Genomic DNA, 115,343 nt, shown 5'->3' with positions numbered 1-115,343 from the left:
AGGACCAGCGGTAAATCCAGGTCTTGGGCCTTTTCATCGATATCTTTTAGGGCATAGGGTAGGGAGGGTTGAAAGAATTGGCTAAGGTCTTGCTCGGTGGCTTTAGGGGCAGCCAAGGTAATGGGTAGTTGGACAGTAAATGTACTACCCATTCCAGCGGGACTTTCGACTTTTATTGTTCCCCCCATCAATTCCACCAGCTCTTTAGTCAGTGTAAGACCAATACCTGTTCCCTCTGAATGCCGGGTCGAAGATTGGTCTGCCTGATAAAAACGGTCAAAAACGTAAGGGATTTCCTCTTGCTGAAGTCCTTTACCATTATCGTTAACTATTAATGTAAAATAGCTTGTGCCTGACCCGAAGATCTGGTTAAGGTGAACAGTTATCTGACCATGATCAGGAGTAAATTTTATAGCGTTCGACAGGAGGTTTGAAACGATCATTGCGAGTTTAGCAGGGTCAAAATCCATGACCAATTGACCCACCTGCGCATCAACATCCAGCTTAATTTGTTTTTCCCGGGCCATGGATTCAAAACTTTCACAGATGTATTTGATAAAAGGAACCACGTCCTTTTGCAGCATTTCCAGTTCCAGATGTCCACTTTCCAACTTGGCCAAATCGAGCATTTTATTGACCAATTGCAAGAGGTTTTTGCCGTTTCTTTGAATCATTTCCAGTCGCTGATCGGTATCTTCCCACCGGTGGTTCCCTGCTTTCGATCGGAGGGTATCCGTGAGACCGAGAATAACCGTCAGTGGGGTACGGAACTCATGGGTAATATTGGTGTAAAGATTGCTTTTAAAATGATCTATTTCGGTTAGCCGCCTGCTTTCCGCTACTGCCAGTTTTCGGGAGACTTTAAATTTGTAAAACCACCTGGCAAATACCAAAAGTATACCCGCAAATAGGGTATAGGCCCACCACCGCGTCCACCAGGGAGGAGTAATGTAAAATGTAAGGGAAGTGCCAGTTTCGTTCCAAACTCCATCACTGCTGCCTGCGATTACCTGAAAAGTGTACTGCCCCGGGTCAAGGTTGGTATACCTGGCAGTTCTCTGGGTACCTGCCACTATCCATTCCGGATCATAGTTTTCCATCTTGTATTTGTACAGGTTTTTTGATGGATCGGTATAATGAAGGGCTACATAATCAAAAGTCAGGTCGTTTTGCTGATGGGATAGGGTAAGAAAGTCATCAGGAGAATTTAATTCTTCCCGAAAATCTACCGAAGTACCTGCCACCTGTAAACCACTCAGTACCAAATCCGGAGGATAAGGATTGCCTGCTATCTGTTCGGGATAGAAGGATACCAAGCCCCCGTCTCCCCCGAAAAACATTTGACCATCCGTACTCTTAAAGGCACTGGTGTGGCTAAAACTGTTAATGGAAAGTCCGTCCGACATGCCATAGGGTAAAAAATCCAGCGTTTCGGGATTAAATTTGACGATTCCATTACCGGTAGAGAGCCAGAATAATCCTTTTTCATCTTCCAAAATACCCAGAACGGTATTGCTGGACAGTCCATCTTTGGTGGTAAAGTGTGCTATGGTATCGTTATTGGCATCGTAGCAAATAAGACCACTACTGCTGGTGCCTGTCCAATATTTGCCGGAGCTTTTCTCTAAAATGCAAGTAGCACCATATGCTTCCAGGTGGGGGACGAACTCATCCTTTACTTCATCATAGCGGAAGAGGCCTCCCTGAAATATGGCTACCCAGATGGTACCTTCATTATTCTCATGGATGTCATAAACACTATTGAAATAGGATTGGTGATTGGAATCAGAGAAATCATACTTTTTGTAGGATTTCCGGTCAGCACTTAACCGAATAATTCCTCCACTCCAGGTTCCCAGCCACAATCGACCTTTGCGATCTTCATGCATGCGGATGACTGGATTGGTAATGTTGCTATAGTTTTCATTTTCAGGTAATTTGAAATCATTAAACCGACCGGTTGTTCTATCCAAAGTATCTAATCCGGCTTCGGTTCCCACCCAGAACGTTCCGTTACTGTCTTCATATGCTGTCCATACGATGTCGCTGCTGATGCTGAAGGCCCGGTCAGGTTCATGGCGGAAATGCTTAAACCTCCCGTTTGTTACATTCAGCCTGTTAAGCCCGCCCCCTCGTGTTCCGATCCATATAATATCCGGATTTTCACGGGATTCGTAAATTCCAAGAACATGGTCTGCCGAAAGGCTATTTGGAATGGCTGAATCCGGTTGATATATGTCAAATTTATTGCGGGAAGGATCAATTTTATGAAGCCCACCCGGAAGATTCCCGATCCAGTATCGATCCTGTCGGTCTTGAAAAAAGGACCATACCTGGTTGGAATTTAAACTTCCGGGATCTGAGGGATCATGTTTGTATGTGGTTAATTTCCCGGACACCGGATCGAAATGATTGATTCCACCATTGTAGTTGCCCACCCAAAAATTGCCCTGATGGTCCTGAAAGATGAATTTTACATGGGCACAGGAAGCCCACTGTCCCATTTCGCCCTGGGGAGCAAAAATCCCATCCGATTTGTGATCACCGGGTAAGAGGCGTATAAACTCTTCCCTATTTGATTCAAAATAGTGCAGACCACTTTGGCAGGTTCCAACCCATAATTTCCCCTCCAAATCTTCAAATAAAGCGCTCACACGGTTGTCAATCAGGCTGTTTTCGTTACCTGGCTCATGCAAAAAACGCCTTGAATGTCCTGTTTTTAAATCATGGCGAATGATGCCACCACCGGATCCATTAGAATTGAAGGGTTCCCCCGTACCGATCCAAAGCTGATTTTTGCTATCGACCATAAGCACCCTAACCTCATCGTTCAGCACGTTCACCTGATCATTTGGATCATTCAAGATCCGCCTAAACCGATCTGATTCGCGCTCATAGCAAAATACCCCTCCATTCTGTGTTCCAATCCAAAGGTTGTTTTCATGATCTTCGGAAAAAGCGTTTATTTGTCCAACCTCATCAGAAGAAGCCTGCGTGAGTTTAGCAGTATAGCTGATAAAACAATTGCAGACCGGATCGAAACGGTCAAGATTAGTACTTGATCTAACCCATAGATTTCCCCGTACATCGACATACAATTTCTCCACCCGGTTTTCAGACAAGGAAGAAGAATCGCCGGGTATATGGCTATAGTGGGCAAACTCGTATCCATTGTATCGTGCCAGGCCATCTTCTGTTGCTATCCAAATATAGCCCTGATGGCCCTGAACAATATCTAAAATGAAATTACTCGGCAGCCCCTGCTCAGTGGTAAATCGCTCGAAAGTGAAAGGATTGGATTGGGAATGAACAGGGTAGGAGAAGGAAAGCACCATCCCGCTCATTATAATTTGCGATAAACGCATGAATACCTTGATTTTGAAAAGAATGCTATTCATATCAATTTCATTGGTTAGCTCTTTTCCCCGCCGTAACATCCCTTAAATCAAAACCCAATTTCAATCAGGTATATGCGATGCCTGAATTCCCAGTTACTTTTTCCAAAAAAGTTTATGTTTTTCTTGTAATAGGCTTACAATATTTAAATTCAATAAAGAAAACACATAAAACTCCGGGTTTGTAGACCTGTGTATAGATTGAAATAAGAGAATTAAATTTCAAAATTTAGTTGCTCGATAAAAGTAAAATACATATAAATGTATTTATAAACAAATATTAAGTGGTAAACCTGTTCTATATGGTCAAAGGTTTGTTTTTAATTGCTATGAATTCAAGGTGCCTGCTTATCAGTTGCCTGATCCGTTTGTTCTCAAAAGCGGGGATAGGTAAGCATGTCTGAAGATTGGGCAAAAAGAAGGGTTTCTTGAAAGGAAATAATATCAAGAGTATCCATTTTTAGCCTGCGAGAAAGACCTTCGGGGATTTGGAAACCCCAAAAGTCTGATGTATAAACCTTTGAGGTCTTCGGGACCTCGAAGGTTTTCTTGAAAGGAAAGAATATCAAAAGTATCCATTTTTAGCCTGCGTGAAAGACCTTCGGTGGTTTGGAAACCCCTAAGGTCTGATGTATAAACCTTTGAGGTCTTCGAGGAAGGTTTCCTTTAAAGGAAAGAAATCCTGTTTTGTATTTTCGAAATCATAGTTGCTTTATTAATTAAATATCCACATCTTGAATGGTAAATAAAATTTATTTGTTCCATTAGCCTATTTTTATACAGATTTTAACATTTTATAATTATGAAAAAGCGTTACACCCTGGTCTTGTTTGCATGCCTGCTTTTTTCCGGATGTGCTTCCCATTCTACTAATGAAGGTATTGATGAAGCCCAGACCGAGGCGGTGCTGGACCATCATTGGCAAACATTTATTGCCAATGATCTGGAAGGAGTCATGGAGGATTATACAGAAGAATCCATTCTGATCACTCCAAATGGCACTTATAGCGGACTGGAGGAAATCAGGGGAAACTTTATCAATGCCTTTAAGGCCTTTCCTGCAGGCCAAGCCACCCTGACCCTGAAGGAAAGCCTGGCGGTCAAAGATATTGGCTATATCCTATGGGAGGCGGATACCCCTGAATTTAACCTGAGCTATGCCACGGATACCTTTATTATCCGGAATGGTAAAATCATCCGGCAGACCTATGCTGGAGTAAGAGTGGGGAAATAGGCTTCGACTTCGCTCTCCCAGAAGAACCAAAGTCAGCCTTTGAGGCAGTCAGGCAGAATAGATGAATTTTCTTATCCAAGAAAAAATACAAGAGAGAAAAAAAATAGCAATGGATAAATCCATAAAGATGGTTATTGCTATTCAGCAAAAAATAATGCCGCTAGCCATGCGTTTTAAAGCATTTGTATTGATAAAAAATATATCCTATGAACTCAGCGGCTAATTTAAAAAGGAACGAAAAGGATTCGATAGCTATATTTGAAGAACGAACCTTAGAAAAAGACTACAGGACATTAATTCCTCTCTTACGACCGGGGCTTAGGGTCCTGGATGTTGGCTGTGGATCAGGTGCCATTACCTGCGGATTACTTAAATATGTGGGGGAGCATGGATCGGTAATTGGAATTGATGCAGATCCATCTTTTATTAAAAAAGCCAAATTAAAAAGTCAAGGCTTTAAAAATTTGGAGTTTGTTCATCAAGACCTTTTCTCGTCCGAACATGTCGAAAAATTCGACTTGATCATTGCCTCCCGAACTTTGCAATGGATTTCTGATACAAACCAGGCCATTGATAAAATGAAACAACTACTTAAACCCGGGGGACAGCTATCGATCCTTGACTATGATCATTTAAAAATTGAATGGAATCCATCAATCCCTGACGCCATGAAAATGGCCTATAATGCCTTCTTGTCCTGGCGTTCAGATGGTGGGCTGAATAATCAAATTACAGTAGATTTGCCGGATTTCTTTATGGCTAACGGACTATCAAATATTCAGGTTTTTGAAGCAAATGAAACTTATGAAAAAGGAAAACCCAATTTCATGTCTAAACTCGGGATGTGGGAAAAAGTAGTGGCCATGCCCCAAATCCTGGATGAAGGCTATTTGGATGAAGAAACCATAAAACAGGCATTGTTGGCGTATGGAAATTGGAAACGGAACGAGGCCAGGGGTATGATCTTAAAGCTAAAAGAAGTTCGGGGGATAAACCTTCTATAAAAAACAAAAAAAGACATTAAAAATAAAATATGACTTAGTTATGAAAAGTTAGAATGTTTTAGTTTCCCGGGAACTAAAACATTCATTGAATAGGTACGGGGTTCCTACATTTCTTATGCCTATCTCCTTTCATTACACATAGAGCATATCAACTGGAAAACCAATTATGATTTGGACTATTTGAATGCGAAACAATCCAGGGTCAAACTACTCGAAATTGGCTCAAAAAAAATATCCTGATAAATACCTTTCACTTTGATTTTCCGAACTCGGGGCGGATTGATAAGCGTAACAGTAAATGGGAATTTTCGGAAGGTTCACAATAAGCTCCAAATATAAATTTTACTATTCAATAATCACCCACGCATTGGACTCTAAGTCTATTTGTAAATGGATTGTGTATTGTAAAATTACTTATTTGAATCACTTTCGAATGGCTCATAAGACATCCAATCCACCTCCAGCTCGTAAGGGTGCAGTGGTTTTTCAAGAGAAAGCGGATTGGTTTCCACCGACCAATTATTGGTATGCCAAAAATTCATCCGGTAGTGGGTTCGATGTTGAGGTATTCCTTTCTTGGATCCCTGATAGTCCCACAATACGATTTTTTCACCACTTGTGGGATGAAGCATCCACCAAAGAATGCGGTCCTCATACCAATCAAATCCATAGGTGTAAAATTGGGCGGAAGCATCAAAGTCCGGAATGGCTTCGATGGTTTCCGGCTGATTTTGCAAACCGGTTATAGCCATAGCCACTGCGACTTTTTTGCTTATGGAACAAATGCACCAGTTTTTGGAACATTTGGCTTAACTCATTTTCCCGCTTTTCTTTAGATTTGTTCAGGTTCAATGCCAATACACTTACCTATTTTATGCTCGGATTATATAGTAGGTAATATTGAACATTGAATCTACCAGCAGTTGAATTTATAACCCTTGGATTCACACACCTTTATTAATCTTAAACAATTAACCTTAACAACTAACACGATGGAGACACAGACACTTCCAAAAGTTGACCTTGCTGACGTATTTCAAAGTCAGCAACGCAAAGCCCTGCAATTGAAGAAATCCACTGCTCAGGAAAGGATTGTTAGGTTGCTCAAATTTAAAGAAGCAGTTATTGCCAACATTGACAATGTATATGAGGCACTTTACAAGGATTACAAGAAACCAAAGGAAGAAGCGTCTGAAACAGATTCCGTTATTGTGGAAATTGACTTTGTCACCGACCATCTGGAAACATGGATCAATCCAAAGGCTGTTCCTACGCCCGAAGATTTAGGTGGTGAAGCATCAGTATCGAGAATTATTTTAGAGCCAAAAGGGGTTTGTTTGTTTTTAACTCCCTGGAACTATCCTTTCCTACTAACTCTCAGACCGCTGGTTTCATGTTTGGCAGCAGGTAATACCGTCATCATAAAACCTTCTGAACTCACACCGCATTCATCCAAATTAATTAAAGAAATTATTGAATCGGTATTTCCTAAAGATGAAGTCTTTGTAATGGAAGGAGGGGCAGATGTGGCTTCTGAGTTATTGGACTTACCTTTTAACCATATTTTTTATACAGGCGGCACAAGGGTTGGTAAAATCGTGATGAAAGCTGCTGCCAACCATATGGCTTCGGTAACAATGGAACTTGGTGGAAAATGCCCTTCCATTATTGATGATTCAGCTGATTTTGCCGATGCGGCAGGTAAAATTGTGTGGACTAAATTTTTCAACTGCGGTCAAACCTGTATTACTACGGATTATGTTTTGGTATCGGAAGATCGCAAAGACGAATTTATTACTCATTTAAAAGGAACCATTGAACATATGTACGGTGTGGACGGACCGGGTATTGAAAGTTCAAAATATGCCCGATTGGTAAACAACAATCATTATCAGCGTGTAAAAAGGCTGCTTGATGATGCGCTTGAAAATGGCGCTTCATTAGTGACCGGAGGGAAGACAAATGATGGGGAAAACTATATTTCTCCTACTTTGCTTGATGATGTCGATCCGGATCTTGCGATTATGAAAGAGGAAATATTTGGGCCTTTACTTCCGGTGTTAACATACAAAACGCTGGAGGATGCCATTGACTTTGTCAATAAAAGAGAACAGCCGCTGGGGCTTTATGTATATAGCAAAGACAAAGTTGCAGCCGATAAAGTTATAAGTAGCACCACCGCAGGAGGAAGTGTTATCAATCATTCATCGGTGCATTATATGTCACCCTATCTTCCTTTTGGAGGAGTTGGCAATAGTGGAATAGGAAGAGGTAATGGGTATTTTGGTTTTCTGGATTTTTCGAATCAACGACCGGTGTTGGAAATGCCCTAGCAATAATTAAAGAAGGAAGGTAGCCTGATTTCACCGCCTGTAGTTCCGGACAAATGAGCTCCCTAAATGGAAGGTTAGATTTTGGATAACATTAGCGAAAGGCCAATGAAAATGGACTCATAAGGTTTTCGTTCTTTATTGCATCTAGTGGAAAGAGGGTGTAGTGGATACGATACCCAGTCCACCATACTCCACGGGTAATAGGGAGGGAAATTAAAAAAACCCACACCAAATTTGTTTTTTTGATGTGGGAGGAAAAGGCTTTTCGACGCGTTTAAGGCAGCTTACTTTTTAGCTAGCATCACTTCTGCGTGGACAGCTACTTCACTCCAGGTTTTGCTAATACCATCGGTGCCAGTATGCAATGCTTCACAGGCTTTATTAATGGAGGCCACGGCTCCCAATGCATCCCAATTCGCCAGTTCCATAACCCCATCAAAAACAAATTTGGTATCGTTGATAGTAGAATAGGTCAAAGGAATCGTCTCAGTCTGTCCGTTTAAGGTTATATCAATAGCACATTGCTTATCTGCCCCAACGTTAAATACCCCCGAAATCAGCTCGGTATTCTCCAGGGCACCAAAGAAAAATTCCAATATTTTAGGATCTCTGGTACCTGTGGGATCATTGGTAAACAGACTACTGACCGGAATACTAAATTCTGTCCCGTTCATGGCTTCCAATGCCGTATCACCGGAGCCGAAATTAGAGATGTTGATGTTGGTAAATTCCCCGCCAACAGGCACTTTATCGGTGGTTTTGTAGGCGACAAAACTTACCTTGGTCGAATCGCTGAGCAGTTCGAAGTTTTCGGCATTTGCCTGTGTTTCGGTTTCTTCTACTTTTTTGGCATTGTTGCAACTGAAAATCGCAAACAGGAGCAAGGCCATTGCAATTGGTGGTATTTTTTTCATGTAGTATGCGTTTGATTTAATTAAGGTGGATTTCTTTATAATAAAAAAACAAATAAACGATTATTTTCGATCACCTGAAAGCGGGTAAGGAAATGATCGCATTCAACCGAATCCTACAACCGGCCGTGGCATTGGTTACCGCTTTGATTTTCCCGCTCTTTTTCCGGTATACAGAAATTCCAATAGTTGAATCAATTGAGATGCCTCGGACCTGTTAACTCCCATGTCCTTTAATTCCTCCATAGCGGTTTCCTTAAGGTTGATGAGTTCGATGGATCTACCTGCTTTTTTGGCAGCATAAGCCGCTTCAACAGTGGAATAAATATTTCCATCCGTATCACAGTGAACAATGACATCTTCTGATTTCAATAAATCTGAATAGGCCTCAATGAATTCTTGTAATTCGGTCATGGTTTGTAGTTTAAATCACATCCGAAAATACGTCTTGCACTTATTAAATTCAAACAATCATATAAAAATCAACGTCTGGAACTTGAAAAAAACTAACTTTCGTACGTAACTAAATGAAATTGTTAAAGAAAATCCTATTCCGATCGAGAAATGTCACTGATCTGTAAATTCATTACTCTTACCTGTCTGGGGTTGCCGTGCTGCTTTCTTGTTCAGGCACAAGAGGACCAATTGCTAAAAGGAAGGGCTTTGTCCGAAAGCTACTGCGCTAGCTGTCATGCTTATCCCTCGCCTTCCCTTTTACCCAAATCGATATGGAAAAACCAGGTTTTGCCACAAATGGCTGCCATGATGGGAGATCAGACGGCTCAGGATAGCATGGGAGTTTGGGAAAATAAAACAGAAGAAGAGATTACCATTCAGAAAAAGCTCGGCGTATATCCTTCATCACCGCAACTTAGCAGCGATGACTTCCAGGCGATACTTGATTTTTATGTTGCCGAATCCCCCAAAACCTTACCGCCTCAAAACCTCAAAGAAACACCGGTACTGCTCCAACAGGTTACTGCAAAAAAGCTTTTTATAGAAGGCATTAAAAGTCCTAAAACCAGCCTGGTGGCTGTCAATGAAGAAAGAAGAGAGCTTTTCATTTCAGATGCTACTTCCAAACAGCTATATGTAAAGGATCAAAATGATGAACTCTTTACGCTTCCTTCGATCACAAGTCCCGCTGTGCATTACATCAGAAAAGCCCCAAACGTATTTCATTTCATTACCGTGGGATCCATAGCCCCAAGTGACCTTTCACAAGGTGCAGTATATGAGATGGATTTAGCTGCCAACACCTGGAATAAAGTAGTGGACCAACTAGGTCGGCCAGTTTATGGTAGTTGGGAAGACCTGGAAATGGATGGGAAACCCGATTTTCTGATTTGTAATTATGGCCATAATGGGGGAAACCTTTCCATCTATAGCGATGGGGATTTTACATCAAAACCGGTTCAACTAGGAGGTGCCGGTGCCAGGAAAATTGAAGTTGGTGACCTTAACCGGGATGGAAAACCCGATATCGTAGCTCTCTTTTGCCAGGGCAACGAACGGATATCCGTTTTTTATAATAAAGGCAACGGGCAATTCGAGCGTGAAAAAATATTGCTTCAGTTTCCGCCAGTGATGGGGTCCAGCTATTTTGAACTGCGAGACCTGAATGCCGACGGGCAATTGGATCTGCTAGTCAGTAATGGGGACAATTGGGATTATTCTTCTGTACCCAAACCCTATCATGGCTTCCGTATCTATGAAAACAAGGGTAATGGAGTATTTGAGGAAGCCTGGTTATATCCACAGTATGGTGCCGCAAAAGCGATGGCCGTTGATTTTGATCAAGATGGGGATTTAGACTTTGCGACGATCGCTTTTTATGATGAACTTCAACATCCCGAACAGCAGTTCCTGCTTTTTGAAAATATGGGGAACATGAATTTTAAGCCCCGATTCATTCCGGAAGCGGCCTTGGGAAAATGGTTGACCATGGATGTGGGAGATATAGACGGAGATGGAGACAAGGACATCGTATTGGGTGCCTATGCCCACAATGTTATGGAATATTCGAAACTTCTTCTTCGGGGAATTGAAGAAGTCCCGAACGTTTTGATCATAGAAAACACGAAATCTCAATGAGCGTAATTCCAAGGCTTTTCTCATGAGGAGGAAAGCTTTGATTTTCTTTCTGAGATTTGCAATTCTTTGTGTGTCTGGAAAAATTCATTAAATTCATATTTAATATTGGTGTTAGCAGCATGAACTACTGGAAAGGTTTGAACAGAAAATGTCCTCTTTGCTATGAAATTTGGTCTTAATTCATCCACCCTTCAAAAACTTCAATCGGTTTTCGAAAAGTACCGGGAAATAGAAGAGGTGCTGATCTATGGCTCAAGGGCGAAGGGAAATTACCGCGAGGGTTCTGATATTGATATTACATTAAAGGGTGAAAGATTGACCCATAACCACCTTACGTCTATCAAGCAGGACATGGATGAGCTGAATACCCCATACCTTTTTGATATTTCCATTTATCACTTGCTCAAGTCCCATTCATTGGTTGAACACATTGATCGGGTAGGGCGGGTTTTTTATCAGCACAAAGAAAAAGTCTGAAAGGGACTACCCATGCTTTTATCAATACGAAAAGCTTGTTTTTTTGTAGTTTTAAACAAAAGTAGGATTGGCTCCCGAATCAAAACCCACCCGATTTTTAATTGACATAATGATCGTAAAATACCGGATAAATTTCGATGTTTTCATTTGCGGGACAAAAGAAATATCTGCACCGATGATGGGTTTTTCTATGTCGACGGAATCTTCCAGCAGCCTTTTATTGGGATGGAGGTAAATGGAGGCCCTATCTTCACCATTCATTTTGTTTGACGCAAGTGGTGACATGATGGAATTATCTCTTCCGGATCTTTCTTTTTCGGGGATGACTGAGAAAGAAGTAAGGGCAAGCCCTATCAAGAGAGCAATACAGAATAAAGGTAGTTTGATCGGGTTCATAGCTAAATTGTTTGTAATCGAGTGTATTGAAAAAGCCATATCAGCGCATGTTCTTTTTTTGAACCGTCCATTCTTTGGATTGTGCGAGTCCGCTGGGATCTCCTGAAAACAACTTTCCTGCTTGTAGATTTCTTTTTAACTGCCATTTGTACCAGGCTGTCGCTACCCTGGCAAACTCCCCTCCATGCGGCTGGGCGTAGGTACCGCCATGACCCACATCCATATTGCCTACAAATACAGGAACATGGTCAATTCGGTTGAAGTCATCCATGCCGTTGTTATAGGCGATGTCTTTTTCACCACCCAACAAGTACAAAGTAGGGGAGTGCAATTGCTTTAGCTGTGCTTTGTCGAGGCTGGGCATGCCGGGCATCCCGTTCCCTGGGTTCGGGAGAATACCACTATTGCATACCACCACGGTGGTGATCCTTGGATCCGGTGCCACTTCCAAGGTTTGCAAGCCCCCGCAGGACATACCGCTCACCGCAATTTTTGAAGTATCCACTTTCTTATAGAGTGGACTATCCTCATTTTCATTACTGGCAATGGCCCAATCGATAGCAGCTATCATTTGAGCGGAAGTTGACTTGCCGGTCCCTTTCTCGCCTTCCTTGGGCATGGGTCCCAACGCTATGACCAAAAAACCATGGGAAGCGACTTCACTTAAAAAATTCACGTGTTCCCAGGGGGAGTTGGCGCAGGCTCCATTTCCCCAGGCGATGATGGGCAATTTCTCCTTATCGCCAAATTCACTCAGGTCCTGAGGTCTAAATACGGTGTGAGTGAGTAATGAAGGGTCTTTTTCCATGATGGCGCTGAACGGTCCAGTACCACCATCTTCTACGACCCTAAATGCGCTTTCCTGTGCCAAAGAAGGGATGGAGAAGGCATATCCAAGCAGGATGGAAACCAACAAGGCCCGATTTTGTGATTTAATGATCGTAATCTTCCTTAAGAGAGAAATTGTTGTTTTGGTCATGGGTTGTGTTGTTTTCAAAGAGGATGCCTGTTTACTTCGGCCAGGATCCGCTAATTTAACTAAATCTTTCAAATGTTTATGATGTCTTTGGTTGGTAATTACAACCAATTTCTGGATCTCAATTACCTATGAATGTATTCAGTTTTTTTTACGGTATCTTTATTGCAATAGACTGTACCCATGAAAGGACTGATAAAGATGGTATTTTAAAAATAGTCTAAATTTTCCATAGAGGATCACTTCACCCTTACCTTAAAATAACTACTTATTTTGCTTTTCTGAAGATCCATCTTGATGGCATTTAAAGAGGATTAAAATAATTTTGGCAAATAATTACTAAATTACTTTTGTAAAGTATTTGATAAAAGCTGGTTAATCAAATTCAATGTTGCCTTCCACTTTCGGGTCAAAGCGCATCAGGAAAGAGATAGCCCAAAATTTCTATCGAGAAAGCGCGCCAGTCACTCGCTATCTATTCCTATCTGCCGCTTTCTGTATTTCGAATTGGCTTTAGAGTTGGCTTCAATTTTAATTTTTGGCAGTTCTTTTTGATGGGTAAGCCCCCAGGTTTTATTTACTTTTTGTAGGATGATAGGAAAGTGCGCATCCCTGCGAACAAAATCAAGGAGGTCGGGGTATAAATGATGGATGGACAACATTTCCCAATAGTCCCAAAATTCAATTTTGAGGAATTTTTCAAGCGCCAGGTCCTTCTCCCCATGAGCCGCTTGGATAAGTCCTATTGCAAATTGATCATTTTTGATTCCTTCTGAAAGCCATTCAGCTTCTTGAAGTTCCCCGGATCTGATGCAGCTTAGAATTCTGGTTGTAAGCGGTCCATTGCCTGCCCAGGGCACCACTAGCTCTTTCAAGACCTTATTTACTTCCTTATCCCGGCCCAGGTGATAAAGTGCTAATCCTTCCTGGAATTGCGCGGATTTAAAGTCGGGCTGGATCTGCTGTAACCGTTCAGCTTCATGTAAAGATTTAGTATATTCCCCATTAATGAGCCTTGACAACGATAAATTGCTGATGGCCTCCTGTGACAGTGGGTTTACTTTTACCGCCTCCAATGCATTTTCCAGGGCTTCTACTGGGTTTCCTGTCAGTGAGTAAATCCAACTTAACCAGGCATGCGCCTCTGCATGACCCGGTTGTAATTCTATGGCCTTCTTTAGATTGTAAACAGCAGGTTTTGCATTTCTTTTGGTGGAATAGAATAGCCCGAGGGACGCATAGGCTTCTGACATCCCCGGATCCAGTTTCAGCGCCTGTTGAGCTGCTTGTTGGGCTTCTGAAAGTATATTTTTTCCATCTTTTTCATGCCCATAGTCATGAAGGAGGGTGAGGGCATCTGCCAGTCCCATCCAGGCCTGGGCATATTTGGGATCATAAGAAATAGCCTGTCTGAAATAATCTTCGGCCATTCTCATTGCTTTTTCGGTCCGCTGGTCCAGCTTCCACCGGCCATAGGCCTGAAGACGGAAAGCTTCCAGGTCTTCCGTAGGAATTTGTTTTATGGCTTTCTTTTCTTTGCTGCTCAGGCGCATTTCCAGGGCGGTAATGATATTATGGGTAATTTCTGATTGAATTTTAAAGACCTCTCCGGCAGACAATTCCCTTTGATAGATTTCTGCCCATACCTGCCTGTCATTTAATGCATTGACAAGCCTTACACTTACTTTGACCTGTTTTCCGATTTCCTGTACCTCTCCGGTAAGCACCCAGTCCACCTGCAGTTCGCGGGCGATTTCAGGAAGCAATTTAGATGTATTACCTAAATTTAGTACCGAGGTTCTTGAAATGACGAAAAGGTCGGATACCTGCGAAAGCCTGGTCAGGATATCACAATGGATAGCAGCGGTAAATGAGGAAGCTTTGTCAATTCCAATACTCTCAAAGGGCAATACCGCAATACTTGGCTGGGGGGATGATTCCTTTAGAAGATTTTCGGCAGAGGAAATTATGGGTGGGGTTGGTTTCCGCTCCTTGATCGATTGACAAAGGGATTTCAGTTCCTGCCCCGGCTCCTCCCCGAATTCCCGTTTTATATGATCGGTAAAGGCGGTATATGTTTCAAGAGCCGACTCCGGGTCTCCCACCTCATTCAATAATTTGATAAGCTGAAGGTGTACCTTTTCTGAAAAAGGATCCAGTCCTGAGGCCTTCCTGGCCCAGGAAACTGCTTCGGTATAATTTCTTTTACCAAAAGCTCTTTCTGCGAGCAAACGGCCTCCCTCCAGCGCAAGGTTATGAAATCTTTTTCTTTCCTGTTCCAGCCAGTGATCAAACTCTGAAGAAGCTTCCTGCACGTGAAATCCCTTGAGAAAATCACTTCGATACAAGTTAAAAGCGGTTTCGTAGTCTTTCTCTCTCACGGCTTTTTCAAATGCCACTGCATCGCACCAGAAAACCTCAGGATTGATCGCAATCTCCTCAGAGCCGCGGTTTTCAACTACCTTCGTTCCCAAGGTCTTCCTGATATGATAGAGCATATTGCTAAGGGAATTCCGGGCACTTTTCTGATCCTGATCGGGCCAGAATACCGGCAGGAGACTATCCCTGCGGTGGAAGCCATGGGGTTTGTGAAGGAGCAAATACACGAGAAGTGCAAGGCGTTTGGGACCGGCAAGAAAGGAGTGCTCCAGTTCTCCCCGGCTATTGCGCATTTCAGCAGGTCCAAAAATCTTTAACTCCGTCATAAAAATTTGTTTGAAAACCTCTTAGACAATAATCTAAGACTTAAAACGGACAAAACAAAGATACACCGATAGATTTACTAAAAATTAGATGATCAGCAAAATTGCTTTATCCGTGAAAAGGAAGGCAAAATCAACAAACCTTTAAAATTATAAAGATGAATACACAAAAAAGAAAATTTCGAATCCTGATCTTCCTTTGGATACCATTATTGCTTACTGGATGCTTGATTTCCTGTAATAGGGGAGAAAAGTCTGTCCTATCACAACAGGTGAATATAGAAGAAAAAGTAGTAGTGAAAAATGTCACATTACCTGTCTTTGGAAATCTTGTAGAAGTAAGAACCACCGGAATGAATTTTATCTTACCGGAAGAAATTCCCTCCGGCTGGACGACTTTCCGGTACAGTAATGAATCTCTGCTGACCCATTTTATGTTGGTGGATAAACTGCCTGTGGCGGACGGAAAACAGATCACTTATGCTGATTTTGGTAATATACCACCAATATTTCGGGATGCGATGGACCTTATTAATAAAGGAAAGGAAGCCGAAGGCTTTGCCGAATTTTCCAGGCTTCCATCCTGGTTTCCTGAAATTATTTTTACGGGTGGGGTAGGCCTGGTTTCTCCCGGGGAAACGGCTCAAACCACCATCTATTTGGATCCGGGGACTTATGTAGTAGAATGTTATGTGAAAACCGAAGGAATTTTTCATACCATGACCGAGCAGGTAATAGTGAAAGAAAGTTCTTTAAAACAAACTGCACCAACCGCTACTATGAACCTATCAATTTCCCGGGTAGGGGGCATAGAAATACTAACAGAGGCAGAGGCTGGCCTTCAAACGATAGCGGTACATTTTGAAGATCAGGAGCCACACGAGCATTTTCTCGGTCATGATGTCCATTTAGTAAAACTGGGGAAGGATACCAATCTGGACAAACTCAACTCCTGGATGACATGGACCACTCCTGAGGGATTGAATACACCGGCACCGGTGAAGTTTTTAGGAGGGGCACAGGATATGCCATCCGGAAAAACTGGATATATAACCGTCGATTTAAAGCCTGGAGATTATGCCTGGATTGCCGAGGTTCCTGATCCTGAATCAAAGAATATGCTGAAGCAATTCACTGTTTCCGGAAGGTAGAGATTCAAAAAAATGAAAAAGTAATTGATGAACAAAGGATAAAATTTCGCTACTGGCACTAAATTTCCCCCCATACATCCTCACTGCTGCCTGAAATTTTGGTTGATAAAAGTGAGGTCAGAAACGGAAAGCTGACCATGGTTCACAAGCACCAAAATAATCAATGGGAGTTTGTTTGTTCCTATAATTTTTATCCGGAAACGGTAAAATAGTTGAGTAGCTACTATAAAAATAAATAAACCATTCAGTCATATGAAAGTCTCGTCTAACTTTAATAAGAATACCCGAATTACCGTAATTGTAGGGCCCCTCATTGCCATCACTATACTATTGTTGCCCCTGGCGATTTCACCACCTGTCGCTGCCCAAAGTGGGATTCATTACGGGCTGAACAATGCCGATATTAGGTACCTGTCCTCCCATGCCGGGGAGACGCTATCCCCTAGACGTCAAGGCAAAAAGATCACCGGCCACACCTTCAAACCGGTCGCTTCCTATTCGGACTCATCTGACCACCGTTCTTCCTTTGTAACGGTGGGAGGACTGCGGGTGCACTACCTGGACTGGGGAGGACGTGGACCTGCGATGTTTTTCGTGCCTGGTGCAGGCAACACTGCGCACGTGTTCGACGACTTCGCTCCTCGCTTTGTTGACGATTACCGGGTTGTCGCCATCACACGCGTTGGCTTTGGTGAGTCGGAGATGCCTTCCGGTATGGGCTACTCGCTGGCCGAACGCGTGGCACATATTCGGGCCCTCCTCAATTCACTCGATCTGACGGAGGTGGTGCTGGTCGGCCATTCTCTCGGTGGGGATGAGATCACTGAATTTGCCGTGAAACACCCGGACAGGGTGAACGCCGTCATCTATCTCGATGCTGCCTACGACCATATCCTTACCGGGCAATGGCAAAGTACCCTTGCCACCTCATTCGATGCCAGACCGCCAGCCCCCACTGCCGGGGATAATGAAAGTGTACAAGCATTCCAGAGATATTTGGCAAGCGTGCATGGCGTTACGCTGCCCGTGGGTGAGGTGCTTGCGTCGTTTCGTTTCGACTCTGCCGGCGTCTTTAAGGAACGACGCTCACCACCCCGGGTGATGCAGGAAATTATGGCGGCAACGGAACCTCCGAACTTCGCCGGTGTTCGCGCTCCCGTGTTGGCCATCTACTCGGACTTCCAGATACCACAGGATTTTGCGCCATGGCTTCCGGATGCGTCCTCTGCTTTGTCGGAGGAACTCCTGCGTCAGGTAGCCACGGAGCGGGAGCGTGTCGAGGCATTAATTCCGAAACTTACCGTAGTGTTGCGACGCAACCATCACTATCAATTTCTCACAGAGCCCGACTGGACGGAGTCCACCATCCGCTCTTTTCTGGAAGAGTAAGGTGCTTTAATGCTTTAGTGCCGTAAATGTATCTAGTCCGGAAGTACATATAATATTTATTTCATATTTATATAATTTTACATTTTATTTACTATATTAATAATTAAATATAAAAATTTTGGTATTATAAAACCGAATTTTGAAGAACAGGAGCAAAGTTCATTGAGAATGCTATGCAACGAGGTGCCATTCTTGAGGCGGAGGGTGAGTATTGGTCACGTATCGAGAAGGAATATTCCGGGGAGGGCCCCAAATAGCTTCCGGTTTTGGAATTGCGATTCGTTGTGTTTTTGAAGATGAGTTCTGAAAATCAGGTTGAGGTAGACCGGCCAAAACCTTTGGGTTAATTTTTAAAATTATAATTGATTTATAATCTAAGGCAAAACTATTTTTCAAGAACACTAACCCAGCTGAACCTGCTTTTGGCGATTTATTATCATTGACCCGGTTTAATGGAATTTAGAAATTCCTGAGACTTAAAATTTCTTATTATTAAAATCTAAAATGATGGAAAACAAAGCTGTATTTAAAGAGTTTGCAACGGAATTTAGGGGAGAAATGATACTCCCGGAGGATGATCAATACGATGCGGCAAGACAATTGTGGAATGGTTTGTATGATCGATACCCGGCTGGGGTTGCTCGCTGCGAAAGCCCCCAGGAGGTAATCGCTGCGGTGAATTTTGCTAGAGAAAATGATGTAATGGTCGCTGTTAAAGGCGGCGGTCATGACTATGCAGGGAATTCAGTATGTAATGATGGCCTGGTAATCGATCTATCACCGATGCACAAAGTGGAGGTGGATGAGCATCAAAAGACGGCACGTGTAGAGGGAGGTGCTACGGTTGGGCAATTTGATGCAAAAGCCCAGAAATATGGACTGGCTACCACCACCGGGACCGCGTCCAACATTGGAATAGGTGGCCTGGCGTTAGGTGGAGGATCGGGATACCTTTCACGAAGGTTTGGAATGACCATTGATAATGTACTTTCCGTGGATATTGTCACTGCCGAGGGCAATTTGGTAAAGGCAAATGAAAGTGAAAATGAAGACCTTTTTTGGGCTGTTCGTGGAGGAGGCGGAAATTTTGGCATTGTTACCGCTTTCAAATTTAAGTTGCATGAGGTTGGGCCAGAAGTACTATCCTTTCAGGCCTATTTTCCTTATGAAGACAGCGGACTGGTGCTTCAATTTTACCGGGAATTTATGAGAAAAGCACCGGATGAACTCTCTTGTTATGCTTTTTTTCTGAAAGTTCCCCCCGTTGAGCCTTTCCCTCCGGAATATCACGGGAAAACAACCTGTGCTTTCATCGCCTGTCATTCCGGAAATCCTGAAAAAGGAAGGGCAGAATTACAATCCTTAAAAACGTTTGGAAATCCATTTCTCAGTTTCATTCAACCGATGGAATATACCGCCATTCAAAAATCATTTGATGCAGGAATGCCAAAAGGACTAAGGTGGTTTACAAGGGCGCACTACCTGGATAAATTAAGTGACACAGCGATTGAAACCTTGATAAAAAATACCGAATTGCTTCCAGGGCCTTTTACTGTCGCTTATCTCGAACCTATGGGTGGGGAAGTAAACCGGGTAGATCTCGCTGCCACTGCATTTCCCCATAGGGATGCTGCCTATTCATTGCATATCTTTCCCGGATGGGATGATCCCTCAAAGGATGGAGAAAACATAAAATGGGCCAAGGAATTTTCCCGAGCCATGCAAATAGAAGCGACCGGTGGCGTGTATGTCAACTTATTAAGCCAGGATGAAAAAGAGCGTGTTAAAGCTGCTTATGGAGAAAATTATGACAGGTTAGCAAGGGTTAAAAGAAAATGGGATCCCGATAATTTCTTCAGCATGAATCACAATATTGTTCCTGAAGGGTAATGATTCCGCTTTTAGTTTCTTTTAGTTGTCCCCTGGTACTGTATAATGCGGTATCCAGGCTTTAGGACTTCTGTTCAAGGAATTTTATTTCAAAGGTAGTCTTTCTCAGTAAACTCATGGTTTCAATTACAGTTGTTTCAAAATTGGATGGTGATATACCTGTTTCCTGGAAATATAAAATTAGATAAGAATGTGGTGAAGTGGTTTTCATCCTATTCAGATACCCCTCTGTCAAAGTCAATACATACTTCAATACAGTGGCAAAAAAAAACCTGGTATAAGTACAGATAAGATCTTATTATAATAGGAGCTGGAGCCATTTTTTTCTTCTCCAACACACACGTTATATAGCGCGGAAAGGCTATTTTTCTGTCTTAGCTCTCACTGATATGCCCTTAAGAGCCTCAGATAGCTCCTTTTTTTTGAACCATATAAGGCGCACGAGAGCATATAAGATATTTTATGTTAATTTCCTGTATAATTCGCAGCATTAAATCGAGGGAAGAGTGATTTTTCATTTCAAGCCCCTCTAATATACCCTTAAGAGCCTCATATAGTTCCTTTTTTTGAATCATATAAGGCATATAAGGTAATATAAGTTTTTTTGAAAATTTTCTATATAATATAGAGCTTTAAAGCGAGGGAAGGGCGATTTTCGATCTCAAAGGCCTCTAAAATGCCTTATATGGTTCCATTTTTCACCCTTACAAAAAGTTTACGGACCTATTGGTATTTATTGAAAAAATATAGTTTAAATTTATTGGTTGACATTTTAAAATAGCCCTCCGCGAACCTCCTTCTCGTGTGTTATTGGGTCCGTATGGTTCGGTCTCTGGCCAGCTCCTTGCCCTTGTTTTCCTAACACCAAGTACTCCGGTAGATATGCCAGCCGACGGCACATGATTTCATTCATTGCATCCGGCGAAACAAGTTGAATGCTGTGCTGCCTGTTATCGAGTCGATAAATCGTGCGTAGAAATTTATCCATTCTGGGTTAAAATGTTTACCTTCAAACTAGTTATGAAAATCCTGAACAAATATAACAGGCAGCCATTGGCCGCCGAAATCCATGTACTGCAGCCGGATCCACCGGGTTTCGACGAACTTGTTCTACTATTTTAGCCGGTTTTTTTCGAGTTCGCTCTCGTCAGCATTGTCGGAACTGGATACCTGATTTCCATTTCCCAGGTCCTGTACGTTGTCGTTTTTGTTATTCAGTTCCACCCGGTTGCTGTCGCCCTCAATAAAAACTGCAAAGGAATCGACCTCCTCAAAGGTGTTGCCCATAATCTCATTCTCGTTACTGCCGGGCGAGATCCAGATGGCGGAGCCGTTGGCTGACTCCCACTCAGGTGGCCAACTGTGCAGATCATTTCCGGGGAATGGATCTCGCGGGCGGATGCCGGCGATGATGTTGCCGACGATGCGGTTCCGTGAAGCCTTCTTCACCATGATCCCAAGTCCCTCTGCGCCGATGATGTGATTGTTCTCGATGATGTTATACTCGATGAGCGCCTCCTGGCCGACGTTGACCGTGTCCTCTCTGTTAGCAGGGATATTCAGCAGGACGATAGGATACCCGACAAGGGTGTGGTCATTTTCATCGCTGAACCTAATGCCAAACCACGGCTCAATGAATCTGACCCTCTCAACCATAATCGTGTTGTCACGGATCACGTTATGCAGGCAGCTCTCTCCCGGTTCGTAGACCCTGATCCCAATCGCTTCCGGATGACCGGTTATTCGATTGCCGGCAATGACGTTGCCAGCGCAGGAAGTTCGGTCCGAACCCTGCCCGAAGGGGCTCACACCGATTGCCCCTCCCGGATGTGTTGAGATCGGTACCCGCTCCGGCTCCCTCACGTAGATTTCATTATCCAGAAAGTGGACCGCGCCTCCATTGATGCCGATGGCGTGGTAGACATCCACGAAACTGTTATCGCGCACCACAACGTCCTCTTCCAGCTCTCCAATAACGCGGAGCCCATTCGGCGAGTATTTGAAAGTGTTGTTCTCGATTAGGTGTCCGCCAGGCTGCTTTCGCTGTCCGGGATTTTTAGTTTCCATTGCTTCCTCATCATCTGGAAAGCAACAGCCGATGAAGAGACCGGGCCAGGCATATTCAAAAGTTAGATTTCGCACGGTTTGCCGGGCCCCTGTGAGCTCGAAACCATGGCAGGCAAAGAGCGCTGAGGGAAACTCAGGAAAGTCGTCTGGTTCACATCCGCGAATCACGGTGCTTCCGGGATGGCCGAGCAGGGTGATCTCATCCGTGGGCACACGGATGATCGGCCCGATCAGATACGTCCCAGCCGAGAACTGTATCGTACCGCTGGGCTCAACCCCCTCCAATGCAGCCAGAATGCTCGCTCGGTCGGTTTCTTTTTCTCCGGTGGGAGGAGCCACGTATATGGTATCAGTTTCGCTCACCCCGGAAGGACGCTCACTTTCGTAATCGGAGGGTGCTGAAATTGACCCGTACAGTACCTGGATATTTATGATAATGAATAAAGCTACACAAAGAATCAAAGTAATTCGGGCAAGTTTGGGGATAAGGTTGAATCGTTTCATAATTTTCAATTTATTGATTGGGCATAATAATCAGCCCTTATTAGCAGGTAACAGGGTTATCCATCATTCTTCACAACACGGCTCAATCCCCAACGCCCGGTAGATCTGTGCTGGCTCAACGGTGTTTCTCATATGTTGCGGCCCCTTCGGTCAATGGCAGCACGTATTCCAACAGGGCGACTAGGAACCGTCAAGGTTCCTCGATGAAGGGGTTATGCGCGCTTCGCTCTTAAGTCACCAGACGTTTATAGGGGGCTTCAACCTAGTCGTGATAAGCCTGGACGTTCTCAATGGGAGGAGTTAAATCGAATCGGCCATGGAAGAACATCACGGGAATCTGGAATTTTTGGCCGAGTTCTCGAAGGTTCTCCCTTCCGGTGGTGACGAACTCGGTGTTTAGCCAAAATAATGCGTCTAGCCATGCAGCCGCTTCTTCGACCGTGTACTCTGGTGCCTGACTGAATACTAGAGTCGGGTTTAGAAGAAAGAATAGTATTCCAATAAAGAATCTGCTAAAATTAATAAGTGGTGTTTTCATGATATTTGATTTTCAGTGTTTTATTCTCAATAAGCCACGGCTCCGCTATTACCGTAATTGTTGGAGGCGGCCGTGTATTCACCAGTTGTACTATCCCGGCTAAGACCCACCCAGGTGCCTCCGCCGTGGGGCCTGACATCCCTGGAAGTAATTTCCAGGTATTTATACCCTGTTCCTTTCAGCAACTCCAGTGGAAAACTTCCTGCAGGCACTCTGATAATAAGCTCCCCGCTTTCCGGTTCCGGCAAGGGGACGAAGAAATCGGGCGCATTGATTGCCTCGTCTACACTCATCCCGAAACGGGTAAAATTGAGAAGTGCCTTGGATTTAATTGTGGAATGGTCAGCGGATCGAGTTCATTCAGCACCGTATTCCAATCAGCATTTATGGTATAGGTTTTTCCTGTAGCGGCCTCAAAATAGACCATCTCCATCACGCCAAAATAACTTGCCGGATAACCCGCCGTCAATGCCACCTGCATAAGAGACCGTCGTTAACGCTGCGTCAATAGCATTACCCCCTTGTTTCAGCGCCTCCAGACCGGCTCTTGCAGCCAGGGGATTATGGGCTACGGTTATCGCCCCGTTTTCTCCGATGGCAACTTCTGCCTCGGTCCTCGCTGAGATCTGTGCCTTCATATATCTGTTGTAATCCTCCATCCACAGCACCGGAGAGAGGTTGGAATTTGTATCATGAGAAGTGCAACCGGATATCAGATAGAATATCAGAAGCAGGTTAAAGAAAATTTTCCATTTGTCTTTCATAATTATTGAAAGTGAAATGCAAATTGTTACCAAAATCGATAGGGTCTTGAATGGGGCTGGTTTTTTGGGAGAAAGTGTCATTTTGTTCATTGTTAGGCGTTTGGTCTTTTTTATACTTTACTCCTGGTTTATCTCATGCGCTACCTTCTTAACCTCATTTCCCATGCCTTGCGATTAGCAGACCATGGACCAGGACGAGGTGAGGCAGGAATTTTATTTTTTTATCATCTGGTAGTTAATTTCTTTTCAAAAATTTTATTCCTAAAATCTGCTCGTTTGAAACTTCAATATGATTTATTCTTCCATTATCTTCCCGTTTGAACTCCAGGCGTGGTGAAGTATTTCCCTTAAAAGCAAAAACATCTTTATTCAGCGGTTCCAGGAATTGATCTTCAATACCCCATCTTTTAAGAACTAATCCATCATCATTCTGAACTATTTTCCAGTTTGCATCAAGCTCTTCGTTAAAGAAAGAGCCGGTAAATTCGGAGAGTTCATTATGGACAGGATTCCAACGAGGGCTGATCCGGTCAAGCTTTAAAGAATCCCCCTTAATTGGTCTAGGATTTGGGGACCAACTTGCTGTCATGGCGTCTCCTTCACCTGATTCTGTAAAAGACAAAACATAATGCGTAATCCCATCGCTGAACTGACGGTTTCCGATATGCGACAACGGATACTGAGTATTTCCTATGGTGGCAATCAATTGTCCATCCTTTTCGTCAAAACTTTGAACCATTATTCCATCCCTGCTTTTATAGATACCTGTAAACACCTCCAGCTCTTTATGGCTTAAAGTCACATTTTCATAATTGAGACCTGTTGCCACCTGTTCCTCATCCATCTCATTACCCAGATAAAGATCTGCTACCTTATAAGCCCGCTCCCAGGGGTTGGCTGATGTTATATTGCATAATATCGCCACAGTAAGATGCTCCTCGGGAAAGCGAAGCAGCATAGAAGTATATCCGGGATCAAATCCACCGTGCCATACGGTCTTCAGACCGCGATAAGAATCTATTAGTAAACCTGAGGCATAAGAAAGTTCCTGCCCTGAATTCAGCCGACCCGGAATTTGCATAAGCGAAATCCCTTCACTACCGCCCACCTGCATATCATAGAAATTTTTATCCCACTTTGCCAGGTCTTCAATCGTGGTATATAAACCAGTGGTACCGACCAAACTGTGTGTTGGAATACTTAGTCGATACTTATTATCTCCGTAAGGTACATAGGCCAATGCCCGGTTTTTGGAGGTGGCATGGGAAAGAAACCTGCTGCTCTCCATACCAAGCGGATCAAATATCTCCTGCTTCGTAAATTCCTTAAACGATTTTCCGCTTACGCGCTCTACAATCATTGCCAATAAGCTGTAACCCGCAGAACTATACATAAAATTTTCGCCTGGATTGAAGTTTAATCTGCTCTGCCATTCCAGCATACTTTTGATCACCTCATCGCTGTCACTTTCCACCTGGCCACGAGCCAACCGCAGGAGCGCTACATTGTCTCTTATCCCACCGGTGTGATGTATGAGGTGGCGTATAGTGACAGGGGCGGCATATTCCGGGAGCTCAGGTAAATACTTACGAATGGGATCGTCAATTGAAAGCTTGCCCTTCTGATCCAGAAGAATGACAGACAAAGCGGTGAACTGTTTGGAAACAGAACCTAAATTTATTTTACTGTTCGGCGACAGGCTTATATTGTGCTCCAGACTGGCCATGCCATATCCCTTTGAGAAAATTATCTCACCCGCCCGAAAAACGCCAACCGAACAACCGGGAGAATCATCGCAGTTAATATCATTAAAAATTGAATCAATACTGCAAACTTCGACTTCTGTTCCTGTTGATTTGTCAAGATGCTGAGGTTGTGCCGTGCCTATAGTGCCGAAAATTAAAACCAATCCGGCTAATAATATTTTTTTCATAATGTGCAGAAGTTTAGCGTACATAAATCATTACTAAATGTTAATTATCTTTATTCCAGTAAGCTTCAAGCTTTTCCAAAAATCTTTTTATATGAGGAATTTGAGGCTGATAAAATTCCTGTTCAAGATCTACTAAAATTGTTTATAGTTGATCACCAAAGACATGCTCCATCGCATGGTCAACCTCCTTTGAAAGGTCTGATTTTCTGAGTTTTTTACCTATGTATTCCATCTTTTCCTTATCAGCAGCCAGTGCTTTAAAATATTCCTGTAAAGCAACATTGCCACAATTATCGTCAGCAGCATACATATCCACTCCTTGAATCCTTCTGAGATGGAAATCTATAGTATCATTTAAAGAAAAACGAATTGCAGGTATATTGATGCGCAGATCTTTATCAAAAAGAAAGTCCGGGCGGTAAGCTGCACGGGATCCCACTATGACTAAAGCTTTTTCCTGAAGATCGCAGGCGCCCTGCCATGCAATTTTAGCAAATTCCCTAACAAGTGGATCAGTAAGGTCCTGAATTACCAATGGATTTTCTTAATAGATTAATCCGATCACACGTTCCGGATGGTGTTATGCATCTTTATTGTCACTGTCTTACCATCTCATGATGTTCCTGAATTTGTTCAGGGCTTAATTCCAAAAATCGAGCTGCATTGTTGTAGAAAACATCCCTTTTCTGTTCTTCCGTAAGCCAATCCATACTGTAGATGATCTCAATATTTTCTTTTACTGTTCCGAAGTAATCAGAGGCAAACATCAACCGATCTCCCAGTCCCTCCACATAAAGTTTCTTTACACTACTCTCCCAAATAATTTTTGGCATAAATAAACTGACCGCTGAAATTTCATAGTGAATCTGGGGATACATGTGCATTAGTTCTATGGCTTCATCAGAATAAGATCCGCCATAGTGCATCAGGTATATCTTAAGCCTGGGATATTTTTCGAGAATGGGTTTTAAAAGCTCCGGGTTGGCGTATTCAGGTGCATAATGCGGTCTTTCCTTCTCATCAACCGATGGTGGACCTGTATCAGAATGAATTCCCACTGGGATAACATATTCCTCTGCTATCTTCCAATAAGGGTCCAGGCGGGGGTCAGAAGGTGGTATTCCGTGATAGTTATACATACTTTCCCCCATGCTTTTAAAGAGGCCCGATTCATAGTATTCCCGAAGTGCTTTTTCAGAACTAAATTCAGTTTCGCATGGCTGATCCTGCTCTACCAAATTACTCCAGGGAAATATAAGTCCGGCCCAGAAAAGGTCTGATTCCGCATATAACTGCGCATATTTTTCATTGCCTCCTCCCAATGCCAGAACGACGTTATTTTGGGCATAATCATCTTTGACCCATTGAAGTTTTGCCAGGTCAATATTGCTGTTCAGCTTATTATACTGTTCATTGTCTACATATCCTTTTGTGATATGAAAATGCATATCGATAATGGGCTGGCCCTCCATAAATTTTGCCAAAACCCCCTGGTCAACCGGTTTTTCGTAGATGAAAAATGCGTAACCTAATCCAATTAGAAGAACAAGAAATCCAATGATTATCAGCGAAATTTTAAAGGCTTTTTTCATTTTTCTCAAGGTTTAGTTTCTCTAAGGTGTACTACCTGTGTATTGATCCACTTTCTTGTTTGATTGAAACACCGTACCACTTAAACCAATAAGCAACAGGGTACCGGAAGTCATTTTGAATAGGTACTATTCCGCTCATCCTTGCGGCCGAAAACAACAGTGCGCCCACAGCGATCGATGCAGCAAACCAAGTCCCAATGGTTTTCAATCCCCTTCAAACTCACCATAATTAATAGCTTCCTGTTGTGCAATAAATTTGAAACTATAATGACCTTTTGGTGCGGTAATTGGCCTTCTACCAATATTCCCAGCTTTTGATTGGACCTCGATGTAGTAATCGATTTCTATATTATTCTTTTGATTGGGTATTTTAGCAAACCAATAGTTCATATTATTATATTTAAGCATATTCTTTTTATTCCAGTCATTACTTCCTTTTACTCTCCAATAAATGTTTACCCCGCTTTCTTCTATTTCAGCATCGCTGTAATCTCTAATGGTGGCATAAACAACAGCTTCTTCATTAATCTGAACGGTTGGCAATATTTTTTTAATAGAAACAAAAATCATTTCTTGATCCCAAATAGCCCGTGTTCTACAGTGTAAAGCATCATCAGGTGCCCAGCCTGATGTTACTCCATCAGGGTAGAGATAAAATGGGTGCTTTGATTTATAGGGTTGGTCATCCATAACAAAATAGAAGCCTTTGACCGTATGACCAGGCATTACAGATTCCCATGTTTTTAATGCTGCTGAGTCTGCACTAACATTGTACAGCGGTACATAGACGGTTTGGTTAAGGATCAGTGAATTGGTGTATGCGGTCAGATAATCATCTATTATACGGGTAAGTTTTATTCTTTTGATATTATAGGGCCGTCCATAAGTTGACCTTAATTTTGTTAGTTCATTATTTACGATATCTTCGTATATGTTGTACAGTTCGTGATCTATTGGCGGCTGAGCTACTAAAAGCGTTTCTTCATCTACTAATTTCAAAAGGCAATCAATATGTTGAATGCCATATTTTTCAAAATTTGAAATTACATGGTAGTTTTCATAGCCCAGGAGAGAATCATTGAGATGAAAGAACTCCTCATCACTTAATCCATTAAACCTGTTTTCAGTTAATAGCATACATGTAGAGAAGGCCGTGCCAATACCATCTGTTAACACATTACCTCCTGTGTTTGTAAAAGGGATGTTCTCCACCTCCATACCAAGTTGTTTGGCCAATGGCAGAATAGCATTATCTGCATAAGTACTGTAGTAATCAAGACCGGTTGAATCCACTTTTTGAAGGTCAAGGGAGTCATTACATATTCTGTCGGTAAATGGAACTGAATTAATAAATTTTGCATCTGCAAGTTTGAAATCTCCATTTTTCATGAATACAGCACTTGGTCCCCAATCCCTCAGCCAAGGAATGTCGCGATCTACTTTCAAATTAATAAAAGATACTTTGGTTGAATCAATTCCCCACATTTTAAACCATCTTCGTGCTTCATCTTCTTCTTCCTTTCCATCCACAATTGGATAAATATGAGTATCACTGGCCAGTTCAATAATAAGTTCTTTTGGAATTATGGGCGGACAGGAGAACATCACTCCTTTTGCAGGCTCCCATTCTGCCGCTACCCGGGGTTTATCAAACTGGTAGAAGTTACTTTGGTGAATGTAATTTTCTGTTTCCTGCATCCTGCAGGATATAAGAAAAACAGTGAATGATAAAAGAATGGTAATTCTCATCTTTGGTTATTCTTTATTTGACTCCGGTTCTTTGGCCGCCTTTTCCACATCAGCCAGTAATTTATCCAGCCCCTGCCGGTCAAAATAGCGCCCGTTTGCTACCACCGCCCGGATTTTATGTGTATTGGAAATGTCTTCCAGTGGGTTGGCATCCCGCCATCAGGATGATTGAAAGGATTAAGTTGAAGACCTGAATCGATTTTTTCAGGGTAACGAATTAAAAATTGAAAATTTTTTTGATTGATGGCGAATCATCTCTAAGTCAGTAACCACGAACCCCATGCTCTTTGAAATATGTCGTTATCGTCTGTCTGATATCGCTTCCTCGGGTAAGGGGAGGGGGGGGTGTGCGTCGCATCGGCTGCATGCGGCGGTAGGTCAGCGAACGCCACAGCCATTCCAGGGGCCCGAATTTAAAGTAATGCAACCATATAGTACTGAAAATCATTTCGAAGATCCAAATTGAAAAGACGACATAGTACAATTCATAGCGTTGCAGGTAACCAAACAAACCAAAACCGAAACCAAGAAATATGATATTACAAAATGCCCAATAAGGCTATTCCTCTTAAAACATCCGTAAAAAGAATCTTATTAAAGCATAAAAATTCATACCTGTCTTAATTCTATAAATTTATATTACTGGTTACTCCTTTTTAAATGGAATATTCTTGATCCGGAATCCCGAGACCAACATGGCATCAATATTTCCTTCATCCGATCGGTTGAATCTTATGTTTTCAAAATACCATTGGCTTCCTGAAAAAAGGTCTTTGTCTTTTGGTGTTAAAATGATTTTTTCATGGTTTTCATTGCTGGCGATAAGTTGGTTTTCGTCCACTGTAATGGTAAACCTGGTGTTTAAATCTTCACTGTAATATTCACCTTCATAAACCTTAAGCTCAGTTTTTTCAGGTTTCCATGATGAAGAAAAGCTTATCCTTCTAAAGGAGGACGGACCATAAAGGTCAAATTCACCTTCAATATTGTTATCCTTTTTTTCCTTTGTAAAATTTATTTTATAATCAGCACACCAGGGAGTGATACCTATAAATTCTAATCCGGATACATGCTTTAGTTTATTGACAGGGCCACTTCCAAACATCTGTGCATAGAGCTCGCCATTTATATAATACACCTGGACCTGAAAATCATCTTCCGTAATATAACTTCCTTCGAAAGAAGAAAAATCTGTATTTATACGATCCTTCTGTCTATGCCCTTCTTTGTTATCCGGCACCCAGTGGTCAAGTATTTTTAATACGGCATCACAAGGTGTGGCCTTATACCAGTTGCTGAGGATAACTATTCCCAGTTCAAGATCCGGCAGGTAGCCTATATAAGTGTGATAAGAGTCATAGTTTCCCCCATGACCAATGAGTGTATTTTCCCTGAAGTTCAACACATCCAGTCCAAAGGCATATTCTTCTATAATATTTTCATTCTGAAGATATCCCAGCTCATACATCTGTTTGATAACATTTTCATTCCCTACTTTAGGATTTTTAAAATTATCAAGCCACTTTGCCAGGTCCTCTACTGTGCTGTAGAAACCTGTAGGACCATATAAGGTAGTTGGTGCTATAATTTTTCTTAATCCGCCATTCGGCAACGGCCAATAGTGATCTGCACGGTTTTTAATAATCTTTTCATGATCGACTCCAACAAAAGTATTATCCATATTTAAAGGATTAAATACCTTCTCCTCCATATAGAGATTCAATGGTTGTTCTGTAATACGCTCAATAACCATAGCCAGCAACACATAGCCGGCATTTGAATAAGCAAACTTTTCACGGGGTGGATTATTTAATAAGCTTAGACTGGTGATAATATCAACCCCCATCTGGTGGGTAAATAAAATTTTATTTTCACCATTTTTGATCTTGAATAGGGAAATGACTCCGGGAAGACCGTTGGTATGATATATAAGGTCTCTGATGGTAATTACTTCATTATATTTAAGTTCCGGGATATATTTTTTCACCGGATCATCAAGAGACAGTTTTCCTTCATTCATCAGTAGGGCCGCGGCAAAGCTGGTAAACTGCTTACTTACTGAGGCCAGGTAAAATACTGTATTGGGCGTATTAGGGATGTCATATTCAAGATTTGCCATTCCGTAGCCTTTTGAAAAAATAAATTTGCCGTTTTTTGTAACTCCCACAACCGCGCCCGGACCATCATCCGGATAGAAGTGCATGATCTGATCGATTCTTCCTTCCATATTTTCAGCGGCAGGCGCTTTTTCAATAGGCTTTAGGAGGAATTGTTGTGCGGTACTACGAAGATTTTTAATTTCAAAGATGTAGTTTCCTGTTGTGGTAGTATTAAAACTGAAATTTTCTGTACCCTCACTTGAACTGTTAAAAACAGCGATAACAGCATCTTCAGGGCTATAGATCGAAATCATAAAGTTTCCTTTATGCTCATCCAACTGCCCAAAGACAAATTCACCGGATGTAAATTTTTCGAAATACCGTTTAGAACCTGACCCAGGTATGGAATCCAATAATGATTCACCGGCGCTTAAATGAATGGGATTTTTCTGATCCTGGGCCTTACCCTGAATAACAATTATAAATAGCAGTATAATTGGCAGCATGATTCTTTTCATTTTTCTATAAGTTTATCTTGCAAATAATTAATTTCTAATCATTAGAAGGAGTTGCCATTTGTAATCTAATTTTATCCGAAAATTTCGTCCACTCCTTTATTAATTCTTTGTACTTTTTTGGCTCCTTTTCTTTTAGATCATTTTGCTCCCTATATCATAAGAAAGATCATTAAGTGCGAAATTCTCCATAGCGAATGGTCTTACATAGTTCGGAGTTTCAATTTCTCCACCATAGCAGCCTCTATCACCAAATCCCAGATTATCAGCAACTATTAGTACAATATTCGGAAGTTGGTCAATTTCTTTATTTCTGTCTGACCTCAGTCAGGGTAAGCAAAATACTGAAGTCCTATCTCCTGTGCAGGCACTGTTAAGGGAAATAATGAGGAGATCATCAAGATGGATAAATGGGCGGAATCCTGACAGTAAAGATACAGATTTTCAGATGTTTGTATTTTTTAGAAGATTCTTTTTCGGACAATTGCAAGATATATCTGTCGTGTTTAGGTTTGTATCTTGTACCATCATAGCCATATGTTTTAGAAGCTATAAGTTACTTAAAGCAAGCCGGATTTTATATAAGGAAAACCGGCCGATTTTGGTCCCAGGGGCCAATTTTTTCTTTACTTAATATTATTTCACCAGCCCCAGCTGCTCGGCCGCGAACGCCCACATGTCTGCAAACATAACGATCCTCTGCGATAGCGGCATACCGAAACCATGGCCTGCGTCGGTGTCGACTCGCAGCAGCACGGGGTTGTCACATCCCTGAGCCGCTTGAAGCGTGGCAGTGAACTTGTATGCATGCAGGGGCGGTACGCGATCCTCATGATCCGCTGTTGTAATGAGTGTGGCCGGAAAGCAGGCACCGCTATCGACGTTGTGCAGCGGTGAGTATGCGTGCAGGTACTCGAACCCTTCCGGTGAATCGGAGGAGCCATACTCGGAGAGACCGAAGTGGCCGCCGACGAAAGTGTGGTACCGGAGCATGTCGTAAAGCCCGAAGTGGGGCAGGGCGACCGCGAACAGCTCCGGACGCTGCACCATGACAGCGCCAACAAGGAGTCCGCCGTTTGAGCCGCCGTGGATCGCCAGGCGCTCGGGCCGAGTGAAGCCCTCATCGATCAGGTATTCGGCGGCGGCTATGAAGTCGTCGAAGACATTCTGCTTGTTCTCGAACATCCCCGCCTCGTGCCACGTGCGACCGTACTCGCCTCCTCCGCGCAGGTTGGGCCACGCCCAAACGCCGCCCATCTCGAGCCAGGCGGGGACGAACGGGGCGAACGCCGGCGGCCAGGAAATGCCGAATCCGCCGTACCCGTAGAGCATGACGGGATGACTCCCGTCATGCTTGAGATCCTTGCGCCGGACGATGAACATCGGCACGCGTGTCCCGTCAGCACTAGCGTAGAACACCTGCTCCGTCGTGTAGGGCTCGGCGTCAAACGACAGCTCAGAGGCGTGATGAACGGTGCTCTCCTCGGTGCGGAAGTCGTACCGAAACACGGAACCCGGGTCGATGAACGTCTGGAAGGTGTAGAAGAAGTCCGTGTCCTGCCGGCTCCCGCTGAATCCTTCGGAAGGACCGAAGCTGACCGCTCCTATTCCGGGCAGGTCGAGGAAGCCCATCGGTTCACTTTCCAAAGAGAAGAAGCGGACGACTGACTTCGCATCTTCGAGGTACTCCACCACAAACCGCTCGCCGATGATGTCGCCATGGACGAGCGCGCTCGTGGCTTCAGGGATGACGGTTTGCCAGTGCTCCTTCTCGGGCCGTTCCACGTCGACAGCGACGATCCTCTTCATCGGCGCGTCCTCGTTCGTAAGGACGTAGAGGGTCGCGTCGTTGCTGCCGATCAGGGAGTACGAGGCTTCGAATCCCGTGAAAAGCGGAACGAGCGGCGCCTCGATGGCAGGATGCATCGGTTCGCCGAGTTCCAGCACCAGCGTCTGGTTTAGTCCAGTTCTGTACTGATGCACCAGAGCATACCGACCGTCGTCGGTGACCTGGGCTCCGAGCGTCGCTTCCGGGTAGTCAACGCTCCTCAATATGAGCACATCATCCGACTGTGGCGAGCCGATGCGATGGTAGAAGAGCTGATGTTCCGTGTTCGTCGCGGTCAGTGCGTCGCCCTCGGGCTCGTCGTAGCGGCTGTAGAAGAAGCCCCCACCATCCTTCGTCCAGGTGATCTCGGAAAACTTGACCCAGCGCAGCGTGTCGGCGAGGTCAAGGCCCGTGGCCACGTCGCGCAAGTGAAACGTCTGCCAGTCCGAGCCGCTGTCACGGATGCCGTAGGCGAGGAGTGTCCCGTCAGGCGACGGCGCCCAGATGCTCATCGACCGCGAGCCACCTTCGGAAAACGAGTTCGGGTCGATCAGCACGCGGGGCTCCGCATTCTGTACATCGCGCACGTATAGTACCGCATGATCCTGGAGACCGCTGTTTTCGGTCCAGAAGGTCCGCCCACCCTCACGAACGGGACGTTGGACGCGTGGATGATTGAACAATCGCTCCATGCGCCCGGCGACCGCTTCTCGAGACGGCAAAGTTTCGATGTAGCCGAAGGTGAGCTCGTTCTGCTGCGCAACCCACTCGCTGACCTCCGGGGCATTGATGTCCTCGAGCCACCGGTAGGGATCGGCAACTTTGTTGCCGTGATAGTCGTCGACCTGGTCGACCATGCGGGTTTCGGGATAGTTGAGTTCCTGCGCCGGGGCTGAGTTCACTGAAAGCAGGAACAGTAGAATCAGATAGAAAAAAGATGTAGGTAGTTTCATATGCATGGAATTTTATGGGTTTACATTCTGCCTAAGTTTTAATAAGCTCATCATTTTCACCTTTTTTGATTTGCCTGTGCCTTCTCCACTCCAGCTACCACCGGAAGCAGCAGGTGCGACGGATGAGTGGGCGAGTGGTGGATCGTGTTCTCGGCAATCTCCCATTCAGCCTCGGTGACGTTGTCCCCGCCCGTGTTCAGGTTGCGGTCGAACTCGGGGAAGTTGCTGCTGGAGACTTCAACACGTACCCGATGACCCGGCAGGAACCGGTGGGCGGTGGCGTGCAGGTCTACCTTAATCTCGTATACCTCTCCCGGCCCCATCCAGACGGCCCGGTCGAAACCTTCACGGTACCGGGCGCGGAGGATACCCTCCTGGATATTGAAGGCCTGGCCGTCCGGGTGGACGTCCACCAATTTCACGGTGAAGTCAGTATCGGGCGAGGAGGAGGAGACATAGAGCGTGGCGTGCATCGGGCCGACGACGTCAAGCAGATCATCGAGTGGTGGTGTCGAGTAGACAAGCACATCGGCGCGCTGCTCTATATCCGATTGATCATAGGCACCGGAGAGGATACCGCCGCGCGATGGCACCGGATTGCCAGGGTTGTAGACGTAGCGGTCTGTTGGTTGGTTGGCCTCGGGTGGCTGATGCGACAGCACGCCGTCGTCCATCCGCTCGCCGGCCTCACCACCGCTGCGCAGGTAGAGCTGGGCGGGGCGCACTCCTGGAACCGGCCACTCGTCTGCGCTGCGCCACTCGTTGGCCCCGGTGACGTAATACTGCACCCGCGGTATGCCGGTGACGCCGTTGTCGACGCCCCTCAGCCAGTAGTCGAACCAGCGGAGGTACGTCTCCCAGTAAGGGAATCGGGCGTCTCCGACGTAAAGCTCACCGACCCGGGTGTGCTCTGACGCCATCTCGGAACGGCAGTGCGTCATGGGCGAGATGATGACGTACTGATGCTGACGGGTGCGCTTGTCAACCGCGTTCTGCTGCATAAGGTTGAAGAGCTGGAGTGTTTGCTCGTCGTACCATGAATTCACCATCAGCGCCGGGGTGGCGAAACTGTCGCTTTCGGTAATGTACCCATGCGTTTGCCACCACGGATCCTCGATCGGGTTCGTGACCAAGTCCTCCCAGTCCGTCGGGCCGACACCGTAGTTTTGCATGATGTCTACGGTTGGCAGGTAATGGAGCCCTTCCGGAAGCGGAATCTGGGCGTCACCGTCCGTGCGGTCCTTTGTGCCGGCCCGCGGGTGCCAGCCCGCAGCCATAGATAGTGGAAATGCGCCGCCATAAGAGTGGGGGCCCACTGCTCCGCGCCCGGACTGTGGTATCATAGCCACGTGAGCGGGGTGCCGCTCGGCCGCAAGCAGGAGCTGGTTTTCGCCCAGACGAGAGCAACCATAGGTGCCCACGCGGCCGTTCGACCAGGGCTGCGACGCGACCCACTCAACGATATCGTAGCCGTCATATCGGGACGACTGTTTACAGGGAAAGGCGAATTCGCCTTCTGAGGCCCACTTTCCGCGCTCATCCTGTACCACGACCACGTAGCCGCGCTCGGCGAAAACGCGAGCCGGGCCGTGCTGGGCCTTGTTGTACGTGGTTCGAATCAGGATGACCGGCAGGCGGTCCCCCGCACCGAGCGGGCGATAGATGTCGGTGGCGAGCCGAACCCCGTCCCGCATGGGCACCATCACGTCCCGCTCAACCTCTACCTCGTATCGGTCCTCCGAAGCCGCGGCCAAGACCTCCGCAGGCGGCCGGAGAGCGTCCGGCGGAACCTGCTCGGTCGTCACCGATTCAAGTACCCTCATGCGCTCGGGCCCGTTTGGGGGTATACGGGTCACGCGGTGTGGATACAGCACACCATCGACCGGCTGCCAGTCGTCGTAGACCGTGAGAATGCTGGTCAGCTGCCCGGTCCACAACTCGTCGCGCTCGATGGCGCGGAGCATCCCCGTTTCTTCATCGTAGAAGCGCGATTGCACCGAGCCCGCCGGACCCGTGACCTGCACCTCCCATGTCGAATGGCCTGCGATCTCACGTCTGCCGATCGTGCGCGCAGCACCAAGGTGTCCGATAAGGTCAACCTCGGGATGCAGCAAGACACGGGATGCGGCCACTTCCCTGTACTTCTCGTCTCGCACCGCATCTTCCGGTTGGCCCGGCCTGACTAGCCATGCGATGCGTCCGTCAAATCCGTGCTCCAGACGACCAAACCCGTCCACATCCCAGCGCATGCGCCAACCCTCGCCGGGCCGGACCCACTCCTTCACGATTACATGGTCCTCCTGGCTGCCAACTATCCTGGCGGTGCCCGTGGCATAGTAGCCCTTTACGGCCTCTACCGCCGCACGGCCACCAATCGCCTCCAAATGCGCTGCGGCAAGATCGAGCGGGTCCGGGAAAGTCTGCCCGTCGACACTCGCCAAGTCCCTGCCTTCGGGGGACTGTTGAGTTTGTGTGGCAGGCGCAGCGCAGGCGGTGAGTGTCGCCAGCAGAATTGTCAGGCTGATGATTGCAGTAAATCCAAGGTTAAAACCAATACTTTTGACAGGTAAATCAAAATTCCTTAATCGGCTCATAATTTTCATTTTTAGGGTTTTAGGTAATTGATTTTGCTTAACAGGTAAAACCTTCAATATGCCACTGCAGCGCTATTGCTACGGAGGTCGGAAGCGGCTTTTAACTCACCGGTTTCGGGATCCCGGCTGATTCCCACCCAAACCCCACTGCCCTTGACCTCCGCATTTGAGAGAGGAATCTCCCGATGTTGAAATCCGGTGGCTTGGAGCACTTCTTTTGGAAAGCGGCCTTCCGGTACATGTACTATAAGCTGGTTGGTTTCAGGTTCACGGCCAGAAACAAAGAAATCAGGTGCAGCAATCGCTTCATCAACGGTCATTCCAAAGTGCACGAAATTGAGCAGTGCCTGAAATGGCCTATGGTGCATCCCGCCTCCCATGGATCCAAACCCAAGCACGGCCTGACCGTTTTTTAGTAAAAGACCTACCTGTGCAGGTCCGGGAAGCCGTTTGCCGGGTCCTGCTTTTGCAATTCCCGCCTGTTGAAACGATCCTGGGTCTGATACTGAAATCCCATCAACCACGATGGCCGTTTTACCCCAATATACGGTATTGATAGAATGGCTGATCGCCACCATGTTTCCTTCCTCATCTGCGGTAATGACCACATCTGAATACTTCGGGGCCTGCACCGACCAACTGAATGGCAGAATGCCGGATTCCATCCTGCTCCATAGTTCCCGGGCAAATTCGGGACTGGTACGTGCACTGTCTGTTCGGTTTAGGCCGGGATATAGTTCTTCCACTGCCTCCTCCGGCATGAAATCGAGGATAAACATCTCTGCTATGGTCAGCGCCTTACGAAGTGATTCGCCGGATTCGCTCCAGTGAGGTGCGTTGATCAGACCGGATACCTCCGCAAGGTTTTGTGCCTCGATCAGCAAGGTTCCGCCACGCATGGGCGGTGGCATAACATGAACCTCGTACCCGCCGAGCGTTGAAACCAGGGATTCATCCCAGATTACTTCATAGGCCTCCAGGTCTTCGAGTGTCATCTTTCCTCCTTCTTCCCGGATGGCAGTGATCAGCCTTTCGGCCAGGGGGCCTCTGTACATATAGTCGGTCCCTTGTACCGCAAATTCAGATAGCGTATGCGCCAGTGCAGGTTGTCTGAATATTTCCCCTTCTGTATAGGGCTGGCCGTTCTCTTTAAGAAGTGTCTCCCGTGTCTCCGGCAGCCTTCCCAGGTCATCTGACCGCATACTAAAGATACCTGCCAATCGCCGGTCGACGGGAAATCCTTCCGCGGCAACATGTATTGCCGGTTTAAAGAGCTCACCGAAAGGGAGACTGCCAAACCGTTCGTGTGCAGCTCCAACGCCTTTCATAAAACCGCCAACGAGTGCCGTACGGCCACTGGGCTTATGGTCGGGCAGAAGGCCATCCGGGTTCATAGGTGGACCACCGGGTATTGACAGGGGATCTAGTTCGCCCATTACGGTATTCCAGTCGGCATCCATGGTGTGAACGGTTCCGGTCTCCGCCTCGAAGTAGACAAATTCCATCACCCCAAAATAGCTGACCCTCGCACCCGCGTTCAATGCTATCTGCATCAAGGCTGTCGTCATCATTTCCTACGTTGAATTCTTTTTGCTAATTCTTTTCATGGGTTATTTTGGGGACACCTGTTAACGACCTGATTCCGAGCTCCGGATAGACTTCGCCCGGATAATAGAAAGTTCCCCCACGGGCCACAAGAGCAATCGTTTTGATGGCTTCGGTGGGGTCTCCGCGGACGAGGAAAAAGTCAGCCAGCTTGCCTGGCTCGATCGAACCCAACAGTATTCGTAGTTTTTGTTGTGAGTCAGAAATACTTTGCTCTGGTATTAACCGTATGGCTGATATCTGTTGCCTCACAACCAGGTGAAATCTCGACATTTTGCATTAGGGAGTCTGAATTATTGATGATATGAACTATATGATCAAATTCGCCAAGGCCGAAGTAGCCGAGTATGATGTGAATGCAAGATGCCCTAGACCGGAAATAAAGAAAGGAATTCTCATATTTTTCTATCAAGTCATTACCTAACGAAATAGCTCAGCCGCCGGACGCGCCATCAGACGGTCGGCTGTCGATGGAATTAGGCCACTTCCATCTAGGGGATGCGATCAAATTCAAGATCTTCTGGGTCTAGGAAATCATCAGGGGAAGGCGCACCGGTCGATCTCAATACGGCCCGCCTGGGAGATCGTAAGAACGGGGACATACGGTGTAGTTGGTTGAGCATGGTCCGATTCTCCGCTTGGAGTGCGAGACGCAGATTCCGAGCGAGGACAGCCATGTGTGGGTGCGAATTCAGCTCTCTCAAGTGATCCACGTCCATCGTCACCTCACGCACTTCACCGTTGAGCGTTCTCATCCGAACAAAAGGCGCTGTGCCTCTCCCCGGTCGAAACTGGAATCCGGCGCGCTCAAGTGCTGCAGTGGCAGCCGCGTTTGCACACACCGCTGCCCAGAATCGGCGCCTATGTGCATCGAACGCCTCGCGCGCCACGATTCTTGTAACGGTTATCCGCCCTTCGTCCACGAATCGACTGAGGTTTGCCACATCCCTAGGATCTGCTACGCCTCGCCATAGGCGACCGAAAAGGTCTTCCATTTCTCCCTGATTGAGCCGTCGGCCCAGAATGCGACCCGCTGCATCGACTTGGTGTCTGTTCAATCCCGTCGACATCTCCCACAACCGGACGGGTGGTTCTCGGAGAGCAAGCGACGTCCCAGTTATGGGTGCTCTTGGAGCCGCAGGAGCTTCACCAGGAGCCAATTCCCGAGGCGGAGGCACGCGACGCGCCACCGTCGACCCGGTTTCGCGCGGTGGAGGAGACCGCCGGCTAGCAGATTCAATCCCGCGGGACTGAGAAGTGGAACTCCGCCGCGCGAGTGCAGTACCTTGCTCGCCTGCGAAGCTCCGACTAGACGCGCGCCGTGTCACATCGATTGCACCTTCAGGCACCTCGCTCGCTGAAACAACAGTCCCATAACCACGCCTGCTTAGCCAGGCTGCGTGTATGTCTCTAGACCAGCGGAGCACGCGGCCGGCCGCGCGGGCGACCGCCGGACCAAACCAGATAATAAGCTCCACAGCGAGCAACGCATTGGCCAAGAGGTCCTCTTGTAGTTGCTCCAAGGATGCCTCTCGCCGAAAACGTTCCATCGCTGCATCATGGGCTTCGATGAAACCGGGATACTCTATATCAAGCTCGGCGATGTCACGATTAAACCCCCTAAGGCTGGGCACGACAAGTGAGCCACCCGAAGTCTCCGCGATCAGTCCGGCCTCAATCGCGCGCCCCAGCGGCGTAAGCACCATCGGAATTCGCCTCCCCCCAAATCCGGCTGCAAGTGGGTTTGCATCTGGATCGGGTATCCGGCGCGGGCCGCCGCGCGTGGCCATCGCTTGTAGACGACCGTGCACTGTGCCAAGGGTCACGGCGAAGCGAATGACTGTTGCACGCTCCGTTGATATCTTCCTGGGTCGCGGAATCGTCGGGGAGCCGAAGTCGATTCCCAAAGGCTGGCGATGCTCTTGGTCAATTAGGTCAGAGGCAAACAAACGTGCACGGCGTTGCTCCGTCTCGCGACGGCGAGACGCTCGTTGCTCGGCTCGAACTGCTTGAAGGTTCCGTTCGGCTGTTTCGAGGCGCTCTCTCAAACTCGCCGACGTGGACCGCTCGGCTGGGGGGTCGACTCTTCCGCTGCGAGGCCGATGCGTGGCTCGCTCTGGTTCGTACGGTCTCTGAACAGACCTCGGCTCAGATATACCTTCCTCCTGTCGTGGAACCTGCCCTTCGATTTCGATTGGAGACAAATGCAATTCTCTGGATCCATCATTAAAGATGTAGGTCTTAGCCCCATCAGGGTGATGAATGACATCAACGACTCTTCTCATAGCTTGCCTTCTGGTCTCTTGTAGCAGGCGATAGAACCTTGGGTACTGGTTATCAGTACGCTACAATACATTTAAGTCTTCTTCAATTATGCCTCAGGCGGAACGATGATATCATCACCGCCCTCGATTACGATCTTCTTGTCGATGTCCGGATCTTCACGCTCTTCCTCGAGTAACCGCGCTGCCAGCCGTACATTTTCGAGTTCTTCGCGGCGTACCTCGGCCTGCACCTTTTTAACGTCGATTGCACGGTGTACGAGCTTGAAGTCTTCCAAAATTGGGTGCTTTCCAGGCAGCGCTTCGATGTAGAGCGAGTCTGTAGGCACAACGATCAACTCGCTCTCTTTTCGAGGTGTCGCCTTACGTTCCTTGAGAAGGTCTAAAATTCGATCTAGTCTATCATCGAACTCATCGAGGCCCGTCTTTTTCAGACAGCAGGCGTAGTCGAGCAGATCCTCTGTTGTGTAGTTGGCGTACTCATCCGGATCGCGTAATCCCCCCGTCTGCGGGTCTATGTAATCCTGCATCATGTACCAGTGCAGGTGGTTGGGTTCTTTGACGGGGAAGATCATGTAGTTACCTTTATAGCCGAGTAGGTTGTCGAGGTCGGCTACCTGAGAAAGCTTTCTCGAGACGATTCGAGTGTGTGACAGCGATATCTCTCCCTCAAGGTGGATGAGATCGTCCCGTCCGGCTAGATTGATGGCATACTTACCGTGAACTCTCGTGGACAGGCGGTTCGCATGGTCCTCAATTTCGACCCAGGGCACCTCGACGTTGTACAACCGGAAATAGCGCTGATCCCCGCACTCGTAGTCCCAGATTGCGTGCATGTAACACAGGATGTTCTCCTTGATGTGAATGCGTAATGCGGTCACGGCCGTCTGCCGGTCAAGGTGCTCGCGTAGCGCCGATGTATACTGGTCGATGGCTTTTTGCAGGGCAGTAACCTCGCGGGAGAGCCTAGCGCTGGCTTCCTGCTCGTCCTTGTCTGCGCGCTCGATGGCGATCTTGGCGACCTCTTCCCGCTTCTCAGCGGCATCATTGTCATTTCCAAGTAAGCCAACGAGTGCAAAAGGACCGAACGCCGCAGCCAAGTTAACATTGGCGAAGTGCTGGGCATGGCTCGTATCCTCTATGAGACCCGTAAGCCGCTTCAGCTCGTCGAACGCACTCTGCGCCAGCTTCGATTTGTTGTTCATATGCTCGGCCGCATCATCCACGAGCCTGGCCTGGCGCTGCAGATTGGTCCACATCACCTCGAGGGCCATCTCGTCGCCCACGAAGCTGGTCGTCACGTAATCCAGTGCCGGAAGGTAGACATCGTCAAGGATCACGCGGCGGAGAATCCAGTGGTGCGCGATAAGCCAGTCTTCATCGATCTCATGTGGTTCCGGGACCTCGTTAGCCACCATGATGACCGGAGTGAGGCGGTGGATCTGCTCCCGAACCTCGTACTGCCTCTGCAGTTCATAGAAGAGGTACGTTACCGTGATCTCGTCGTTCGGGTTCGAGATCTCGCCTGAATCGGTGAATTCATGCTCTTCACTTGTAGATGTTTCGACCTCCAGACGGTGCTGCTGCTTGTACTCCTCGGCTGCCTTGGACACGGCCTCCCGGAAGTTCTTCTTCGTACTCGATGACGCTTTTTCCGCATCAATGCCGAACTGCGTACCGAATTTGCCTTCGAAAACGCCCAAGCTAAGAGTGCCTTCGGCGGTCTGTTGAAATGAGGTCTTGTTGTTGGCACGTTTTACGATCTCCGAGTCGGCCCGCGCAGTCGATGAGGTCTCGCTCCGACGGCTGCTCTGGGAGTCCTCGAGCTCTTTCTGCGTTCGGCTCTTCTTGATGACACGCTTCTTCGAGTAGCGGCGCACCTCTTTGGGTGCTAATGGAATCGTGGACACAAGGTCGCCGACTTGGTAGTCTTTAGGAGTCCACGCCTGCCGGTAGGTGAGCATGATTCCGTAGTTAACAGAGTTCGGTGCGAAGATGTCGAATTTGAAGCGCTCTGAGAGGCGCTCATCGAGTTCGATCATCAGCTCTCGGAGGCGAGACAACCTGGTGGGTCGCCGGCGGGCTACTGGGCGGCGCGAGGATACCTCTTGGCGTATTCGACCTCGGGCCTGCCGGAGGCTGAAGACCGCGTCATTACGAAGCCGCACGTAAATGGCCGGCGCGTTGAGGGGTCGTTCATGCCCAGGTGTGGAGTCCAATTCTAGATACTCCTTTGCGAGTGCGCGGAGGTAGTCCCTCTCCGTATCGTTCATCTGTCGCCAATCATCCTCCTCGATTCGGATCCGCGTATACTGGAACAGTTTATACACGCTGTAGGGCATCGGATCCACTTCCTCGATATCGGTCTCCTCGGCATCTTCGATGAGCTCCTGCAGAAGTCTTACATCGTCGTAGAGCCGTTGCATATCGTCCACCGACGTGACCTGCTCTTCGAGGCGCTTAACCACCTCCTGCGGCAGTCCGGAGATTTGGTTTGCGTATCGAACTACCTCGGCGTAAAGATTCTTCAACGGGCCCATGATCGTGCCGTCGAAGGCCTCCTTCCAAATGTAGTCGAAAGCGATCTGAAGATCGTGAAAATCGTGGTACGCCGTCACGTCAGCCGGTCCAGGCCTCGTGATGGTGGCCGTGATCTCCCCATCACGCTCGACGCCGTAGGCCAGCTCCACCTCCGGCGCAGTGACGTGCCGTGTCTGACGCGTGACGTGTTCTCGAACAAAGGCTTCAGTGGTCAGGTCACCGGAATCGACAGAGCCGTCGCCCTCGCTGCCCGGCTCATCCGAGCCGTTGTCCTCTGATGGGGCTCCGCAACGAGCCAGCGCCTCCCTGAAGAGACGCTCGGCTTCGAGTGAGGCCCTGCAGTCTCCGAGGACGTCAGCACTGAACTCCAGCGTGGTCGATGTCAGATTGCCGGACACGTGCCTGAGAAGAGTACTCGCCTCCACCTCGCCCCGCACCGATCCGTCGTCCTCCAGCGATAGCCCCAGATCCTCCAGTTGAGCTTTCGTGAGAGTGAGCTTGATCTTTCGCTGAACACCGGCAGATTCTTCCAGTCTGGGGATGTCGATCAGTGCTTCGTTAACCAGCTGGTCCTGTTGTTTTTTGAGGTCGTCTTCTGCGTTCAGGTAGGTGGGTCCCGAACGAACGTTATCGGGTACACTGGAAAGACTGAAGTTGGTGAACGCATCGTCCACTTTCTTCTTCAGGGCGATCACCGGCTTCGCCTTCTCTCTGATCTGTTCCGTTAAAGCAGCATTGATGCCGATCCTACGAGTTGCTGACTTTTTCAGGTCCTCTTCGATGGTCTCGACATCGATTGGGGCACGATTGGAAGACGAGGAAGGGTATGGGATCCCTAGCTCATCAAGCCGCTTCCTTGACATGCGAATGACGTAGCTCTCATGCTTTCCTGAGTTAGTGATAGGCTCATAAGAGTAGTAAAGCAGCCTCTCGTTGGGGGGTGAGGGCCTCGGAAGGCTCGACTGCTCAGATACAGTGTCCTCTGGAGCCAAGACAAAAAGCAAGAGGTCAGGCCTTTCTTCTTGTGCGGGAGCCTGGAAGTCTTTGCGATCGAACTCGAAAGCAAAAGCACCACGGGAGTCGGTCCGTATTGACCCGATCCGGTCGCCTTGAAGCTGTTGCCAGAAATGAGATTGTGTGCGGCTTGATGGCGGTGAGAGGTGCGACGCAAGGTCCGGCTTTGCCTTGCGAGAGTCCAGGTCGTAGAGCACGACCTGAAGGTTTGGAATCGGAGCTTGGGTCTCCTTGACTAAAATGATCCCTTCAACTTTGTACATATCCATTTTAATTTATTTTAATTTTTAATTAATAATTTATTTAGGCTGCCTAGACTGGGTCAGGTAACTGTTGACGCCCACTTCGAAGGACCGGTTGTGCCGCTCTTCTCCTTTCCGCTCCTCCGGTTCGTCCATTCGTCCGAAAACAATGGACCGGCCATCAGGGCTCCATTCATAGAATCGCACGCCTTCCTTGCCGCTTGTAAGGCGCCGGGCCTCACCGCCGCCCTTCATGGGGAGAACGTAGACCTGCATCTGGCCTTCATCCCCGGCATCCAAGAAGGCGAGCCGGTCACCGTTAGGCGACCACTTCGGGTCATTTGCGCGAGGGCGCTCTGGTGTCAATTCATGTTGCTCTCCGGTCTCCAGGTCGATCAGCTCCAGGGAGCGCTCCCATCGATTCTGCTCAAAATTCGAGTGCTCCCGGACTAACACGACCTGGTTGCCGTCGGGGGAGATGCTTGGGGATTGACGGAGCACTACCATGTCCCCAAGGTCATCCAGATTGAGGGGTTCCTGGGGTGACTGCGCAAACGCTGCTGTTGCCGTGCTTAATGAAAGCAGGAAAATTAGATAGAAAAGGGATTTAGGTGTTTTCATAGGTATGGAATTTTATGGATTATCATTTCGGTCAAAGTGCTCCCCGATCCAATCGATCCAGCGGCGGAACACGTCGCGCAGGTGGACAGGGTCACCTGGGAAGTGCCCGCCAACGGGGTAGGCGATGAATTGCACTTCCACCTCGTTATCCTTAAGCGCATGGTAGAGTTTATACGACAGGCTGACGGGGACGCGTTCATCTACGGTGATGGTCAGGATGGGCGAAGGTGTAAGGATCAAGCACCCCAAGCGATGGATAACGATGGCCAGTAATTTTAGAAGAGCCAAAGGTTCTAAATTAATTGCGTATACTTTCCAAATGCTATAAATACAATAGGGTGAAAACCCTCATATTTTAAGATCTTTCTATTCAGACCCTCCTTGTGTCAAAGGCAATACATGCTCCAACAAAGCGGCAAAGAACCGACCAGGTTCCTCAATGAATGGAACGTGTGCGCTTCGTTCGAACGTCACCAGGCGCTTTGTCGGTGCCTCGATGAATTCGAGGTAGGCTTGTGCATTTTCGATGGGCGGGGTGAGATCAAACCGGCCATGAAATAAGAGTATGGGTACTTGGAAGGAAGGGCCTAAGGCTCGTAAATCCCGGGGGTCTAATTCATACTCGGAGCTGTTGTTCAGCCATAGGAGTGCGTCCCATGCCTCAATCGCCTCCTCGAACGTGTACTCCGGTGAGAGCACGGGCAGGTCGGCATAAAGGCCCCACCCACTCTTGCCGTACCAGGCGCCGTCAAACCTGTTGGCCCACTTCCAGATGCCCCATAGTGCGGGATCCTCACCGGGTGTCGTAGCCGTGTCCATATGCGAGGCCAAAGCCTCTAGTTCTGAAATGGCTTCCTCATTTCCCCTTTCGACTGCTATTTCCATCGTACGTTTATATAGTGCCCCTATAAGGTCATCTGAGACCTGTCCCACGCCGACGTATGCATGGAGCCACTCTGGCCTGCGATTGGCGAGATGGATGCCCAAAATTCCACCCATTGAATACGCCATAACCACTATCTTTTCCTTTCCAAGTTGCTCTCGTAGGTAACAAACGAGTTCCTCAGCATCACCTACCAGTTGTTCGATTGTGAATGTCCCTTTCAGTTCCTCCCTATCCGATGCTGCGGCGTTCTTTCCACTACCTCGCTGATCCCACTGTACCACAGTGAAATAGTCTTCCCATGGATTCTGGAAAGCCCATGATAGACCGATCATTGGGTCGCCGGGGCCTCCATGGATGAAGAGCAGGACTGGGTTGTCCCGGTTTCGACCGCGAATAGATATCCATTGTGGCACCCCGCCGAGATCTACCTGCTCAAGGACCTCAATACCCTCTGGGGTATGGATTTTTCGAAGTTCCTGAATAATCGCAACCGCATCATCCCGATTAGTTATGGTAGCAGGTGTCTGACTTAAGCCGGATATGGGGTAAAGTCCTTGAAAGAGAGAAATCAACATAAATATTGCCGTGATTCTTAAATACCCCTGGAATAATTGGAATAAATTAAAATTTTTCATCCTTTGTTTATTTTTGTGATTTGAAAGTTTACAATTAAAAGTCGGTCGTTAAATTTCGGATTCCTTTTTACCAAGTGCAGATATTCTCATAGTACCCTTTAATTTTACAATGAGTTGGTAAAATGGGGTAATTGTTGTCATTTTTAAATGGAGAAAAAATCTTATTTCTTATTCGAAATATCCTTGACTTTTGATTAGATAATAAAAAAACCTAAGGCTTCGCCCTTATGGGTCACATGAATTGTCAACTACGATTCAGTAGGCCTATTTTAAAAATAAAAAAAATTGGATTATTTAATTTATATAAAAATGGTATTACAAAAAAATAGAATTATAAAAAGTACACTAAAGTGTAAATTTCAAATGATCCTTTCCCGTACAGCCTTGGCAACAGCTTCTTTTCCGGAATTTACCTTTAATTTATTGTAGATGTTTCTAAGGTTTTTCTTCACGCCATCCTCAGAAAGAAACACTTTACCGGAAATGATCTTTGTGGGGAGTCCTTTTACTAAAAATTTCAAGATATTCCTTTCCCGGTCACAGAGCGGGTATTTAGCACTATTTCGATGCTGGTGAAAATGCTGAATGACTTTGCGGGCAATGCAGGGTGACATGGGGGAGCCCCCTTTCATAACTTCTAAAATGGCTTCCCTGAGGAAGCTTGCTGATGACCCTTTAAGCAAGTATCCACTGGCTCCGGCACGAAGTGCACCAAATAATTTGTCCTCGTCTTCATAAATGGTATAAAAAAGTACATGGATATCGGAAAATTGCTCCTTTATCCTTCGGGTACTTTCAATACCTGAATTTCCGGGTAATTCCATATCCATGATAATCACCTCAGGTTGTAGAACAGTTATCTCGGATAAAATGGCTTTACTAAGGTAAATGACCCCAACAAAATTGAAATCCTTGAAAATTTTCAACAAATCATTTAAACACTCCCCACTATCAGCATCGTCTATACATAGTAGAACTTTAATAGGTGCCATAATAAAAGCATTTGAATCCATTAAAAACGATGGGCAACAAAGGATAATCCCAAATATATAATCAGGTAGTTATTGAAATTGGCTGGTAAGTCACTGACTATCGGTTATTTAAAGTTAAAAAATAAATTAAAAAAAGCAAATAATTTGATGGTATAATGGTTTGATGATTTTGTCTGAAGCGCCGAAAGAAGGTGCTGTTTGGAATTTGTAATTCCGAATCTTTACGAACAGGGGTTGCAAACCTGGGGACGTGAACCCAATTGATTAGGTACTTTAGTTCTGTGGGACTACACATGGGTAGAAACATGGTGATATTCTCATTTCTGAGCCTTTAAGTATGACATTTTTCTACGAGAATAGCCCATTTCCCCACACATCCGATCCAATTGAAAAATTTACTGTACTAAAGGCATTTCGGTTTCTTTTTTATAGCCAATTGATCTATTATTTCCCTCAAGGTTTGGCGTTTCACCGCATATGGACACATAAGCTTTTTTAATAATATTATTTTGTTGGCTGTTTTTATACAATACCAACCTATAAAGCAACGGAAAGAGTGTTTTTCTATCTTAGCTCTCACTGATATGCCCATAAGTGCCTCATATAGTTCCTTCTTTTGAACCATATAAGGTATATAAGAGCATATAAGTTTTTTTGATAATTTTCTGCGTAATACGCACTTTTAAACCGAGGGAAGGGTGATTTTCGATCTTAAACGCCTCTAATTTTATAAACCATATAAGGGCATATAAGACTTTTTTGATATTATGGATTGCTGCCTATTTTTTTGTACAATATCCAATTGTAAATCAAGATAAAGGTTATTTTTCTGTCTTAGATCCCACTTATATGCCTGATATGATTCCTTTATTAAACCACTTATTATTTGCCCTTCAATGCCTTATATGGTTCATAATTTCGCAACCGTCTACTACCGCATCTGCTTTAGCACCTTACGGAATTTGCGAATCGCTTTTTTACCGGTGGCATCCAACGCTGCAAAATCGAGCGGTCGCGTTTCCAGCAAATCGCTCCGCAGATCATAAATTTCCCCATCGGCATAGTACTTCCAATCGGTATCGTAAACAAAGGTCCGGGGCTTGAAATTGCCCCAATTGGGGTCGTAATGGCAAAATACCCATTCCCGTACCGGTCCGGTGTACCCGGAATCCGTCAATTGGGGGTAAAAACTGATCCCATCCAGCGGTCCGGGCAAGGCATTGGGTTTCTTGCCGGATACTTCCAACAAAGTGGGTAAAAAATCCGTCAGGTCGATCAAATTTTCATTTCTGCTGCCCGAAGCGACGGTCCCCGGCCAATAGGCCAACATGGGCACATGTGTTCCCAGATCGTTGGTATAGCCCTTGTTTCCGCGCAACTCCTGTCCCTTAAACCTGGTGACCACATCCCGGTCGGTGCCGTTGTCACCTACAAACAGAATCACCGTGTTTTCGGCAATGCCCAGTTCGGCCACCTTGTCGATAATCCGTCCCACCAACTTGTCCATATAGGTCACCATCCCGGGGAAGTAGTTGGGATCGTTTACCCGCTTCTGGGGATCGTAGGATGCAAAATCAGGGGAACCGGGGTAAGGCTCAAAGGGATCGTGAGTCAGCGCCATGGGGAAATAGGCGAAAAAGGGATCACCTGCCTGCTGCTCTACAAAATCCTCCAGATAGTCGGTAAAAAGGTCCGGACCGTACTGCCCGTCAAATTTTTCCAGTCCACTGCCTTTGGTTTCCAACAAGGGGTCTTTGTACCGGGACCCAAAATCGCTCACCTGCCACAGCCGATAGGAATCGAAGCCGGCTTCCTCCGGCAGGCTGCCAATCTTTCCCCCGGCCAATTCCCGCTGTCGGGCATTGCCATACAGTTGCCACTTACCGACCACGCAGGTGGCATAGCCCTGTTCCTGAAGCCAGTGGGCCATGGTTTTCTCATTGGGATCCAGCAGGCCGAAACCGATGTAATTGCGGAAATGGTATTTCCCTGTCATGAGTTTTACCCGGGAGGGGGTACACAAGGGCATGGCATGGGCATTTTCAAATACCATTCCTCCGGCAGCCATGCGGTCCAGTGAGGGCGTTTGATGTTCTTTATTCCCATAGGCTGGCAAGACCTCATAGCCCAGGTCATCGGCAAAAATCAGGATAATATTGGGGGGCTGTTGGGCTTTAAGGGAAGGTATCGTCCCCGGTATACCCAGTAAAATGCAGAGAAGGAAGAAAAGAGAATTTGGTTTCAAAATGAGGGGAATTAATGATATAACTTTCTTTAAACGGTTATTTTTACGGGATTAAGCTAACCTAAATTCGGAGATTTTCCAATGATGACATGCATCAATCCGGGAATAATCTACTTCCGCTTTCATCTGGGTAAATTCGATGCTCGGTTGGTAGACAACCTCATTGGCGAGGCCTCAATTCTACCGTAACGGATTGCCCTGCATAAACACCATCAGGCAATTGCAGGGTGATTAGGCTGGTATTGGTGCTTCTGTTCCATGTTGCCTTTACTGCCTTGGATCTTGGTTTGTATTTGCCGGGCAAGCTTATTTTGAATTCGCTGTTGCTCCGACCAGGGTCTGCTACGGTCAGCGATTGGATGGAATTGCCATCGTTTTTAATCAGTACAATTCCCGGCTGCTCTACGGTCACTTCGGCTCCATCGGTCAGGGAAAGGGTACCTGCTTCGTAAAATACGGCTTGCGTTTGCTCCAGACCAGGGTGGTGCACCGCCTGTAACCGCTGATTATTAGCCAGAATGGTTAATCCGGACTGTGAAAGGGAAGCCAGCTCTTCCAGATTGATTCTTGGAGCGACCAGGTAGGCATATCCCGCTTCCTGAGGCCGAATACCGTGATCGAAATAAGCGGTCAGAACTTTCTTTCGGAACTCTTTGGTGGAAACATTTTTCTGATCGGTGATGTCGGCCCAGCTTCCACTCTCTTCCTGGTTTTTAACCGTCAGGGTAGGTCCGTTGGGAAACCAATAGCCGACTCCATCATGGTACAGCCATTCTAAATCTTCCAGTTTGTGTTCCCCCTCAGGTAAGACCCGGGGATCGCTGTCCTGTTGCTGTACCCGGATCGAGCCCCTGAGCAAGACCTGATCCACCGTCGTGGCTACGGAATGGGGCTTATCCGAAGCAATTCCGGCTCCCAGACAAACGTATACCCGGTCAAAGAAAAACCAACTTTTTTTAGCTCGAATACTATCATGCGGGCTGATAAAATCAAAGCCTACCGCACCAAAATACCCGTCCTCGGCAGCACCCACAAAATCCGTCAATCCATCCATTTGGATATCATCGGGACCGCGTAATTCAGGTTTTTGAAGAATGGTGGTGCCGGATATTTTCTGCCAGTCGTATACGGGCCAGATATCATGGTATTCATTCCCTTTTAATAACAGGTAATTGGTGCCATCCGCCCGGTGGTGCGTGGTGATCCCCGGACCATTATAGGGGATTTCCATGTTTCGGTTGCGGGTGGAAAACATCCGCACGGTAGTATAAAAATCCGGTCGCTGTAGCACAAAATGTTCGGTCTGCCAGAAAAATTTCGCAAAAGCGCGGGTAGGTGAGCGCTCGCCTTTTCGAAGCTGTATGATTTCCTCCAGCTCCTCTTTGCGGTAATCGGTACTGCGCAAGAGCCTTTCAATTTCGACCGTACCTTTAGGTTGGAAGGTGGATGGATTGGATATGGCCCGGTTTTTTACGCTGATGTCTTCGTAAATACCGTAGACCAGTTGCTTGTAGACGCCGTCCAGGTAATAATCCACCAGCTGATTGATCCGGTCGGTGTCAAAAGCATAGGAAGTTCCGGCTACATAGTCTGCCCATTCGCCAAAGGCATTGGCGTATTTGCCATAGCCATAAGAGGTGGTATTGTTTACCCGATCTACCCGGTGGTGGAAGCTATAGTCGTGCTGCATGCCCCGCTCTCCCGTAGAAAATTTGATTTCGTTGGCAATGATGGAAATGACCTCGTCAAAAGCTTCTCTATTTCCTGTAAAGAGCAGGTTTTTAGCCAAAATGCCAGCTATAACGATTCGATCCCCGCTGGGACGGGCACCAGAGGCCTCCATATGGGCCCTGCCAATGATGGGTTGGGCTTTTTCCACCAAATCCTCCGGTAATTCATTCCCCATCAGAAGCATCAGGTTAACCAGATTGGTGGGGGTGGTAATTTGGTTGTTGTGCCAGTTATCACCAACAAAATCATGGTCTACCCAATATTTCAGAGATAAGGTAATTTTTTCCTTCAGTTCCGGGTCCTGGAAATAGGGGGAGGAAGGAATGGAATAGGCTTTCGCCAAATAAACCAGATCAGACGTATGATGTCGATGTGGAAATCCAGCCGTTCTACTTAGATCCTCATAGTCGATCGCTGGAAAGGAACCATCTGAATCCATCCGATCCAGAATGTCTTTTACCCGCTCTTCAGAAATAGCAGTGGTCATCAACTCCGCCACCACTCGATTTCGGATGGTATCCAATTCACTGCCAAGGCTGATAAATGACTGTAGCAGTAGCATAAAAATGACCGGCAGCATCCTGCCTGTCGAAGGAGTTCTCATAGTAGGGGTATTTTGGGTTAGCAATGGCTATCGTTGCGGGGCAGGAAACAGCTGGTGTTACTAGCTCTGCTGCTGGTTTTTAGCCATTTCCTCCATTTTTTTACGAAGGGAAAGCGGGCGCATATCGGTCCAGACTTCTTCAATGTAATCCAGACATTCCTGCTTATTCCCTTCCTTTCCCACTGACATCCAGCCCAGAGGAAGGTCCCGGTTTGCCGGCCAGATGCTGTATTGTTCCTCATGGTTGACTACCACCTGAAATGGCGTATTTTCCTCGTCCCACATACATAAATGATTTTAGTGTTTCACTACTAAATGTACGTAATATTCAAAAGAATGCAAGTCATTATCCTGTTAAAATGAAAGCAAGGGAGGTAATGGTTAGTCATGGACGTTATCGTATAAATTGTTTTAAGGAAGTGGTCCGTAAAATACCGGTTTTTCCAATTAAATTTTTATTTTTAAGCTTAAATACTTAATTTATAACACCTTCGCTTTTTAACCCTGAACGGATGATATCAGGAAAAGAATTCGTTTTGTCCCCGGAAGAAATTCAGGCCCTCTCAACGTGTTGTGAAGGAGAAAAAAACCTAATGGTCAGTGTGTTTGATAAGCGCAGTAAGGAATTTTTGTACCATAATGACTCCTTTAAATCCATTCTTGGTTACAGTAGGCAAGAAATGGTTCGGGGAGGTTGGGATTTTTGGTTTCAAAAAATCAGGCCTGATGAATTAGCTGGAATTCGTCCCGTATTCGAGTCCATCATTCAAAACCCGGAATTTTTCAATGGACGAAATTCAGTTCCTTCTTTTTCTTACCATATCCAAGATGCTTTTCGGAAATGGTACCTGATACAGCACCAGGTATCTTTTTTAATGAAGTCATATAATGAGCTTATAATCAGTTACTTATATGATGTAACCAACAAAGAACGAATAGAAAATACTTTTTCTCTATTTCGTTTTTCCGTACAGCATAAAACGGGTGGGATATCCAATCGGGAGATGGAGGTGCTTTTGCTGATTGGAGAGGGATTTTCCTCCAGGCAAATAGCTGAAAGACTCTACATCAGCGTACATACAGCTATTTCTCATCGCAAGCATCTGATTGAAAAGTTTGCCGTAAAAAACACCGCTCAACTCATTAAAGAAGCCTCCAAGTCAGGTTTTATTTAAAAAAATCCCCCAAAATGGGGATTGCGGTTTTCCGATTATCCCGTTACATTTATTTTAAGTAACAAACTGATTATAAATCAGTTGAAAACGCCATATTATTTTTAGCCGCAAACCCCATCTCCATGAAAAAGCCAATCCGAAAATCCGTTTTGTCCGGACTGATGGAACCTCTGAGTCTGACGACCAAGGCAGACAAAAAAGCTTCCCTACAATTAAACAAATTATTATCCCGATCTCATTTAGAGGGAACACCCGAATCAGTACGTCCCCATCCATTTTCCATAGAAAAATCAGATTTGTATCATTTAGATGCGCTGACCGAATCCGAGAAAAAAGCGGTCCAAAACATCGAAAAAGCCCGTAAAACATCCAATCCGGATACCAGCTTCAAAGTATTTCGCAGGGAAGTGCCGCTTAGGGATTCACTGGTGCCTCAATCGGTGGCCGAATGGTCAGCTGGATCAAAAGTGGATGAAACCATTGGTCCTTTCCAAGGGATTGATGGCAGGCAATTTTGGTTTGATTTTTTTCGTATTGGCAGCTTTACGGCACTTTACAAACAGGGGATTGCATTGCCGGTGCTATTATTTCAGGCTAACAAGGGTACAGAAAAAAGGAAGGTGGACGATAAAAAATTAATACGTCCGCAACAAAATTTTAAGCTGCCTCAGGGAGGTATCTGGATCAATGCCCGGCTGCTTTCGGCCAATGCCCCAGCCGGATCCTACACGGGAATGACCATTAAGGGAGGGACGATTAAACTTAGCCAGCCCGCTAAAAACCTCAAAAACAAACTAACTGTACCGGCTAATGCCACTATTGATGTTTCCTTGCAACCGGAGGAGCCGGCAGACAAAGGAAAAAAAGCCAAAAGTCCCTTTGGTAAAGCTGCCGCGTCTATGCGGCTGAATTTCCCGGAGCGCTTTGATTTTACCATTTCAAGTAATACGGCAACTATCAACCGGGTCGGCCGGGCAGGATGGAGCCTGATGGGACAAAAAATAAACTTTAGCTGGACCAAAAACCAACCTCTAAATTATCATGCAGCACTCCAGCGCCTCCAGATTCCTTTCCAGGCTTCCGACGGTGAAATCGATATAAAGCAAAACGAGTCCGATTTTAACTTTCTAAGTAATAAAGCAGCTATAGAGGCCAGCGGCTGGCTGTTACCCCTTACCCAGCTCGACTTGACTCAACCGACGGAACCAGAGGGGGCCGGACAGCTATACGTTCGTACCGGTCCGGGATTGGTAAATTCATGGGTGGGCCTTCAGGGAAGCGGCTTCCAGCTATCCCAATCCCATTTGTTGGCCGGTAATGGCCAATTACTCCTGGCAGATTTTAGTGTAGCCAATCCCCATGCCAGTCAATCGCTTGAGCTGTGGAAAGAAGAAGGGCAGCCTATTCCTTCCCGTGTGGCACTTACTTTTCCACAAGCCGGGCCGCTATTATACATCAGCCATGCTAGTGGCAGCGAATTGTTGATGCGGTTTTGTGATACTGATTTTCAGGTGGATCGACCGGTTAAGGTAGACGGTACTCCGCCCTTGGTGAAATCCCGGCGTTCGCTGCTGGTCTTATCCGCCACGGCGGCAAACCGATTGGTTTACCTTTATGACGATAACCTGATAGCCGATACCGCTGAAATTACCAATCAGGACCCCTACCTTCCGGAGCAAATGGCCCTGGCCATGAGCAATGCCCTTTTTAAAGTCACCCAGCCTAATGGTTGCCTATTATTTGGCCAACTCAATGAGACTTTCGCTAAAGTGACTGAAGGATCGTTGTTTTTATCATTTGGCTTGCTGGCTTACATTCCTACCTTGCCCGATCCCTATGCTGCCAATCTGGGGCTGGCTCGAAGTCAGTTTGGAGGCGATCTTGCAGGAGTACCTGGCGGTGCTGGAACGACCCTGCAGGGCTGGCTCGTGGGTAGAACGGCCTGGTCTGCGGCGGCATCCGGGGATAAGGTACTGGTTTCATTTCATTTTTCACCCTTGGATCAGCTCTTTGGAGGCACTTCTCTGAATCAACCGGAAGGTGATACAGCTCCGGTGCCCGAGTTTTCCGGTACGGGAAATTTTTCCGCAATTGTCGAAAATCCATTTTTCTCGGCATTTACACTTTCCGATTCGGATAGCCCGGGGGACCGGCTTTCTGCCCTACGTTTTTCAAATCGCCTGGGGCCGTCAAAAGCCCTAAAATCAACTGAATCTTCGGGGATTGTTACGCATGCTGCCAGTACAGCACCCAGGCCCTTGCCCGATTATGGGAGTCAATGGGAAAAGGACACTAGCCGGTATAGAAGGGATGCGTTTGCCCTCCTGGATGTTAGTACCAATGCAGATCTGTTTGGTATCAGCTTTGACCTGCTAAATCGCCGGGAATTCCGTGTGGAAACCGAACGGGATCCAACCACGGGGGAAATTTCCTATAGTTTTTTCTCCCTTCGGGTTCAGGGGCTGGACGTGGTCAGTGCCGGGCAAAATATTCGGGCCTTTACCGTACCTCAGATCTCCTGGGAACCCGTGATTAACCTGAGCCCACCCCTGCCGCCACCCGATGGCCCCACCCCCGGAGACCCTGCTGGTGGTTTTAATTATTACCCTGATGATGGAGGGCCGACGCGGATCGCCAACAATAGCGATGAAAACGTGGTATTGGCTCCACTTCCACTGACTGATTTTTTACTCGAAAAACGAAAAAATGAGAAGGATTTCCAGGCGTTTTCCTTTTTTACACTGCCCTTCGGCATGAAAGCCGCCGCGTTGCTTACCCAAAACTATCGGTTCAATAGCGTAGACAGGGAGGGAGGAAATCTAAGGGAAACCAAAATCAACTTTGACGGGGAGGTGCAGTCTGGTCTCCAGTTGCGCATGGACGCAGGTACCCCTCTGAGGGAAGGGGATAGCAAGATGTTTATGGGCAGTACCCTGCAAATCAACAATGTGCTGGATATCCTTGGCAATGCTACCGGAAACAGTACCCTCGGAGGGAGTGTCACGGAGATTTTTAATCGGGAATTTTACTACGATAGCAATTACCCCTTTGAACTGTACAAGCAGCGAGGTGTGCCCGTAACGCGGATGGATCTGAGTGGATATGGTGCCAATATGTTAAGTAATTGGCTGAATACCAAAGCAGCAGTAGCAGAAACCAGCCAGGCAAAATTTGACGTGATGATGGGGCGGTGTTCTCACGAAATCATTCAGGTTAAAAGTATTCTGTACCCCTGGGCCATAAAGGTAGTGCGTACCATCACGCTATTCCGGGTTAGCTCGGGTTATGTCTATCGTTTTGACAGTGGCTGGCGGGCAGAGAGCGATGGGAAATTTGATTTTAGGTATTACTACTATGAACCCAATCCAGCCTTCCCGGGTGGCCCTCCGGAAAATCCGGAGCCCCAGCTTATTGCCGTAGAAAAAATGGCTGAATTTGATATCCATCCGGGCTTGGTCAGAGGTCTATACAATGTTTCCAACATTGTGGAAACACAGGAAGTCGCTCCTTTCAACGAAAACGTGCTTTTCGAAGAATCAGTAGACCAATTGGGGATGGAAGTCAAAATACCCCAAAATTTTGATGTCAGTCTTCAAGCGGTATATTTTGATGCGGATGTGGAGATAGAAGGAGTGGTGTCCGGAATGCAAACCAAACCTACGGCGGAAGGCGAAAAAGCACTGGTTCCTTCCAGCAGGATTCTGGGTTTTGTCCAACTGGGTCCAAAAGGGTTCCCCTTAAATAACACCGCATTAAAGCAGCTTGTGCAGCGACAGGGAACGATTGGAGGACCCATTGACTGCGAGGTGGAATTGGTAGGAAGTAGCCAGAAAATGCGGTTCAGTCACTTTGATTTCAACAATTCCTTTGACCAAAATGGCACGGACCCGGTTTTTTGCGTCGCAGGCAGGGGCAACGTTTTGCTTCCCAAAGATGGTAGCTGGTCCATGGTCCGACACGAGCGCAGCAATGGGGATGTGAGTCCTGTTCCTCCCAATTTTGGAATTCCGGTCATTCGTAATGGTAAAATCGTGAAAGATGGCAATGGGGTTAAAATCGATACCCCGGTAGCCAATGTACTTACCCGAATAGCCGAACCCCTGGAGCTGCTTAGACAACCCGTCAACGGGACGGTAAATTACGGCTTCTTGCAAAGCACGGATACTCAGAAAGCATTGTTGCTGACACCCGCTTTTCAAAATGGAGTTAAAAAGCTCCTTAGTAAAACACCGCCATTATTCGTCGATGCCTTCCGTATTGTCAATACCAAGGGCATTTTCCCCAATATTGGAGCAGGAGATGACTTCTCAGCGTTAACTTTGGGAGAGGCCATTCTGATGAAGAAGAATGGTTCCTTTCCTTTTAATCTAAACGCGCTTCAGGATTTGGGACAGGATGTTTTTGAACTAATGGACATCCAGGATACCTTGAATAATGTCAAAGAGCAGGGGCTCCAGCTGCTACATAATCCGGAAGAATTTTTTGACCTGCCCACTGAGTTTGAGTTGATTGATGTGGGGGACGGTAATTTCCGGATTTACATCGAATACGACAAAAAGGACAAAAACGGTAATGTGGAAGAACCCGGTTCGCTGGACTTTGACATCAATTCGGTAACGGAAAGCTGGAAAAGCAAGATGAACAATATCGGACTGGTGATTGATCTGGCCGGTATTGAGCGGCTAATGACCATTCGAGGCAATTGGGATTCTGAAAACGGTAAGGAAGCCACCTATCCCAAACCCGATTTGGAATTTGCACCCGAGCTGGATCCATTAATAGACCTGCTGGAAATTCTTCAAAGCCTGCAAGAAGGAAATTACGGGGAAGCTGTTCAAAACGGTCTGGAATTGGCCATGAGCAATAAGGCAGGTAGCTGGGAATACAAATTTGAAGCCTCTAAAGAAATACCCGTAATCCGGTTTCCAGTGCCTGATGCGGTATACAACGATCCCAATACCCCATTCAAGCTGGAAGCAGGCCTGAAGATCGGAGCCTACTTTAACGCCGCCCTGAAAGTTACCAGCAACACGGATGAGTTGCTTCCTTCTGCCGGAGGGGTGTTGGGGTTTTACGGGAGACTTTCGGTGATGTGCGTTTCGGTTTCGGCGGCTACAATCTACGCCATCGGCCAGGCAGAGGTGGATATCGCTGCAGACACCCAAATAGGCCCTTCGCTGCGCATGAAATTTGGCTTTGGTGCCCAAATCGTAGTGGGCCTTCCCGTGGCAGGAAATGTCAGTGTGCTGTTCGTAGTGGGAGCCGAGATTTTCATCGCTGAAGGGGTCGTGGAAGTGTCCGCATTTCTACTCTTTGAGGGTCACGCGGAAATTCTCGGGGGGATTGTCTCCATTACCATTCGCATCGAAGCGAAAGGCACCTATTCCAAAAAAGAACTGGGTGGCGGAGCGTCCAGAACCGACATGCAGTGTCAGGTTACCTTTGGCCTGGATATCAGCATCGCCTTTATCATTAATATTAGTTTCACCGAATCCTGGCAGGAACAGCGTAGGATTGCCTAATTTACTTTTACCATGAATCCGAACCAAAGACTTTCCATCATGACCTTTCCGCAATATTTTGACGGAAACGAATTGCAGGTAAATATCGTCGTAATACCGCGGGACCATAACCCCTTGAATCCTATCATAACCGGGGAGGCACCTGCCATTCCGGATGCTGAAGCAGCTTTTGCCGATGCCAGTTTTTCTTTTGTCGCACAGCTCGTACAGGGTTTTGGTACCAATCCGTTGCCGCAACCGCAGCCCCTGGTAAATGGCTTGCCGGTAATCACGGAATCTCCAGGAAATCCCCGGGAAATTTTTGAGGCCATGGCCAACCACTTGCAGATTCTGGACCTCAACATGGTCAATTCCAATGCGAGCCTGGCCAATATTCCAACATCCAGGCAATTTGAAGCTCCTCGTCCCCGGAACGTTTCCGTATATAAGCACTTACCTAAAACTTTTTTAAAAGCGACTGGGCTAAAGGCCATCAATAGTAAAAATGCCTTTACCGACGATACCTACCATTGTGCCGTAAAAGGGGCCAAATTTCACCAGGGGTTTCAACAAACCGGCCCCTCCATTAGCTGGGGCAAAGTGTTTGCTCACATTTTAAGGCAACCCTTGTTGGCCAGGGCAGCGGGATTTATTTATTCGTTTAACTTGCCCATAGCCGCGGATACTTTTCCCGAAGGAGGCTTTTTGTATCTGGACCTCGCAGATGGCAGTAGTTTTAGCCCTCAGTTTGCCGCTGACAATACGTTTATTAAACGGTATGCGGCGCGGATTCCCATCCTTAGACCCGGAGAGCCGCGACAGGTATTTGCCCCTTTGCTGTACCCAGTCCAGAGTGTTCACGATGGTAATTACGATGAACTCTTTATTGAAACGGCTATTTATGACGACGGATTTGCCAAAACCGTGCATTGTCATCAGGCACCCCATCGTGATCCGTTAATAGAGGAAGCAGATGGTGCTTATCCCCTTACGGATTCGGGTATTCAGTTGGGATGGGATGACTTGCAGTTGCTGCAGTGGTACATCCGCCAACTCGCCGTAGATTCCAGTGTCAATGGCTCGGTCAAAAGACTGGATGCCCCTATCGGAGTTCATGGATTTGTCATTGACGTGCGGCAACAGGCTGAGGAAGGCGAGGAGCAAGGACCCTGGGAATCCTTGAATTGGGTAAGCAATCGGAATACATTTTCATTAAGCCGAAATCCCGCCAATCCGGATGATGCCATTGTACTCGGAGATTTTGCCGGTGACCTGCCCTACCAGGTATACCCTACGCAGCTAGACGGGACCGAGCAGGTAACCGGACAGCCGCAACCGTATTGGCTGCCCATGTATTTTGCCAATTGGACCGGCCATAGCATGGTTTTGCCTGATGCAGATGCCGCCACGGTGTATCAAAATACCCATCCCGACCTGGATGCCGACCCGGGGGGGCAGCCAGCAACAGACAAGGATGGAAATCCGGTGACCACGGGTACAGGAGTCACGGGCGCAGCTCAAAACCAACTCAATCAAATCTATCAGGCCGGGAACGTGAATGCTCGGCTGCGGTACGGAGAAGCATATGAATTCAGGGTAAGGATGCAGGATATTAGCGGAGGGGTACCATCCATAGACCGACAACCCATCAATGAGACACCATCCGATATCGGATTTTGCCGATTTAAACGATTTATAGCCCCCATCCAACCCAGGATACAGGAAATAGAGTCAAACCCGAATGCCACCGACGCTGACGTACACCCCGTAACTGGAGTTGACGGACCCAATAATTTGAATGCATTGACCATTCGCAGGCCTAAATTAGGTTATCCCGCAGTAGTCTATACCGGCAAATACAGTGATCCCATCAACAGATTGCTGAATCAATCAAATCTTGGACTCAGTCCTGAAGCCGCGGATGCGGAACATCGGGTGGGATTGGGTATTGCGGATCCGGATGTGGACCGGGTGGAAATTATCGTAGAAATAGCCACCTTAAAGTTGGATAAATTGGATAGTTTGAGTGGAAAAGATGATTATGTCCATTTGTATACTACCTATCGCTATTTTCCGGCCATAGAAAATAACGAAGACCAATACGAGGCAAGCCTGAATATTCCCATCGTTTACCGGGATATTCAGGGTACGGACAAGGTCTTACAGACCGGAGCGATGCAAAACCTGGCCCAGGATCTGGGGTTGGAGGACGATATCGACCAACTTGCTGAACTGGTTCTCCCCACCGCCAGGACGGCAAGATTGACTATTCGGGCGGTTTGTGAGGATAAGGAAACCGACTCGCAAACGGCGGAATATTATGGAATAGTAGATGCATCAGATCCACATATAGACGTGCGGTACGGAGCATCGTTTTCTGTATTGCTCTACCAGCCTTCCCAGGACGAAACCAATTTGCTGGTGCAGTCGGCAGGAGTGCCCAGCCTGCAGGGGATCTACATGCGCCCTGACGCCATCACGGTATTTGATGGAACCTGGAATAGCATTCTCTTAGGAAAATCGCAGGAAAGACAATACAGCAACATCCAACAACTGGCCGATCGGCTAAACCTGCAAAGCAATGGGCTAACCTTGTACGCACCCAAGGGAAAACGCGTGGTTTTTGGATGCAGTAGCCGCATTCGGCATAGCCTCGCTCCGGATGGTTCCTCCATTACATTCGCTTCCAAAGGCGATTTGTACAATCATTGGATATGTTGTTTAAACTATGAACTGGATCGGGACTGGATGTGGCAAGCCCTCGAGACAGAAGCTTTTTGGGTAAGACGATCCAAAAAATTTACCCACGATACCGAGGAAGGAGAAATTAACGTAATCGCAGGAAAACTCAAAATGATTCGCACGGCTTCGTTCGAATCCCTGGACGGACCGCAGCGAAACAGTAGCCAATTAGTGTTTTTCGATGCCGTGGAGCCCAAACGCGAGGACACGGAAGCATTTCCGGATACCATTGACCTGAGCTACAGCCTGGAAGCCCGGTTCAGACCAGATCACGGAGCAACCAATGATGCATTGGAAACCATTGAAATGACCCTACCCATAACCAGCCCGCCTGCTCAGGTGCCCAAAATTGTTTCGGCTGGCTATGCGCTGTCTCCTTACATTCGGGACGAAAAATATGCAAATAGCGAATCCAGAAAACGCTATTTGTGGATCGAGTTCGACCAACCGGTGGAAGATCCTCAGGATTGTTATTTTGCACGGGTCCTGGCTCAGGCACCGGATCAGTTGATCAGCAATAATCATCCGTCCCTATTTTTGGCACCGGAGGAACCCTCCTTACCAATAGATCCGGAACCCATTCGGATCGTTTCTCCGGCTTCTTCCAATGATTTAGCTGGCCTGAACGCCATGCAGCCCATGCTCAAAAGCAAAGATAGCGATGTACACTACATCCTGCCGCTTCCACCAGGTCTTCATGCCCACAGCGATGAAATGTTTGGGTTTTTTACCTATGAATTTAGAGTAGGTCATTTCGAGCGGAAACCGGTCGATGAGGGCGATCCGGCAGAAAAGGTTTGGACCACCGCTCAAGGCAGGTTTGGCCGTCGTTTAAAAATGCAGGGGATTCAGCATCCTGCTCCTGTCCTGGCCTGTGTACCCAATCGGGATAAAGAAAAGGTTTGGGTAACCGCTCCCAATGCAGTAGCTGTTCATAAGGGTAAAAATGTAACGGCGGATCCGCCACGAACGGAGTTATGGGCATTGCTCTATGCGCAGGTAACGCGGGTGGATAACCAGGATTACCGTAATATCTTATTGGATGACCAGCCCTTGGATTGGAGAATACAGATTAGGCCGCCATCCCAGCGAAATACAGGGGAACCGTACACGAATCAGCAATTGCAACTTCTTAACCAGGCGGCAGTAAAAATACTCAAAGGCCAGGGTATATCGGAGGCCAGTAAATTCCTGAAACTTAAAACGGCTTCCAATAAAAACAAAAGTGCCACCAAATATGGAACCACGATTTGGTCAAATAAAAAAATCAGTCACTTACTACAGTTGTATGGTTTACCTACCGACGCATCCCTGAGCGTAGTGGTTGTAGAAGTATTGCCGCAAATTAGAAATGTCTTTGACCATGTGTCCGGTTTGGACGATGCCCTGGTAGCCGAGTCAACGAGTAATTTTATAAACGCAGATCAACGGGAAGCCTTTAATCAAAGCTATCGGCAGCGGTTCCGTTCAGATACTTCCAAAGCTGCCAGCACGGTAAACCACAGCAGCCCGGTAAGCGATGAATTAGGGCATCACCGTATCTTACGTAGTTCTCGCCTGACTAAGGTACCGGATATCTGTTGCAAGGATTGTGAATAATAATCCCATTGCATACTCGCTATTCGTAAAACACTAATTCTAAGCCCTTGATTATAAGTAAATAAAACCATACATTAAAGAAGATTTGATGTAAAGTTTATTCTATGCCAATAAGCTCAACCTACTAATTGTTTTCCTACCAGAGACAATTCAGATACTTTCCGGTTAAAATCAAGAAAGGGATTCCTTTTTGGTGAAAAATGCGCTTGACCTTTGACCAAAAATTGGCTGTATTTGACCGTAACTTTTATTGACCATTTTCTATGATGCGAATTTCCAATAAAGCCTGGGTACTGCTTTCAACCCTGATCCTTATTTCATTGGCATTTTTTTACTATTTCTTCGTTTACGTTCCACGGAATGAGGAGAAATTAGTGAATAATAATATGCGGATCCTTGAAAAAATCAAGGGAAACATCGAAAACCTATTAGAAAACGAAAAAAAAATTATCAGGAATGAGAAGGGCACGAACGTAAAAGAGATTGAATTCCACACAGATAATCTGGTATTCGAATTAGAAAATACAGAACCTGATTCCACCAATGAAACAGGAAATAAAGAGTCCCTTGGTGAAACAAGCCGAAATGAAGAACCTTCTGTGGAAAACAGAAGCTACGCCGAAATCCTTCAAAACCCCTTGATCGAAAGAAGAGATGTATTTGATTTCGTGTCCATTACTAAATTTAAAAATAATGGGAATGGAAGTGATCTTTCAATGCTATATATAAATGACCCAAAAGGTCAAATAATCTCGCTTGATTCGTTAGAAGGAAAATACACCTCAAAAAGCATTTTTGAAATTGACTTTGGCTATAATCAGTATAAAGCCTTTAATATTTCCTATATAAATGATGAGGATTTTAATATATTTCTTACCGGATACATTTCAAAAGATGCTTACGACGATAAAAAGAGAGAGGTATCCATTTATTTAATTTCCTTCATTTTAATTTTAACCGTATTATTGATCCATGCATTGCCTTTTATGAAACTATGGGTCATGAGTCATTCCGAACGGTTATCTTTAAAAGATATCTTCCTTACGGGGGTATCCATTTCTTTATTACCAACCGTGCTCATATTGGTAATAATGTTTTTTACCTACCATTTTGGAAACATCGGTGCCCAAACTGAAAAAAACCTAGAAGATTTTCATTCCAAAATAATTCAAAACTTTAATTCTGAATTGACAAATATTACAAATCTATTGGGCCATATTAGAAAGGAAATAAATAATGATACCGTCAAAATAGACAGTACAAGCTTCCCAAGAGACCTAAAGAATATAAAATTTTTTAAAGATATCGATACCATTCACTCAGGAAAAGCTAATATTAACTACTATGCAGCCATCAAAAATTTTAAGAGTGAGTCTTTACCTCAGGAAATTGATAAAATCTCCAAATATAAATATTTCAATTCTATTTTTTGGTGTGACCCAAATGGAAAAATACGTATATATTTGAGTAATGAGAAAGAGCCAAATCTGATATACGACCTTAGTCATCGAAATTATGTAATGGATATACCCAATAAGAATACGTTTAATTTTAATGGAGAAAATATTTCGTTTGAATCCATACGTTCTGTAAGTGACGGAAATTATGAGATGGGGTTAGGGTTGGAAAGTGGGGTAGATAGCCTACCGGTCTTGGCTACCAGCCTATCTTTGGTTTCTATAATGAACCCTATTCTGGAAGAAGGTTATGGTTTTTGCTTTTTTGACCATACTGGAAAAACCATTTTTCATTCTGATAAAAATCGAAATTTAAATGAAAATTTTCTTGAAGAAACGGATAATACGTTCAATTATAATTTAGCTACTAATTCTTCCTCTTACGATAAGATTAGGTACATGGATAAGGAACATTACATGTATATGAATAAAGTACATGGCTTTAATAATATCTATCTAGCAACATTTTTAGACAGTGAATATATAGATTCATCTAATTCTTTAGCTATTTCCTCCACGATTGTATTTCAAATTATTTTTTTGGCGATATTGTTATTTTTAAGCGTTGTTCTATTTTCAACTACAGGTAAGTTTAGTCTAATTAGACAAAAGCGATTTTTGTTTTTTTGGTTAAGACCGTATACGGATGATACAAATATGGCTAAAGGTTTGTATGGGTCTTTGCTTTCAATGAACATTTTAGGAATATTATATTTAATTCTCAATTGGGTATTTTATCAAAATAACATTAGATTATTGATGTTTTCTATAATAAGTACCTGCATTATTATAATTATTTTTAATTTTTGGAGCGTAACAAAATATTTATTAAAAATTAGAAATCAAATCGCTGAACATTTTTCCATTTTTAGAAATAATATTTTTAAATACTTTATGGTGACCATTATTATATTTATAATGATTATAAAAATTAGACTGTCAACAGATTCTTCTTTTTATTTATTCGTTGATATGGTGCTACTCGGCCTGTTTATTTCTAATTTATACAATTTGGTAGTATCTAGAAGAGTATGTAATTTATTTAAAAAGATATATTCTAATTTTTCAAATCAATCATTGTCTACAGACATATATTCTGTCTATAAACTATTTATTTTATCCTTATTGTTTTTGATTACGTTAATGCCTCCAATAATTTTTTATTCTATAGCTCAAAGAGTTGAAGATGCTCTCGCTTTTAGGAGTAAAATTGAAAATATTGATTTTAAAATTAAAAACTGGGAGTTCGAAAAAAAATCACAATTTATCTCTGAAAAGGACGGTAGGCTGGTTTCAAATATTGAAGATATAGATGGTTTTATCGATCAAATGAAAATTGATAGCCTTACATTCTTATTTTTTAATAGTTGTAGATCATCCGTATTGACATTAACTGATTCAGCGGTAAGAGATACTACCGAATCTGAAAGTAAAATTAACCAGAGAGTTCCTTTTTGGTATGCTAATTTTAGGCTTCCGTTTAATCAATACGGACAAATTACCAATGCTTCTATTGGCTCAGATACTTTGGATAGTGAATTATTTAAAGTGAAGGATGCCGGTTTATTTCTATTAAGGAACGATTTGATGGATGTATTTATGGAAGAACCAATAGGCATTCTTTACCCATCCTTTATTAAAAATTTGCCATTATTTTTTTTATTTATATTGCTTATATGTATTTTGTATCTAATTCTTAATTTTACAATCAATAAGATTTATGGCCTTGATTTTTATACCTACGCCAAAAGGTTAGTTTTCAATAATAAACTAGAAGGAGTTTCCAATCAGTTAGGTAATATTTATTCTGAAATTGACAAACAGCGAAGATCAGCCATTCAAGAATTAGGAAGTCAAAAATCCGATCAGGAAAATGTCTCTTTACCAGGGTTTGATGCCTATAATAATATTTTATTTACGGGTGTAAATGCCTCCCACATTTCTCACCTTTACCATAACCTAAAATCCAGATTTCCGGATCAATTTTTTAGTATGGATATGCTCCTTGTTGCTGATTTTTGTGAGGATCTTACGGAGCCAAAGTATAAAAATGATTATTTTATTTTTCAAGAACTTAATTGTCAAATTAATTTAAGTGTATTGTTCAATGCTTCCGGCGAAGAACTTTCCGTTCTTAGAAAGGCTATTTATGAAAAACCAGACTTGGGGACCAGTTCCACATCCCATCAGCTAATTATTTTTATAGAACACTTTGAATTTTCCTATGAGAATATTGAGTTGAACAAAATTAAGTTAGGCATTATCAGAAGGCTTATTTCCAATTCAGCCATTAGGGTAATCATTTGCTCCGAGATTAGTTTAATGAAAATCCATGAATATTATGAAGATCAAATTCGGAAATTTAAGGTTGATTTTAAGAAGGATAGCGGTGATTATATTGAAAAACGAAAGCTGATTGATGATATTACCAATGATTATCGAAAATGGCTACATCTATTTGGTAGCTTTTACAATATTACCATTCCATTAGAGGCTAACGATAAACTCATAAAGGATGCCGGGGCTCCATTTCCGTTTCTGAAATCAGAATTGAACCATGGGACCTACCTCCGGAAAATCAATTTACGGTATCAAAAGGATCTCGATAATTCCGGTCAACTTAATAGGTCGCCGTTTACCGAGATAAGTGATGAAGAACTAATTCTTAATATTCAGGAAATAGCCTATCCTTATTATTTTTCTGTTTGGAACTCGCTTTCAAAGCAAGAGCAGTATATTGTTTATGATATCGCAATGGATGGATTTGTTAATCCAAATAATGTAAATGGTATTCTAGAATTATTGCACAAAGGGATTTTAGTATATGATGATTCGCTTCGGCTAATGAATGCCAGTTTTACCAATTTCGTTCTCACCAAGGTAGATAGTGATATTACTTTGAAAAATGACCTGGCCTCTAAAGAGAATGGAAACTGGAGTGTTACCTCTTCTGTGTTTTTGATGGTTATTTTGGGCCTAATACTTTTTGTTTCATTTGGTAAAATTCATGTTTTGGACGATATGAATGCGTTACTCGGTTCCATTGCGGCTGTTTTTACCCTTTTACTTAGGCTTAGTGGCATTTTTTCTTTTAGTAAAGAGTAGCCGTTTCTTGAAAACCCTTTACTTTTGCTACCCTACTTCGGAAATTTCCGGTAAGATTTTGGAACCTTCACGCACCGAAAAATCATGCAATTACCCAGCTTAGCCAGCCTTAAAAAGGAACTGCAGCATCGAAATTCTACCGAATTGATCGAGCTAATCCTGCATCTTAGTAAGCTCAACCGAGATAATAAGGCCTATCTATACTTTAAATTATTCGAGAATGACGATGCCTCTCTTTTCCTGGATACGGTAAAAGAAGAATTGGAAAGTGCATTCTACTCCGCCAATAGCAAAAACTATTATGTAGCGAAAAAGGCTGCACAAGGCATTCGCAGGATCTTAAACAAAAACCTTAAATTCACCAAAGATCCGCAGGTAAAGATTGAATTAATCACTTTTTTCTGTCAGCAACTAGAGGAGTTTGGCTATTTGGAATACCGATATCCAGTCATTGATAACTTGTATGCCATGCAGGTGGGTAAAGTAGAGAAGCTCATCGATAAGCTACACGAAGACCTTCAATTTGACTATCGGGAACAGCTGGAAAATCTCAAAAAGCCAATCAACAACGTTCCTTAAGTGAGGAAATGATTCGATCGAAATCAGATTCTCTTCAAATTGTTGCCCTACTTTGCTTTCTGCCGGATCTCCATGTTCCCTTGATGGGATTGATTACCCGGTGATTTTTACTAACTTCAATAAAAAACAAAGGATCTTTTGCCCTATAAAATCTCTTCTCAAATGAATTTATATGCTGCATTCATTTTGCGGCGAGGTAAGCTTCGGACTATTTGGTCCCTGGTTTTTCTGGTTTTTGCCGCAAGCTGTGGAAATAAAATTACTACCAGAGATGTTCCGGTGGCCGTTCCAGAGACCTTTTCCCTTTCCACAGGTGCATCAGCGTTAGAAACGGATTGGTGGAAATCCTTTGGAGATCCCGCACTGAATTCATTAATTGATAGTGCGCTTTATTATAACCTTGACTTGAAAAGTTCCTGGTATCAGGTAGCGCAGGAAGCCAGTAATGTGGCCATTATAGCATCTGAAAGGGTTCCACAGGTTTTTTTAGAGTTACAGGGTGGAGCCAGTCGGCCAGTTCCTGATTTTGTAGGTGGTGAAAACACCCAGTTATCATTGAGAAGTAGTTATGAAGTGGATCTTTGGGGTAGGGTTAAACAGAGCAAGCTAGCCGCTGAAAACCGGCTAAAAGCTTCCTTTCTAGACTACCAAACCCTGGCCATTAGCATTGCAGGAGAAGTAGCCCTGACCTGGTTTTCCTTGCAGGCCTTTCAGGAGCAGTTGGATCTGATTCAGGAGCAAACGGAATACAATCAACAGGTGTTGGCATTGATCCGCGCCCGATTTGCCAGCGGACAGGTGAGGGGAGTGGACATACTGCGCCAGGAGCAGTTGATCCAAAATACCCAAGAACAGGCAACCGCCATTCAGATAGAAGTGAAAACACTCCAGAACCGGTTAACCGTCTTATTGGGAGCGGCACCGGGAAGTATCTCCCTTCCATCGGAAAATGCCCTTCCCGAATTAGGCCCCTTGCCTGATGCAGGCCTTCCGATGGAATTAATCAACCGTCGGCCGGATGTTCAGAGTAGCTTCAATCAAATGGAGGCCGCAGATAGAGAGGTGGCAGTTGCCATAAGCAATACTTACCCCAGGCTGACATTTAACTTTACCGGAGCCCTCCGATCGAATACGCTCACCAATCTGGTAGAGTCCCAGGCAGCGTCACTGACCAGTAGTCTGCTGATGCCCCTTTTTTATGGAGGAAGGCTAAATGCTGAAAAAGAACAGGCAGAAGCTTTCCGGGAGCAACAGATACAAGCGTATGGGCAGACCGTTTTATTGGCACTTCAGGAAGTGGAAGATGCCTTGATCCGGGAAAGCCTTCAAAAAGAACGAATAGGCTATCTTGAAAACCAGCTTGACCTGGCCGAACGAGCCTTCCAGCAATTACGTGTCGAATACCTAAATGGTTCCATTGCCTACCTCGACGTATTGGTAAGTCTGGACCAAATGCAGCAATTGAAAAGAGATTTGGTAAGTGCCGAATTGGATCAGTTGCTATTTCGGGTTGCGCTATTTCGCGCGCTTGCAGGAGGCTTTGAAACGCCCAATGAAACCGGAGGAGAATTTAGCTTTAATGAAAACACAATTCCGACAGAATGACGCAAAAGAAAACCATATGGATTAGCCTGGGATTATTGGCAGGCAGTATTCTCGTAGTCCTGATCTTTTTTTGGACAGCTCCCGAAGCGGAGATGGAAGGAGCTTCCAAGACCACTGCCATGCTAGTAGATGTGGTACAGGCCGAACGGGGAGATTTTTCGCCTACTGTGGTAGCTACCGGCATTGTCCAGCCAGCCACGGATATTTCTCTCAGCAATCAGGTAGGAGGGGAGGTCACCCGTATCGCCTCCAAGTTTCTTCCGGGAGCCTATGTGAATAAGGGCGAGCTGCTGCTTCAAATCAATCCTGCCGATTTCGAAAACACCCTCATGCTTAGGAAAAGTGATTTGGCCCTTGCTCAATCCGATTATGAGGTGGAGCTGGGTAGGCAGGACGTGGCCCTAAAAGATTACGAACTTATTGGAGATGAATTATCCACTGAAAACCGAAACCTTGTTCTTCGCAAACCACAATTGGAGGCGGCAAAGGCCAATGTAGCAGCTGCCGAAGCGGCCGTCAACCAAGCCTCACTGGATTTGGAACGGGCGAGCATTAGGGCACCTTTCGACGCACATATTTTATCGCGGAATGTGAACCTCGGTTCTCAAATCGCCCCCGGCTCAGATATTGGCCGCCTGGTAGGCATTGACGAATATTGGGTAATGGCCAACGTCCCCCTTTCCAAGGTAAATTGGCTGGAGATTGGAGAAAATACAGATGGTTCAGGAGCTCCGGTAAAAATCGTTCACCCTGCTGCCTGGGAGCCTGGCCAATTCCGGGAGGGTAAGGTTTCGCGGCTGGTGGGTTCATTGGATAACCAAACCCGGCTCGCAAGGGTTATCATACAGGTACAAGATCCACTGATGCGACGGGAACCCGACCCGGATAAACCACCGCTAATTATTGGAACCTTCGTCGAAGTTCAAATTGAAGCTCGGAAACTGGAAGATGTTACCCGTCTGGAACGCCAATACATTCGACCTGGAAATACCGTCTGGGTCATGGAAGATGGGGAGTTGGCTATCAGGGAAGTAACTATTCTATTTGAAGATCAGGATTATGCTTATATCAATGAAGGATTAGAAGACAACGCACAGGTAGTAGCCACCGATCTGGCTACCGTGGTGGACGGTTCGCCGCTTCGCCTGGATGAAGATTAACCTACCATCGTCATGAAAGAAGGAACAAAGCCCGATACTGAAAAAGGAGCCATTGCCTTTATGGCCCGAAGACCCATCATCACGAACCTGCTGATGGTTATCTTGCTTGCAGGTGGTGTGTATACCATGTATACCATTCAAAAGGAGGTTTTTCCGCAGTTTCAACTGGACATTGTGGAAATATCCGTGGTCTATCCCGGAGCGGCACCAGAGGAAGTGGAGCAGGGCATCGTCCTCCCTGTGGAAGAAATCGTACGAGAAGTACAGGGGATTAGGGAGATTATTTCTTCGGCGAATGAAGGTTCGGGTACCGTGGAAATTTGGTTGATTCCAGGTACTGACCGCATGAAAGCCCTTCAGGATATCAATCAGGCGGTAAGCCGGATACAGACTTTTCCGGACGACATCGAAAGGCCCCAGATTGTGCTTCAAAATCAACAGATGGATGTGATGCAGGTGGGGATTTATGGGGATGTAGATGTCTGGACGTTGCGTATTCTGGCAGAAAGGCTTCGAACTCGCTTTTTAAGTGACGATCAAATCACCCAGGTAGAAATTGGCAACGTGCCTGATTTCGTGACGCATGTGGAAATTCCCCGAAACACCTTACTGAAGTACAATCTAACCTTAGGACAGGTAGCGGATCTAATCGGGAACTCCAGTCGCGACATCCCAGCCGGATCGATTGAAACCCTATCCGGAGAAATTCTGCTTCGGATGGAAGAGCGCAAACTTGTCGCAGATGAATTTGCGAAAATTGACATCATATCTTCCGAATCCGGCTCTACGGTCACCCTGGGAGATATCGCCACTATTCGAGACGGCTTTGAAGAAGTAGGATTTCACGGGCAATTTGAACAACAAAATACGGTGGACCTGGAGGTATTCCGAATTGGTAATCAATCTCCTCTTGAAATAGAAGCTGCGGTGAAAACGATTTTAGAGGAGTTTAAACCTAGTTTACCTCCGGGTGTGCAGGTACGGGTTGAGAGTAACCGGGCAGAAGATTTCCGCGAGAGACTCTCCTTGCTCACCGAAAATGGCTTGATGGCTATCGTAATCGTACTCGTCATCTTGGGATTATTCTTGGAATACCGATTGGCTTTTTGGGTCATGATGGGTATGACCATTTCGTTTGTGGGTGCCATGATCTTTTTTCCCGCCGTGGGAATCAGCATCAATATGATCTCCATGTTTGGCTTTTTGATCGTTTTGGGAATCGTAGTGGATGATGCCATTGTGGTGGGGGAAAATATATATGAATACCGCCAAAAGGGCTATTCCTATATGGATGCAGCGATCCTGGGTGCCAAAGATGTGTCAAAACCGGTGGTTATCAGTATTCTGACCACCGTAATTGCGTTTGTTCCCCTGTTATTTATCCCGGGTGAAACCGGTAAATACTGGTGGCCCCTTCCGGTGGTGGTGATCGTAGTGCTTTTTGTTTCACTTTTTGAGGCCCTTTACATTTTACCGTCTCATGTTACGAAGACCCCCAAAGCAAAAAAGCATCCCTGGATTCTAAGACTGGAAACCTGGCAAGGGACCATCGCAGAAGGATTTAACCGTTTTGTCAATCGAACCTATAAGCCTTTCCTGGATCTTTGCCTGCGAAATCGCTACCTCACTTTTTCCGCAGCCATTTCTCTTTTAATTTTGGTAGGAGGGTTTGGCTACAGTGATCATATGGGGATGGTGTTGATGCCGGAAGTGGCTGCAGACGAAATCGAGGCTGCTGTTCGCCTTCCGGTTGGAACCACTAATGATCAGGCCGCAAAAATTGCCAGGGAAATCACGACGAATACCCGAAACATGTTTGAAACCCATAACCTGTATGAAGTGGCAGAGGGGGTAAAAACCAATGTTCGGGGAAAGGATTTTATAGATGTGGAAATTGTCATGAAACCACCGGATCAGCGAGACATGAGTCCCAAAGAATTGATCGAACTATGGCGGGATAATATTGGCGACATTAAAGGAGTAGACCAAATAAACTTTGAAGCAGAACGCGGACCGGGAGGCGCACGACAGGATATCAGTGTGGATTTAAGTCATCCGGATATTGATGTCCTGGAGCGGGCCACGGAAGAATTTTTGCAACGTGCAAATGAATTTTCCGAAACCCGGGATGTAAGCGATAATTACAATAAAGGCAAGCTGCAACTGGGATTTGAGCTGTTGCCGGAAGGGCGCAACCTGGGGCTTACGCCAAATATCGTAGGCCAGCAGATCCGGGATGCCTTTTTTGGTGCGTTGGCTATGCGGCAACTACGGGGAATCAACGAGTTTGAGATCCGGGTAAAATTGCCTTTGGAAGAGCGCAAAGACATGGACTACCTGGAAGATTTTATCATTCAGGCTCCCAATGGCACTGCGGTACCCTTGATGGATGTGGTGCGCATACAGGAAGGCGAAACCTTTACCAATATCAATCGCCGGGACGGCAAGCGTGTGGTAAACGTTGGTATGGACGTGGAACCACCGGCTGCCCAAACCCGGGTTCTTAATGCAATGAACGAACGGGTTTTGCCACAGCTGCGAGCAGATTTCCCTGGTTTAGCCTGGACCTATGAAGGAAGTCAGGCCGAAATGCGGGAATCTACAGAAGCGCTTTGGTCCGGTTTTATTATTGCCATGCTACTTATTTTCTGTCTATTGGCGGTTGCTCTTGGAAGTTATACCCAGCCCATTGTGATCATGATGGCCATTCCATTCGGAATCGTAGGGGCCGTAATAGGGCATATTCTGTTGGGATATGACCTTTCCCTGGTCAGCCTGATGGGAGTAATTGCGCTCTCAGGAGTGGTGGTTAATGATTCCCTGATTATGATCGACTATGCTAACAAGCACCGCGGCGAGCATACCACTGCCTTTGAAGCCATTCATGAGGCGGGCGTACGAAGGTTCCGACCCATTATTTTGACGACCCTGACGACCTTTGGCGGATTGACACCTATTATTCTGGAAACCTCCAGTCAGGCGATGCAGTTGATTCCAATGGCCATTTCCTTAGGTTTTGGGATTATTTTTGCTACCGCCATTATTTTGGTAATCGTACCTTGCCTCTATATGATCTTTGATGACCTGGTGCAAGCGGCAAAACCAGCTGAAAAGCAGGAAGAGATATCTGCATAAAATGGTAAAATAGCCGTATATTCGGACAAATTTATATATCTATGATATTATTTGTTCGTACAATACTGCTTTTAGTATTGCTTACCAGCCCGTTTTACCTCCGGGCGCAAGTAGTGGATCAGGAAGTCCACCGGGTGGTATTCCAGGTCACCAAAGGAGAAGCCGCTGACCAGGAACAAGCCATCGGCCAACTCAATAACATCCTAAGGGCCCTGCCCAATGCGGAAATTGAGGTGATCTGTCATGGAAAAGCCTTGCCGCTACTTCTTGATGCCCAAAGCCAGGTAAAATCAGGTATTACAGACCTGCTTAGCCGAGGGGTTGTCTTCGCTGCCTGTGAAAATACCATGCGAAGGGCCGGAGCAAGTAAAGATGACCTAATATCTGGCGTGATTACCGTCCCTTCGGCACTGGCAGAAATCATCATTAAGCAGGAGCAGGGCTGGGCGTATATCAAGGCGGGTAATTAGTGCGGCTAGGGTTTCTTGGGTAGTGGCTTATTGCCGATCAACGCCCAAATAAGTGTTCCATCCTCGTCAGTCCGGGCGTTATCATTTAAAAAATTTATGCGACGATCGTCAGTGTAGTATTTCTAATTTTCTAGAGGACTCTAATTCCACGATTGATGGCAAAAACGAATCAGAAAACGGCCGCCGATAAAAATTCAGCAGACAACTACCAGGTGACCTTTAGTCCGGCGGAAAACGGGTCTTTCAGTATATGGCCGGAAATTCCTCCCGACGGAATGGTAAAAGCGGGGACAGCGTTAACCATCAAAGCTAGTCCTGCTTCCGGTTATAGCCTGGATGCCATTTATTACACGGTAAAAGACGGCATGTGGGGAACGACAAGCAAGGAATATTTTACCCCCGAAGTTACCCTAACAGTGACAAAGGACATGACCTTGGGTGCCGTTTTTGTTGAAGATTCCCTGGTGGAAAACATCCAGGTAATTCAGGATGTGGTATATGCCCAACCAGGCGTGAAACCCTTGAAATACGATGTTTATTCCCCTAAGGGAGCCAGGCAACTTCCGGCAATCGTCATCATCCACGGCGGAGGCTGGTCCTCCAATAACGAAGATATCATGCGTGGACTGGCTCGGGAGCTGGTCAAAGAAAGAAAATACGTTGTATTCAGTATTGACTACCGCTGGATCAATAAACTGGATGGAGATCCTACTCCCAACCACATGCACCAGCTCATAGAAGATGTATTTGGAGCCATTGCCCATATTCAGGAGCATGCCCTGGAATACGGTGCCAATCCCACGCGGATTGCGGTAACCGGAGACAGTGCCGGTGGCCATTTATCAGAAACAGCAGTGCTACTCGGTCCACATATTGGAAATGGGGGCTTTGGAGAGCAGGAGGGGCTTTATGCGTTTATGCCCAGCTATATTCCTTCATCCAAATCAGTAGATCAGGTAAAAGAGGAAATCAGCAGGGCCATAATGGCAGCGGCTCCAAGCTATGGACCATCCGATGCCGTTGATTTTAAAGGATTTATGGAGCAGACAGATCGTGGTTATTGGGATGCGGTTTCCCCCATCAGGCATGTGCCTTATGTCCAGAAGCGAGCAATACCTCATTTCATAGTTCGTGGTACGAAGGATCCGCTTATATCGCATGAGATGATTCAATCTTATGTAGAGGTGCTTCAGGATAAGGGACAAAAGGTCAGCTACATACAGGTAGAGGGTGCAGGTCATGCTTTTTTCGACTGGAAGCCGGATGCGCAAACCAGAGCTACTTTTGCCCGCTATGGCCAGCTGTATGCAGCCGAAATGAGGGGATTCTTTGATGGTATCTTTTACTAGAAAAACGATGAAAATAGTCTTAGTTACAATCGCAGTACTATTAAGTTGGGGAGGCCATGCGCAAACCACCCCTAATAGCTCCACGGATGGGGCTGCTCAGTCACTGAAGGAGCTGTTTGATGGGAAGTTTTATATGGGGACGGCCATGAATCGCCGTCAAATTAGCGGGGAAAATCAAGCGGAGGTAGCTCTGATTAAAACGCAGTTTAATTCCATCACCCCCGAAAATGTGATGAAAAGCGAACGCCTGCAGCCCCGGGAGGGGGAGTTTACCTTTGGACTGGCCGATGCTTTTGTGGCATTTGGAGAAGCGCATGACATGCACATCATAGGACATACCTTGATCTGGCACTCTCAGGCTCCTCGCTGGTTTTTTACCGATAAACAAGGCAATGATGTTTCCCCGGAAGTTTTAAAACAACGGATGGAAAGTCACATAAAAACCGTGGTGGGCAGGTACAAAGGGCGAGTTCATGGCTGGGATGTGGTCAATGAAGCCATTCTTGACGATGGATCCTACCGGGAAAGCAAGTTTTACGAGATTCTGGGCGAGGAATTTATTCAACTGGCTTTTCAGTATGCCCATGAGGCCGATCCGGAGGCGGCATTGTACTACAATGATTATTCCATGGCCAATGCCGGTAAAAGGGGAGGAGTGGTCAAAATGGTAAAGGCTTTACAGGAAAATGGACTAAGAATAGATGGTATTGGCATGCAGGGGCATGTGGGGATGCATCACCCTTCCCTGGATGAATTTGAAAAAAGCGTCACCACTTTTGCAGCTCTTGGGGTAACCGTGATGGTGACCGAACTGGATCTGAGTGTATTGCCTTCCCCTGGGAATGAGGGAGGAGCTGAAATTTCCGATACCAGAGCCTATCAGGAAAAGTTCAACCCTTATACAAAGGGGTTGCCGGATGAGGTAAATGCCGCTTTCACCGAACGCTACCTGGATTTTTTCAAAATGTTTCTGAAACATGCCGATAAAATCAGCCGGGTAACCACTTGGGGTGCAGCAGATGCCCAGTCCTGGAAAAACAATTGGCCCGTCCGGGGTAGAACGGATTATCCACTGCTTTTTGACAGGGAGTATCAGGCGAAGCCTATCGTGCATGCATTAGTTGAACTCATGAATAATCAGTAAATCCATGAAGAAAAATCCATTCCAACTTGACCGACCGATACTACTGCCCTTAATACTTAGTGCCTTTTTTTACTTTTCGGTCTTCTCCGTTTGGGGCCAGGAGCAACGTGAGGAAACCTTTAGCAATCCTATTTTCCCCGGGTTTTTTCCGGACCCGGGTATTTACGCAGTGGGGGAAGATTTTTATTTGGTCAATTCCACTTTTTCCTTCTTCCCCGGAGTACCGGTATTCCATAGTAAAGATTTGGTGCATTGGAGACAGCTAGGACATATCCTGGAACGACCCGAGCAGATGGATGTAGAAGGTTTGGGCATTTCCGAGGGAATATTTGCCCCCACCATCCAATACCATGATGGGGTGTTTTACATGCTGACCACCCTGGTAGGCAAAGGGGGGAATTTTGTGGTAACAGCCACTGAACCAGAGGGACCCTGGAGCAAGCCCATCTGGTTGCCTGCTGTCCGGGGCATAGATCCTTCTTTGTTCTTTGACGATGACGGCAATTCCTATATTATATACAATGGTGATGCCCCGAATAACCGCCCCCTTTACAGTGGCCATCGGACCATCCGGATCATCGGGTTTGACCTTGAATCCCTAAAAACAGTAGGAGAGAACCGGGTACTAGTGAATGGTGGTGTGAACATAGGTGAAAAACCCGTATGGATAGAAGGTCCCCATATCTTTAAGACCAGGGGCTACTATTACCTTTGCGCAGCAGAAGGAGGGACCAGCGTCAACCACTCCCAGGTAATTTTCAGAACCAGGGACCTCAATGAAGCCTTTATTCCATACGAGGACAATCCCATTTTGACCCAGCGGCATTTGGACCCGAACCGGCCCAATCCCATCTCAGCTACGGGACATGCCAATCTGATAGAAACTAAAAATGGCGAGTGGTGGGCGGTATTTCTCGCCACCAGACCCTATGACACGGAGGATCATTATAACATTGGAAGGGAAACCTTTTTAGCTCCGGTGAAATGGACCGATGACGACTGGCCCATCATTAATCCTGATTACGAAGAAGTGCAATACCAATACCCCAGGCCGGATTTGCCGGAACATACCTTTGAAGACCATTTTCCGCTCTCCGGAAATTTTACCATTTCCGATGATTTTGATAAGGAAAAACTGGCCGATTACTGGTTTTTCATCCGTGTGCCCACGAGCAAATGGTATCGGATCGCGGACAAAAAGCTCACGTTTCAAGTAAGGCCGGAATCGGTGTTTGGAACCTCTAATCCCAGTTTTATCGGCAGAAGGCAGCAACATAATAAAGGACAAGCCACACTGGAAATGTCCTTTAATGCCCGTAATCCAAAGGAAAAAGCCGGCTTGTTACTTTTCCAAAACGAAACGCATCACTTGTTCCTTTGTATCAGCCAAAATACAGCGGGCAATGCAGTGGTTCAAGTACTGAAAGCCAATGGAGAGAAGGAATACGAGATCCAGGCAGAGCAGGAATTGGATGGGGCGCAGGATCACATAACCCTGAAAGTAGATTTTGACATGCCAGCGTATCGTTTTGCGATGAAGCAGAACGGAGATTGGCTGCCCTTGTATGATTTCAAAGAAGGAGAATACCTCAGTACCCGAGTTGCCGGCGGATTTGTAGGAGTGACCATGGGTCCGTACGCCAGTTCCTCGGGAATCCCTTCCTCCAATACCGCTTCGTTTTACAATTTTACCTATGCCGGGCAAGATTAAGCTATTCTTTAGTTGCAGGATTCTTTATGATTTTATTTGCTAGAGGTCGGGTAATTGTACCGGAAATGAAAAGATATGGCCGCTTACTTTTCTCCGATTGCTTCTCCCGAATTCACCGCTGAATCACCTTCCATCCAGTTTGGAAAAACCTCTCCCAATCCCTCTACCATAAATTGGACCGCAATAGCGGCGACAATTAAACCAAACAACCTGGTAAACCCGGCAAAAACAATATCATCCACCTTGTTTTCTACCAAATGGGAAAAACTGAAAACAATAAAAAGAAAAAAGTAACTCAGTAATAAAACGCCGGATAAACCGGCATAGGTGCTGGCATTTGTAGCGCTAGAACTGTACAACAACACTGTGGTGAGGGAACCTGGTCCAGCCAGCATGGGAATGGCGAGGGGAACCATTACTTTTTCGAACCGTAATTTTGCCAATTTCAGATCCGTATCCGCTTCCTCCTGTATGTCCTGCAATTTGGTAGCGGAGCCCTGGATCATGGACAAGGCAGTAAACATTAACAGAAACCCTCCTGCAATTTTAAATACTTCAATGTCAATACTGAAAAATCCCAAAATATACTTTCCAAGAAGTAAAAACACCAGTAAAATAAAAAAAGAGGTAGCGGTAACCATTAGTGCCACCCGCCTCCTGATCCGTGGGATTGAATCTCCCGTTAATTCATACCAAATGGGTATCAGGCCAATGGGGTTTACCATGGCCAGCATCGCCGCGAGAAAGTTAAGGTTCAAGCTCCAATTCATAGTTTGTAACACGATTCTTTTTGGGTCAACTAACTGCAAGCAGGATGTATGCCAAATTTACTTCCAGGAAATGAACGTTTACAGCCACGCACCTTTACATTCGATACGAGCAATTTTCAGGGAGTGATTTTCGATGAACCGGACCACCCCACGGCCCCCCTCCTAAAACAGGAGGGGGAGAATAGGATTGTAAAAGCTATAGATAATTTTATATAACAGTCTAATATTTAGCAACTTGCCCTTTTTGATTTAAAAATCACATTAAAATAAATTTGTAAACAATTTCGGCAATAATGGGACAGCTGAACAATAAAAAAACGCTTAAAGAAATTAGGAGAACTTTGCGCAACAGTCCTACTCCAGCCGAATCTGACCTTTGGCAACAGCAAAAAGGCCGGAAACTGAAAGGTAAAAAGTTTAGGCGGCAGCACAGTTTCGGAGATTTTATCTTGGACTTTTATTGTCCGGAAGCGAGACCGACGATCGAGTTGGACGGTGCGCCTCATTACACCGAAGAAGGATTGTTGGCAGACCGGGAAAGGGATGCAATTTTGGAATCGTATGGGATTAAAGTGCTGCGCTTTTCGAATAGTAAGCTGAAGGAAGATCCCTCCAAAATTTTGAAGGTAATTGAAACATTTTTAGAAAAGTAAATGCATCCTGTTGGTGACCCAACCCCCTCCTGTTTCCAGGAGGGGGAGACAGGGGGAGGTAATATGACCAGCCCTCACCCCACTCCTAAAACAGAAGGGGGAGAAAGGATAGTGTGAAAATTCATTATTGCCCGGCTACCGGCACGGTAAACAAAATATCATCCCAGCTAAAGGCTATGGTGGCACCATTATCGGAGGAGTGGATGTCTATGGTAAAGGTTTCTACTACGGTATTGGTTTTTTGTACAGGGGCCTGGACTTTCACTACATCCCGTTCGTAATCCGGTTCCGTTGCACCAAAGAATACGCCCGTCTCACTGTTTAGGATCACTTCAAAGGCATCGGCTCCGGGTACCGCATACATGCGGTAGGTTCCCGCTTCTACCGGTTTGCCACCAAAGGTTACGTCTTGATTAAAAGTAATTTCCGTTGCTGCATTGGCACCGAGCCGCCAGTATTGTCCATAGGGCTGCAGCGCACCAGCACTTTCTTCCCCAAAGATAAGTCGGTCTTTTTTGGATGGCTGGCTGTAATCGATACTGATTTCCAGACCGCCCTCGCTATAGGAAGCCATGGCAGGTGGACTTACCGGAGTGGCGATAAATAATCCGTAGACCACCCAGATAATAAAAATCAGCAGGATGATACCGGTGCCTATAAGGATATTTCTTTTCATGGTTTTGCAATTAATACCTTTCAAGGTACAAAAATAATCGAAAATTCAGGCCAAGATCGGCATGATCATTCAGATTTGGTCATATCGTGGTCTTTGGTATTTTACGCAGGTATAAAATTAGGTACTAACTTTTTCAACTTGTGGGCTTATCCATCCTGCCGGGTACTGGTATTCTCCGCAGGGAGAAAGTATTAGATCTGCCCGGTAGAAGCGTTTCGGTTAATTCCTCGGGCTCTCTTTATCTTCCGGGTATATATTATGATTAACCTATTTTTTGAAATTTTCTTTTTGCTCGGCAATACTGATGTTTTCTATCCCCTTGAGTAAAGCATCCGGGGTAAAAGAAACACTGTCTATGCCCTGGCTCACAAGGAATCCTGCGAATTCAGGATAATCACTTGGGGCCTGACCGCAGAGGCCAATTTTTACTCTGGATTTTTTGGCGGTCTGAATCACATCGGACAACATTTGTTTGACCGCCTCATTATTTTCATCAAAAAGGTCACTGATGATGGCAGAATCCCTGTCAATCCCAAGCACAAGTTGTGTCAGGTCATTAGAACCTATGGAAAAGCCATCAAATATTTCTGCAAATTCTTTGGCCAGAATCACATTACTCGGAATTTCGGCCATAACATAAACTTCCAACCCATTTTTTCCCCTTTGCAGGCCAAAATCCTTCATGGTTTCCAAAACCCGCTTTCCTTCTTCCACTGTCCTGCAAAAGGGTATCATCACCTTGATGTTGGTCAAACCCATTTCGTCCCGGACCAGCCGTATCGCTTCACACTCCAAGCCAAATCCTTCCCGGTACCGCTCATTGTAATAGCGGGAAGCACCCCTGAAACCCAGCATAGGATTTTCTTCTTTTGGCTCAAAAATTTTACCACCGATCAGTTGGGCGTACTCATTGCTTTTAAAGTCACTCATCCTGACAATAACTTCCTTGGGATAAAAAGCTGCCCCGACCATCGCCAGTGATTCTGAAAGCTTTTCCACAAAATAAGTTTTCTTGTTGGCATAGTGGTGGGTAATGGCCTCAATGGCTTTTTTGTCATTGCTATCACTGAGTTCATGGTATTTGACCAAAGCCATGGGATGAATCCTTATGGCATTGGTGATGATGAATTCCATGCGAAGCAGGCCAACGCCCTGATTGGGATAAAAAGAAAACTCAAATGCTTTCTGGGGATCAGCCAGTATGAACATGGGCTTGGTTCGGGTTTCCGGCACTTCACTGACGTTGATTTCCTTTTCTTCCCATTCCAGCTTTCCTTCATAAACCAAGCCTTCATCCCCTTCAATACAGGAAGCCGTGATGACTTGACCGTCATGTAGTTTTTCAGTGGCGTCGGAGGTTCCTACCACGGCATGGATGCCCAATTCCCTGGCTACAATAGATGCATGACTGGTCCTTCCTCCTTTGTTGGTAATGATACATACCGCTTTTCGCAGCATGGCATTCCAATCCGGATTCGTGATGTCTGCGACAATGATATCTCCTTTTTGCACTTTTCCGGCATCAGCCAGGGATTGGACGATACAGGCCCTGCCACTGGCGATGGATCTCCCTACCGCTTTTCCCTTGCAGATGGGTGTTGCTTTTGTTTTTAAGGTATATTCTTTAATGGAAAGGGTATCCCGCTTCCCATGCACGGTTTCCGGCCGGGCCTGAACGATAAATAGTTCTCCGCTCAGCCCATCTTTGGCCCATTCTATATCCATGGCCATTTGATAATGTTTTTCTATACTAAAGGACCATTCTGCCAGTGTCTGTACGTCCTGGTCTGAGATGCAGAAAACGGATCTTTCGGAGGGGCTGGTGGTTACATTGGTGATGGGCTTTTCCGAACCAGCTGCATATATCATCTTGTTTTCCTTTTCTCCTAACTTCCGGTGGATGATGCTTTTTTTCTGGTTTTCCAGGGATGGTTTAAAAACAAAAAATTCATCAGGGTTTACAGCTCCCTGCACCACGTTTTCTCCCAATCCCCAGGCGGCAGTGATGTAAATGACATTACTAAAACCCGTTTCCGGATCAATGGTAAAAATTACTCCCGCACTGCCTTTATCTGAGCGAACCATGTGTTGTACCCCCACAGACAGGGCCACGTCCATATGTTCAAAACCATTGTCTATCCTGTATTTGATCGCCCGATCATTGAAAAGGGAAATGTAACATCGATGAACGGCTTTCAGCAGGTTGTCCAGACCTACAATATTCAGAAAACTATCATGCTGTCCGGCAAAACTTGCCGTAGGCAAATCTTCGGCTGTGGCGCTGCTCCTTACGGCTACTGAAATTTCATTGCCAGACCGAAGGGCCTCAAAAGATGCCGAGATATCCTTTTCTATTTCTTTTGGTATTTTCCTTGAGGACAGGATCTCGCGGCAATTGGCACCAATGGTTGGCAGGTTGTCAAGCGTTTCATTATCCAATGTTGCCAATTCTGCCTCCAACTTTTCCTTAAGTTGATTTTCTTTGATAAAGGTTCGGAATGCTGCAGCTGTAACCGCAAAACCGTCCGGTATTTTAATGCCCAGGGGAGCAAGTGTTGCCAGCATTTCCCCGAGAGAAGCATTTTTTCCCCCTACCAGGGGGAGGTCTTTGTTTTTGATGGATGAAAAAGGGATACAATTGGTAGACATGATAAATCTTGCAGTTAATAGAAAAAGTAAGATAGTTAGCTATAAAACAATTTTAAATGATAAAAATCATTTGCATCTATGATATTGCTTTGGCAATATTATTAATAGAAGAAATTTAAGCTAATCCAGCACATTAGGATCTATTATTGTAAATTGAAGGTATGATTAGGTAGATCATTGCCTTATTGAATTGAAATAAACCTTTAAGCTTTATGAAAGCCTGGCTCCTACATAGAATTTCAAATCTGGATGAAGTGACACATCCTCTGGAACTGGCAGAAATGCCGGTACCTGAACCGAAAGATTTTGAAATAAGGATTAAAATTAGTTGTTGTGGGATTTGCCACACGGAATTGGATGAAATTGAAGGCCGGACACCCCCTGAAAAATACCCCATTGTGCCAGGTCATCAGGTTGTAGGTTTGGTAGACAAATGTGGCAAAGGCTCTAAAAATTTTAAAAATGGAGATAGAGTAGGAGTAGCCTGGATATTTTCTGCCTGTGGGCAATGTGAATTTTGTTTGGTAGGCCTGGAAAATCTATGCCCTGATTTCATGGGTACAGGAAGGGATAAAAACGGGGGATATGCCCAATTTATGGTGGTTGACGAGCGATTTGCTTATCGTATTCCATCCAGGTTTTCCGATGTTGAAGCTGCTCCATTATTGTGTGCCGGTGCCATCGGTTACCGGTCCCTTAACCTGACGGGCATTGCTGATGGACAAACGCTTGGGCTTACAGGATTTGGAGCATCAGGTCATCTGGTTCTGAAAATGGCCCGCCACCAGTACCCAAATTCCCCTTTATTTGTTTTTGCCAGGAGTAAAGAGGAGCAAGCGTTTGCTATGGATCTGGGAGCCAGTTGGGCGGGAAAAGTTACGGATACAGCTCCTAAAAAGCTCAATGCCATCATTGATACTACCCCGGTTTGGACCACTTCAATTGAGTCCTTGCTGCAGCTAAAGCCTGGGGGCAGGCTGGTGATCAATGCCATCCGTAAAGAGTCAGATGACCAGGAAGCCCTTATGCATATATCTTATCGGGACCATCTGTGGATGGAAAAAGAAATAAAAACAGTAGCCAACATCACAAGATCAGATGTAGAAGAATTTCTTAGTCTGGCAGCTTCCATTCCCATTATCCCCACAGTGGAAACTTATCCCTTCAGTAAAGCCAATGAGGCCATATTGGATTTAAAACAGAAACATGTGAAAGGAGCTAAGGTGCTGTTGTGCCGGTAAATAAATAACGATTTTTCGGTTGTTTCACCCGAAACAGCGCAATTATTTCCATTGAATGCCATCGGAAGTCATGCCAGACTGTGAAAAATGGAAGTTGATTTTTTACATTTGTCAACCGACATTCGTTCGGATTTAACGTATTTTGCAATATCCAATAACCTACTCCATGCAAAAAATCAATGTGTCACTTATCCTTGTCGAGTTATGGCTTTCGGCAGCTATCCTGATGAGCTGTCAACAGAGCAGCTACGCTAGTTTATTTGATGCCGGTATCGCCTCTCATGAGAAGGCTGCCGAAACCTACGTAGGCCAACCCCACCTCTATAACCATACAATGCCAAAAAATCCATGCCTCCCATAGCCTCCCAAATTCTTCACTGTACAGTTGCTACAGCCATCACGGAGATCGCACATGTGCAAACCTTATGGAGTGGTTATGGCTCCATTAAACGCTACACACTGGAAGGAGGGAAGTATCCATCGGTTATTGTTAAGCATATACTACTGCCTGAATTTGGTAAACACCCCCATACCGATTTATCCCACCAACGCAAAATCAGATCCTATGCCGTGGAAAGCTACTGGTACCAGCATTATGCCCCATTAACAGGACCTGACTGTAAAGTGCCTCAATTACTGCATGCAACAACCGAGGAAAGCATGCGACTCTTGATTATGGAAGACCTGAATGCCTTGGGTTTTCCCAGACGTTTGACACCCGATACGGTTTCCTTGGCAGCAGCCAAAAACTGCCTGACCTGGCTGGCCCGTTTTCATGCCAAATTTATGCAGGTACCGCCCATTGGCCTCTGGGAAATGGGTACCTATTGGCACCTGGAAACCCGCCCCGATGAGTGGATGAAAATGAATCATATACCCCTGAAGCAGGCTGCTTCGCTGATCGATCAAAGGCTCAATGAAGCTACCTTTCAAACCCTTGTACATGGCGACGCCAAGTTGGCAAATTTCTGTTTCGGCCCGGAAGACCAAGTGGCAGCAGTGGATTTTCAATACGTTGGAAAAGGCTGTGGCATAAAAGATGTTGCCTATTTTATCAGCAGTTGTTTTACCGCAGAAGCCTGCGAAATACATGAGGATGAATTGCTGAACCACTATTTTAATTCACTTGAAATGGCACTTGATAAGTCTAATGATTTTCAATTGGTTAAAAATGAATGGATGGAGCTTTACAAATTCGCCTGGGCCGATTTGTACCGCTTTCTGGATGGCTGGAGTGCCGGCCATTGGAAGATGCATGGCTATAGTGAGCGCCTTACACGGTCCGTATTAGAAGAATTAAATTACGTTTAAATGCTGAATAAAAGTACCCTTTCCACACTTTGCCAAAACGCCATCAAAGCAAGTATTGAAGCCGGGCAACTGATTCAATCGCAAGTTGATCAACCCCATGACCTACAGGACAAGCAGGGGGGTTATTCGTTGGCTTCGCAGGTAGTGACCGAGGTGGATTATCAGGCGCAGGAACTCATTCTGAAACATTTACGGCCCGGTATTGTCCAATATGATCTGGGCTTGCTGACGGAAGAAGCGGCCGATGATCAATCCCGCTTGCATAAAGACTACTTCTGGTGCATTGACCCCTTGGACGGTACCTTGCCCTTTACGGAGCAGCGGCCGGGGTATGCCGTTTCCATTGCCCTTGTTTCCCAATCCGGAGATCCTGTAATCGGCCTAGTCTATATACCTGATGAGGATGAATGTTACAGCGCTATAAAGGGAGAAGGGGTGGTCCTGAATGGCCAGCCATTTAAATTAGGAAATTCAAGCGATGATAAGGTCTTCCATATCTATATGGACAGCAGCATGCAGTCGGCCGACTATTTTAAAGCATTTACCGACCGGATGAAGCAATGGGCAAAAGCCGAAAATTACCGGGATGTGGTATACCACGTAGGTTTTGGTGCGGTCCGGAATGCCTTGGGTGTCTTGTCCCATGCCAATGCCTGCTACGTAAAATTCCCCCGACCGCAAACGGGAGGTGGCAGCATCTGGGATTTTGCCGCCTCCCGCCTGATTTTTGAAGAATTGGGCGTACCGGTATCCAATAGTAAGGGCGAAAAACTAGCCCTCAATACGCCGGAAACTACCTTTATGCATCGGCAAGGGGTGGTGTATGCGACAACGGAGAGTATTAGTGAGATGGTTTTGCGGTTAGAGTTTTAAATCGTATCAGGTTGTATGGGAAAAGAAAAGCACGGGATATTGGATGGGTATCATGTTTGTTTTAAGTCTTTTTGATTGAATGCTTTCGCTTTAATTAAAAAGAAGTATATTTACTTTTCGCTTTAAGCGAACTTTTTCTCAACTTTGGTGTTTTTATGAGAGTACATGTAATTAAATGGAAGTCCATTGAAGAATTTGTCTCGGAACACGCCCGATCCAAAGTTTCTTTTGAGAAATTCAAAGAAAGTATCAATAGAGCAGATTGGGAAACCATAAACGATGTTCAGAATACCTTTGGAGCAGCAGATTTGATTGGTAATGACCGAATCGTTTTCAATATTGGAGGAAACAGCTATCGGTTAATTTGCGGGTTTTGGTTTGGACCGAAAATGGTTCATTTATATGTCAAATGGATTGGTACACACGCTGCATATTCAAAATTATGTAGGCACAATTTGCAGTACATCGTAGATGATTTTAGTTAAATGATAATAGAATGAAAGCTTATACTATCATAAGGTCTGAAGAACAATACTGGATGTATTGTAGCGACCTTGAAAAGTTAACCAACGAATACAGGGAAAACCCTTCTGATGAACTCCATGACCTTATCGAGACCATTACACTCTTAATTGAAAAGTATGATGAAGCGCATGCTACTTTGAAGGAACTTGATCCCATTCAACTGTTAAAATCCTTAATGGAGGATAATCATATGAAGCAGCGTGACCTTGCCCAATTGCTAGCGGTTTCTAAGGGGCATGTTTCGGATATCTTGAATTATAAGAAAGGGCTGTCAAAAAACGTAATTCGCCTACTCTCCGATAGATTTAAGGTTCGACAGGATGCTTTTAATCGTGCCTATGAATTATTTCAGGTTTCCAATAAACAAAACGGGAATGCCGAACCGAAACAAGTGTTTACCCAAAAGTAGTGTTAAGCTGAACCCGGAGATCATAAAGTCATCATCTATTTGCATTGAATAAGTGATTATCCACGAACTGTGTCACGTGGTCAGGCCAGATCTTAGCAAATGAAGCAACAACCTTAAGTTAGACCGACCATGACATTTCACGAATTGATCCGAAGGCAACACTGGCTAAGCATTGAAACAGAACTAAATCGGCTTTATCCAGATCAAGAAGTGCAGGTCGATGCATATAGAGAGGTGTTCAACCAGCTAATGGAAATGAAACCTGATCCTTCCAGCGATATTGTCATCCGGCTGACTGAAATCAGGGAAGAAGATGAAAATTATGTGGATGTAGATGGGTACCACGCTGATGGAAGAGTGGATCCATTATCTGGAAACAATGGCTTGGCCCTTGAATTTACTCCCTGGGACATTTGGCTTGGCATGAAGGTGGATGAGCGTGCATTTAAGGAGTTTACGGAATTGGAAATCATTGCCCATTGCCTGTATGAAATGACATTTTTCTCTTTTGACCAGGAGGAAATAGCAGAGCAACTTGAAGACCTGAACAAGACTATGGAGGAATTTAAGAATATGACCCCTGAGGAGAAAAGAAGAAACACCAAATCAAGAGATGACTTTTTGAGTGGGTTAGGCGAGGGGGAAGATGAGGGAATTCGCCTCACTCAATTAAAGAAGTTACTCAAATCGCTTTCTCAACCAATAACGAAAAATTAAGAATTGAAATTTTGACACTGCTTACCGGTGTCGGTTGGCCAACGGCTTCTGTGATTCTGCATTTTTATCATCCGGACCATTATCCAATTATTGACTTTAGAGCTTTGTATTCCTTAAGCTGCGAGCATATCAAACCTCAGGACTACAATTTTGATTTCTGGCATTCTTATACCGTTTACACGAAAAAATTAGCTAATGAAACGAAGGTATCCATGCGGATCCTTGATAAAGCTTTGTGGCAGTATTCAAACGAGGCCATCAAATGATGAGTAGATACCCAATCATATATACCCTTAATAATGGTCTGTGTTATGGTTATATTTAATAGATTCGAAATATGAAAAACACGATTTTAATCGGCTTAACCCTCTTTCTTTTGCGGGGCCTTGTTATTGCCCAAACCGGACTTTCTCTCCCGCCAGATCTGGAAGGGAGAATTCCCTGGGATCTAAAGACCCTGTCAACCGCTCCCGATTTTGAATGGGTTAATCAGACCGATGCTGTCTGGTCGCTGATCTATACCGGTGAAGCCTATGAAGGTAAAGCAACGGAAGTATTTGCTTACTACGCCAGCCCGGCTACATTGGGGAAACAAGACCAGGAGGACGGAGCATTTCCCGGCATCGTGCTGGTTCACGGTGGGGGAGGGACGGCCTTTCGAATATGGGCGCAGGAATGGGCGGAAAGGGGATATGCCGCCATTGCCATGGACCTGAGCGGAAATCAGCCGTTACCCACTGATCAACAGGATAACCCCTGGGGCTCAAAAGGCAGCCGTTTGGATGCTGGTGGCCCTCGGCAGGACGACGTGCACAAGTTTTTCCGGTTGAATGAGGATTTTACAGCGCAATGGCAATTTCATTCGGTATCCAATATTATCCGGGCACACTCCCTGATCCGTTCCTTTCCGGAGGTAGACCCTGATCGGACCGCCATCACAGGGATCAGTTGGGGCGGGTACCTGACCAACCTGGTGGCCGGAGTGGACCACCGGTTTGCTGCGGCCGTGCCGGTGTATGGAGCAGGGTTTCTCCATGAAGGAAGTGCCTGGGACAATCAATTCGATTCCCTGGGAACCGCAGGAACCCAAAAGTGGGTAAATTTATGGGATCCTTCCAGGTATGTGGCCCATGCAAGGGTACCCATGCTGTTTATCAACGGCACCAATGATTTTGCGTATTTCGTTGAAAACTGGCAAAAAACAGCTCATCTGGCCAGGAATGGTGAGTATGCCATGATACCGGAACTGAAACACAGTCATTTGCATGGAGCAGAACCCGGAGAAATTTACCGTTTTATCAGTACTATGTTAGAAGATAAAAACGATTTTAATAGTTCAATAAAGTTAAAAGAAAAAGGGGGGAAGGCAAGGTATTCGATTAGCCAGGCCTCGGGAGAAATTTCCCTTGTATACACCACGGATGCGACACGTAGTCCCGATAGGAAGTGGAAACGGATACCGCTGGATAAAGCCAAAGGTACGTTCGCGGTTCCCTCAGAGGCCAGGCTTTGGTACATCTACTGGGTGGATGAGTCGGGGAATCGGCGGAGTAGTGAGTTGAAGGGTTGGGAGTAGGATTTAGTATGTACAGCGTAGAGATTTTGTCAGCATTGTTGCAAAAAAAGGCAACAATGCCGCCAAAATCGGGTCATATATATTTTTTTAATCCATGGGCTGTGGCGATAGAATTGTAATTTAAATAAATCAAATAGTTGGCCAGCTTTGAGCTATAAAGTCAAAATGAGTCGATTTATTTTTTGTTATCCGGACGAAATAGCAAATCGATTTAATTCACACAATTCGCAGCGTTTATGAATTGGAACCTATTTCGTGGTCGTACAGAAGTTGCTAAAGCAACTCAATTCCTTTGATAGGCGCTTTATTTCCTTTAAATGTTCCGGTGCCATGCCGTGCCTCGTTTCCACTTTCGTTTCAAGCCTCGTTTTCAAGCTGTAATAAACTACCGGGAAAATCATTACTTATCCTGGGTAATCCGAATTCTGGTTAATTTTTCGCCTCCTTCATGACTTTTAGCTTCTCATTTTTGGTAAATGTGCTCATTTTTTCATCGAAGTTACGTCAGATTTGAAACTATAACCAGATCCCAATAGTTAACACGACTGCACATAAGGGCAATATGATTCCTTTGCCCATCAATCAATAAACATATTTCTTATTAAAAACAACTACTAATTTTATGAGTAAAAACCTAAACAAATTGACGAAGGTCTTTTGTATGATGGTCCTTTTTTCACTTCCTTTTTTCGCCAATGCCCAGACAACCGTTTCAGGGGTAGTTTCAGACGAAACAGGGTTTGGAATACCAGGGGTTACGATACTATTAAAAGGGACATCAGAAGGGACCGTTACAGATTTTGATGGAAAGTATAAAATTGAGATAGACGAATCCGACGCCATTCTTGTTTTTAGTTCAATTGGATTTGATTCGCAGGAAATAGATGTGGGGACCAAAAATCAAATTGACGTAGTATTAAAGGAGGATGTTACCGGACTAACCGAAATTGTGGTAACGGCTTTGGGAGTAGAAAGAGAGGAAAAAGCACTTGGATATTCCGTTCAACGATTAGATGGTGAGGATTTAGCTACTGTAAAAGCAATCAATCCAATAAATGGACTTTCCGGAAAGCTATCTGGCGTATACATAACGGGAAGCGGAAACGGACCTACTGCTTCTGCGAACATTACTATACGGGGAGCAGCTTCTCTATTAGGCAATAACCAGCCGTTGTTTGTAGTGAATGGGATGCCGATTACAAATGATCTTTACAGCTTCGATGATGGGATAAATGGCTCCACGACCATTGATTTTGGCAATGCGTCACAAATTGTAAATTCCGACGACATCGCTTCCATTAATGTTCTGAAGGGCCCTGCCGCTTCCGCGCTCTATGGAAGTAGGGCAGCAAATGGGGTAATCCTTATTGAGACAAAAACCGGGCAGGGGTCCGATACGCCAATGGGTGTTGAAATTAACTCAAGCACTACGTTTGAAAACATCCTAAGATTACCTGATTTTCAAAATGAATATGGGTTTGGTGCGGACGGTAAATATAGCTACGTCGATGGTTCGAACTACATTGGTCCCAATGAATCGTATGAAGCATACGGTGAAAATTGGGGCCCAAGAATGAACGGACAGCTTATTAAGCAGTTTAATTCAAATGGTGAACCCGTTCCCTTTACACCGGCACCCAATAATATTCGCAACTTTTTTAGAACAGGAATCACCTCCATTAATAATATTGCGCTAAATAACTCAGATGAAAACGGCGATTCACGGTTTTCATATACCAACCTGGGAAACAAAGGCATTGCGCCCAATACAAACTTGAATAGAAATACACTTCAAGCGAGCATTGGCAGGAGATTACTGGACGATCGCTTAAAAATAAGGGTGAACTCCATGTATGTAGCATCAAATTCTGATAATGTGCCCAATGCTGGCTATGATGAATCATCTTCCATCATGTACGGTTGGTTATGGTATCCGCGGCAGGTGGAGATCAATGATCTGAAAAATTACTGGGAAGTTCCAGGCGTACAACAGCGCTATGTGGAGGATCTTTGGGTAAATAACCCTTGGTTAGTTGCGAAGGAAAATACCAATTCATTTAAAAGCAATCGCTTCATCACCAACCTGAGAGCAAACTACGATTTTTCAAAAAACTTTTCAGCACGGTTCCGATATGGAGCGGATGTATTGGATGAAGAAAGACAATATCGTAGGGCACCGTCAACTAAAGGTGTTTTAAGAGGAAGTTACCGGGAAGATGAAGTTTCTTTTAGCGAGACCAACGCTGAGTTATTATTCACCTACAACACGGATCGCGACAATTTATCAAATTTTGACCTGGATGTAAGTGTTGGGGGCAATATTATGAAACAAAATGCAAATTTTCTGGTAGCAAACAATCCTGAACTAGCCGAATTTGGTGACACTGAGAGCATTTACACCTTAGCAAATGCTCGATCAGGTGTTTTAGTAGAATCTCAGAAGACTGAAACTGGTATTAATAGTTTATTTGGAACAACAACCCTGTCCTATTTAAACAGCCTGTTTTTAGAGGCATCTTTCCGAAACGATTGGAATAGCACGCTGGTAAATCCGATGGAAGGTCTTGAGGGCTCTAATTTCAGCTTTGGGTATCCATCTGTAGCTGTCAGTGCTGTCCTTTCCGATTTACTCGACATCTCGCGGCAATTTGCATTTTTGCAGTTAAAAGGATCTTTTGCTGAGGTGGGGAATGGTGCGCCTCCTTACTCTTTTGGAAATACCTTTGCGCCACAACCTGCTTTTGGTTCACAAACCGCATACACCACCAATACTATTTTCTTTGATCCGGATCTTAAGCCAGAGCGTACACAGGCGTGGGAAGCCGGGGTAGATGCCCGATTCTTTGAAGGAAGACTTCGAGTAGACCTGACTTATTACGAAATGTTAAGTTTTGATCAGATAATAGATTTGCCGGTTGCCAAGACCAGTGGTTTTGAATTTTATAGGACTAATGGAGGAGAAATCAGCAATAGAGGATTAGAGTTAACTGTGGCGGGTAGAGTTATTGATAATAAGGATCTTAAATGGGATGTGATGTTGAATGCTGGAAGAAATAGATCCGTCATTGAATCGCTACCCGATATCATAAGTAGTGGACGGTACTCTATTATAGCTGACCTATTCCCAGGCGACGAAGGAGGTTCTGACCTTGAGTTTGTAGCCGAAGAAGGCAAATTGCTGGGGCAGCTATACGGACTTGGCTTTGAACGGGGGCCTGATGGCCGTATCATCCATCAGGACGGTATTCCCATGATGACTGATGAAAAAGTATCTGCGGGATCCTTCCAGCCCGATTGGAGAATTGGTATTAACAATAGTTTTACGTACAGAAACCTCACGTTGAACGTTCTTTTCGATGGACAAATAGGGGGTAAAATTTATTCCCGCTCCCATGCACTTTATGGTACCAGTGGGGCCATTACCAATAATGACGATCCCAACCTACCGTTGTCCACAATGGAAGGACGAAGGGTTCATTCGGTAGCCTACGATAGCGATGGCAATCCGGTCTACACGATGGAAAATGCCGGTGGTGTTGTGGGGCCAGGTTGGAACTGGACTGATGGTAACGCAGACGGAGCATTCGTAAACGAAGACGGTTCCTTTCAAACAGAAGAACTTACTGAAAATGACGTGGTTGTACCTGCGGGTGGAGCGCAATACACGGGATATTTCTACCAGTATTACGGAAACGGTTTCAACAGAGATAATATCGAAGCCGCCACCTATGATGCCACCTATGTAAAATTGAGGGAGCTGAGCATCAGTTATGCGGTTCCAACATCACTAACAAGCCAAATAGGGATTCCGAGAGCGAGTGTTTCCTTTATAGGTAGAAACCTCTTGTTATTTACAAATGTGCCAAGCATTGATCCAGAAACGTTCTCCATTCGAAATGGAATATTCGTGAATGGGTTTGAGAGCACACAGCTGCCATCCACCAGAAGCTATGGTTTTAGCATTAATCTCGACTTTTAAAAAGCTGGCCACCAATTTGAACATAAAAAAATATAACATGAAATTGAAATATATATTAATTGCATTCTCACTACTGACGCTGTCTTTTTCCTGTGAGAAGTTTGAAGAAATGAATGAGAATCCGAACGAACCTGCAGAGGTGTCAACAAACGTGCTTTTGCCATCAGCCATCCGGCAGAGCGTGAACACGCATGTAACCGAATCCTTTCTATTAGGGAACAACATCGCACAGCTGACCGCAAAGACGCTTCGTACGGAAGTTGATGATTATCGATGGAATGCGTTCCCAACCGTTTGGGAAGGTTTTTACAAAAGCCTTACGGATATTGTGGTGATCGAACGAAAAGCTGTCGAAGATGGGAATGAGGTGTTAGAAGGAGCGACAATAGTGTTAAAATCCTGGATATTTTCGAACCTAACAAATTCCTACGGAGATATTCCCTATACCAGTGCCATCAATGGCTTTGATTCTGAATTCACGCCGGAATACGACCTACAAGAGGATATTTACGCCGACCTGCTCGATGAGCTGTCAAGGGCCAATACGCTATTAGCTTCCGGAAACGGGGTGATTGGTTCAGGCGATATCTTGCTTGGGGGAGATGCCAATCATTGGATACGATTTTGTAATTCCCTGCGTCTGCGCTTACTTATGAGTGCGAATAATCAAATGCCAGATGCAGGAACTCAGTTTGCGCAAATTGTAGCCGAGGAGGATATAATTACTTCAAACAATGAAAATGTCATTTTGGATTATTTAACTGGTTTTCCCAATCAATTTCCTACGCTTCCCCTGAAAACCGGGGATTTCGATGCCGTAGCGTTGAGCAGTACCTTGCTAGGAATTATGGATGAGAATAAAGACCCCCGATTAAGCCGTTATGCTCGACCGGATAATGATGACTATAGTAATCCCACCTTTACAGGTGCAGATAATGGAGTAGGGGAATCCTGTGCTACCTCAGGATCTCGGTTAGGACCACAGTTTTTTGATGATCCCAACCAAACCTCAGCTACTGAATTAGGGTTAGAAGATCCCAATGGTATCATTATAACCTATTCCGAGGTAGCGTTTCTTTTGGCAGAAGCAGCGGACAAGGGCTGGATAGACAACGCTGTCGAGCCTCATTATCGGAATGGTATAAAGGCTTCTATGGACTATTACCGGGTTAACTACCAAGCATTCGGTTGGGAAGACTTTGATGATTTTTACAATCAACCCGGTCTTACTTATACCGACAGAAAAGATATCTGGGAGCAAAAATGGCAAGCACTTTACTTTAACGGATTAGAGCCTTATTTCGAACTAAGGAGGTGGTATTTTGAATCCGGGATGAGCTTTGACGGAATCCCATTTATTTACGCAGCCTGTGAAAATAACAATAATAACGAGTTGCCACTTAGGTTTTTGTATCCGGGCGAGGAACAAAGCTTAAATGAAGCGGCCTATCAAAAGGCAATTGAGCGGTTAGATGGTGGTAATAACTTTAATGCTAGTATTTGGCTGGTAGAATAGTCGGATTTGAAAGTTTAAAAAAAGGGAAATCAATTATTGGTTTCCCTTTTTTGATTTTAATAGTGGTATCTGATTTTTGCAAAGCTCATTACACCGAAAAAGGCTGCTTGGCAGATCGGGAAAGGGAGGTGGCAGCATCTGGGATTTTCCCGCCACCCGCCTGATATTTGAAGAATTGGGCGTACCGGTATCCAATAGGAAGGGTGAAAAACTACCCCTCAATACGCCGGAAACGACCTTTATGCATCGGCAGGAGCATGAAAAAAGTGTTATTAGTCGGGTTGACGCTATTCTTTTTGCGAGGCCTTGTTATTGCCCAAACCGGACTTGCTCTCCCGCCAGATCTGGAAGGGCGAATTCCCTGGGATCTAAAGACCGTGTCAACCGCTCCCGATTTTGATTGGATTGATCAGACAGACGCTGTCTGGTCGCTGATCTATACCGGTGAGGAATATGAAGGGAAGGTCACGGAGGTTTTTGCGTACTACGCCAGCCCGGCTACCTTGGGTGAAAAAAATCCGGGAACCGGGGAGTTTCCTGGAATTGTGCTGGCTCACGGTGGGGGAGGGACTGCTTTCCGAATCTGGGCAACGGAATGGGCCGAAAGGGGATATGCCGCCATCGCCATGGACCTAAGTGGAAATCAGCCATTACCCGAAGCCCAACAGGACAACCCCTGGGGCTCAAAAAGTACCCGGCTGGAGGCCCTCTGCAGGACGACGAGCACAAGTTTTTTCGATTGGACGAAGACTTTTCCGCCCAATGGCAGTTCCATGCTGTATCCAATATCACCGGGGCGCACTCCCTGATCCGCAGCTTTGCGGAGGTAAACCCGGACCGAACAGCACTAACCGGGATCAGTTGGGGCGGTTACCTTACCAATCTGGTAGCCGGAGTGGACCATCGATTTGCTGCGGCCGTGCCGGTGTATGGAGCGGGCTTTCTGCATGAAGAGAGTGCCTGGGACGGTCAGTTTGATTCCCTTGGTATAGAAGGAACGCAAGATTGGGTATATTTATGGGATCCTTCCAGTTATGTGGGCCATGCAAGGATACCCATGCTGTTTATCAACGGCACCAATGATTTTGCCTATTTCGTTGAAAACTGGCAAAAAACAGCGAACCTGGCCAGTAATGCGCAGTATTCCATGATACCTGAACTGAAAAACAGTCACTTACACGGGGCAGAACCGGGGGAAATTTACAACTTTATCAGTACCATACTAGAAGATAAAAACGATTTTAATAGTTCAATTAAATTGAAACAAAAGGGGAGTGAGGTCGGGTATTCGATTGCTCCTGCGCCGAAAGAAGTTTACCTGGCATTCACCGCAGGTGACAAACGGAGCCCCGAAAGGGACTGGCAACTGATCCCAATCGATAAAGTCAAAGGTAAAGTCACTATTCCTTCAGATGCCAGGCTGTGGTACATTTACTGGGTGGATGAGTCGGGGAATCGGCGGAGTGGGGAGGTGTTAAGTAATTGAAAATCAATACACAAAGTAAACGATAGTAAAAAGTTTGTTTTAATCCTTCAAATGATATATATTGGTATGTCAAATGAAAAAAAGTAAGAAATACAAAGCCTTTAAGTCGGAAGACCTATCCTATATTAGTGATTATGAAAAGCCATATGGCATTTCTGAAACTTTTGTGGTCAATAAGGGAGACCAGCAAGTCAGTTATGTGGTCAAGAACGGATATGGTTATTTCTTAAAGGATTTTAAAGGTGCCAGGAGTTTGGCAGAGGTGGCTAGAAAGCTTGAGGATAAATTGACCTATGCTGAGATTTCCCCGATAATTGATTTTTTGGATCTTAAAATGGTTGATTTGGCCAAGGCGGCCGCAGTTTCCCAAAGCACTGTTTCCAGGTGGTCTGCTGACAGTAAAATCGGCATACCTGGTTCTTACCAGTTTTTTAAAATGGACGAAGTGATCAAAAAAGGGATGGAGATTTTTGGTCGGGAATCCAGCTTAAAATCCTGGCTGAATACACCAAATATGGCTTTGGGTCAAGTCAAACCCAGGGACCTATTGGTATCCATGACGGGGATAGACCTGGCGCATGAAGCCATAGATGCCCTTCACTTCGGAAATGTCATGTAGGCATGTTGACCTATTACCGTATGATGTCGGAAAAATACCACCGGGAACCTTTTAGTAGTTCTTTGTCAGGGGGAAGGTGGAATCCCAAAGCTTATCCTATGATTTATGCCAGTAGTTCGGCAGCTCTGGCGGCTTTGGAATACCTGTCTATCAAAGGTACTTCTACTGCTCTTGAAACCTGGTATGTGGTTATTTATGAAATCCTTGACAGTGAACTGATTGGTACCCTTGATAAAGAAAGTCTGCCACAGAACTGGGACATGCTACCACATAACAAAGCAACACAAGATTTTGGCAAACTGTGGCTGGTAGAAAATAGTTTTCCATTTTTAAGGGTTCCATCCGCCCGGTTGCATTTATCTTTTTATCCGGAAGAACACAATCTATTGGTTAATCCCAGGTTCCCGGGTATCCAGGATTTGCTCAAGGTGGTGGATTTTAGAAAGTTTGATTATAAACTTGGTAACTAACGGGTGGAATTTGGATTCAATTTCTAATGGTGGACTATCTAAATGATACTTTGTGATTTGCTTTAGCGTAAGAACTGATCTTAAGAAAATCATCCGATAGAGCGTCAATGTACAAATCTTGAATGGATCAATAAACTTGCCGTGATTTGCTTTAACATATATGCCACAAAAAATGGTATAACTGATCTTATATTAAATGCTGCGCATACGCAAAACACTCTTTTTGTTACCCGGTGGAATAATTTCAAATCCTTATTTTTGTAAATGTATTTTACTTATGTGCTTTACAGTGACAAAGATGGAAAACTGTATATCGGATTCACTCAGGATTTGAAATTAAGAATTGAACAACATAATGACGGACTCGTTCAATCAACGAAATCAAGACGGCCACTTCAATTAATCTACTACGAAGCTTGTATCGAAAAGTGGGATGCGATAAAGCGGGAAAAATATTTAAAGACACACTATGGTCGTCTTTTTCTTCACAAGCGCCTCAAAACCTGGTTTGAGAGCAATGTTGTTTAATTTTTATTCCACCGGGTGTTATATAATTTATACTGAGTTTATCCAAAGAACGGTTTTTATTATCTAACGCCCAAACGGGCTATATACACTCCGTGCACCTGAGTTACAAAACTACTTCGCGGAGAAAGGTTTTGTAGGTAGTTGGTTATTTATTAATGTAGGGTTGCGGTGGCTCCTGCTCCGTCTCCCGCAAGGCCGATCAAACGCCACTTCGCAATGCTCATTTAGGGAAAAAAGGTGAGGAGGAAACCAAGCTTTAGCCATCAATACTAGGGGAGAGCCAGGGCAGAGAACCAGTAAAATACCAGTTGGTAACCGATTTAGGCAAATTATTATATAACTCTCTAGCCATCACTTATTTAACCTCTTTTTCCTTGATTTTCGCTTTTTGGTCCTGTCGAGTTGTTCCCCGTTATACCCTACGGGGAAGCCTTTCCTTCGGATCTTTTTGGGTTTGCTTTTGACTTCCAGAAATTCCCTAAACACTAACTTTTCCAGAACGTCCCGGACCGTTGAATCTGAACATATCCTGATTTTGTATTCCACCGGGTACATGAATATTTTTAGCGTATTCTCTGATTTGATTTTTGCATCCATACTGATTAGAAAATCTTTCTTACTTCTAACATGAAAAGCATTGTCTCCAAGTCTTCTGGTTTTGCCATAATTTTCAGAAATTATTCTCTTAAGCTTATACAGTTCAAAACTTTTGGCGTACATCAATCTATTTTCGCTCAATAGACACCAAAACGTTGAGTTCTGTTATATAATTTATATTATGTTAAATAGTGACAATTCCACACCATCAATTAATAATGAAATCTGCACTGAATAATGGTACACTTCTGGTCCCTCCCTTTTGTTCCTGACACCGCATAAACCAATCGGTATTCTCTTTTTTCGGGAACGATAATCGTTCCTGAATCCTTGGATACGTAGTCAAGATGCCTTTTTATGGACTTACGCAATTCGGTCATTGTTATGGTTTTCATCAGACAAAATTTTATTGATGGAATTTAATCAATGAGTCTATTGAAATTCGAATGGCTTTATTTTCGGGGGATTCTCATTAAACTGTTTTTCAGCTTTCCTCAGATCATGTGAAAGCTGCATCCTTAACCAAAAGTCTGCGTTTCCTCCAAAGACTTTGGCTAGCCTAAGTGACATATTTGGAGTGATAGATGCCTTTTCATTTAGAATGTTTGATAACGTAGGACGCGTAACCCCAAGCAGCTCAGCCGCCTTTCCAATCGTCAGTCGATTGGCACGAATCACTTCTTCCTTTAACACCTCCCCAGGGTGTGTATTGTGTTCAATTCTACGTTTCATTTGAATAAAATTTTTTCACACTAATTCCTATATCGCTTGTCTGACTGTACCCGGTTGTTTAAATTAACGAAACAATCAAAGAAAATGAAAAAGTACGTTAAGAATGTCTGGACCTATCACCTGATTGCCGACGGACCTGCGTTGATTTTTATTTGGTTTTGGGTAGAAGCCGGTACACCGGGATCGATTTCTTTTATACTATTTGCCTTCATCTATCCCTTCTTATACCGACCTGTGGTGGATTATTATCGTTTACTGGCCCTGGAGGCCATTGAGAAAAAAGACTTTTCGAAAATGTGGAAATGGGCCGGGTTTTACCGATTCAAATGGTATAGCAAGCTGATGTTTGGCGTATAAGCCCTCGCACCACCTGTATGTTGGAAATCCGTCTAGCGTCTTTTCCTCCTGTACCGCTTATCTGCTTACCGGTAAACGAACAGCTATGCCAAAGTCTCCACCAGCAGCACCAGATCCCCTATCCTACTGTCTTTTTTAACTAACAAGTACATTGGTTAAGCAATAACGAATTGAATTTCATTGCTAAAGGTATAAAAACAAAGAGATGAATACACTAGAAATCCGAAATTAGCAGGGGTAGGCCAATTTAACCCATTGGGAATAGGCCCTTTTTCCCATATCCGGTATATTTACCAAAAACAACTAATCCATGCCATCTCGTTTTACTCCCAGCCTTTGGTTACGCTTTTTTACCGGTCAACTGCTGTTCCTTTGCCTCTGTGCAGCTGCCCTGGCCCAAACCGAGCCGGCCGGTATCCTGCTTACCTGGCAGCAAGACCCGACCACCACCATCAGCATTGACTGGCATACCTTACCTCAAGACGAAGCAATCGAATCCGTCCGTTATCGTTCCGAAGGCTCATCCGAATGGCAGACAGCCCCTTCCCAATCCTTTCCCTTTCCCTATTCGGACCGTCGCATTCACCGCATCGAACTGACAGACTTGAAACCTAATTATAACTATGAATTTCGTGTTGGGGAGTTCCAGCGGATCTATTCCTTTCGCACCCTACCAGACAAAAACAACCGCCCTCTACGCATTGCCGCTGGAGGCGACACCTCCCATGGGGAGCTGTTCCGCCAAATGAACCGGGCCGTGATGCGGTACGATCCGGATTTTATCGTCTGGGGTGGTGACCTGGCCTATGCCAATGGTGACAAGGAGAACGTGGACCTCTGGTACCAATGGTTTGATGGGATTCGGGAAACGCTTATCTCCGAAGAAGGGCGTGTCGTTCCGATCATTGTAGGCCTGGGCAACCACGATGTCATCAATCACCATTACCCGGCATCGGAAAGTGTGATCGATGCGGACATGGGCATGCCGGCCTTTATCGCAAAAGTGAAAGCGGGCGAAATGGAGGAACCCACCGATGCCATGCGCCTGGCAAAAGCACCTTTTTTCTATCCCCTATTCGCTTTTCCCTGCCAACCCGGCTATGGAGTGCTGGATATCGGCGACTACCTGAGCCTGATCATCCTGGACAGTTCGCATAGCAACCTGATCAGTGGCACCCAAACCAACTGGCTTAAAAACACCTTGCAGGAGCGACAGGATCGGACACATGTGCTTCCGGTTTACCATAAACCGGCGTATCCATCCGGCCGGGTGGAGCCTGGAGGAAAACGCATTCAATTCTGGTCTGAAGAAGTACTCGATAACTGGGTTCCGCTGTTTGAGGAATACGGTGTTCGGGTGGCCCTGGAAAATGACGACCATACCTATAAGCGAAGCTTCCCGGTAAAAAACAATGCCTTCCACCCCAGTGGGATCGTGTACCTGGGTGATGGCTCTTGGGGAGTGGAGAAAAAGAAGCCCAAAACCCCGGAAGAAGTCTGGTACCTACGAAAATCTGCCGAGGAAAACTCCGCCATTATTATTACCCTTCAGGGTCCCCACCAGCATTTTTTAATGATCAACGAAAACGGAAAAATCATCGACGAATACCCGGAGACCTTAAAGATCACTCCCTAAATTGGTCGCTGTTCAACCCCTCCAGGGTTGCAAATTGGATGGGTTTTAGCTATCCCTGGGTTTACACCCAGGGTTATTTTTGTTCAGGCCCTTCAGGCCTGGAAGCGGGGTGAAAATGTTATTCCCGTTTTTAAATCTGCGAATTACTAGTATTTACCGGTATAAATAACTTAAATTATTTCATCTGTCTATAATTTGTTCTTTAATGGCCACATAGCCTGTCCCGATCTTAAATCGGGAGAATCTCGCATGGCTGATAGTCATCCCGGTGTGTGACGGCTACGTCATGCTCGATTTCATCTCCCTTTTTCCATCCCTACTTTCCCCCATTTCATCACATAAATTTGATCGCTGTTCCAGCGTGGTTTATTCTTGTGTCATGATTAATGCTTCCGGATTCCGATCAGAAAGGAATGACAAAATCCGGAACCATTTTACCTTGACAAACACCATGACCAAAGCTACTAAAAGAACCTATATTGCGCTGATTCTCGCCGGTTTGTTATACAATATCTATTTGACCTGTAGCGCATGTGCAGAGGCCAAACAAATCATCCCAACGCAAACCAGGTACAGCGTATTCGGGTTAAATTTACATTTTTAAATGGAATACAATATGAAAAACAAACCCTTAGCATTTCAGGAAATCGAATGGTGGATTGTCACCTTTGTTTTTTTGATTCTTGTGCTCGTAAATATTCTAAGTGCTGGAAGTAGCAGTTTTCACTATTTCCCAGGCAATCCCACTGGTTATTTTGCCAGGGTTTTTATTCCGTTGATCCTCTTTTTGGTCTTTTACCTGATGCACCGGGTGCTGATTCCCCGATATCGAGAAACAAACCGAAAAGGACCTTTTATTGGTTACGGCTTACTGATTTTCACCTTGTCCTATATCCTTGTTTCCTTATTCTCAGTGGGCTCCGAAATCACCAATTCTCCCTTTACCCCATTTTATTTTACGGCTATGGCCTTGTATGGTGGCTACCTGGTTTGGGTACTCCTGCTAAAGGAGGTTTTTTTACCCCCTAAGATGGATGACTTTCTGACGTATAACCTGCTAAGGTTGAGCAGTATTTTCTTCTTTGTGGTCCTTTTTCTATTTAAATTCGACTTTCTGGTTTCACGGAACATCTCTGTGATCCTGGCACTTTTTCTTCCAGCCTCCATTCTGGTAGTGTTGTACAATTTCTTTTTGATCTACAGAATGCGCTTACATGGAAAGCAACGGGCCGCCCTTTGGTTTAACATATTACTGATCGTGGGTTTTCCCGGTTTTTTATTGTTTGTAGGACTTATGCAACAGGATCCAGGCACGGTGCTTTTGGGCTTAGGCACAGGATTGGTCATCCAGTTGGTCGTACTGCCCCTTTCCGATCTGGCCTTTGAAAAGTACTTTGGCATGAAAGGTAAAATAGAAACCCTCAGCCATCAGGTAGACCGCGGATCGGCCGACCTCCGTTTTCTCAAGTCCCAAATCAACCCTCATTTTCTGTTCAATGCCTTGAATACCCTATATGGGGCGGCTTTGATGGAAAATGCCGAAAAGACCTCGGATGGCATCCAAAAACTGGGCGACATGATGCGCTTTATGCTACATGAAAACCAACTGGATAAAATCCCCCTACGACGGGAAATCGAGTACCTGCGCAACTACCTGGACCTTCAAATGCTGCGCTTTAAAAAGGAGGATAATTTGGAAATTAGCATTAAATTGAATGAAGAACACTGTGAAGGAACCATTGCTCCCATGCTGCTAATCCCTTTCGTAGAAAACGCCTTCAAACACGGTATCAGCACAAAAAACAAATCCTGGATCCGGGTTAACCTGCGCTGCCTGGCCGGATCGGTGCACCTGGATGTGGTCAATTCCCTTCATCCGCCCAAGGCCCTGAAAGATCCTACCGATGAATCCGGAATCGGTTTGGACAATGTGCGCAAACGATTGCAGGTACTGTATCCCGACAGGCATGACTTAACGATTGTTTCCAACGATACGGAGCATTTTGTTCATTTTTCGGTCCAAATAGACTAACCTGAAATGATACATCAACGCCAATTACGCTACCTGATCTGCCTATTGATAGGGGGAACCTCTTGTCAGGGACCGAAAGATCAATCCGATTTATCCCATGTAACGATTTATTCATTTGATGAAGCGGCACCATTGGATGCCAAAGATTTCGTTGAGAAACAACGTTACGTTCTTTTGAGCATAGAAGAGGAGGCTTTGTTTAAGAGGGTAGATAAGTTATTGGCAAAGAATAATCACTTTTACCTTTTTGATCACCTCAATAACTCAGGAGTATTGGTCTTTGATGAGGAGGGAATCTTTGTCAGTAAGGTTGGTGATTTTGGTGAGGGTCCCAACCAAATAAGTGGTATAAAAGACTTCCAGGTGAGGCCAAACGGAGAAGTTTTGGTTTTAGATGCGCTTGATAATAAAATCATTGTTTATTCTCCTGAAGGAAACTGGGTCGAAAATATTTCCATTCCTGTTAATGCAGGAGGTTTTATAGAAACAGAGACCGGCTGGCTATTCGCCATTAACAATGACAATCAAAATGATGCCATTGCGAATTATCCCAAAGTTGGGAGTTTTGATACTTCTTTTAAGTTAGACAGTTTGTATTTCGGCTACACAGCTATCGGAGGGAATACCAATGTATATTACCATGCAGGTTTGTTGTCTCAAGCTTCTGGTATTGTTTATAATCGACCTCCTGATGATACCGTGCGCCTTTTTTCCAGTGCAGGAAAACTAGAACAACAAATTTTAATAGACTTTGGAGACAGTAAATTGCCTGAGCATGTTGTCAATGATATTACACTTGCTGATGAATTGAAAGAAAAAGGGCTAAATCACCAGTACCTTCAATTACCTGTTAAGATTACCAATAATTTGATTTTGGGCGTGATTGTTAGTACGAAAAATGATTTCTGGACATTTGCTATAAATTTAAAGACCGATAACTTACATGTTAATAAAATTGACTTTTCTGACGTTCATTTTCCTTCTTTGATCCTTCCCACAGCGATTACTCCCACCGGGGAAGTGGTCACATTGATAGAACCCATTTCATTCGTGTCAGATACTCAGCCAGAAAACTATCCGGAAGAAGTAATCAATCATTTTGAAGATGAAGGTTCCGTGTTGTTACTGCACCAATTGAAACCTAACTGATATGCTCACAGCTATAGCAATAGACGACGAAAACATGGCACTGGAAGTCATTAAATCCCATGCGGCTAAGGTGCCCTTTCTGGAGTTAGAGGCAGTTTTCTCAGATGCCATCACAGGCTTTGACTACCACAAAACCCAGCCCGTTGACCTGGTTTTTTTGGACATCAACATGCCGGATATTTCCGGAATCGACCTGGCGGGCATGTTGCAAGCTGAAACCATGGTGGTATTTACCACGGCCTATTCGGAGTATGCAGTCAAGGGCTTCGAGCTCAATGCCCTGGACTACCTGCTCAAGCCCTTTTCGCTGAGCCGTTTCCTGCAAGCCTGTCAAAAAGCACGGGATTGGAAAGAGCTGCAGCCAGCAGCAGCAAACGGACATGTATTTATTAAAACCTCCGAGGGCCAAATCAAGATCCATTTTGCAAACCTGCTGTTTTGTGAAGCCACCGGTAACTACGTGACCTTCTACCTGGAGGAGGATAAGGTCATTAGCCGCATGACCTTCAAGGAGCTGGAAAAGTTGCTTCCCTCCTATTTTGTCCGCACCCATCGCTCCTTTATCGCCAATAAGCACCGCATGGACAAAATCGAAAAGCACCAGGTGCAGCTCGGAGAATATACCGTGCCCGTTAGCCTTTCCTACGGCGGACTTTTGTAGTGTTTTTTTGTTCAACTAAGTTCGTACTAGCAAAAAGTGGTTAGAAAGCCAAACGTAACTAATTCCCCCTTTTTAAGGGGGAAAGGGGGATTTTTTCGAGCAGTTTGAATAAAACGGATAAAAAAAAGCAGGCAGCCCCAATCCCTGAGCAGCCTGCTTCTTTCTCGTTTGTGTTACTATTCTCCCGCTTCCATGGGATGCTCCTGCAGCAATTCCGCCGGTGAATAAAATCCTTGTTTTCCATTGGTAGCTTCCCGCACTTCAGCCACTTTTTCGGGTTTGATGGGGGAAGATTCATTTCCAAAACTATTCCGTACATAGGTAGCCACGGCAGCCACTTCCTTATCATTGAGCATTCCGGCGTATGGGGTCATCGGTACTTGTCCCGGGTATTCCTTATCCAACACCTCTATGGGGCCCATTAGGCCATTGAGGATAATCTTCACCAGCCGCTCTTCGCTTCCATTTACCCACTGGGTACCCGCTAGCGGTGGAAATCCGGAAGCACTTAGGCCTTTTCCGTCGGGCTGGTGGCAGGTGATACAAAAGCCTTCCCTGCTGTAAATGGCTTTACCCATTTGGAAAAGGGTCAGATCCTCCCCTTTTAGACGGCTATTGGATGGTTTTTCTTCCTGAGCCGCTTCCTGAAAGACGATGCTACCATCCGGATTCACGACCATGTTGCTAACGGACATGTCGTTCAGGTGAGCTAATGAGGTCTCAAAGGGTTTTTGCATCCAATCATCCTTTGGATGCTCGTCTGCCACTTCCAGAATGGCCAATCCATCCTCTTTGTCCAGCCAGGAGGCGGCCACAATCGCTTCCAGTCGAACCCTTCCGTGCGGATCGGCGGCCGCTTTTTTCAGCATCTCTACCTGATCGGGCACCTGATGACCGGTATACCGTAATATCCGGGCAACGGCGGCGCGCACGCGGTGATCGTTGGAAGCAAACAGTGTTTTCATCAAATCCTGATCCACCTGGTTCAATCCCCAACTTACCCAAAGGGCTTCCAGCAAATGGTGTTCATAGCGGGAGTCATTGGCATCCAAATCGACCATCCAGTCCTTCATTTTCACCAAAACTTCTGCTTCATCCCGGCCACGCAATTCCGCTCGGGTGCGGTAGCGGGCCCTGAATTCCGGCAACTTAAGGTTGTCCAATAAGGTTTCTATGCTTTCGCCGGCTATTTTCGGAGGGCTTACCAACGGTCGGGAAGGATACGTAATTCGGTAAATCCTGCCATGCACATGGTCTCTCAACGGATCACGGGCGTTGTGCTGCATGTGGCCTACCAGGATATTATGCCAGTCCACAAAATACAAGGAGCCATCCGGGGCAAATTCCATGTCTACCGGCCGGAAATTCCGGTCATCGCTGCGAATCAAGTCTACCCGGTGCTCACTATCATAACCGGTGCCGTCTTCCATCATCTTATGCATTTTCATGCCCAGAAAGCCGATGGTGTTGTTGATCAGCAGGTCACCCTGTACTGCTTCCGGAAAATGCCTGCTGGATACAAATTCCAGCCCTGAAGTCGGGCGCACCCGGTGGGCATCTTCGATCAGGTTGGGGCCTTTATGCGTGCCCTCACCATATCGAGGTTTAACAGAGCCGGGCATCATCCAGCGTACATCCGGCCCTGAAGTCTCTGCAAAGAAGTTTTGCCCCCAATCGTCAAAGGCAATTCCCCAGGGGTTGGGAATGGGGAGCTGTGCGGTTCTTTCCAGACGCTTTCGAGCGGGATTGTACCGGTAAAATCCGCCATTTGTCGCCCGAACCGGACCATAGGGGGTTTCCACATTGGTATGCAAAAACACGCCTTCTCCCATGTAAATAGCTCCTGACGGATCCGCCACAAAAGCGGAAATATTATGGTGGGTATCGTGGTCGTCAAAGCCACTTAGCAGGATTTGACGCTCTTCGGCATAATCATCCCCATCGTTGTCTTTGAGTATGATAAAATTGGTGCCTTGCGACAAATAAACGCCTTCAGGCGCAATTTCCATACCGATAGGCAGGTGCAAACTATCCGCAAAAACGATTTGCTTGTCTGCTTTTCCATCATTATCGGTATCTTCCAGGATGAGTATTTTATCATTTGGTTTGGGATCTCCCGGTTTGTAGTGCGGGTAGCTGGGCATTACGGCTACCCAAAGCCTTCCTTTGGTATCAAAGGTCATTTGAACCGGGTTCGCCAGGTCGGGAAATTCAGATTCAGAGGCAAACAATTCCACCTTATAACCCTCCGCAACTTCGAACTTCTCCAAGGCATCCTCTCCATAAAGATACTCAAGGTCGCCATTTTTTTCCGGGTTATAATTGGTTTCTACCGGAGGCAACTCAATCGTATTTTCATCGGCGGCCGCCAGGTCAAAAGACTCGCCCTGGCTGGCATTCCAGATGCCTTGATCCCTATTGGCGGTCATCTGACGAATCTTTTGCAATTCGTAGGGATAATTATCCGGCCCGAATGGATTATATCTTCTACCAAATACGTGTACGCCGTTGGGAATTTTATAATCGTTGTGCCACATCCAGTTCTTTTCGAGGACTGCAGCATGAATGGCTTCTCTCCGGTCTTCTGCCACGGCATCGTCAGATCCAAAGAGCGCATCGGTCAGAAAACGAGAAAACTGCTTGTATCCTTCCTCGGTAAGCTGAAAGCCATCGATGGTAAGGTATTCCTCCGAATTGGCATACCAGGATTGAGAAGGTTCAAACGCATCCACAAACAATACCTCATTGGCAGCAGCTATTTCCTGCATGGCCTGGGTATACCGTTTTAAATTATCGTTTTCCTTTTCTCCGTTGGGTAAGTCAAAATCTCCACTCAGGTTTTCAAAGGCTATCGGAGAAACCAGTGCAAGCTGCGGGGCTGCTTCGCCATTATAGAGGGTATTTTTCGTATGATTGATAAATGCCTCAAGTTCATTTTTGTAATCTTCCAGGCCCTCCTGCCCTTCAAAGGATTCGTTGTATCCAAAAAACCCGACAATGATATCTGCTTCGTGCCGTTTGATCCACTCATCCGGGGATTCGAAATGTCCTTCACTGCCCGAATTGGTAGCGAGTTCATCCTGAAATTCCTCCGCCCCAGGAAAAGCCCAGGGTGAAACCCTGCCAGCATGCGGCCGGAATCCGGGTGTATCTCCCGCATCTGCCATGTTTCGGATGTAGAGTAAGGAATCGGGGTAACGAACGTGCATTTCGGTTTCAAAGTGACCAAAATTCATCATTCTGGAGGCCAGGTTATTACCTACAAGTATGATATGATCTCCTTTATTTAATGCTAATTTTGGCCCCTCCGGGCCGCACTGAAAAGCAAAAAAGGAGACCAGCACCACCCAGAACAGGGTCTTGATGCGGTTGATTCGATCTAAATGCTGTTGGATCATTAGTATCTGTTTAATTTGATTCAGGTTTAGGTTAATTCAATATTAACATTATTTCCCAAGTAATCTTAAATAAAGTACATGAATTGGGAAATTCTATCCTGCACTGTCCTGTATGGTCCATGGATGGGAAAGCAAAATCGTCTAAAACCAAGCCCTTTATCGGAATTGTGTCAGGAATATTTTTGATTTTGCAGTTTTTATAGCTATTCTTAGGACTTATTCCAAACTATGCAAACTCAAAAAATTGGCTTAATCCTGGGGCCATTGGCCTTTTTAGGGATCTATTTCTTTGCCTCTCCCGAAGGATTATCGGATTCCGGTGTTGCCTTGTTGGCCATTACTTTTTGGATCGCCATTTGGTGGATAACCGAAGCCATTCCCATCGCCGCTACTGCCCTGCTTCCTTTAGTCGTGTTTCCGCTAACCGGCGTACTGGGGATCAAAGCGACCTCCATTCCTTACTCCGATCCAATGGTATTGCTCTATATGGGTGGGTTTATGATTGCAGTAAGCATCGAAAAGTGGAACCTACATAAGCGGATAGCCCTTCGAATTATTTCGTACTTAGGTACAGACTTAAAAAAAATCATTTTAGGCTTCATGGTGGCCACGGCTTTCTTATCCATGTGGATTTCCAATACCGCCACTTCCCTGATGATGCTGCCCATCGCCGTGGCAGTAGTGGTGCAAATCAGTCATGGCAATGACACCGTAAAAAAATCCCTTGGACAATCCCTTATGTTGGGGATTGCCTACAGTGCATCCATTGGTGGTCTGGCCACCATTATCGGCACACCAACCAATATAATTTTGACGGCCGTGGTCAAGAATACCTACGGTATTGAAATCAGTTTTGGCGAGTGGATGTTAATCGGGTTTCCCATTTCTGTGGGCTTGCTTTTTATTTGCTGGTATTACCTGGTAAACTGGGCTTTTCAATTTCCTAAATCCCTCCAAATAGCTGGAGGAAAAGAAGAAATTAAAAGGCAGCTGGCCCAATTAGGGGCTATCAGCATACAGGAAAAACGGGTTCTTTGGATTTTTATGGGCGTCAGCCTTTCCTGGATCACCAGAAGTTTTCTCCTACAGGAATACATCCCAGTGCTAAACGATACGATCATCGCGCTAACGGGCGTATTGCTTTTGTTTGTGATACCGGCGGGAAATGAAAAAAAGGAGCGACTTCTGGATTGGAAAGTAGCCGAAAAAATCCCCTGGGGCATTCTGATTCTGTTTGGTGGCGGCCTTGCCCTGGCCGAAGGATTTCAGGAAACGGGATTGGCGAACTGGATCGGGGAGCAATTTATTTTGCTTCAAAACTTCCCATTCTGGCTGTTTTTATTACTTATTATTGCTGCCGTTAATTTCTTAACCGAAATCACCTCAAATGTGGCCACTGCTTCCATGTTGCTGCCCATCTTATCAGCTGTGGCATTGGCGATGGGCGTTCATCCCTATGGCCTGATGATCGGAGCAACCATGGCTGCTTCCTGTGCCTTTATGTTACCGGTGGCAACCCCTCCCAACGCCGTGGTTTTTGGCTCTGGCTACCTGACCATTCCGGTCATGATGAAAACAGGATTTTTTCTCAATTTGCTTTCCATTGTATTTATTCTGGTTCTTACGCTATTTTACCTTCCCTGGATTTGGGACTTTTCCATGCTCGCTTTTCCAGAGGCATGGAAATAAGGTTTGGAGAGCGGTTTGGAGACTTGGGGACTAAGTGAATCAGGGAGTTAAGGACATTGTGACTTGGAGACGGAGAGACTTAGGGATTTAGAGACTAAGGGACCGAGAGACTTAGGGGCATAGTAACCAGGAGACATTAGGGGCTCTCAGGTGGGTTGGTTGACTTTACAAACTAAAAGGGAAACATTGATTTATAGAAACAAAAAAAGGCTTGTCCAACGGTACGTGGACAAGCCTTTATATTCTCAAGCGATAAATGATTATCGCTCTAACCAATCGTCTCCAAGTATATCGGAGAGCTTCTGATCGTATTCTTCTGCTTTTGCTTCATTTTGCAGACGCGTATGGATCTGAAACAAAATCTGCATTATTTCCGTGTTATCGGGCTTCAATTCTAACGCCTTGGTAAAGTAAGGTAAAGCTTCTTCATACAAGCCATCCGCTTCTGCCAACATGGTATCTGATTTTTCCTCCCACTCTTCATCAGAAAAGTTGTTTACCTCCGTAATGATATTCCTTGCTTTGTCCAGGTAAATGGCTCCGGCGTAATAGTTTCCTTCAAAGAAATCAGGATCAGCTTCTACCGTTCTTTTGTACTCTTCCAATGCCCCTTCCATGTCACCGGAACTTTCTTTCAAATACCCATATCTTAAGCGTATGGCAGGATTATCGGGATCGTTTTCCAACGCTTTTTCAATGGAAACCATAGCCTCATCCATTTTATCCAATTGCAACAATAACTGAATTTCAAATTCTGCGAGTCCCTTATCTTCCGGATAAAGTTCCCGGGCTTCGGTAGCCAATCTATACGCTTCTTCCGGATCATTTTCCTCCGCACTGGCAATTTGGATCAGAAAATAATAAGCGTTGAGTTTATTGTATTCATCGATGTCCAACAAGTGCGTAAAGTACTTTTTCGCTGCCTCAGTATTGCCAATCATATTAGCGGTATACCCGGCATTAAAAACCGTCGTGGTGTCTTTGGGATCCAGGTCGGCCGCCAAAGAAAAGAATTCAAATGCCTGATCCATGTCCTCTGCGTCATACCTTTCACTTCCTTTATTTAATGAAGCATTTTTCAATCGGTAAACGCCCTCGCCCTGTAAGTTTGCAGGAAGCTCTGGAACGACCTCTTTAAACAGGTCTTTGCTCACCTTACTGGTGGAATCCATATCCTCCATTTCGAAGGTGGTCATAAAACTGGACTCTGCTTCTCTTCCTAAGCTAACTGTCTCCTCGGTGTTGGAAGAGTCTGCCTCAAACATCTGCGTTTCTATCTTGCCTTTGATGAAATAGGTATCCGATTCGCTTCCGGTTTCTTCATCATTTACGGCATTCTTAATGTCTGAATAGGCTTCCTCAATATTGCCTCTTCTTAGGTTTCTTTCGGCAGATCGTACCACCTTTTTCTGGCCAAAGGCAACTGTAGCAGCGATGCCCACCAAAGCCAATGATAAAATTAACTTTTTCATGTTAGGAATGTTATACTTTTTTGGTTTCAACTATTATTCGTTATTAGGATTTACTTCATTGTCAGTTGGAGGATTCTCTCCCGTATCGGAATCTTCCTCTACCAGAATATTCTCAATTTTTTCCACCGAGGAAATTTCATCGTTTTCGTTTAATCGAATCAATTTTACGCCCTGCGTCGCTCTTCCCATCACACGAACCCCTGTCGCTGGTGTTCGAATGGTGATGCCCGATCGCGTAATAATCATTAAATCATCGGTAGTGACCACCTCTTTTATGGCAACCAAGCCGCCAGTCTTCTCGGTGATATTCATGGCTTTAACTCCTTTACCACCCCGTTTGGTGATGCGGTATTCCGAAAGAAAAGACCGTTTTCCAAATCCTTTTTCGGTGACCACCAAAAGCGTAGCTTCTTCTCTCTGAACACAAACCATGCCAATTACAAGATTGTCATCCGCCCCCAAATTAATCGCCTTAACGCCCGTAGCCGTTCGCCCCATGGGTCGAACATTGGATTCATGGAAATGAACCGCTCTTCCCGAACTGGACGCAATGACAATGTGCGCGTCGCCATTGGTTAATTCCACATTTAGCAATTGGTCATCCTCCCGGATATTGAGCGCAATGATTCCATTGGTCCTGGGTCTGGAATATTGTTCCAAGGTGGTCTTTTTGATAATCCCTTTGCGGGTTACCATTACAATATTGTTGTTATTGATGTAATCATCATCGTTCAAATCCCTCACCTGAATGATGGACCGAATTTTGTCTCCGCTTTGAATGTTAATCAGGTTTTGAATAGGCCTTCCCTTGGAGGTTTTACTGCCCTCCGGAATGGCATACGTCTTTAACCAGAAGAGTTTGCCCTGATCGGTAAAAATCAATAGGTAATTATGCGTCAGTGCTGTAAATAAATATTCGGTATAGTCGTCTTCTTTCGTACTGACACCGCGGGAACCAACACCTCCCCTGCTCTGGGACTTGTATTCGGTAAGAACGGTTCGCTTGATATATCCCTGATGCGAGACGGTGATAACCACCTCCTCATTGGGAATCATGTCTTCATAGTTGAAGTCTTCGGCATTGTGCTCGATGGTCGTCCTTCGCTCATCCGAGTACCGCGTTTTCATTTCCAGCAGTTCATCCTTAATGATTTGCATCCGCCGATCTTCGTTGGCCAGAATCTCTTTCAATTCCTCGATCAGTTTCATCAATTCATCGTACTCCTGCTGGATCTTTTCCCGCTCCATGCCGGTAAGACGCTGCAGACGCATATCCAGAATGGCTCTTGCCTGGATTTCTGAAAGCTCAAATCGTTCCATCAATCCATTTCGGGCCGTTTCCGGATCCCTGGAATCCCGGATGAGCTTAATCACTTCGTCCAGATTATCCAATGCCACCAGGTACCCTTCCAGGATATGGGCTCGCTTTTCAGCCTCCTTCAGTTCGTATTCCGTTCTTCTGACAACAACCTCATGACGGTGATTGACATAATGGACAATCAACTCCTTCAGATTCAAGGTGTAAGGGCGCCCCTTTACCAGAGCCACGTTATTCACGCTAAAGGAAGTCTGTAGCGGGGTGTGTTTGTAAAGATTGTTTAGAATAACATTCGGAACGGCATCTTTCTTCAATTCGTAGACAATACGCATGCCTTGCCGATCTGACTCATCGCGGATAGCGGAAATGCCGTCCAGCTTTTTCTCATTGATCAACTGGGCGGTTTTTTCGACCATCGAGGCCTTATTTACCTGATAGGGAATCTCATTGATGATGATCATTTCCCTGCCATTGGATTTTGTTTCAACGGTGGCCTTTCCCCTCATGATAATCCTTCCCCTGCCGGTTTCAAAGGCTGCCTTCACCCCATTATATCCGTAAATGATCCCTCCGGTCGGGAAATCAGGAGCAATGATATGTTCCATCAACTCCGGAATGGTAATGTCATTATTATCAATATAGGCACTAATTCCACTAATGACTTCACCTAGATTATGGGGTGCCATATTGGTGGCCATGCCCACGGCAATTCCGGAAGCTCCGTTTAATAAAAGGGCAGGAATTTTTGCCGGCAACACGACCGGCTCCTTCAGGGTGTCGTCGAAGTTCAGCTGAAAATCAACCGTTTCTTTATTTATATCGATTAGTAATTCCTCCGCAATTCTCCGAAGCCTGGCTTCGGTATACCTCATGGCAGCAGGGTTGTCCCCATCTACCGAGCCAAAGTTTCCCTGCGGGTCAACCAATGGGTAGCGCAGCGACCAATGCTGCGCCATTCGAACCAGTGTTTCGTACACGGCTGAATCACCGTGGGGGTGGTATTTACCGAGCACTTCCCCTACTATTCTGGCTGATTTTTTATAAGGTTTGTTGTGGGTTACCCCTAATTCCTGCATCCCATACAGA

Annotated in this window: 79 protein-coding genes (2 of these 79 only partly in view); 41 read left to right on the top strand and 38 right to left on the bottom strand. The window is 45.4% G+C overall.

All coding sequences use genetic code 11. The annotated features are described in order from the left end of the window. Window positions 1–3,365: the 5' portion of a hybrid sensor histidine kinase/response regulator transcription factor gene (locus GJS45_RS01340; RefSeq protein WP_162339645.1), read on the bottom strand. 736 nt of this gene lie to the left of the window's left edge; only the first 3,365 of its 4,101 coding nucleotides appear in the window; the start codon lies at window positions 3,363–3,365; its stop codon lies off the left edge, out of view. An 832-nt stretch (window positions 3,366–4,197) separates the two neighbouring features. Between GJS45_RS01340 and GJS45_RS01335 the strand changes: the two genes are divergently transcribed. Together GJS45_RS01335 and GJS45_RS01330 are read left to right on the top strand one after the other, a co-directional pair. Beyond that, the gene (locus tag GJS45_RS01335; RefSeq protein WP_202928014.1) at window positions 4,198–4,629 is read left to right on the top strand and encodes a nuclear transport factor 2 family protein; all 432 of its coding nucleotides are present in this window, start codon (window positions 4,198–4,200) and stop codon (window positions 4,627–4,629) included. A gap of 206 nt (window positions 4,630–4,835) precedes the next feature. After that, entirely contained in the window at window positions 4,836–5,633 is a 798-nt protein-coding gene (locus GJS45_RS01330; protein ID WP_162339644.1) for a class I SAM-dependent methyltransferase, read from the top strand. Window positions 5,634–6,043: 410 nt separating this feature from the next. On the opposite strand, the gene GJS45_RS01325 is transcribed toward GJS45_RS01330, so the two are convergent. After that, window positions 6,044–6,385: a LamG domain-containing protein gene (locus GJS45_RS01325; RefSeq protein WP_235954530.1), complete on the bottom strand. Its 342-nt coding sequence runs from the start codon at window positions 6,383–6,385 to the stop codon at window positions 6,044–6,046. A gap of 240 nt (window positions 6,386–6,625) precedes the next feature. On the opposite strand from GJS45_RS01325, the gene GJS45_RS01320 reads away from it, so the two are divergent. After that, entirely contained in the window at window positions 6,626–7,966 is a 1,341-nt protein-coding gene (locus tag GJS45_RS01320) for an aldehyde dehydrogenase family protein (RefSeq protein WP_162339643.1), read from the top strand. Window positions 7,967–8,250: 284 nt separating this feature from the next. On the opposite strand, the gene GJS45_RS01315 is transcribed toward GJS45_RS01320, so the two are convergent. Both GJS45_RS01315 and GJS45_RS01310 read right to left on the bottom strand, forming a co-directional pair. Then, entirely contained in the window at window positions 8,251–8,880 is a 630-nt protein-coding gene (locus tag GJS45_RS01315; protein ID WP_162339642.1) for a YceI family protein, read from the bottom strand. A 135-nt stretch (window positions 8,881–9,015) separates the two neighbouring features. Continuing rightward, window positions 9,016–9,291 carry a hypothetical protein gene (locus GJS45_RS01310; protein ID WP_162339641.1) on the bottom strand — a complete coding sequence of 92 codons (276 nt, stop codon included), beginning with the start codon at window positions 9,289–9,291 and terminating at the stop codon, window positions 9,016–9,018. A gap of 150 nt (window positions 9,292–9,441) precedes the next feature. Here GJS45_RS01310 and GJS45_RS01305 point away from each other — a divergent pair, with 150 nt between their 5' ends. Next, window positions 9,442–10,971: an FG-GAP repeat domain-containing protein gene (locus GJS45_RS01305; protein ID WP_162339640.1), complete on the top strand. Its 1,530-nt coding sequence runs from the start codon at window positions 9,442–9,444 to the stop codon at window positions 10,969–10,971. A gap of 162 nt (window positions 10,972–11,133) precedes the next feature. Then, window positions 11,134–11,448, top strand: coding sequence for a nucleotidyltransferase domain-containing protein (locus tag GJS45_RS01300; protein WP_162339639.1), 315 nt, complete (start codon window positions 11,134–11,136; stop codon window positions 11,446–11,448). Between the two features lie 51 nt (window positions 11,449–11,499). On the opposite strand, the gene GJS45_RS01295 is transcribed toward GJS45_RS01300, so the two are convergent. The 3 genes from GJS45_RS01295 to GJS45_RS01285 form a co-directional block, all read right to left on the bottom strand. Further along, window positions 11,500–11,844, bottom strand: a complete 345-nt coding sequence (locus GJS45_RS01295; RefSeq protein ID WP_162339638.1) for a hypothetical protein — start codon at window positions 11,842–11,844, stop codon at window positions 11,500–11,502. A gap of 40 nt (window positions 11,845–11,884) precedes the next feature. After that, window positions 11,885–12,823 carry a poly(ethylene terephthalate) hydrolase family protein gene (locus tag GJS45_RS01290; protein WP_202928013.1) on the bottom strand — a complete coding sequence of 313 codons (939 nt, stop codon included), beginning with the start codon at window positions 12,821–12,823 and terminating at the stop codon, window positions 11,885–11,887. A gap of 461 nt (window positions 12,824–13,284) precedes the next feature. Continuing rightward, the gene (locus GJS45_RS01285) at window positions 13,285–15,525 is read right to left on the bottom strand and encodes a BTAD domain-containing putative transcriptional regulator (protein WP_162339637.1); all 2,241 of its coding nucleotides are present in this window, start codon (window positions 15,523–15,525) and stop codon (window positions 13,285–13,287) included. 155 nt (window positions 15,526–15,680) lie between these two features. Between GJS45_RS01285 and GJS45_RS01280 the strand changes: the two genes are divergently transcribed. The 3 genes from GJS45_RS01280 (at window position 15,681) to GJS45_RS01270 (ending at window position 19,952) form a co-directional block, all read left to right on the top strand. Then, window positions 15,681–16,673, top strand: a complete 993-nt coding sequence (locus tag GJS45_RS01280; protein ID WP_162339636.1) for a hypothetical protein — start codon at window positions 15,681–15,683, stop codon at window positions 16,671–16,673. Between the two features lie 252 nt (window positions 16,674–16,925). Next, window positions 16,926–18,062 (top strand): alpha/beta fold hydrolase, encoded by a 1,137-nt coding sequence (locus GJS45_RS01275; RefSeq protein ID WP_162339635.1) that lies wholly within the window; start codon window positions 16,926–16,928, stop codon window positions 18,060–18,062. A 504-nt stretch (window positions 18,063–18,566) separates the two neighbouring features. Continuing rightward, complete coding sequence (locus GJS45_RS01270; protein WP_162339634.1) at window positions 18,567–19,952, top strand: FAD-binding oxidoreductase; 1,386 nt, start codon at window positions 18,567–18,569, stop codon at window positions 19,950–19,952. Between the two features lie 1,113 nt (window positions 19,953–21,065). Here the strand turns inward: GJS45_RS01270 and GJS45_RS01265 are convergent. From GJS45_RS01265 to GJS45_RS01160, 22 genes are all read right to left on the bottom strand, one after another. Next, on the bottom strand, window positions 21,066–22,523 hold the full coding sequence (locus GJS45_RS01265) for a NosD domain-containing protein (protein ID WP_162339633.1): 1,458 nt from the start codon (window positions 22,521–22,523) through the stop codon (window positions 21,066–21,068). A gap of 262 nt (window positions 22,524–22,785) precedes the next feature. Beyond that, a complete protein-coding gene (locus GJS45_RS01260) occupies window positions 22,786–23,061 on the bottom strand; it encodes a hypothetical protein (RefSeq protein WP_162339632.1) in 276 nt (91 codons plus the stop codon). Between the two features lie 26 nt (window positions 23,062–23,087). Then, a complete protein-coding gene (locus GJS45_RS01255; protein ID WP_162339631.1) occupies window positions 23,088–23,354 on the bottom strand; it encodes a hypothetical protein in 267 nt (88 codons plus the stop codon). 120 nt (window positions 23,355–23,474) lie between these two features. After that, window positions 23,475–23,825, bottom strand: coding sequence for a hypothetical protein (locus GJS45_RS01250; RefSeq protein ID WP_162339630.1), 351 nt, complete (start codon window positions 23,823–23,825; stop codon window positions 23,475–23,477). A 235-nt stretch (window positions 23,826–24,060) separates the two neighbouring features. Then, entirely contained in the window at window positions 24,061–25,758 is a 1,698-nt protein-coding gene (locus GJS45_RS01245) for a serine hydrolase domain-containing protein (protein WP_162339629.1), read from the bottom strand. Between the two features lie 142 nt (window positions 25,759–25,900). Then, a complete protein-coding gene (locus GJS45_RS01240; RefSeq protein ID WP_162339628.1) occupies window positions 25,901–26,293 on the bottom strand; it encodes a hypothetical protein in 393 nt (130 codons plus the stop codon). Between the two features lie 61 nt (window positions 26,294–26,354). Further along, window positions 26,355–27,350, bottom strand: coding sequence for an amidohydrolase family protein (locus tag GJS45_RS01235; protein WP_162339627.1), 996 nt, complete (start codon window positions 27,348–27,350; stop codon window positions 26,355–26,357). 204 nt (window positions 27,351–27,554) lie between these two features. Next, complete coding sequence (locus GJS45_RS01230) at window positions 27,555–29,048, bottom strand: agmatine deiminase family protein (protein ID WP_162339626.1); 1,494 nt, start codon at window positions 29,046–29,048, stop codon at window positions 27,555–27,557. 313 nt (window positions 29,049–29,361) lie between these two features. Further along, on the bottom strand, window positions 29,362–29,634 hold the full coding sequence (locus GJS45_RS01225) for a DUF418 domain-containing protein (RefSeq protein ID WP_262887921.1): 273 nt from the start codon (window positions 29,632–29,634) through the stop codon (window positions 29,362–29,364). Between the two features lie 111 nt (window positions 29,635–29,745). Further along, entirely contained in the window at window positions 29,746–31,716 is a 1,971-nt protein-coding gene (locus GJS45_RS01220) for a serine hydrolase domain-containing protein (protein ID WP_162339625.1), read from the bottom strand. A gap of 633 nt (window positions 31,717–32,349) precedes the next feature. Next, a complete protein-coding gene (locus tag GJS45_RS01215; RefSeq protein ID WP_162339624.1) occupies window positions 32,350–34,494 on the bottom strand; it encodes a prolyl oligopeptidase family serine peptidase in 2,145 nt (714 codons plus the stop codon). A 56-nt stretch (window positions 34,495–34,550) separates the two neighbouring features. Beyond that, window positions 34,551–37,097 (bottom strand): CocE/NonD family hydrolase, encoded by a 2,547-nt coding sequence (locus GJS45_RS01210; protein WP_162339623.1) that lies wholly within the window; start codon window positions 37,095–37,097, stop codon window positions 34,551–34,553. A 44-nt stretch (window positions 37,098–37,141) separates the two neighbouring features. Continuing rightward, the gene (locus GJS45_RS01205; RefSeq protein WP_162339622.1) at window positions 37,142–38,659 is read right to left on the bottom strand and encodes a gamma-glutamyltransferase; all 1,518 of its coding nucleotides are present in this window, start codon (window positions 38,657–38,659) and stop codon (window positions 37,142–37,144) included. Window positions 38,660–38,681: 22 nt separating this feature from the next. Beyond that, on the bottom strand, window positions 38,682–38,966 hold the full coding sequence (locus GJS45_RS01200; protein WP_202928012.1) for a hypothetical protein: 285 nt from the start codon (window positions 38,964–38,966) through the stop codon (window positions 38,682–38,684). A gap of 2,098 nt (window positions 38,967–41,064) precedes the next feature. Beyond that, window positions 41,065–44,799 carry a hypothetical protein gene (locus GJS45_RS01195; protein ID WP_162339621.1) on the bottom strand — a complete coding sequence of 1,245 codons (3,735 nt, stop codon included), beginning with the start codon at window positions 44,797–44,799 and terminating at the stop codon, window positions 41,065–41,067. Window positions 44,800–44,829: 30 nt separating this feature from the next. Next, entirely contained in the window at window positions 44,830–45,393 is a 564-nt protein-coding gene (locus tag GJS45_RS01190; RefSeq protein ID WP_162339620.1) for a TolB family protein, read from the bottom strand. Between the two features lie 12 nt (window positions 45,394–45,405). After that, complete coding sequence (locus GJS45_RS01185) at window positions 45,406–45,681, bottom strand: alpha/beta hydrolase family protein (RefSeq protein WP_162339619.1); 276 nt, start codon at window positions 45,679–45,681, stop codon at window positions 45,406–45,408. A 78-nt stretch (window positions 45,682–45,759) separates the two neighbouring features. Beyond that, a complete protein-coding gene (locus GJS45_RS01180; protein WP_262887920.1) occupies window positions 45,760–46,854 on the bottom strand; it encodes an alpha/beta fold hydrolase in 1,095 nt (364 codons plus the stop codon). Between the two features lie 419 nt (window positions 46,855–47,273). Next, window positions 47,274–47,906, bottom strand: a complete 633-nt coding sequence (locus GJS45_RS01175) for a response regulator (RefSeq protein WP_162339617.1) — start codon at window positions 47,904–47,906, stop codon at window positions 47,274–47,276. A gap of 931 nt (window positions 47,907–48,837) precedes the next feature. After that, window positions 48,838–50,151: a sulfatase-like hydrolase/transferase gene (locus tag GJS45_RS01170; protein WP_162339616.1), complete on the bottom strand. Its 1,314-nt coding sequence runs from the start codon at window positions 50,149–50,151 to the stop codon at window positions 48,838–48,840. Window positions 50,152–50,311: 160 nt separating this feature from the next. Beyond that, window positions 50,312–52,486, bottom strand: a complete 2,175-nt coding sequence (locus GJS45_RS01165; RefSeq protein ID WP_162339615.1) for a polysaccharide lyase family 8 super-sandwich domain-containing protein — start codon at window positions 52,484–52,486, stop codon at window positions 50,312–50,314. A 60-nt stretch (window positions 52,487–52,546) separates the two neighbouring features. Next, window positions 52,547–52,771 (bottom strand): MbtH family protein, encoded by a 225-nt coding sequence (locus tag GJS45_RS01160; protein WP_162339614.1) that lies wholly within the window; start codon window positions 52,769–52,771, stop codon window positions 52,547–52,549. Between the two features lie 227 nt (window positions 52,772–52,998). Between GJS45_RS01160 and GJS45_RS01155 the strand changes: the two genes are divergently transcribed. The 12 genes from GJS45_RS01155 to GJS45_RS01100 all read left to right on the top strand — a co-directional run bounded on the left by GJS45_RS01155 (window position 52,999) and on the right by GJS45_RS01100 (window position 79,218). After that, window positions 52,999–53,661: a LuxR C-terminal-related transcriptional regulator gene (locus tag GJS45_RS01155; RefSeq protein ID WP_162339613.1), complete on the top strand. Its 663-nt coding sequence runs from the start codon at window positions 52,999–53,001 to the stop codon at window positions 53,659–53,661. A 122-nt stretch (window positions 53,662–53,783) separates the two neighbouring features. Further along, a complete protein-coding gene (locus GJS45_RS01150) occupies window positions 53,784–59,183 on the top strand; it encodes a hypothetical protein (protein WP_162339612.1) in 5,400 nt (1,799 codons plus the stop codon). Between the two features lie 12 nt (window positions 59,184–59,195). Beyond that, window positions 59,196–63,503, top strand: coding sequence for a hypothetical protein (locus GJS45_RS01145; RefSeq protein ID WP_162339611.1), 4,308 nt, complete (start codon window positions 59,196–59,198; stop codon window positions 63,501–63,503). Between the two features lie 263 nt (window positions 63,504–63,766). Then, entirely contained in the window at window positions 63,767–68,065 is a 4,299-nt protein-coding gene (locus GJS45_RS01140; RefSeq protein WP_162339610.1) for a PDC sensor domain-containing protein, read from the top strand. An 84-nt stretch (window positions 68,066–68,149) separates the two neighbouring features. Continuing rightward, on the top strand, window positions 68,150–68,644 hold the full coding sequence (locus tag GJS45_RS01135) for a hypothetical protein (protein WP_162339609.1): 495 nt from the start codon (window positions 68,150–68,152) through the stop codon (window positions 68,642–68,644). 162 nt (window positions 68,645–68,806) lie between these two features. Further along, window positions 68,807–70,249: a TolC family protein gene (locus GJS45_RS01130; RefSeq protein WP_162339608.1), complete on the top strand. Its 1,443-nt coding sequence runs from the start codon at window positions 68,807–68,809 to the stop codon at window positions 70,247–70,249. Next, a complete protein-coding gene (locus GJS45_RS01125; RefSeq protein WP_162339607.1) occupies window positions 70,246–71,409 on the top strand; it encodes an efflux RND transporter periplasmic adaptor subunit in 1,164 nt (387 codons plus the stop codon). The genes GJS45_RS01130 and GJS45_RS01125 overlap by 4 nt, the downstream gene beginning before the upstream one ends. Before the next feature lie 12 nt (window positions 71,410–71,421). Beyond that, window positions 71,422–74,544, top strand: coding sequence for an efflux RND transporter permease subunit (locus GJS45_RS01120; RefSeq protein ID WP_162339606.1), 3,123 nt, complete (start codon window positions 71,422–71,424; stop codon window positions 74,542–74,544). A 41-nt stretch (window positions 74,545–74,585) separates the two neighbouring features. After that, window positions 74,586–75,014, top strand: coding sequence for a DsrE family protein (locus GJS45_RS01115; RefSeq protein WP_162339605.1), 429 nt, complete (start codon window positions 74,586–74,588; stop codon window positions 75,012–75,014). Between the two features lie 155 nt (window positions 75,015–75,169). Next, on the top strand, window positions 75,170–76,363 hold the full coding sequence (locus tag GJS45_RS01110; protein ID WP_162339604.1) for an alpha/beta hydrolase fold domain-containing protein: 1,194 nt from the start codon (window positions 75,170–75,172) through the stop codon (window positions 76,361–76,363). A 7-nt stretch (window positions 76,364–76,370) separates the two neighbouring features. Further along, entirely contained in the window at window positions 76,371–77,507 is a 1,137-nt protein-coding gene (locus GJS45_RS01105; protein ID WP_202928011.1) for an endo-1,4-beta-xylanase, read from the top strand. 4 nt (window positions 77,508–77,511) lie between these two features. After that, a complete protein-coding gene (locus GJS45_RS01100) occupies window positions 77,512–79,218 on the top strand; it encodes a glycoside hydrolase family 43 protein (protein WP_162339602.1) in 1,707 nt (568 codons plus the stop codon). Between the two features lie 83 nt (window positions 79,219–79,301). Here the strand turns inward: GJS45_RS01100 and GJS45_RS01095 are convergent, their stop codons facing one another. Then, window positions 79,302–79,988, bottom strand: coding sequence for a MarC family protein (locus GJS45_RS01095; RefSeq protein ID WP_162339601.1), 687 nt, complete (start codon window positions 79,986–79,988; stop codon window positions 79,302–79,304). Window positions 79,989–80,281: 293 nt separating this feature from the next. Here GJS45_RS01095 and GJS45_RS01090 point away from each other — a divergent pair, with 293 nt between their 5' ends. After that, window positions 80,282–80,641 (top strand): endonuclease domain-containing protein, encoded by a 360-nt coding sequence (locus GJS45_RS01090; protein WP_162339600.1) that lies wholly within the window; start codon window positions 80,282–80,284, stop codon window positions 80,639–80,641. A gap of 124 nt (window positions 80,642–80,765) precedes the next feature. Here the strand turns inward: GJS45_RS01090 and GJS45_RS01085 are convergent, their stop codons facing one another. Both GJS45_RS01085 and ppsA read right to left on the bottom strand, forming a co-directional pair. Then, a complete protein-coding gene (locus tag GJS45_RS01085) occupies window positions 80,766–81,317 on the bottom strand; it encodes a DUF2911 domain-containing protein (protein ID WP_162339599.1) in 552 nt (183 codons plus the stop codon). Between the two features lie 267 nt (window positions 81,318–81,584). Next, window positions 81,585–83,966: a phosphoenolpyruvate synthase gene (gene ppsA / locus GJS45_RS01080; protein ID WP_162339598.1), complete on the bottom strand. Its 2,382-nt coding sequence runs from the start codon at window positions 83,964–83,966 to the stop codon at window positions 81,585–81,587. Between the two features lie 212 nt (window positions 83,967–84,178). Between ppsA and GJS45_RS01075 the strand changes: the two genes are divergently transcribed. The 14 genes from GJS45_RS01075 (at window position 84,179) to GJS45_RS01010 (ending at window position 99,216) form a co-directional block, all read left to right on the top strand. Continuing rightward, window positions 84,179–85,207, top strand: coding sequence for a zinc-dependent alcohol dehydrogenase family protein (locus tag GJS45_RS01075; protein WP_162339597.1), 1,029 nt, complete (start codon window positions 84,179–84,181; stop codon window positions 85,205–85,207). Window positions 85,208–85,555: 348 nt separating this feature from the next. Further along, entirely contained in the window at window positions 85,556–86,518 is a 963-nt protein-coding gene (locus GJS45_RS01070; RefSeq protein ID WP_162339596.1) for a phosphotransferase, read from the top strand. Beyond that, on the top strand, window positions 86,519–87,391 hold the full coding sequence (locus GJS45_RS01065; protein ID WP_162339595.1) for a 3'(2'),5'-bisphosphate nucleotidase CysQ family protein: 873 nt from the start codon (window positions 86,519–86,521) through the stop codon (window positions 87,389–87,391). Between the two features lie 155 nt (window positions 87,392–87,546). After that, complete coding sequence (locus GJS45_RS01060) at window positions 87,547–87,876, top strand: type II toxin-antitoxin system HigB family toxin (RefSeq protein ID WP_162339594.1); 330 nt, start codon at window positions 87,547–87,549, stop codon at window positions 87,874–87,876. 11 nt (window positions 87,877–87,887) lie between these two features. Beyond that, window positions 87,888–88,325 carry a helix-turn-helix domain-containing protein gene (locus GJS45_RS01055; RefSeq protein ID WP_162339593.1) on the top strand — a complete coding sequence of 146 codons (438 nt, stop codon included), beginning with the start codon at window positions 87,888–87,890 and terminating at the stop codon, window positions 88,323–88,325. A gap of 129 nt (window positions 88,326–88,454) precedes the next feature. Continuing rightward, entirely contained in the window at window positions 88,455–89,042 is a 588-nt protein-coding gene (locus GJS45_RS01050; RefSeq protein WP_162339592.1) for a DUF6557 family protein, read from the top strand. Between the two features lie 337 nt (window positions 89,043–89,379). Then, a complete protein-coding gene (locus GJS45_RS01045; protein ID WP_162339591.1) occupies window positions 89,380–90,618 on the top strand; it encodes an alpha/beta hydrolase family protein in 1,239 nt (412 codons plus the stop codon). 622 nt (window positions 90,619–91,240) lie between these two features. After that, window positions 91,241–94,597 (top strand): SusC/RagA family TonB-linked outer membrane protein, encoded by a 3,357-nt coding sequence (locus GJS45_RS01040; protein ID WP_235954528.1) that lies wholly within the window; start codon window positions 91,241–91,243, stop codon window positions 94,595–94,597. A gap of 37 nt (window positions 94,598–94,634) precedes the next feature. Further along, window positions 94,635–96,113: a SusD/RagB family nutrient-binding outer membrane lipoprotein gene (locus tag GJS45_RS01035; RefSeq protein ID WP_235954527.1), complete on the top strand. Its 1,479-nt coding sequence runs from the start codon at window positions 94,635–94,637 to the stop codon at window positions 96,111–96,113. 257 nt (window positions 96,114–96,370) lie between these two features. Then, a complete protein-coding gene (locus GJS45_RS01030; protein ID WP_162339589.1) occupies window positions 96,371–96,922 on the top strand; it encodes a dienelactone hydrolase family protein in 552 nt (183 codons plus the stop codon). Beyond that, window positions 96,853–97,599 carry an alpha/beta hydrolase family protein gene (locus GJS45_RS01025; RefSeq protein WP_162339588.1) on the top strand — a complete coding sequence of 249 codons (747 nt, stop codon included), beginning with the start codon at window positions 96,853–96,855 and terminating at the stop codon, window positions 97,597–97,599. Before GJS45_RS01030 ends, GJS45_RS01025 begins: the two co-directional genes overlap by 70 nt. A gap of 73 nt (window positions 97,600–97,672) precedes the next feature. Beyond that, window positions 97,673–98,218, top strand: a complete 546-nt coding sequence (locus tag GJS45_RS01020; RefSeq protein WP_162339587.1) for an antitoxin Xre/MbcA/ParS toxin-binding domain-containing protein — start codon at window positions 97,673–97,675, stop codon at window positions 98,216–98,218. 2 nt (window positions 98,219–98,220) lie between these two features. Further along, window positions 98,221–98,688 (top strand): RES family NAD+ phosphorylase, encoded by a 468-nt coding sequence (locus tag GJS45_RS01015; RefSeq protein ID WP_162339586.1) that lies wholly within the window; start codon window positions 98,221–98,223, stop codon window positions 98,686–98,688. Between the two features lie 264 nt (window positions 98,689–98,952). Then, window positions 98,953–99,216 carry a GIY-YIG nuclease family protein gene (locus GJS45_RS01010; RefSeq protein WP_162339585.1) on the top strand — a complete coding sequence of 88 codons (264 nt, stop codon included), beginning with the start codon at window positions 98,953–98,955 and terminating at the stop codon, window positions 99,214–99,216. Window positions 99,217–99,567: 351 nt separating this feature from the next. On the opposite strand, the gene GJS45_RS01005 is transcribed toward GJS45_RS01010, so the two are convergent. From GJS45_RS01005 to GJS45_RS00995, 3 genes are all read right to left on the bottom strand, one after another. Further along, window positions 99,568–99,954, bottom strand: a complete 387-nt coding sequence (locus GJS45_RS01005; RefSeq protein WP_162339584.1) for a hypothetical protein — start codon at window positions 99,952–99,954, stop codon at window positions 99,568–99,570. Window positions 99,955–100,025: 71 nt separating this feature from the next. Continuing rightward, the gene (locus GJS45_RS23600) at window positions 100,026–100,208 is read right to left on the bottom strand and encodes a type II toxin-antitoxin system RelE/ParE family toxin (RefSeq protein WP_202928010.1); all 183 of its coding nucleotides are present in this window, start codon (window positions 100,206–100,208) and stop codon (window positions 100,026–100,028) included. Window positions 100,209–100,245: 37 nt separating this feature from the next. Beyond that, complete coding sequence (locus GJS45_RS00995) at window positions 100,246–100,545, bottom strand: HigA family addiction module antitoxin (RefSeq protein WP_162339583.1); 300 nt, start codon at window positions 100,543–100,545, stop codon at window positions 100,246–100,248. Between the two features lie 84 nt (window positions 100,546–100,629). Here GJS45_RS00995 and GJS45_RS00990 point away from each other — a divergent pair, with 84 nt between their 5' ends. The 5 genes from GJS45_RS00990 (at window position 100,630) to GJS45_RS00970 (ending at window position 106,380) form a co-directional block, all read left to right on the top strand. After that, window positions 100,630–100,902, top strand: a complete 273-nt coding sequence (locus tag GJS45_RS00990; protein ID WP_162339582.1) for a hypothetical protein — start codon at window positions 100,630–100,632, stop codon at window positions 100,900–100,902. 310 nt (window positions 100,903–101,212) lie between these two features. After that, complete coding sequence (locus GJS45_RS00985; RefSeq protein ID WP_162339581.1) at window positions 101,213–102,538, top strand: fibronectin type III domain-containing protein; 1,326 nt, start codon at window positions 101,213–101,215, stop codon at window positions 102,536–102,538. 616 nt (window positions 102,539–103,154) lie between these two features. After that, on the top strand, window positions 103,155–104,570 hold the full coding sequence (locus GJS45_RS00980; RefSeq protein ID WP_162339580.1) for a sensor histidine kinase: 1,416 nt from the start codon (window positions 103,155–103,157) through the stop codon (window positions 104,568–104,570). 6 nt (window positions 104,571–104,576) lie between these two features. Then, window positions 104,577–105,719, top strand: coding sequence for a 6-bladed beta-propeller (locus tag GJS45_RS00975; RefSeq protein ID WP_162339579.1), 1,143 nt, complete (start codon window positions 104,577–104,579; stop codon window positions 105,717–105,719). A 1-nt stretch (window position 105,720) separates the two neighbouring features. Continuing rightward, window positions 105,721–106,380 (top strand): LytR/AlgR family response regulator transcription factor, encoded by a 660-nt coding sequence (locus GJS45_RS00970; protein WP_162339578.1) that lies wholly within the window; start codon window positions 105,721–105,723, stop codon window positions 106,378–106,380. A 176-nt stretch (window positions 106,381–106,556) separates the two neighbouring features. Here GJS45_RS00970 and GJS45_RS00965 read toward each other — a convergent pair whose 3' ends face one another. Next, complete coding sequence (locus tag GJS45_RS00965) at window positions 106,557–109,778, bottom strand: PVC-type heme-binding CxxCH protein (RefSeq protein ID WP_162339577.1); 3,222 nt, start codon at window positions 109,776–109,778, stop codon at window positions 106,557–106,559. A gap of 228 nt (window positions 109,779–110,006) precedes the next feature. Between GJS45_RS00965 and GJS45_RS00960 the strand changes: the two genes are divergently transcribed. Then, window positions 110,007–111,467, top strand: coding sequence for an SLC13 family permease (locus GJS45_RS00960; RefSeq protein WP_162339576.1), 1,461 nt, complete (start codon window positions 110,007–110,009; stop codon window positions 111,465–111,467). 260 nt (window positions 111,468–111,727) lie between these two features. On the opposite strand, the gene GJS45_RS00955 is transcribed toward GJS45_RS00960, so the two are convergent. Further along, window positions 111,728–112,939, bottom strand: coding sequence for a tetratricopeptide repeat protein (locus tag GJS45_RS00955; RefSeq protein WP_162339575.1), 1,212 nt, complete (start codon window positions 112,937–112,939; stop codon window positions 111,728–111,730). Window positions 112,940–112,972: 33 nt separating this feature from the next. Beyond that, window positions 112,973–115,343: the 3' portion of a DNA gyrase subunit A gene (gene gyrA / locus GJS45_RS00950; RefSeq protein ID WP_162339574.1), read on the bottom strand. The gene runs 146 nt beyond the window's last position; the window shows 2,371 of its 2,517 coding nt (coding positions 147–2,517); the start codon falls outside the window, past its right edge; it ends in the stop codon at window positions 112,973–112,975.

The sequence above is a fragment of the Cyclobacterium salsum genome, assembly GCF_010119245.1.
Taxonomy (GTDB): Bacteria; Bacteroidota; Bacteroidia; order Cytophagales; family Cyclobacteriaceae; genus Cyclobacterium; species Cyclobacterium salsum.
The sequence above is the reverse complement of the archived record's forward strand: the minus strand, read 5'-3'. Positions and strand labels throughout refer to the sequence as shown.

Coding starts and splice junctions, on each gene's coding strand:
- GJS45_RS00955 (WP_162339575.1), bottom strand. CDS start 112,939: ATGAAAAAGTTAATTTTATCATTGGCTTTGGTGGGCATCGCTGCTACA.
- GJS45_RS01010 (WP_162339585.1), top strand. CDS start 98,953: ATGTATTTTACTTATGTGCTTTACAGTGACAAAGATGGAAAACTGTAT.
- GJS45_RS01070 (WP_162339596.1), top strand. CDS start 85,556: ATGCCTCCCATAGCCTCCCAAATTCTTCACTGTACAGTTGCTACAGCC.
- GJS45_RS01210 (WP_162339623.1), bottom strand. CDS start 37,097: ATGAAAATTATGAGCCGATTAAGGAATTTTGATTTACCTGTCAAAAGT.
- GJS45_RS00975 (WP_162339579.1), top strand. CDS start 104,577: ATGATACATCAACGCCAATTACGCTACCTGATCTGCCTATTGATAGGG.
- GJS45_RS01310 (WP_162339641.1), bottom strand. CDS start 9,291: ATGACCGAATTACAAGAATTCATTGAGGCCTATTCAGATTTATTGAAA.
- GJS45_RS01095 (WP_162339601.1), bottom strand. CDS start 79,988: ATGAATTGGAGCTTGAACCTTAACTTTCTCGCGGCGATGCTGGCCATG.
- GJS45_RS01265 (WP_162339633.1), bottom strand. CDS start 22,523: ATGAAACGATTCAACCTTATCCCCAAACTTGCCCGAATTACTTTGATT.
- GJS45_RS01280 (WP_162339636.1), top strand. CDS start 15,681: ATGAATACACAAAAAAGAAAATTTCGAATCCTGATCTTCCTTTGGATA.
- GJS45_RS01230 (WP_162339626.1), bottom strand. CDS start 29,048: ATGCAGGAAACAGAAAATTACATTCACCAAAGTAACTTCTACCAGTTT.
- GJS45_RS01260 (WP_162339632.1), bottom strand. CDS start 23,061: ATGAAAACACCACTTATTAATTTTAGCAGATTCTTTATTGGAATACTA.
- GJS45_RS01125 (WP_162339607.1), top strand. CDS start 70,246: ATGACGCAAAAGAAAACCATATGGATTAGCCTGGGATTATTGGCAGGC.
- GJS45_RS01035 (WP_235954527.1), top strand. CDS start 94,635: ATGAAATTGAAATATATATTAATTGCATTCTCACTACTGACGCTGTCT.
- GJS45_RS01065 (WP_162339595.1), top strand. CDS start 86,519: ATGCTGAATAAAAGTACCCTTTCCACACTTTGCCAAAACGCCATCAAA.
- GJS45_RS01220 (WP_162339625.1), bottom strand. CDS start 31,716: ATGAAAAGAATCATGCTGCCAATTATACTGCTATTTATAATTGTTATT.
- GJS45_RS00980 (WP_162339580.1), top strand. CDS start 103,155: ATGAAAAACAAACCCTTAGCATTTCAGGAAATCGAATGGTGGATTGTC.
- GJS45_RS01135 (WP_162339609.1), top strand. CDS start 68,150: ATGCAATTACCCAGCTTAGCCAGCCTTAAAAAGGAACTGCAGCATCGA.
- GJS45_RS00965 (WP_162339577.1), bottom strand. CDS start 109,778: ATGATCCAACAGCATTTAGATCGAATCAACCGCATCAAGACCCTGTTC.
- GJS45_RS00985 (WP_162339581.1), top strand. CDS start 101,213: ATGCCATCTCGTTTTACTCCCAGCCTTTGGTTACGCTTTTTTACCGGT.
- GJS45_RS00970 (WP_162339578.1), top strand. CDS start 105,721: ATGCTCACAGCTATAGCAATAGACGACGAAAACATGGCACTGGAAGTC.
- GJS45_RS01060 (WP_162339594.1), top strand. CDS start 87,547: ATGAGAGTACATGTAATTAAATGGAAGTCCATTGAAGAATTTGTCTCG.
- GJS45_RS01285 (WP_162339637.1), bottom strand. CDS start 15,525: ATGACGGAGTTAAAGATTTTTGGACCTGCTGAAATGCGCAATAGCCGG.
- GJS45_RS01325 (WP_235954530.1), bottom strand. CDS start 6,385: ATGGCTATAACCGGTTTGCAAAATCAGCCGGAAACCATCGAAGCCATT.
- GJS45_RS00960 (WP_162339576.1), top strand. CDS start 110,007: ATGCAAACTCAAAAAATTGGCTTAATCCTGGGGCCATTGGCCTTTTTA.
- GJS45_RS01160 (WP_162339614.1), bottom strand. CDS start 52,771: ATGTGGGACGAGGAAAATACGCCATTTCAGGTGGTAGTCAACCATGAG.
- GJS45_RS01255 (WP_162339631.1), bottom strand. CDS start 23,354: ATGAGTGTAGACGAGGCAATCAATGCGCCCGATTTCTTCGTCCCCTTG.
- GJS45_RS01330 (WP_162339644.1), top strand. CDS start 4,836: ATGAACTCAGCGGCTAATTTAAAAAGGAACGAAAAGGATTCGATAGCT.
- GJS45_RS01055 (WP_162339593.1), top strand. CDS start 87,888: ATGAAAGCTTATACTATCATAAGGTCTGAAGAACAATACTGGATGTAT.
- GJS45_RS01180 (WP_262887920.1), bottom strand. CDS start 46,854: ATGTTGATTTCTCTCTTTCAAGGACTTTACCCCATATCCGGCTTAAGT.
- GJS45_RS01195 (WP_162339621.1), bottom strand. CDS start 44,799: ATGGATATGTACAAAGTTGAAGGGATCATTTTAGTCAAGGAGACCCAA.
- GJS45_RS01130 (WP_162339608.1), top strand. CDS start 68,807: ATGAATTTATATGCTGCATTCATTTTGCGGCGAGGTAAGCTTCGGACT.
- GJS45_RS01100 (WP_162339602.1), top strand. CDS start 77,512: ATGAAGAAAAATCCATTCCAACTTGACCGACCGATACTACTGCCCTTA.
- ppsA (WP_162339598.1), bottom strand. CDS start 83,966: ATGTCTACCAATTGTATCCCTTTTTCATCCATCAAAAACAAAGACCTC.
- GJS45_RS00990 (WP_162339582.1), top strand. CDS start 100,630: ATGAAAAAGTACGTTAAGAATGTCTGGACCTATCACCTGATTGCCGAC.
- GJS45_RS01315 (WP_162339642.1), bottom strand. CDS start 8,880: ATGAAAAAAATACCACCAATTGCAATGGCCTTGCTCCTGTTTGCGATT.
- GJS45_RS01245 (WP_162339629.1), bottom strand. CDS start 25,758: ATGAAAAAAATATTATTAGCCGGATTGGTTTTAATTTTCGGCACTATA.
- GJS45_RS01290 (WP_202928013.1), bottom strand. CDS start 12,823: ATGACCAAAACAACAATTTCTCTCTTAAGGAAGATTACGATCATTAAA.
- GJS45_RS01030 (WP_162339589.1), top strand. CDS start 96,371: ATGAAAAAAGTGTTATTAGTCGGGTTGACGCTATTCTTTTTGCGAGGC.
- GJS45_RS01190 (WP_162339620.1), bottom strand. CDS start 45,393: ATGAAAACACCTAAATCCCTTTTCTATCTAATTTTCCTGCTTTCATTA.
- GJS45_RS01250 (WP_162339630.1), bottom strand. CDS start 23,825: ATGAAAGACAAATGGAAAATTTTCTTTAACCTGCTTCTGATATTCTAT.
- GJS45_RS01175 (WP_162339617.1), bottom strand. CDS start 47,906: ATGGCACCTATTAAAGTTCTACTATGTATAGACGATGCTGATAGTGGG.
- GJS45_RS01110 (WP_162339604.1), top strand. CDS start 75,170: ATGGCAAAAACGAATCAGAAAACGGCCGCCGATAAAAATTCAGCAGAC.
- GJS45_RS01275 (WP_162339635.1), top strand. CDS start 16,926: ATGAAAGTCTCGTCTAACTTTAATAAGAATACCCGAATTACCGTAATT.
- GJS45_RS00995 (WP_162339583.1), bottom strand. CDS start 100,545: ATGAAACGTAGAATTGAACACAATACACACCCTGGGGAGGTGTTAAAG.
- GJS45_RS01300 (WP_162339639.1), top strand. CDS start 11,134: ATGAAATTTGGTCTTAATTCATCCACCCTTCAAAAACTTCAATCGGTT.
- GJS45_RS01120 (WP_162339606.1), top strand. CDS start 71,422: ATGAAAGAAGGAACAAAGCCCGATACTGAAAAAGGAGCCATTGCCTTT.
- GJS45_RS01085 (WP_162339599.1), bottom strand. CDS start 81,317: ATGAAAAGAAATATCCTTATAGGCACCGGTATCATCCTGCTGATTTTT.
- GJS45_RS01050 (WP_162339592.1), top strand. CDS start 88,455: ATGACATTTCACGAATTGATCCGAAGGCAACACTGGCTAAGCATTGAA.
- GJS45_RS01205 (WP_162339622.1), bottom strand. CDS start 38,659: ATGATGACGACAGCCTTGATGCAGATAGCATTGAACGCGGGTGCGAGG.
- GJS45_RS01040 (WP_235954528.1), top strand. CDS start 91,241: ATGAGTAAAAACCTAAACAAATTGACGAAGGTCTTTTGTATGATGGTC.
- GJS45_RS01150 (WP_162339612.1), top strand. CDS start 53,784: ATGAAAAAGCCAATCCGAAAATCCGTTTTGTCCGGACTGATGGAACCT.
- GJS45_RS01105 (WP_202928011.1), top strand. CDS start 76,371: ATGAAAATAGTCTTAGTTACAATCGCAGTACTATTAAGTTGGGGAGGC.
- GJS45_RS01200 (WP_202928012.1), bottom strand. CDS start 38,966: ATGTCGAGATTTCACCTGGTTGTGAGGCAACAGATATCAGCCATACGG.
- GJS45_RS01165 (WP_162339615.1), bottom strand. CDS start 52,486: ATGAGAACTCCTTCGACAGGCAGGATGCTGCCGGTCATTTTTATGCTA.
- GJS45_RS01140 (WP_162339610.1), top strand. CDS start 63,767: ATGATGCGAATTTCCAATAAAGCCTGGGTACTGCTTTCAACCCTGATC.
- GJS45_RS01090 (WP_162339600.1), top strand. CDS start 80,282: ATGGGACAGCTGAACAATAAAAAAACGCTTAAAGAAATTAGGAGAACT.
- GJS45_RS01145 (WP_162339611.1), top strand. CDS start 59,196: ATGAATCCGAACCAAAGACTTTCCATCATGACCTTTCCGCAATATTTT.
- GJS45_RS01020 (WP_162339587.1), top strand. CDS start 97,673: ATGAAAAAAAGTAAGAAATACAAAGCCTTTAAGTCGGAAGACCTATCC.
- GJS45_RS01295 (WP_162339638.1), bottom strand. CDS start 11,844: ATGAACCCGATCAAACTACCTTTATTCTGTATTGCTCTCTTGATAGGG.
- GJS45_RS01270 (WP_162339634.1), top strand. CDS start 18,567: ATGATGGAAAACAAAGCTGTATTTAAAGAGTTTGCAACGGAATTTAGG.
- GJS45_RS01235 (WP_162339627.1), bottom strand. CDS start 27,350: ATGAAAAAAGCCTTTAAAATTTCGCTGATAATCATTGGATTTCTTGTT.
- GJS45_RS01335 (WP_202928014.1), top strand. CDS start 4,198: ATGAAAAAGCGTTACACCCTGGTCTTGTTTGCATGCCTGCTTTTTTCC.
- GJS45_RS01015 (WP_162339586.1), top strand. CDS start 98,221: ATGTTGACCTATTACCGTATGATGTCGGAAAAATACCACCGGGAACCT.
- GJS45_RS23600 (WP_202928010.1), bottom strand. CDS start 100,208: ATGAAAACCATAACAATGACCGAATTGCGTAAGTCCATAAAAAGGCAT.
- GJS45_RS01075 (WP_162339597.1), top strand. CDS start 84,179: ATGAAAGCCTGGCTCCTACATAGAATTTCAAATCTGGATGAAGTGACA.
- GJS45_RS01115 (WP_162339605.1), top strand. CDS start 74,586: ATGATATTATTTGTTCGTACAATACTGCTTTTAGTATTGCTTACCAGC.
- GJS45_RS01320 (WP_162339643.1), top strand. CDS start 6,626: ATGGAGACACAGACACTTCCAAAAGTTGACCTTGCTGACGTATTTCAA.
- GJS45_RS01155 (WP_162339613.1), top strand. CDS start 52,999: ATGATATCAGGAAAAGAATTCGTTTTGTCCCCGGAAGAAATTCAGGCC.
- GJS45_RS01305 (WP_162339640.1), top strand. CDS start 9,442: ATGTCACTGATCTGTAAATTCATTACTCTTACCTGTCTGGGGTTGCCG.
- GJS45_RS01215 (WP_162339624.1), bottom strand. CDS start 34,494: ATGAAACTACCTACATCTTTTTTCTATCTGATTCTACTGTTCCTGCTT.
- GJS45_RS01045 (WP_162339591.1), top strand. CDS start 89,380: ATGAAAAACACGATTTTAATCGGCTTAACCCTCTTTCTTTTGCGGGGC.